This is a genomic window from Sphingobacterium phlebotomi, assembly GCF_008180195.1.
Classification (GTDB): domain Bacteria; phylum Bacteroidota; class Bacteroidia; order Sphingobacteriales; family Sphingobacteriaceae; genus Sphingobacterium; species Sphingobacterium phlebotomi.
This window is the reverse complement of record NZ_VTAV01000020.1, coordinates 1-84,622: the sequence shown is the minus strand read 5'-3', so window position 1 is coordinate 84,622 and position 84,622 is coordinate 1. Positions and strand designations below refer to the sequence as shown.

The following is an 84,622-nucleotide window of genomic DNA, read 5'->3' as shown; positions in this document are numbered from 1 at the left end:
ATTAAAATAACTTAAATTGTATATTTGTATTATAAAAATAATAGATATGCGATGGAATCTAGAATGGCTACGTACTTTTAAAGCCATATACGAAACAGGAACCCTATCGGCAGCGGCGCAGGAATTGTTTATTTCTCAGCCTGGTGTAAGCCTCCATTTAAATTCGTTAGAAGCGTATACGGGTTACAAGCTGTTTGATCGGGCAGCAAGAAGAATGGTTCCGACTGAAAAGGGTAAGATTCTTTACAATTTTATTTTAGAGCCACTAAAAAAGCTGGAAAGAGGAGAAGAAAATTTCCATAGACGTTCCGAAGAGGAAAGGGCTACGATAAGTTTGGGAATGTGTTTTGAAACCTTCCAGTACACCTTGGAAGAGCATATTAAAGAACTCCCATTTAACCTGATCATTAAATTTGGTGAATACCCGCAGATGCAACAGGATTTGGATAATGGATTACTTGATTTAATTGTAACGCCGCAAAAAGGGGTACAACAAAATTTGGAATATAACGCTTTTTCCAAGGAACGGATCGTATTGATCGCCGGAAATAACACAGATACTTCTACATTGGAAAAACTGTTAGCGGAAGGAGAGAATAAACAAGCTGCGGTACTTTTAAAGCAACAGCTTTGGTACAGTACTGCTGCTGATATGGAGCATTTGAAAAAATTTTGGTTACAACATTTTGGTGAACATCCAGATTTTAGTCCAAACTATATCGTACCAAATATCAGTTCCATCATTAGATGTTTAAGGGATAGTACGGGATTTTCTGTTGTGCCGGATTTTCTTTGCCGTGATGAAATAGCATCCGCTAAAATAAAATTGGTTTGGGAAGGGGATGACCCTTTAGAAAACATCTTGTATTTTGGTACCCGTAAGAAAACGATGTATAAAAAAGAGATAGAAAAGCTGCAAGGTTTGTTTAAAGAAAAATGGGAAATGGCAACCGAAGTTGAGTAGTACCCGAATACTTAGTAGCATTATTTTTAACTTAGCGCATTATGACAGGAAAACAAATATTGCTGATCGAAGACGAGAAAAATGTCGCCGATGTCATTATTCAAGGATTGGAAGAAGATGGGGCTTCTGTTTTGCACGCCACTAATTACGAACGTGCACTTCACCTATTGCAAACAAATAAGATAGATCTGGTTATTCTGGATGTTTTGCTCCCGGAAACAAACGGATTGGACATCTGCAAAAATTTCCGTAATCTAGGATACATCAACTTGCCCATTCTGATGGTTACTGCTCTCGGCGGTCCTGAAAATGTTGTATTGGGTTTGGATAGCGGAGCAGACGATTACTTATCTAAGCCGTTTAAGTTAATTGAACTCAAGGCTCGGGTACGGACATTGATACGTCGAAACCTCGAAATAGCGAAACAATCGCAGGTTACAGAGAAACACCGATATATTTACAAACTAATCGAAATCGATGATTATAAAAAGGTAGCGTTTGTCAACGGACAAGAGCTTAACTTAACAGCAACAGAATATCGTTTACTTTTGCTTTTTATCCAATCGCCCCAAAAGGTTTTCCAACGAAGTGAACTCCTAGACAAAATATGGGGGATCAACTTTGATATCGGATCTAATGTCGTCGATGTGTATGTGAACTATCTGCGTAAAAAGATAGAAAAAGCCACTCCCGTAAAAGCTATCCATACGGTCATTGGAATGGGGTATGTATTAAAGATAGAAGATTAGATGAGAAGCTATAACAAAACATTATACGCGCTGATTGCTATTTTAGTGATTTATACTGTTTCCTTCGTGGCGTTTATCATGTATTCCATTACTAATTTCGCCTTTTCTGATTTTTATAAACGCTTGGATCTTCGACGAGATCTTGCCGCTGAGCGAATGCTGAATGGCAACGCAAATCAAAAAGATTGGTCGCTAAGTTACCTTGAAGAGCTAAACAACCAACACGAATTTATCGTTGAATTTGACGAACAAACAGATATTGTAAATAGCAGTGGATTTAATGTGTCCTTATGGGAGAATGTAAATAAACAAGGAGAAGCCAATTTTAAAGAAGGCAATACGTTTTACTCGACGAAATTTTACCAGCAAGAGGGGAAAAATTATATTGTAGGTGTCTCGGCAGAGAACTATTTCTATACCCACCATTTGCGCTATCTACAAAATTTACTCCTTATCGCACTCTTATTAGGTGTGCTGTTTGTCGTCGTGGTTTCTTTATTAGTGAAGAGGTCGTTCATTAAACCTATTCATGGATTGATCGATGAGGTGAAAAAAATCGGTTCTGAAAATTTATATCTTCGACTAAGTGAAGATAAATATAAAGGCGTATTGCACAAGCTGGCGAATACATTTAACGGGATGCTTAACCGTGTGGAAACCTCTTTTGAAACGCAAAAAAATTTTATCAGCAATGCGTCTCATGAGCTGAATACGCCATTAACGTCTATCATTGGTATTGCAGATCTAGCACTTTCTAAAGATCGAACAATCGAACAGTATAAAGATGCCATGCAGAAGATTGTAGATGCTGCGGGCAACCTGGAGAAAAAGACCAGTGCATTATTATTGCTAGCTAGAACAGGCTACGAAAGAAATAATAAGCTCAATTTTAAACCTGTTCGTATTGACCAGATTATTATGGATGCGGAAATGACGGTGAAAGCCATTAATGAACGGTTTCATATAAAAACGGATTTTAGCATGCTTCCCGATGATAGCATGAAGCTCAAAGTGAATGGATTGGCACCACTCCTTCAGTTAGCTATTTCCAATGTTGTTTCCAATGCCTGCAAGTATTCGCCAGACCATACGGCCTACGTTGCGCTTGGAGCGTTTGAAAATGGCGTTCTCATTCTCATTAAGGATGAAGGTATTGGTATTCCCGAAAAAGAAATATCTTATATTTACGACCCCTATTTCAGAGCCTCAAATACACAGCATTTCTCTGGATATGGTATCGGACTGCCTTTAGCACGGAATATCATCAAAATGCATGACGGCGAATTATCTATTACTTCAAGCTTAGGAAAAGGGACAACAGTGCGTATAGAATTACCCACTTTTACCCCAATTTAATGTCTTTTTAATCCTATGTCTTTCTTTTAATCTCATTTTAATTTTCGCATAGAAAGTTTAATGGAATTCTAATTGGGGTTTCATGCCGTTGCTATGTGGCTGACTTACTTTTGTATCAAAACAATAAGAAGTCAATGATACAACGCGTGCTTATTCCTACAGATTTTACTGTTAACTCCCTCCGAATCGTTTTAGAGTATCTGGAAAACAGTGGTAATCAACAAGTGGAGCTGGTACTTACCTGTGGATATAATCTAGGTGAATCCATCAGTTTTCTGTTGGGATTTACATTGGACGATCATCTTGCCGAAATGCAAAATGGAGATTTTCTTAAAGGCTGTGAGATAATCAAATCCCGCTTTAAAGATAAAGTGGTAGAGATGTATGCCGATTTTATGATTTCTAAAAATAGGCGCTATGTACGCAATTATCTAAAAGGATGTCAAATTGCACATATCGTAGTGCCGGATACATTTGAATTTCAGCATACAAAGAACAGTTTTGATGTCGTGGAATTACTGAAGACAACAGTGCTACCTAATATGCCGGCAATCACACCGGTTTGCATGGGAGAAGATGGGTTACAGACGCAGGACACGTTGGACGGTTTTTTCTTTCGAAAAAAATGGAGGTTTACTTATGAATAGAGATGTGTTGGTGAAATTAAACTATCTGTTAGTGGCCATACTGCTTGTAGGCGCATCTTTGGTTATCAGGCATGCCGAGAATCCCGAGCGTCTGATACAAGGAGAGTGGATTGAAAAGGAATGGCGACTCGAAAAGGATAACGCGACCGTGGTTGAGGAATCACAGATGCAATCTGAGTTGAAGAGAGAGATTCTGCGGAACGTGGAAGAATTGCATCTTGGTATCTGGAAGTTTGAGGAGGACGGTAGCTTAACATCTGCGTCATCTACACAAAATGATGCTATAGAATGGTTTATCAAAGGTCGCGGCCACGTATTGGAACTTCGCAGGGAAGGGAAGACGATTGAAAGTTTTCAAATTCAGCAAATCAGTAAAACGAAACTGGTTTTACATTTAAACTTTGACTTGCAGGTCAAAGGTATTATCGAAATCGTTTTGGAAAGAAAGGAGCAATCAGACCAGTATGCTAAGAAAATATAGTAATCACAGAACACAATCCGACAATGTAAAATTAGGTGCGTTGACGGCTTTCTCAGCGGGAATGGTCAATGTTGCATCCGTGACCGTTTTTTTTGCTTTTACATCTAATATAACCGGATACTACGCTGTGCTTGCCCAAGAGATTAGTAAAGGGAATTGGTATCAAGGAGCAGTCGTATTATTGTGGGTAACGTTGTTCTTTCTCGGGAGTTTCCTGTCAAATTTTGTGATTATCCAAGGTAAAGGGCGTTGGAGTCAATATATATCGCACGCTATTCCTGTTATCTTAGAGCTTCTGAGTATTCTGTTTGTTGGGATTTATTTGGAGTTTTTTTATCAAAACTCCTTAAAAGAAACAGAAATTCTCGTTGGCGCTTTGTTGTTTGCGATGGGATTGCAAAACGGTCTGACGGCAAGTATATCCAATTCGGTCGTCAAAACGACCCATCTTACTGGGCTTACGACGGATTTAGCTATTTTGGTCTCTATGTTCAGTAAACGTGAAAACAGACATAATAAAGCTTTAGTTGATAAATTTCATCTGCTTCTTTCCATTATGATGAGCTATGTGGCAGGGGGATTATTTGGCGGTGTCGGTTATTTATATTTACAGAACGGCGTGTTTTATCTGACCTGTGCTATTTTATTGATCATCGCACTATATGATTTTTACAAAATAGGACGAATACGACGTATATTCGAGAGGCGAAAAAAAGAGGTCCTTGTTCAAGTTCACTAAAAATGGAGTATATGCTGTGTTTATGTATTCTTACGATGAAATGAATATAAAAGATAAAATAAGAAAGGGAGAATAAACACAGATCCAAGCAATAATGCCCATGCTAATACTTCTATTGTTTTTTCACTTCCTTGATGGTCAATTAAAGAAAGAGATTCCGCATTGGCGAGGAGGATAAGGTCTGGGAAATGATTGTATGTGGCGGCAACGAGAATCATGAACGTCTGGAACGCTGCACATATGCGCATAATTGTACTTTTTTCTTTTGCGAAAGCCCAAAATAATACAACTATCGATAGGGTTGCTAACGCGACAGCACTTTGACCTATTGGTTGCCCGAATATCCAAATGAATAGAGGAATATCCGACAGATAAGCTGTGATAAAAACAGCTATACCCGATAATAATACAACAAAGAAATAAATTTTGGCTCTACGGATAAGGTAGCGTATAAATTCGCTGTTATCCGCTTCTCCGATAATATAGATAGAGGCCAAGTAAGCACTGATGGCAATGGTAAATATACCGACGCTGATACCAAATGGATTCCACCAGCTATAAACATAGGCGGTCAGGAAATCCGTGCCATGCAAGTTAATGGAGCGGGAGACGGTGCTCGCTGCAATAAGACCTAAAAAGAAGGGGGTGATCAAGCTACTGATTTGGAAAATTCTATTGTAGACGATTTGCCAATCATCATCAATAGCATCATAGTGTCGAAATGTAAAAGCCGTACCTCTGGCAATAACGCCTAATAACATTAGCACTAACGGGATGTGCAAATAGATAGATACCGTGCTGTATATGGTCGGAAATCCAACAAATAAAATTACAATAGCAATAATCAACCACATATGGTTTGCTTCCCAAATCGGCCCTATTGATCTGTAAGTCGTTCTTTTGACCTTCTGGAGATGTTTTTTGCCCGTAAATATTTCCAATATCCCTACACCAAAGTCGGCACCACCAAGAATCAGGTAAAGGTAGAGCGATAGCCATAGAAAAGCAATCACGACATACAACATGGCCTAGTGTTTTAAATTTTGTTTAAAATGAGGATCAGTAGGATCATAGAGCTTACTTACCATTTTCATTTGTCGGTAGAGTAAGAATATCACAATGATGGACAAGGATATAAATACGGCGGTGAAAATATAAAACGAATACACAATTCCGGGCATCGGTGTAACGGCGTCTTTTGTACGCATAATTTCATAGATGATCCACGGTTGTCTACCGACCTCCGTCACAACCCATCCCGCTTCCAAGGCAATGTATCCCAAAGGAATGGCAAAAACAAAAAGTTTTAGAAACCAGGACGAAGAAAGCCAACTCTTTTTCTTCCATATCGCAACGAGATAGATGAGTGAAATCAAACAGAGTAACATACCCAAGCTTATCATAAGCTGGAAAGCGTAATGTGTAATGGCAATAGGAGGGAGATTCTCTTTTGGAAACTCATTTAACCCTTTCACTGGGGTTTCAAAATCACCATGCACTAAAAAACTCAGGACTCCAGGTAGTTTAATCGCATAATCGACTTTTTGATTCTCTTCATCTACGATTCCGCCTAATATAAAGGGCGAGTACGGTTCCGTATGAAAATGTGCCTCCATCGCGGCCAACTTAATAGGTTGACGCTTGGCTACATCTTTTGCTGAAATGTCTCCACTAATGGGTTGTAATAAGGCGGCCGTACATGCACAAGTTGCGGCAATAAAAAAAGCTTTGCGATGGAACTCAGTGTTTTTATTTTTTAAGATCATCAAGGCATGAACGCCTGCTACAGCAAATCCGGTCGCGACAAAAGCCGCCAAAACCATATGTAAAGCCTGCGAAAACCAGGCGTCATTAAGCATGGCTTTGATTGGATCAATATTGGAGTATACGCCATCATGGTAATCGAATCCAGAAGGACTGTTCATCCAAGCATTTGCAGCTACTACCAAGATGCCTGATGCAAGTCCGCTAATACCGACCAATACGCCCGTGGCCCAATGAAACCATTTGTTGAATCTGTTCCAGCCATATAAGAAAAAACCTAAGGCAATAGCTTCTATAAAAAAGGCTGTTCCTTCTAGTGAAAAAGGCATGCCGAAAATCGGACCGGCATGCTTCATAAACCCAGGCCAAAGTAAACCTAGCTCAAAAGAAAGCATCGTACCTGAAACTGCGCCTGTCGCAAATAAAATCGCGACCCCTTTGCTCCATGCTTTTGTTAGGCCCATATATACTTCATCTCCGGTTTTTAAGTACTTGTAATGACTAATAGCCATGAATACCGGCATGACCATACCCACGCAAGCGAAAATGATATGAAAACCCAATGAGAGCGCCATCTGCGATCGAGCCGCAATAAAATCATCCATATGGATCTAATTTAGCTATTTAAACGTTTAATTTCCAAGTAAAATGTCATTGAATAAAGTTAAGGATGAGATAGTAAAAAGTAGAACTCTTAGCGATTAAACCGTAAAGGTTTATTAATTTTAGCATTATAAACGAAGTAGAATGAAAATAGAGCAACAAAATAACGAAACGAAAGGCTTTTTCAAAGCAGTAGAAGAAGAGAAAAGAGCAGGATTAATGACCTATTCATGGGCCGGTGCGGACAAAATGATCATTGATCATACCGTCGTTGATCCCGATTTCAATGGCAGAGGTGTAGGTAAGAAATTGGTTATGGCAGCTGTTGATTATGCCCGAGCTAACAATGTCAAGATTATTCCCCTATGCCCATTTGCAAAAAGTGTGTATGATAAAACTCCGGAAATTCAGGATACCTTAAGTCGGTGATTTAGCTATTTGTTCTCCACGCTGTCTAAAAGTTACTTTCCCGTACTTTTATAACATTGCGCGGGCGTGCTTTAGTTAGTTCAGATTTTCATTTGCGGGCTTTTTGATGCCTCTCATTGTCTTTGAAGCGAATACGAGTGCTTGGATGATCACCGCGATGACAATGAGAATCACTAACTCTAAGTAGGAGAATATGTTTGAGAAATAAGTCATATTTAGCACCTCGTCTAGTTGATTTTTTCCTTCCTCTACTTGTATCGAAGACAGGGTTTGCAATGTGTCTCCGGCGTCACGTGCGGCTGACAGTACCGAGGCATGATCGCCGATTCGATTGTTTAGGGATATGGTCTGACACAGCTGTTTGAAAAGCTCAAAATTCGTTCTTTCTATTTCCGTGAGTGTCGTCTTTTCGTATAGTGCATTTAGTACGGCTACGTCGGCTAGGTAATCGTTTATCTGCGCTGTAATCTCATCATCCTTCTTTTCCAAGACGGAGATGATGCCGTCCATTTGCTTTGACAATTGGAGGATATATTGCGCAACTACCAGTCGATCTTCATAGATGGAAGTGACAGCAACACTTATCCGAGCGGCGGTTCGTTGTTCACGCATATTGGTCAGCATCACCAGACCAATTACGGCGAACAACAGTATCGCCGCTGTCATTTTCTGTTTAATCGCAAATGTCCACATAATCCTCAATTTACTAAGCAACGCAATGCCTAGGTTTATAATGTAGACAATTTAAGGAATTATTTCAATAAAGCACCATTCATTGTGACAATGGGTAAGGTTACTTAAATTTCCTTATCACAAGAACACTGTACAGGGAATTAACCAAGCTCTTTATTAACTAGTGGAATGACCTCCGTACCAATTGTTTCTATAGACCGTAACAGTTGTTCATGACTAAGCCCTGCATTATCCATCTGAAAGGTAAAGCGGTCAACACCACCCAATGCCTCGCTATGCCTTAATAATTTTTCTGCCACCTGTTCGGGACCGCCCACCACCAGCACACCTTTCGGAGCCACCGAGGCATCGAACTGAGCTCTGGTTACTGGAGGCCACCCCCTTTCCTTGCCCGCTTTGGTCCAGAGTTCGGCATAGCCTGGATAATAGTCAGCAATAGCTTCCTCATTGCTCCTGGCTACGTAGCCAGGTGAATGCAAACCCACCGTTAACTGTTCTGTAACAAACCCAGCCCGATGCCCTGCCTCACGATATAGATCAATCAATGGACGAAAGCGCGCTGTTTCTCCGCCAATAATCGCAACCATTAGTGGCAGCCCCAAGGTTCCGGCCTTGACAAATGATTCTGGTGTTCCCCCTACACCAAGCCATATAGGAAGTTTCTCTTGGACTGACCTGGGGTATACAGGTTGATTTTCCAATGCTGGTCTAAACTTTCCAGACCAAGTAATGAATTCCTGTTCACGTATTTTTAACAAGAGCTCCAATTTTTCTTTGAAAAGCGCATCATAATCATTCAAGTCAAATCCAAACAGCGGATAAGCTTCTATTGCAGAACCTCTGCCGACGACAAGTTCTGCTCGTCCTTTGGATATCAGATCCAAGGTGGCAAAGTTCTGGTAAACCCGTACCGGATCGGAGGTGCTCAGTACCGTAACGGCACTGGTCAAACGTATCTTATTAGTCCTTGCTGCGGCGGCAGCAAGGATAACTGCAGGAGCAGAATCCAGAAATTCCTTCTTATGGTGTTCGCCTATCCCATAAACAGCAAGTCCCATTTCATCGGCTTTAACGATCCTTTCGAGTAACTGTTCCATGGCATCTACACTATGGAGAGTATTGCTGCCATACATAGCGGATGCGAAGCTATCAATTCCTATTTCCATTTATTTATTTTTATTCTTCTTTCACATGGATACTTCAGTTGGTCAGGAAAGCGCATTGGGAGGAGGTCCTCCTGCTGGCTTGCCTTTGCTTTCAGGTAAAGGGACATATTCTTCATTGTCCATTGGGGGTAAATCAATACGCCCTTGCCTCCAATCCTCTTTGGCTTGTTCAATCCTCTCTTTTCTACTGGACACAAAGTTCCACCAAATATACCGTTCTCCGAGGTGTTCACCACCTAGCATCATCAATGTGGTATTCTCTTTGGCGATTATCAACGGGTCAACTCCTTTGGTGAAGACCATCAACTGTCCTTCCTTGTAAGTGATGCCACTGACTTCGACGCTACCACTGACAATATATGCACCTCTCTCGCTATGCCCGCTAGGTAAACCAAAACGAGTTCCCTGCTGCAACACAACATGTATATAGAACAAAGGCGAATGTGTTTTGACATTACTTTTTAAACCATAGGCATCTCCTGCAATCAAACGCATCCAAATTCCTGTATCCGTAAATATGGGTAGTTGGTCTGGTTTATAGTTGTCAAAAGACGGATCACTTTCTTCATCCTTTTCTGGAAGTGCAACCCATGTCTGTATTAACTCTAGTTCTCCGCCAGCCAACATTGCGGGATCTTCGAAACGTTCACTATGCGTAATGCCTTTTCCCGCTGTCATCCAGTTGACTTCACCGGGTTTTATTACCTGCTCTACTCCAAGACTATCCCGATGGGTCACATTGCCACTAAACAGATAGCTGACCGTAGATAAACCAATATGTGGATGTGGCAATACATCCAGGTTGTGTGTAGCCGCCGCAGGTATATCCACAGGGCCGCCGTGATCCATGAAAATAAATGGACCAACCATTCTTCGGAGTTGATAGGGCAGGATGCGTTTAACGGCAAAACCTTTGGAAATTTCAGCCCGTCTGGCTTCTATGACGATATCAAGCATAATAAATCTTTAAATAAATGAATCCTCTATATATTTTTTAATTTTATTAATTCTGTTGAAATGTTGATATTTCCTTAGAATTTTCGATATTGGACATTTTTCAGCCACCTTCAATGTGCTTCCATTAGTAGTTCTTTTCTGTAGTAGATTCTTTAGCATGCTAAATATCATGATCTTATCAAATCTATAAATTATAATGCGTATAAACCAAAATTGCGTCAAACGGAAAGAAAAAACGTAGACAAATGACAAAAAAAAACGTAGACAAATGTCTACGAAATATAAAATAAGTTATATATATAACTTATTTTTTAAACGCTTTTCTGCGCACCTGACTTAGCGTGTCTTTTGTAATGCCAAGATAAGAAGCAATGATGTGTTGAGGAAAACGATGGAGAAAATAGGGATGGCAGTCAACGAAGTCTGCGTAGCGTTTTTCCGCAGTAAAGCTGATCGAAGAGGTTATTCTTCTTTGTGTAGCAATATTATTTCTTTCATCAAGTTTCAATAGCAACTCATTAAAAGCAGGAAATTGCTGAGTCAATTCTAATACACTTTCTCTCGTAATGAGAAGTACTTCACAATCTTCCCACGCATCTATATGATATATACTGGGCGTAGACATTACAAAACTCTCACGGTCGCCAGCCCACCAATTTTCAATATATAAATTCACGATGTGCTCAATACCTTTTTCATCTATATAGTATTTACGCATGGCGCCTTTTACAATAAAAGCGAAGTATTTACAAATTTCTCCGTCCTCTAGTAGATATTGCTTTTTTCTTATCTTTTTCTTAATAAAATGGCTTAGGAAAATGTCAAAATCTTCTTCAGAAATCGAAGTTGAAGCATATTCCTTAATATAATTGAATAATGGATGCATGTGAACGAATTAAAATATTCAAAGTTAGTTTTTTTGTTAGATTCTTTTTCCATTCGTTCTCCATAGCTGTTTTGTTTGAAAACCTTAAAGATCGATTCGATCTCCATGCGATCTTGGTTCGGATATGACCATGAATTCCAATGTCTTGCTCGTCTTGTTTAAAATTCGGTGTTTCTTCTTGGGCAGAATATGAAATCCCTGTCCTTCATGAACCTCATACATCTCGTTTTCAACCTCGAAAGTAGCTGTACCCTGCAAAATGAAGAAAAACTGTTGTGATTCATGATGATAATGCAAGTTTTCCGATGTCCCGGATGGCATCTTTTCTTGTATAATGCTAAGCAAGTTGGATTTTACCAAATGCCAGCCATCACATGCATTGCCCCAATTATAATGTTCGCTATTTGTGATGTCTTTGATCATATGTCACCTTTTTGGATGAATTTCATCCTTGAAATAAAACATTTGATTTCCTTATTCAATCTGCCATTGTTTAATATCATCTACGGGGTTTGGTAATCTAGCTTCTAACCATTCTTTCAGGTTGGTGGAAGTAAATTCCTTGTCTGTACCTTCAATAATCCAAGATAAGAATTCTCGTGGTCCACCATTAAGATATGGAGGCGGGGACACCGGATAAAAACGTGTTGGTAGCCTCTCGTTGATAGATAAATAATTTATGATACACGCCAATTCCTGTACTGCATTCCACGCATTAGGGTTTTCAATATCGATCCCAAACTTTACCCACCATAATCCGTTATCATAGAACCCACCTGAAATGTTTTCTTTCAAGCTAGGAATCCTTTGAAGAAATGCTATAAGTTCTGCATTTGATGTATGACTCATAGTCCGTGTTTTTAGATCTTTTTATCAATATTATCTTCTAATATACTTCAAATTTCCTATCGGACAATATGCAACTGCATACCTATTTCTTAAACTGCTTCGTAATAACTTCTCGTAGCTTTTCGTCATTTTGGTCACCCCATTGACCCAAAATCGAAATCACAGGAATTAAAGTTTTACCAAATTCCGTAAGACTATATTCTACTTTCGGAGGAACGACTGCATAAATTTTTCTCGTAACCAAGTCGTGCTCTTCCAATTCTTTCAACTGAATATTAAGTACTCTTCTTGTAGCGTCGGGAATTTTACGTTGTAATTCGCTCGGACGTTTGTATCCTTCATTGATAAACCACAGCAAACGGATTTTCCATTTTCCGTAAAGAACCTCGCCAATCAAATCAAGACCGCAGTTCAGGTTCGGTAAAATCTTTCTCTCATACATAAAACAAAATTAAACCTATGTTCCAAACTGTGCAATAAGGGAATAATTTATCCCTATCCGAATCGTATTTCCGTACTTGTGTAGGCTGAACATAAGACTGAAATTTGTACAAAAAAATAATCAATGGAACAGGAATTTAATTTCAACAACGAATTATCAGGTAAGATCGCTTTGGTAACAGGGGGTACAAAAGGTGCAGGAAAAGCCATTGCAGAAAGACTTTTAAAAGCGGGTGCAACCGTAATCATTACCGCAAGAAACAGGCCTGAAGCAGAAAAAACAAACCGACATTTTATTTCCGCAGATTTGAGTAAATCCGAAGGCACTCAAAAAGTTGCAAAGGAAGTTTTATCAAAATTCGGAACACTTGATATTTTGGTAAACAATCTTGGGGGTTCGGAAACTCAAGGAGGTGGTTTTGCTGTACTGACTGATGAAGATTGGGAACAAACCATTCAGACAAATCTACTCGCACCTGTCCGATTGGACAGAGCGTTTTTACCGCAAATGCTAATACAGAAAAGTGGAGTAATTATCCATATCGCATCTATCCAGGGAAGATTGCCTTTACACGATTCCACGTTGCCCTATGCTTCTGCGAAAGCAGGACTTGTCAATTATAGCAAAGGTTTGTCAAAAGAAGTTTCGCCTAAAGGCGTTCGGGTTTTAACCGTTTCTCCGGGCTGGATAATGACGGAATCGGCAACGAGAATGATGGAACGGATTTCCGAAAGCTCAAACATTTCCAGAGAACAAGCAACGCAAAGTGTAATGGACGCCCTTGGAGGAATACCCATTGGACGCCCTGCATATCCCGAGGAAATTGCCGAATTTGTCGGTTTTTTAGTTTCACCAAGAGCAAACTATCTGACAGGAACTGAATACATTATTGACGGAGGGACAATTCCTACAATTTAATAATTTTTAAAAACAACAAATAGGAAGTTACCAAAAGTAATCGCAGAATTATTCCGAGACCGACAAAATCCTACAAGCTGAAGTTTCGGGGAACTTTGACGGTAGTCCTATCGTACTGGCTTATCATTTTGAACTTAAAGAGGGATTGATACAATCATTAAAAACCACCGATTATTATTTAAACTACTCGATAAAGCCAAGAATACATAATTTGTTGCTAGCCTAGTACGTATTTATATGGTCCAGCAATCACACGCTTTTAGGAAATCTTCGTCTATATCAGCTCCAATACCCGGTAGATCGTCTATATCTAGGAAATAACCATTATACTTTGCTCCATTGATGACTGGATCTTCAAGGTGACCAATTAAACAGGTGTCCATATCGTGGAAGATTACATTGTCTGCCGCATAGGCAAAATGCAGTTTGGCACTCAGAGCCAAGCGGCTTTCCAGCATGCCTCCCAACATACAGGCGACGCCCGCCTGTTTTGCCAGTTCGTGAATCTTCATCGCCTCGCAAATACCTCCCGATTTCACTAATTTAATGTTGATATAATTGCAGGCTCCTGCTCTTATCAACCTTCTCGCGTCATGATGAGTATAACAACTTTCGTCTGCCATGATCTTAACCGGTGATACCGCCATTAGTTCCGGTAAGTAGTCGTCGTTCCAAGCCCGCATAGGTTGTTCACAAAACTGTATTTGTAGATCCTTCATTGCTGTTAGGGCATATTGCGCTTCTTCAAAACTCCATCCTTGATTGGCATCTATCCGAAGCTGTATTGTGTCGCCAACGACCTCTCTTATTTTTTGCATCCTCGCTACATCTTGTTCTGGCTCTTTACCTAACTTGACTTTTATGCAGGTCGCACCACTGTTTTTGAAAGCCAATGCTTTTTCTGCCATGGTTCCTATGTCTCCAATTCCGATGGTGATGTCAGTTTCTATTGTTTTTTTCTTTCCACCAAGATATTCGTACAATGGTTGTCCGTTGGTTTTCGCCGCAATATCGTACAAGGCCATATCGAAAGCACTTTTTATCGTTCTATTGCCTGCAATGAACAAATCCAATTCCGCCAGGCGTCTTTCTATTGCGCTGGGATCTTTGCCTTTCCATCGCTTGGCGAAATCCTTTGCAACTGCTAAACAAGTTTCCTGGGTTTCTCCCGTGATCACCGGAAAGGCAGAACACTCACCTACACCGTATATCCCACTATCCGTATGTATGCGTATGAAAACGTTTTGGGCATATTCCATTGTCCCTGTTGCGATGGTAAAAGGTTGCATTTTTATGCTCAACCTAAAAATATCAGTATGTAATATTTTCATTTTTATTTTGTTGTTTTTAATGAACTGCAGTATTTTCTAGCCAAACTTATCACCTTTTTTGGGGGGAGCATTCGCTAAAATTATTCTATGTTAATCAAAAATTATCTATGTTGATCAGCTTATATGGTGTTTTGTTTTTTTTTGGTGACATTTATTAATGTTATCTATTGCATTTGTAACGTTGCGTTAAATAAAAATAAATAATCATGAAAAATTTTCGCCTAATAACCTTCCTTTTATTATTTGTTGTACCGCGTGTCCATGCACAAGAAAATCTACCTGTAAATATGGCCAAATATGTAGATCAGGTATTGCAAACCTTTCAGGTTCCAGGTCTTAGTCTTGCTGTTGTAAAAGATGGTAAAGTCCTGCTGGCAAAAGGCTATGGTGTTAAGAAGCTTGGAACAGAGGACCGCGTAGATGAACATACGTTATTTCCCATAGCCTCAAATTCGAAGGCATTTACAGCGGCCGCATTGGCCATATTGGTAGAAGAGGGGCAGGTTACTTGGGACACCCCAGTTATCGACTATCTACCTTGGTTCAAAATGTCGGATCCATATGTTACCGCAAATATGACTGTTCGAGATCTATTGGTACATCGCAGTGGTATAGCCCCTTATGCTGGAGACTTGCTACAGTTTCCTCCATCAAATTTCACGAGAGCAGAAATCGTCAAGAAAACACAATTTCTTCCATTGGTAGGTGGTTTCAGAAACGACTATGCATATGATAATATACTTTACCTTGCTGCAGGAGAATTGATACAACATGTGACCGGGCAACTTTGGGAAGATTTTGTGGCAGAAAGGATCATGCAACCTGTAGGGATGCAGCAAAGTATTTCCCGCATTTCTACGTTAGCGAATCAATCCAATTATTCGGCGTCACATGCGCGTTTTGATGACGAAATCCGGGAGGTCTCCAACTTTTTTAAATATGGAGTGGCTGATATTAGCAACCCCGCTGGGGGCATTGCCTCAAATGCAGAGGATATGGCCCAATGGCTGATTACCCAATTGGATTCCGGTCGGACGACAACCGGAAAAGTGCTATATAAACCCGCAACCGCCGCAGAACTTTGGAAGGGTGTTACACCTATGCCCGTATCCAAACTCCCAACCTATTTAAAACCGGCACAAATGGATTATCAGTTGTATGCCTTGGGATTTTATACGTCCAATTACCGTTCAGAGAGAATTTTGATGCATGGTGGCAAATTAGATGGTTTTGTGTCACGGATCTTTATGGTACCATCACAAAATTTAGGTATCGCCGTACTGACCAATCAAGAGTCTGGTTTTGCGTGCATGTCCATTATCAATCATATTGTAGATCGTTTCCTTAAAATATCTGATTATGACTGGATTACATCTTATAAGAAATATGAAGATAGGTATTTTTCGGATATTAAACAAGCAGAAAAGGCATCTTCGGCATCACGAAACAGTTCGTCCGAGCCTTCTTTGGAACTCGTTAAATATGCTGGGGATTATACAGATGCCTGGTATGGAAAAGTATCCATAAAACTCGAAGAGGGGAAGCTAGTGATGGATTTTACCCATAACCCTGGTATGGTAGGTGTAATGGAACACTGGCAATACGATACGTTTATTGTCAGGTGGAACAATAGAGAATTCAAGGCCGATGCTTATGTGAGCTTTGCCTTGAACCCTGATGGGAGTATAGATCGGGTAAAGATGCAGGCAGTTTCTCCGGTGACTGATCCCAGTTACGATTTCCACGACCTCTTGTTGAAACCATCAAAATAAAGGTAGACAACCTAACCAAATCCAACTCACGTATGTGATAACGATAGTGTTTATTGGCTGACCAGTTGCATCAGTATTCCGCAGATATATCCCGCATAATTCCCAATGGAATATCCCAAAACAGAGAGTAAGACCGCGACAGGCACCAAACTAGGGCTAAATGCAGTAGCGACAGCGGACGCCGTAGGAACTCCACCTACATTGGCTTCGCTGGCAACCGAAACGAAGAAAAAATTGACCTTAAAGATACGGGCAGTAACAATGATCACAACAGCCATAAATAACAGCCAGATGACACAGACAAATATCAATCCGGGATTGTCAAAAGCTCTTAAGATATTCATCTGCATTCCAATAGAAGCAATGAGGATATAAAGAAAAGTATTCCCGATGATTGGAGCGCCTTGTTTTTCGTAGTTTCTTGCTTTTGTAAACGAAAGTAGGACGCCGATGCTTGTTGTAATCAAGATAACCCATAAGAATTCAGAGTCAAGATTGAATTGTTTTAACGAGGGGGCATTTGTTTCTATATAGGGTACTATATGCGACGTGATTAGGTGTGCCAACCCGGTACCACCTAAGCCAAGGAAGAGAATTACGAAAAGATCCGGCATAGAAGGCATTTTTCGAGTCATATCTGAATTGCTATTTCCAATATGTTCAAGTGTTCGGTCTAGGTTGTCTTCGGCTTTTAAGAGCTTATTTATTTTTTCTTTTTTGTTTACAAGATACAACATCATACCCAACCATACATTCGCTAACAAAACATCTATTGCGATCATCCCGGAATAAAGATCGGGTGACGGCTTGAATACCTCATACATGGCCGCCATATTTGCGCTTCCGCCTGTCCAACTTGCCGCCAATGTTGCCAGCCCTCGCCAAGAGGCATCCTCTCCCATACCTTTTACGATAACACCGGGTGCAAATGCGTCGGTTATCATAATGGCTAATGGCCCGCCAAGAATGACGCCAATGGCAGTTGCCAAAAACATTAATCCTGCTTTATGCCTCAGTTTCCAAATTTGTTTGAGGTCTACAGACATGATGATTAAGATAAGGCTGGAAGGCAACAGGTATTTTGAAGCAATTGTATAAACACCCGAGTTTTCACCGGAGATTACATTGAGCGTGTTTAGAATACCCGGAATAAAATAGCAAAGCAGTAAGGGAGGAACATACTTGTAAAAATTTCTGAAGAGCGGTCTATTGCTAACCGCTGTTTTGGTGACCAAAGCCAGTATCAATAATAAGATAGCTAGAACTACGGCATCATTTTGTATTAAAGGCATAATTTAATGTGTTTGTAATTTGTGATTCACAATTATACGTGTGTTTATTCGTAAAATTCAAACAAAAATTATCAATATTTAAGCAATTATTGTAGTATTTATTGTTTTTCTTCTGATAAAATGTGGTCTTTTTTTTATTTTCTTTTTTAATCTTGTTTTGTTAATAATTTTTGATGCATATCGGATAATTTTATTCTAATTGTATAGCATGCATATATTGTATTTTTGGTATTATCAATTTAGATAATCAACGAAAATATTTTTCATTGTGAAATTTATTTATGAAACCCTAAATACAGTAATTATTATGTTCAACAATCTGTTTTGTGAAAATGATGGGCCTTTCTACAGGCGATTTATTTTACTTTTAGCGGCCACTTTTTTGTTTTCAATCGCTTACGGACAGCAAGAAACCGTAACGGGTTTAGTGTCTAGCGAAAAAGAAAATTATCCTTTGCCCGGAGTAAACGTAAAGGTGAAAAATTCAGACGCCTCTGCAGTTACAGATGCCAACGGCAAGTTTTCTATACGAGCAAATAACGGTGATGTTCTTGTTTTTTCCCATACGGGCTATATATCAACGGAATATCAAGTTTCGGCAATGCCAGCTCAAATTAAACTTACGGAAGATATCACATCGCTTGCAGAAGTGGTCATTCAGGTACCTTATGGAAGTTCGTTGAAAACCTCTTTTACGGGCTCAGCGACGACAGTTAGATCTACGGAATTGGAAGGTAGGCCGCGGGCATCCTTTCAGGAAAGTTTACAAGGAAATGTCGCCGGATTACAAGGAGTGACCGGTACCGGCCAACCTGGGGCAAGCCCCAACGTACGTATTAGGGGAGTCGGATCTTTTAGCGCAGCAAGCTCTCCTTTATATGTGGTGGATGGAATTCCCATTGTGGATGGAGCGACGACAGTATTGGCATTTTCATCCAATACATTGGCGGGGATCAACTCCAACGATATCGAATCCGTCACCGTATTGAAAGATGCATCCGCAACTTCCATATATGGTTCAAGGGCTGCAAATGGTGTCATATTGATTACGACAAAATCAGGTGCGGCGGGAAGAACGAAAATAACAGCAACAGGACAGCAGGGATATTCTCAAATAGCGCTAACAGACAAAAATAAACCTTTAAGTACAGCAGAGATGTCGGAACTATTGATAGAAGGGGTGATCAACAGTGAAACCGGGGCACTTGCATCCATAAATACAGCCGAAGCAGCCTATGCCTATTTGATCGAACAGGGCCTAAAGCCGGATATAAATACAGATTGGTATGATGTCATCACCCAAAAAGGAAATTTTCAACAGTATGATGTATCGGCCTCCGGAGGAACAGATAAAACGACATTTTATGCAGGAGGCGGATATTATAAACAGGAAGCGGTAACCAAAGGACAGGGTTATGAACGCATGACCGCTCGTATGCGAATGAAAAATACCGCTAGCGAACGTCTATCGTTCAACATCGGTATGGCACCAGCTTATCAGAAACTAAATACAATAGGCAATGCCGGCGCAGGCGCCAATCCTATACGTTCTTTGAACCGTTTGGTGCCCTGGGTAGCACCTTATAATCCAGATGGCTCTTATTCAGGCATTCTTTATAACCCTGAATTGCTGAGAAACGAAAATAAATATGACACCCGATTATATTCCATATTGGGAGATGCGGGGGCAGAACTTAAAATATGGAAAGGAATATCTGCTGAAAGCAAAGTATCTATAGATATGAACTATACAGACGATTATCGATATTGGAGTTCACTTTGGATAGATGGAGCTGGGGCGAACGGAAGGGGAGCAAATTATAATACTACTATTGTGAACTGGAATGTGACCAACTTGCTCAAATATAGGGAGCAATTTAATGATTTCGGTCTAGAGGCCGTACTCGGGCAGGAGGCACAAAAGATAACAACTAAAAGAGTAAGTACCCAAGCCGATAATTATGCGGCGCAAGGTTTGTACAGCTTGTCCAGTGCTTCCACTCCCTTTGTCGCGTGGAGTGATTTCAGTGAATCTTCATTGGCGTCCTACTTCCTGAATACCAGCCTGAACTACAAACAGAAATATTACCTAAATCTTACCGGACGTAGAGACGGTTCTTCGAGGTTTGGAGCAAATGTACGCTATGGTAATTTTGGCTCTGTGGGTATCGCATGGAATATGCATGAAGAGGACTTTATGAAAAACCTTTCCTTTATCAACGAATTGAAACTGCGTTCAAGTTATGGTGTGAACGGGAACCAAGGATTTGAAAACTACGGTGTTTTGGGGGCTTATTCCACAGGAGGCGTCTATGCAGGAAGTCCTGCGTACGTAATCTCCCAAATGCAAAACGATAACCTCACTTGGGAGAAAAACAAACCTTTTGATATTGGTTTTGATGTATCCGTTCTGGATAATAGGCTGTCTGCGACATTTGATTATTATAAACGAACTACAACAGATTTGCTTATGAGTGCTCCGATTTCCTATACAAATGGAGTAGGATCTTTGAATCAAAATATCGGTTCCATTGAAAACTCAGGAATAGAATTAACCATTAATTCGCAGAACATTAAATCTGGTGATTCCAAAGGATTTAACTGGAGTACGAGTTTCAATATATCGACAATGAAAAATGTCATTAAGAAACTGAATGGTGTCGAAAACATGTTAAGCGGGAATTTCAATCGAGAAATAGGAGGAGATTTTTATGAATTCTATTTAGTTGGCTGGGCTGGTGTTGAACCGGAAACTGGACAAGGACTGTGGTATACAGATGAAACAAGGTCAGCGACAACGACTGTATACACAGAGGCTGCCCCTTTTAATCAGGGAAGTGCCTTGCCCGATTTTTTTGGAGGATTGACCAATACCTTTGATTACAAGAATTTCTCTCTTTCGTTTATGTTGTATTTCAATGTGGGTAATAAAGTTTACGATAGTTGGGGAACATATAATTCCAGTGACGGAAGTGGCGGTATTGGCGACTATGCAGCTATAGCGCGGGTAGATTACGAAAATAGATGGAGACAGCCCGGCGATAGAGCTTTATCGCCCAAGATTGTATATGCTGGTACACAAACAGGGCTATCGTCACAATCTTCAACGAGATTTTTGTATGACGGAACATATGTACGTTTACGAGATGTCACATTATCTTATACCATCCCCGATAATAGATTTTTGAGTAAAGCCCAAGTATATTTCAGAGCGAACAATTTGTTTACTTATGTGAAAGACGATCTTTTGCGCAGCGATCCGGAAACGTATGTAGGAGGTGTTTTAAATCAAAATATACCGAATCCAAGACAGTTGCTTTTAGGAGTTAACATCAATTTCTAACCGATTGAAACCTGCATAAATTGCCAGAAACAAAAGGATATGAATAGTTTATGCAAGCTTCATCACCTTTAAAGAACAATTTATTCTGATGAAAATTAAAAAATAGAGTATATGAAAATCTTAAGCACATATTTACGGACATTTCTTTTGGCTATGGTGTTCTTAGGCACTTCCTGTAGCAGTAGTTTTTTGGAACTTAAGAATCCACAGGCTTTACCATTGAGAGGAACCATCAAAGATTTAGCTACGCTGACTACCGCTTCTGAGGGTGTGTATGCACAGTTTAAAGGAACGGATTATTACAACCGTACCTTTATCCTTTTGCCAGATCTTTTGGGGGATAATGTTTTCATCAGCCGATCAAATACGGGCAAATATTTGGACCATGATATCTTTGCCGTGACGAACGATAATGGCTATGTACTTGGAGCCTGGGCAGCTATGTATCGGGTGATCGTCAATGCCAATATGGCTATATCCGAGGGAGAGGCACTTGCTGCGAGTGATAATGCTACCAAACAAATTATCGGTGAGTTGTATGCTGCTAGGGCATTGGCGTATTTCGACTTGGTGCGGATGTTTGCTCAACCCTATAATTTTACTGCAGACGCCTCCCACTTAGGTGTTCCCATCGTAACGGAGCCCAACTTCGAAATTATCAGTCCGCCACGGTCAACTGTTAAGGAAGTGTATGATCAGATAATTAGCGATTTACAACACGCATTATCCTTGTTGAATACCGCTCAGAAGCCAGCTCATTTTACACCTACGGCAGCCAATGCGCTACTAGCAAAAGTATACCTGTATACAGCGGATTGGTCAAATGCTGAAAAGTATGCAACAGATGCTATCTCCGGTCCATACAGTTTATTGACGACAACAAACTACGTTGGTAGCTGGAATGCTAATTTTAGCGTAGAATCTTTACTTGAAATCGCCAATTTGGCAACAGACAATGCAGGAGTCAATTCAATAAGCTACCTGTATGAACAGGCTGGATATGGTGAAGCCTTGGCTACGGCCGATCTATATGAAACGTATACAGCTACAGATATAAGGAGGCAATTGATAAATGTAGGAGTAAGAAACGTTACTTTTGAAAACCCCGCGTATTTCGTTAAAAAATACCCAAAAGGCGGAAGCACAAATGATGACAATATTAAAGTGTTAAGACTTTCTGAAGTTTATCTCATCCGGGCAGAAGCAAGGGCCGAACTGGGAAAAACAGATGCTAGTAAGAACGCATTAGCACAACAAGATCTGAACATGATTGTACAACGGGCGGATACCGAAGCAGAGGAGGTGACATTGACGGGAGATGCCTTGGTAGAACGTATTCTATTGGAGAGAAGAAAAGAACTTGCTTTTGAAGGAAATCGCTTCTTTGATCTGACCAGAAGAAAAAAAGACGTGAACCATATACGTTCTCTAGAAGAGGTTGTTTATACTTATCCAAACGAAAAGTTTGTTATGCCTATACCTATTGCAGAAACTAATGCAAATGATAATATCATCCAGAATCCTGGTTGGACCCAATAGGTTTATTTGTTTGTTGAGATTAGTTAATTTTTGGCCCACAGTTCATGCTGTGGGTTAAAAATTTTATGCGTATCGGTTACCTTGGGTAAGTCCGGCATTTTGTTGAGGGTTATTAAAATTAAAATATTCGATATATTCACTTGGGGTCATGTTCATGATTTTTCGAAAAACCCGATTAAAGGTAATGGTATTCTCAAACCCCGTTTCATAGGCAATGTTGCCTATGTTTCTGCTCTTGCCTTCTACTAGTTTTTTACAGGCCTCTGAAATACGGACTTCATTTAAGAAATTGAAATACGTTTTGCGTGCGTGTTTCTTAAAATACTTGCAAAAAGCATGTGGTGTCATACAAGCAATAGAAGCAATCTCATTAAGCGTTATGTTTTTGTTGTAGTATTGTAATGTGTGCGTATAAATGGCTCCCAAACGTTCGGTCACGTCAAAAGTATAGTTATATGAACCCGAAGCCAACGGTTTCCAGTTCGCTATTTTCGAACAAAAATATAAAAGGTCGATAAACTGTAATAGCCGTTCAATACCATTTGAAGCTTTCAGGTCATCGAGCCTACCAGCGATTTCCTTCGTGTATCGTTGAGGAACTTTCAGCCCGTTGATTGTCAAATTAAGGAAAGGCAAGATAGCTTCCATCTCACCGCAAAAGCCATTCATGTTGATTAATTTTTCAGGGTCGAAGTAAAGGCAAGATATGTAAATACGATCTTGTAAGTCATTGGCGGGTTTGAAAAAATGAGGTTGGTCTGCTCCGATGAAATATATATCCCCAGGCTTAAACTGATTCGGGTGGTCACCAATAATTGCAGTTCCTTCTCCTTCCAGTATGCAAGAAATCTGTAATTCCTTATGGCAATGTAAATAATCGGCTGCAGTTATGTTCCGTATGACGACCGATTGCTCCTGAAGCCCGTTGTTTATAAACTGATTGATTACTTTCATATGATGTTAGTTTAAATAATGGGAAGTATAGTAATACTTTCTGACGTGCTTAGTTTGTCATTTTAGGTAAATATAATAAATTATTGTGCCGCTTGGATGTTTTTTTTGATAAATATTAGCTTTTCTAAGTCATATCGAGTTGTATTTTGTCCGGGAAACAGGGGTTTAATGGATAATATTTGATGCAATAAGAACAATATGACTAATTGTGTAGATTTTTATATGCACTAAATTTGAATATATAAAGAAATTTATGCTATAAAAGGTGAAATACATGAAATATAGAGTTATGATGAAGTTTTTGTTGCGGTACAGTATGGTTATGTCAATAGCTGTATGGAGCGGGGTCTTGTACACCGGGTGTGGAAAAGACAGTCCTGATCCGATATTACCGCCCGTGGTTGTAGATCCTCCTGGCCCTCCGTCTTCCGATGTCAATATACCGGAAGTAGATAACGACATAACGAGCTTCATGGCTAAATATAATGTCCCAGGCATATCCATCGCGATTACGCGGTATGGAAAGCTCGTATACGCAAAAAGGTATGGATTTGCTGATAAGGAAGCCGGAGAGGCGGTGAATACGAACCATCGATTCCGTTTGGCCAGCCTTAGCAAATGGTTTACTTCAGCTGCTATCATGAAGTTGATTGAGCAAGGTAAATTGGGCTTTAATGATAAGGTGTTTGGCGAAGGAGCTATTTTGGAGGAAATGTATGGGTCACAACCTTATGGTGCTTACGTTCGGGATATTACGGTCGAGCAATTATTACATCATACTGCAGGTGGATGGGGGAACTCCAGTGCAGATCCTATGTTTGCTGAACGAACGCTGAATGTTTATGACCTTATTAGTTGGACACTCGATAATCGTCCGCTTTTAAATTCTCCGGGAACTAAGTTTGATTATTCCAACATGGGTTTTTCTATTTTATGTAGAGTGATAGAAAAAGTGAGCGGAGAGACCTACACCGAATTTGTTAAAGAAAATATTCTGGAACCTAGTGGTATAACCAACATGACTATAGGTTCTTCGACACTTTCGGGCAGAAAGACCAACGAAGTGAAATATTACGGACTGGCCAATGCCAACCCTTATGGCTATGGGGACGGCGTGATAGAGCGATTGGATGGGGTTGGAGGATGGATTGCTTCCCCGACGGATCTGATGCGTTTTCTGGTCAGGGTAGATGGTTTTCCTACAGTAGAGGACATATTGAACACAGCAACATTGAACATTATGGCATCACAGACGCCGGCGAGTAACTATGCTTGTGGTTTTATTGTGAGTGGCACGGGCAATTGGTATCACGGAGGAACACTTACCGGAACACGAAATTGGATGGTGCGTACAACAACCGGATTCTGCTGGGTCATATTGATCAATACCAGTGCAACTAACAGCGCGTTTAATACGGATTTGGATAAGCTGATATGGCCCGCGGTTAACAATTCGGCCACTCAGTGGCCAGATCATGACCTGTTTTAACCTATTGCTGTTCATAAATTAATATCAACCTTTATAGGTGTATATATGCTAAACACAGAAAGTACAAATTCTAGTTTGGAGGGAGAATGCTATGACTTGCATTTTAGTTCAATAGTCGCGGACGCGCATAATGATGTGATCGGTTCACATACGATGAAAGGAAGGGATATAGCGCAGTATGTCAAAGAAGCACAGACGGATCTTATCAGATTAAAAGAGGGGGGAGTAAAACTGCAGATATTTTCAATATTCTGCAACCACAAGTATGGAAAAGGCACAGCGTTTAAGTATGCGAACGCCATGATTAATGCGCTGGATGAATTGGTGCAGACAAACTGTAATAAGATTTCTCTTGCCAAGAGTGTAGTAGAAATTCGGCAGATTGTCGGGGAAGGAAAGATTGCCGCTTTGTTTGGGGTGGAAGGCGGTCATATGATAGAGAATAATTTAGACTATTTGTACGCATTAGCCGAGAGAGGTATGAAATATTTAACCATTACCTGGAATAATAGTACGGAATGGGCTACTTCGGCAGCAGATGAAGCAAAATCTACTTTTGATAAAACTCGGAAAGGATTAAGCCTTGAGGGACGTAGATATATCCGCGAGCTCAATAAGTTGGGCGTGATAGCTGATCTTTCGCATGCAGGCGAACAGACTTTTTATGATGTGTTGGAAGAAAGTGCAAAACCAGTACTCGCCTCGCACAGCAATTGTTATACATTGGCACCGCACAACCGTAATCTGAAAGATGATCAGCTAAAGGCCATAGCACAAAATGGCGGCGTCATTGGTATCAATTTTTATTCTGGATTTATAGATTCCGACTATCAATTGCGCTTAGATAACCTGCTAATTAAACACAGCGAGTTGGTAAAAGATATTTCGCCACATCATCAACATGATAAAATATACGTATCACGAGACCTTTTTACACGTATTTCAAAGGAAGAGGTCGATTCGATAAGACCACCGTTGACGAAGCTGATTGATCATCTGGATTATATCGTAAATATGGCGGGGATAGACCATGTTTGTATAGGGAGTGATTTTGATGGTGCAGAATCTTTTTCTAGCGGCATGGATGATGTAAGTTGTTATCCCTTGATTACCAAGGAACTGCTGAGCCGAGGTTACACACACGTCGATATAAAAAAAATATTGGGCGAAAACCTATTGCGGATATTGGCACAAAACGAAGTTTAACATTAAAACATAACGCATATGAATCGTACATTAGTAGGAATGAAACAAATGATTCTGTGGATCATGCTAATCGGATCCGTCACTTATACCGATAAAACGTCTGCGCAAACCGCAAAAAACCTGCAGGTAATAGCGATGTTGGATAGTCTACTGCAGCAATATAACGATAATACACCTGGTTTTGTGATCAATGTCGTAAAAGACGGCCTACAGGTATATAGCAACGCAACAGGCATGGCAGACTTGGAACGAGGGAGTTATCTAGACACGGAGAGTATATTTGAGGTCGCGTCTGTATCCAAGCAGTTTACAGCGACAGCCGTGTTATTACTAGTCGCAGAAGGAAAAATATCACTGGATGACGACGTGCGTAGGTATGTGCCGCGTCTGCCGGACTATGGCAAGAAAATTACCGTTAGTAACCTGCTGACACATACCAGTGGATTACGAGATTGGCGAAACGTGACCTACCTTACAGACTATGTAAACTATACGCGGGTATACAATCAGGAGGATGCCCTCAACATTATATGCAATCAGCAGAAACTCAATTTTGAACCGGGTTATAAATATTCCTATAGTAATTCCAATTATGATCTCCTTGCACTCATCGTAGAACAAGTAAGCGGACAGCCTTTCATAGATTTCGCAACCGAAAGATTGTTGAAGCCGGCAGGTATGACTCATTCTACTTGGAGGAACGACCACAGAACGGTCATTAAAAATAGGGCGTTGAGCTATATAGGTGCAAAAGGAAGTTACAAATTGTTAAGCCCGATGGACAATACGGCGGGAGCTGCGGGTTTACTTTCTACTGCAACAGACCTACAAAAATGGAATATCTTCTGGAAAAATAAGGGCTTCGGCGATGCGGTAGCAGAATTAAGAGTGCAACAGGGAGTACTTAACAACGGGCGGAAGATCAATTATGCGCTGGGAGGTGTTAATGTTTTCGATCGCGATGGGCTGAAGCTGATTACCCATGGAGGTCTTCTCACAGCATATCGTACCCTCGTGTCTTATTATCCAGAACTTGATTTAAGTATTACATATTGTGCGAATACGCGCGAAATCATTGCTCCGGAACTAGTAAATAAAATATTGGAAATCTACCGCCCGACGGCCAAAGAACAGCTAAAATTTACATCGCTTAGCAAGGAAGGTATGCAGAAAAGGACAGGTGTTTACAAAAACCCGGAGGCACAGCAAGTCTTTACGGTCGAATTACGTAATGACACGACACTGGCTTTTAAAGGTGGGAGCATTCTGAGAGCTGTATCGGATACGGAAATGCGAGCTGCTGATGAGATCTACGACTTCCTTGATGACAACAGTGTACGCGTGGCAGATGAGGATGGGCATGTCGTCTACAAAAAAGTGAACGCATATACACCCGCTGAAAAAGAGCTGGCAACATTTGTCGGGAAATATCAAAGCAACGATGCAAATGTTGGAATTTCCATTGAAATAAATGAAGGAAGTTTACGCTATACACGTAACGGATACGAGTGGATGGTGCTCAAGCCATCGTATCAGGATGATCGTATAAAAGCTTTTTCCACGATAGATAACGGACTTTTTACTTTGTTAGAGTTTGATACCAACAACAAAATGGATCTTGTTATAAGTTTACCAAGAGCGCTGGGTATCGCTTTTAGAAAGCAAGAATAGCTTGCCCGATTTGATTGCTGTCTGCAAGACCCATTTATAATACGTGCGCGAGTGGTTTATTTATATAATTAAATTTTATGTATTTTTATCAGTCTTAACGGATCGAAAATCTTAGTAGATGATGTTAAGCTTATGATTGTACGGTTATAAACGAAATAAACCCAATATGAAAAGAAGAACATTTTTACATGCGTTCCATGTCGGTGTTGCCTCCATTGCCCTTTTTAATGGCAAAAGTCATGCGAGGCACTTCACATCACTTTTAGATAGAACCGAAGATGATAAGACGTTGGCTTACCATCGGATACAGGATATCAAATTTTCAACCGTACAGTTGAACTATCCACGTCTGGTCGGAAAAAACGCTCGCCTCGATCTGCATGGTTACGGACCAAACATAGAAATAGTCTGTTTGGTGACTGACAAGGGGGCTATGGGATGGGCTTCTTTACGGGGGGCGAAGCGTGACGCTGAAAAGGTTATGGGTGAACTCGTTGGCAAAAAAATCTCGGAGTTGTTTGCCGTTAAGATGGGCACGTTGCAGGATCGGCATATTCCGTTCGATATGGCGCTTCATGACCTGGCTGGCGTAATTTTACAAAAACCGGTATATGCTTTATTGGGGAAAGATAAACCGTTTATCACAGACTACTATAGTGGTATGATCTATTTCGATGATCTGGAACCAGCCGACAAACCGGCAGGAATCGACCGTATATTGGAAGAGTGCCGTTATGACTATAATGTAGGATATAGGCAGTTCAAGCTGAAAATAGGTCGGGGACATAAATGGATGCCTTATAAGGAGGGGTTACAGCGTGATATTGATGTCACAAAGGCGGTGGCGCAGGCTTTTCCTGATTGTGACATTCTAGTCGACGGCAATAACGGATTTACTTCCGACCAGTTTATTGACTATCTGAAAGGCATTGCCGGTGTTAAACTGTTTTGGATAGAAGAACCTTTTCATGAAACCATTGCAGACTATCAAAAATTGCGCAATTTTATAAAGAGCGAAGACATCAAAACCTTATTGGCGGATGGCGAAGCAGATCCCGATCAGCAATTTTTAAGAGAACTGATTCAGAAGGACCTATTGGATGTGCACCTCACGGATATAGAAGGACTTGGATTTACCAATTGGCGAAGATTGATGCCAGAACTCAAAAAGTTAGGCGCGCAGGCTTCACCACATGCATGGGGTTCACTCCTTAAGACTAATTATACTGCGCATCTGGCTGGAGGGTTAGGTAATACTGTCACGATCGAAGGCGTCACCAGCTCTTCGGATGAAGTAGATCTTTCTGGTTACATTATCAAAGACGGTAAATTAATTCCCCCATCGGCGCCAGGTTTTGGTATGTCGTTGTTGAAGAAAATATAAAAAGTAGTATCACGTAGATACTTTGTATATGATGGTTTTTCTTGTGTCGAACAAATTACTTTATACTTTTGCTGACATATAAAACCGACTTTTTGCAGCGTAAATCTGTCGGTTTATAAAAATGTTAGAAAATGGGCAAGAGATTTATTATTGTAATGTATTGTATACTTGGTATCGCTATTGTTTTTCATTCCTGTAAGAAAGACGATGATGATAAAGACGAAGTGGAAGAGCGTCAGATAGTAGACTGGGGAGATGTCTATTTTATTGGATTTTCCTTGGAAAACAATACAGGAATACCTAGCTACTATAGAAATAATAAAGCTTTTCCTTTGGAACTCGGCACAGGTGTGCAAGTTAACCCTGCGGATATTACAGTAGCATCAGGCAATGTATATGTTATCGGTACCGAAAATAGAGATCAACCCGGTTCTGATCACGTAACAAAAGCGGTATTATGGAAGAACGGTAAACGGTCGGAGCTGCGTACTCCCGAAACAACATACGAAGAGGCAACCGCTGTATTCGTCAGTGGGGAGGATGTTTATGTGACGGGTTCATATTTCCTTGCAGACGGCGAGAAAAGGATAGGTGTTGTTTGGAAAAATGGAGACATATTGATGGCCACCGACGGGAAAGAATCTACTACTTTTGCGGATATTTTTGTGTCCGGCGATGATGTGTATACCGTCGGTCATGAGAATACACAAGGGGGTATCGTATCCAAGTATTGGAAAAACGGAAAAGCGGTTACACTATCCACGGCGGACATTACTACCTACGCCAAGAGTATAGTAGTTGATGGGGCGGATATATACGTATTGGGATATGTAGATAACTTATCGACAGTAGGTAGAAGTCTCACATTATGGAAAAATGGAAAAGCAGATAAGCTGATTAGTGGCCGGTCTGTGATTAGGGGAGGGAAGGTAGTGATTGAAAATGGAGATGTTTATGCCTGTGGTTATGAGCAGGTAGGCAGTAAATACGAGCCGAGGTTTTTTAAAAACGGTGTGAAGCAACCTCTGGATGATTACAATAATGGACATACGTATGCTATCGATCTTCAGATAAGTGAAGGCAATGCGCTTGTACTGGGAAACATGGATTCCGAGCTAAGTCGAAAATCCATATTGTGGGTTAATGGGGGAATAGTTAATCTCCATGGACTGGAAAACGAGGTTGACATGATAGCATTCGATATAGCAACATTTTAGAACTCTTTGTATAAAAAATGCAATATAAGAGTATACGAAGTTCAATAATAAAGCAATGAATTTTCAGAGCATAGTGCCAAAAAAATCCATTTCATTGTTTGTGAAGAACATCTGGGTATTTGAAAGCGAGGACAGAAACTTGAAGACAAGTTTGCCTTTTTTCGCAGATGGCTATCCCGGACTGATGTTCCAACAGACGGACAGCGGGCTAATAGTACGCCCGCACGATAAAACAATGCCCGAAATCTTTCTTTATGGACAAACCATTAAACCTATCGAACTGGAAATTTCTGGAGCATACCTACTTATCATTTTTCAGTTATATCCGTTTGTTTTGAGAACGTTTTTTAATCTCGTTCCACAAAGCATAAACGATAACTGTTACTATTTGGACGACATGATGGCGGACGACGGTATCATGGCGCTTGCGAAGGAATTACAAGCCTCTGATTCCATGGAGAGTAAGATTGAAGTAATCTCCAATTTATTACTGTCATTCTTAGAAAAGAGAAAGCAAGATCTTGATTATAAGATAAGAGAAGCAGTTGTACGTATCATCGATGCAAAGGGACAAGAAAGCATCAGTGCCATTGCCGCAAAATCTAACTTGAACATCCGTACCTTTGAACGCCGGTTCCGTAGTGAAACCGGGCTTTCTCCCAAACAATTCGCCAAAATTATCCAGTTCCAGACATCCATGGAGCAACTCACCGTGAAAGATTATAGCAAGCTAACGGATATTGTTTATCAAAATGGTTTCGCCGACCAGTCTCATTTCATACGTGTTTTCAAAGCGTTCACAGGTAAGACGCCAAAAGCATTTAAAAAATAAACAAGCATTGTCGTTTTTATTCTATTTTGCAGACATTATATGCTGCAATTTTGCCATGTAGACTAAAAGCAAAAAAAATGAAAATAATCGTTTTTGGTGCAACGGGCACCGTAGGTACAGAAATTGTAAAGCAAGCATTGCAAAAAGGATATGACGTTACAGCCTTCGTGCGTGATCCCGAAAAAATGGTATCTCTAAATCATCCCAATCTTTCTGTTTATACTGGGGATGTGTCTAACGTTGAAGAAGTAAAACGTGCAGTGAAAAATCACGACGCGATTTTTTGTGCGTTAGGGGATGGAAGAACTGGTAAAATACGGGCGTTGGGAACATTAAATATCATCCATGCTATGAATAGCGCTGCGGTCAGGAAGTTGATATGTTTATCGACGCTTGGCATAGGCGAAAGCTATGGGAATCTCAATTTTATCTGGAAGCATATCATGTTTGGTATGCTACTCAAACGGGCGTTTAACGACCACAAATTGCAGGAAGAATATATACGCAACAGTAACCTGGATTATACTATCGTAAGGCCAAGCGCATTGACAAGTGGCACAATAACCAACGGATATAAGATAGGTTTTGATGAAAAATATAAAAAACTTACCCTTAAAATATCACGAGCAGATGTCGCAGACTTTATGCTGCGTCAGTTGTATAGTGATCACTATTTAAAGAAACCGGTAAGTATATCCAATTAACTTCCAAATTGCTATTGTGCCAAACAGAAGTTTATCTTTTCTCCTCTGGACCTCGTATATCTTGTTTACGAGGAACGGTCTGGCCAATTATTAGGTAGTTCTCCGCTGAAACCCATTTCCGGGATATCATTAATGGCTTGTATTTCTTCTGCTGTTAGTATAAAATCGAAGATATGTAAATTTTCTTCAATGCGTTCTGGGGTAGTCGATTTCGGAATGCTGATGACCCCATGTTCTAATGCCCATCTTAAGCATAGCTGTGAAACCGATTTCTGATGCCTTTCGGCGATTTGTTTCAAAAGATCATTGCCGAAAACTTTTCCTCTTGCTAACGGAGACCAGCCTTCAATAACGATATCGTGATCTCTGCAAAATTGTGTGAGTTCTGGCTGCCAGTATCCCGGATGAAATTCTATCTGATTAACGGCTGGTTTTACGTTGGCTGTCTCGAAAAGTGCGTCGAGGTGTTCTTCCCAGAAATTACTAACGCCGATGGATTTGATCAACCCTTGATCTTGTAACTCTTCCATTGCGCGCCAGGTCTCGGCGTTTACTTCCTGCCACTTGCTATAATTTTTTGCGTTGGCCGGCCAATGGATCAGATAAAGATCAATATAATCCAAATTTAACTTTTTCAACGATGTTTCGAAAGCTTTCATGGTGTTGTCGTACCCTAAAGTCTCCCGCCAGACTTTTGTAGCGACAATAATTTCGTCACGGGCAACTTTACTTTGCCTGATTCCTTTACCTACAGCTTCTTCGTTATTATATCTTGCTGCGGTGTCTAATAATCTGTATCCCTTTTCCAGAGCCAGTTTTACCGATTCTATTGCTTCTTCTTCACTCGCTTTATAAGTTCCGAATCCTAAAAGTGGCAAAGAATTTCCATCGTTTAACGTAATATACTCCATCGTTATGCAGGCGTCTGCGCTTTTTCGTAAATAAGACCTTCTGATTTCAACTCTTTCCAGAAATCAGTCGATATCTCAGATTTCCAGGATTTCACATTGCTTTTAACCTGATCGGTTGAACTCGCACCGGGAATAATAGCTACAAACTCCTCAGATGCCAACACAAAATGTATTGCTGCGGTAATAATGTCGGTGTTATATTTCTTTGCGATTTCCTCGATCTTATCCCGTTTTTTGGTCATTCCTTTCGGGATTACATCCTTGTAATTGTAGCGGTCTCTCCCGGCAATAAATCCGGAATTATAACCCGCTCCCGAAACCAATTTTACGCCTGCTTTTTTAACGGCAGGAAGCAAGCGGTCCACCGCATCTTCATGTTCTAATATGGAGTATTGTGTGGCCGACAGACAAATGTCAGGGTCCGCAGCTTCTATACAGTCCAGAATCGGTTCAATCTTATTCACACCCATTCCCCAGGCTTTAATCACTCCTTCATCGCGGAGTTTTGATAACACCTTAAAAGCGCCTTCTTTGGCTTGTTTCATGTAATAATCATAGCGATCGCCCACCTGATCTTCAGATAAATCGTGGATGTAAACAATGTCAATATGATCGAGCCCTGTCCGTTCTAAACTGTCTTCAATGGATTTTTTTACTGCATCGGCGGTGTACATATGTTTGAAATCGAAATCCAGCGGATTTTTCCACATCGTTGGCGGCACTTCTTCTTCGGGAACCGGTGTAAATAAGCGACCGACTTTGGTAGAAAAAACAAAATCTTCACGTTTTTTGTCTTTCAGAAATTCGCCAAATCTTCTTTCACCTTTTGTGAGTCCGTACCAAGGCGAAGTATCATAATAGCGGATACCCAGATCCCAAGCTTCCTGTAAAATTTTTTGTGACTGATCGTTGGTAATATTTTCGAATGCTGTGCCGATCGGTACCCCACCAAGACCTAATTCGTGTTCTTTTTTTAAAACTGTATGGCTCATTTTCTATCTTTTAATTTATTGCTGATTTGGACGTGTTTATCAGAATAACAATAAATATGTAGAACTGTTTAAAATTCGGTTATTTCATAGCCACATCACGGTTTCATTTATTTTTGTTTAAGACACATTTCGCGTTAAATATGTGACAGTGCAATAACGTTTTGTTATTTTAAAATACCCCAGCCGTTAAAGTAACGTAGTTAAGAACCCCGCTAATCGCGCTCTTAGTTTTTTAAAAGCTTTTCCTAAATGAGCTTCCACAGTCTTTTCCGAAATACCCAATTCTTTTGCTATCTTTTTTTGAGAATAGCCATCCTGACGACTCAATCGAAATACCAATTGACACTTTTCTGGTAGATTTTGAATATGTTTTTCCAATTCCTCCTGAAGCTCTTCAAAAGCCAATTTCTGCTGTGTAGAATCATCAATCAATCCCGTTCCCAATAAACTATCTACATAACGCTTCTCATTATAACGCCTATCCATTGATTTGATCACGCGATATTTTACTGACACAGCGAGATAGCTGGCTAAATCCGAGCGAAGTACCATATCAAATCGTTTATTCCATAACGATGTAAATAAATCTTGGACAATTTCTTCCGCTTCTTCCAAATTTCCCACGCGGTTGGCGGCGATCGTAAATAGTTTTTTCCAAAAGCGGTTATAAATTTCGGTAAATGCATTTTCATCACCTTCATGAAGATGCAAATACAATTCATTATCCGATAAATCCCTATAAATAACCATAACTAACAATCGATTTATTTTGGTTGAGCGTAACGCAACGGCTCAAAGATAAATATTTTATAGGGCAAGAAAAAAAATAAAAATGATGTAAGGGATTTGTTCTAGTACGAGGACATATAATAAAGCTCCAGTTATGAATGATATAAACAGGTACCGTGAGTTGGCCTCGAAATGGCTAAATGGAAGTATAACCGAAGTAGAAAAAGAAGAGTTTCTTGCTTGGTATAAAGCACATGTAGATGAGCAAATTACGATACCATCTTCTTTTGCAAAAGACGAGACCGAGTTAAAGCAACGGATATTGTCCAACGTGAAAGCATCCATGCAACAATCATATACACCAAAAACTGGAAAGATCCGCTCGTTAACGAGAAAGGTACGTGCCATAGCGGCATCTATAATTACGCTAGCGGTATTGGGTGTGGGATATTATTATCTATCTGAACGGAAGGGAGAGGGCGTGCATATAGCCTTAGAGGATGTGAATCCAGGAAAGAACAAAGCAATCCTATCGTTAGACGATGGTTCAGTGATTGATTTGCAGGAAGGTGGACAGGGGCTAATTGTAGGCAAGGAGCTGTATTATATGGATGGAACGGCACTTGAATCAGTATTATTTACCAATGGAGAGAGCGAAAGCAGTCTAGTAACTTTATCAACGCCAAGAGGAGGAGAATACCAGCTAAAACTTCCAGATGGTACGCGCGTTTGGTTAAACGCAGCATCATCCATCCGCTTCCCCAGAAAATTTAATCAGAATAAGAGAGAGGTAGAGCTATTAGCAGGGGAAGCATTCTTCGATGTCGCAGCAAATTCCGTGGATGGAAAGAAGGTTCCGTTTTTTGTGAAAAATAGGGAGCAATTGGTAGAAGTATTAGGTACGCAATTCAATATTAATACTTATGACAAAAAGCTAGGGGTCGTCACCACCGTTGCGGAAGGATCTGTGGCAGTCGAATCAAATAATGAGTCTTACAGACACGATCGCATGGTGCTTGCTGTTGGCATGCAAACAATTGTTAATGAAAGTGGAATTACAAAATATGAGGTAGATCCAGAACAATTTTTAGCATGGAAAGAAGGCTATTTTTATTTTAATGATGCCAATATATATACTGTTCTGCAGTCGTTCGAGCGATGGTATGATATCGATGTAAATTATGAAGTAGTGCGTTCAGATGACCTGTTTTATGGTAAGCTGCCCAAAAATGTGACATTGGACAAAGCTTTAAATATTCTAAAAACTGCTGGTGTACACTTCGAATTAAAGAATGGACGACAACTAATCATAAAAAATAAATGAGAAATTCCATGATAGGTAGCTTAGCCAGCTCAGGGTTTCCATAACCTCATTAGCAAGTAGACTTCAAATAAAAACCGGAAATGTTGCGATCATTCCCGGCTATTTATTGGGTCAATGAATAACAAGTAATCTGAAATTAACACTGTATTATAAACCCAAATCATACAAAAGTATGCAATTAAAACTATTAATGTATCCTTTACCGGCGTATACAAAAAAAATCATTATGCGTGTGAAGTTAACCATCATTCTATTGACCTTCTTTTGCGTTCAGCTTTCGGCTAATGTATTTGGCCAAAAGATTTCGCTGAATGAACGAGATGCATCGCTATGGGAAATTCTAAAAAAGATAGAGAAACAATCCGGTATCACTTTCTTTTACAATAAGCGAGATATTCAGCAGGAACCCGTTACTATTGTATTACAGGAAGAACCTTTAAATCGCGCCTTAGCAAAACTTTTTAAAAATTTGCCTTATGGTTATGACATACAAGATCAAGTAGTCGTTTTAAACCAGAAGGATAAGTCTGCACGAAAAGAACCCAAAACTTCTGTGGTCGATAAGTTAAGTGAGGTCCTCCCTCCAAAAACGGTACAGCGAGCGATTAGTGGAACCGTTCGGGATTCAATAGGAGCTCCATTGGCGGGCGTAACCGTGTCGATCAAGGGAACATCGCTTGGCACGCATACAGATGCAGAAGGGAAATACCGAATTGCAGTGCCGGACGAGCAATCCGTTATTGTATTTTCGATGGTCGGTTATGCGCCTAAAGAACAGCCTATAGGCAGATTGGCAATAGTGGATGCTGTGTTAACTGCGCACATGGGCGATTTAGATGAAGTTGTCGTGGTAGGATATGGCACACAAAAGAAAAGTGATGTTATCAGCTCCGTTGTATCTGTAAATACAGCCGATGTAAACCGAGTCCCGTCCAATGATCTTGGCGAGATGTTGAGAGGTAAAGCTGCCGGAGTATATGTAACAGTCAGCGACGCTGCACCAGGAAGTTCATCCAATATCCTGATTCGTGGAAGCCGTTCATTGACAGCGGGAAATGCGCCTATTGTCATTGCTGATGGTGTTCCAGTGGGAGGTATCAATGATGTAAACCCGAATGATATAGCGTCCATCGAGATTTTAAAAGATGCAGCTGCACAGGCAATTTACGGTGCTAGGGCGTCAAATGGCGTTATACTCATTACAACAAAACGCGCGAAGGAAGACCGGACGATTGTCGATTTCAACACCTTTTATGGTGGACAAACGGTGAAACGTAATTTTGATGTGTATAGTGCAGAGGAATTTGCACAGTTAAAAAGAGAGGCGTACCGAGCAGACAATAACAACCAGTACCTGTCTGATGAGGCTATTTTTACAGATATAGAGCGCGAAGTATTGGCTACGGGGGAGTTTATCGACTGGGAGAAGGAATTGCTGCGGATAGCAAGCACACAAAACCATAACCTAAGTGTTTCAACTGGAACGGCAAAGACGCGTATATATTCGGGCTTTAACTACTCAAAGAGACAAGGAGTGATACCCGGTACCGATTTCCAACGGGGAACTATCCGTATAAATGTAGACCAAACCATTACGGACTGGTTGAAATTGGGCGCTAATACTTCTTGGCAACTTTCTAAAAATAATAATCCCGGTACGGGCGAAACATTATTACGTACCGTAACCACCTCGCCACTCGGCAAAATTTATAACGAAGATGGAACCTATCGGATTTATCCTTCAGGCGTACAGGAGAGCGTCAATCCATTATTGGATTTGGCGGAAGTTTCAAACACACGAAATGATCGCAATGATATCATGAATATTTTTGCCGATTTTACACCATTCGAAGGTTTCCATTATCGTGCGAATGCCAGCAGGCGGTCTTGGAATCGCAAGACCTCACATTATGCGACCGCCGAATCTTTGCAAGGATTTCGTAGAGGAGGATTAGGTAACGGAGCTATGCAGTTTGAAGACGAAGTAGAGTGGCAATTAGAAAACATCTTGAACTATAACACGAGCTTTGATAAACACAATCTCGCAGGTACATTTGTGCAGAGCATAAGCCAGCGGAGTTATAGTAACTTTCGAAATAATGCCAACAATATTCCAAATGATCTATTGGGAATTTGGGGATTACCCAGTGCCGAAAGCAATATACCCGCAGTTGGTGCCAATAAAAGAGGGTTGGTTTCATTTGTTGGCCGTATTCAGTATGACTATAATGGAAAGTACTATTTAACGGCATCGGCAAGGGCGGATGGTTCCACCGTGTTTGGTGCTAATAATAAATGGGCCTATTTTCCTGCCGTCGCTCTAGGATGGAACATACATCGAGAAGCATTTATGCAGGAGTCTTTTGTAAACAACCTGAAGCTAAGAGCAAGCTACGGTAGTGTAGGAAACGAAGCTATTAATCCATATCGTAGTCTAAGTACAGCCGTGCAGCGGGACTACCTTTTTAACAATGTTAAACGGATCGGTTATGTTCCTGGCGACTTTCTGCCTAATCCAAATTTGAGATGGGAGACTTCCACTACCCTAAATACCGCACTTGATTTCGGTTTCTGGAGCAACCGCTTGACCGGTACATTTGAATTTTATAATACCCGCACGACGGATCTTTTAGCCGAATTATCCCTGCAGGCGGATATCGGATATTCTAGAATGCTTCGAAATATTGGCGAAGTTGAAAATCAAGGGTTTGAATTAAATATGAATGGTTTGGTCGTTGACAAAAACGATTGGCAGGTAAATTTAGGTTTCTCTTTATCTAGAAATAGGAACAAAATTATCAGCTTGTATGGCGATCTAGACGAACATGGAAACGAAGTGGATGATATTGCAAATCAGTGGTTTATAGGTCATTCAAAAGACGTGTATTATCAATATCGTCCGGCAGGCATATGGCAACAAGGAGAGGACATTGTCAATAGCCACATGCCAACGGCGCAGCCAGGCGATATCAAATTGCTGGATTATAACGGTGACGGCAAACTCACAGATGCCGACCGTGTCATTGTACCACGTGATCCAAAATGGTTTGGGTCTTTTAATCTTGCGGTCAATTACAAAGGTGTAGATCTTGCAGCCGATTTCGTGACGGTGCAGGGTGTGGTTCGTAATAATGCCTTCTTATATGATTATGCCTCAGGAGGTTCGTTGCGCGGCGTTTTTAACGGTGTTAAAGTAGATTACTGGACACCTGAGAATCCAGAAGGAAACTGGCCAAGACCATTAGAGTCCAACGACCGCCCTTACATATGGACACTTGGACTACAGGATGCATCTTATGTACGTTTACACACGCTCACGTTAGGATATACATTATCATCTCAGCTTGCTTCTAAGCTGAAAGTTGGTAGTCTAAGGATCTATTCAACTGCACATAACTTGGCTACTTGGACAAAATACAAGTCTTACAGTCCGGAAAAGAATCCTAACGAGTACCCCGAAGCAATTTCGATCGTCGGGGGCATTCAGATAGGTTTCTGAGAAGCCTAGGAATACAATTATAGACAAAAAAAAGATGAATAATTATACACATATGAAAAGGATATTTCTGCAGTTATTGTTCGGTATAGCATTGCTTTCTCTCCTGTCATGCGAAAAGTTTTTGGCAGAGGAGCCTGTTACCGAGGTTTCCATTGATTTTATATACACGACCCCAGAGGGTTTAGAAAGCGGTGTGAACGCATTGTACAACCTCATGCGTAATTATAACATTCCCGAAGGAGAGGGAGACGCTTTGCGCTCGAGTCTCTTTTTTTTGGTAGGAACCGATTTAGGTCTCAATCGCACATGGCATACCCCTTATGGACCCAATCACACACCAGTGGCTTTTCCCGCTCGTAAATGGACAAGAGGATACCAGATCATTGACCGTGCTAACGCTATTATTACCAATGCACCCAAGGTGGATATGCTGGAGACGAGGCGCAATCAGATTATTGCGCAAGCGAGAATGGTTCGTGGTGAACTATATCTTGATCTCATACGTATGTACGACAATATTCTTTTGGACACGATAGCCACAACACCCGAAAATGCTTTTGATCCGAAAGAATATATTCCAGCAGATCCCGTAGAAGTTTTTAAACTCATCGATGCAGATCTCGATTTTGCCGTACAGCATCTAGCTTGGAATGTAGAGTACGGAAGGTACGGCAAAGGCGTAGCGCATCATGTCCGTGGGAAAAGTGCGTTATGGCAGCAAAAATGGGGGGAAGCATCTACACATTTTGACGCGGTAATCCTAGATCCGACCCATGATTTATTACCACGTGAACAACTTACACAAGTATTTGGGCAGAATTTGAACCATAAGGAGGCGTTGTTGGTGTACGTCAGGGATGAGATCACTGGTGGAAACGATAATTTAGCGGGCGGCGGACCAACTTGGATCAGCAGTGTGTTTAATTCGAGAGTATATGAACTGTCGGGAGGAGAAATGATCCGATCGGTGGAATACGGTGGAGAATCGTTAGGGTGGTCTTTTCCAAACGATTATCTCCGGTCACTCTACGATGAAGAAAACGATTTACGTTTTCGTACCTATTATTATCCATTGCAGCTCATTGTAAACAACCCCGAGTCGCCAAACTTCGGACAGCCGTTGGCCCCAGAGCGCTACGATGATGACTATAGAAGATACCACTGGAGTTTAAAAAAGTACCATGATGAAGAGAAGCGCGTAGGTACACTCAATAGCTACAAAGATCATGTCTATTACCGGTATGCAGAGACCTTGCTATTAGGTGCTGAAGCGGCATGGCGGATGGGTAACTCAACGAAAGCGCTGGGGTATATAAATCAGGTAAGGAATCGGGCTGGACTTAACGGATTCGCTGCTTTCGATCTCGAGAGTTATTTGGAAGAATCTGCTCGCGAACTAGCCTTCGAGAACGAAAGGTGGTTTTTGTTAAAGCGGCTCGGAGTTTTAGTAGAACGTGTTAACCGGTACTATGAAATGGGATCGAACGCTGGCAATAAAGCTATCTATCCAATGGCATCGCATATGGTTAGACTTCCTATCCCACAGTCACAAATCGACTTGATGGGCACATTTCCCCAAAATGACGGTTATTAATAATTAACGATAAAAAAGAAATACCATGAGACTAATAATTAAACAATACTTATATTTTACTGTATTATTCCTGATTGGAATGGGGAATATTTCCTGTGGCAGCAAGCAAGATCTGACCCCTGATCGCGAGGAACCTATCGAACAACCTGAACCTGAAACCAACATACTGAAGGAGAAAGCATCTTTTGGCATTGGTGCGGCGATAAAAACTTCATTGATGAATGAAAATGGCTATACGCAGACCTTGCAGAAGCATTTCAGCCAAATTACCGCGGAGTGGGAAATGAAAATGGATGCCATATGGAATTCGTCAACGAATTACCAATGGACAGGGGCGGATAAATTAATCGATTTTGCAATCAATAATGAATTAGATGTACATGGGCATACACTTGTATGGTATAAGTCTTTTCCTAGTTGGTTTAAAAATGCGGGGTATGATTCCATCGCTTTTGAAAACCATGTGAAAACCTATATTAAGACCGTTGTAGAACGATATAAAGGAAGAGTAATCAGCTGGGATGTTGCAAATGAGATCTTCAATGATAATGGTTCGCTGCGGATAACAGATTGCCCCGTATATGCTACATTTAACGACCCAATAGCATTTTATGGCAGATGTTTCCAATACGCACACGAAGCTGACCCAGATGCTAAGTTATTTTATAATGATTACAGTGTCGTAATAGCGCCCGGAAAGCGAAATGCCATTAAAAATATGGTACAACGCTTTAAAGCCGAAGGTATTCCTATCCATGGTATAGGCGATCAGTTTCATTATCGCGTTAATAATGACAAAAGCACATTGCGCAATGGTTTGAACGATATGGCAAGTACCGGGTTATTGATCCATATTTCCGAGCTCGACATCGTGATGAATGTTGATAAATCCGATAGTTATGTGTTCACGGAAGCGGAAGCTAAAAAGCAATCCGAGATGTACAAGCATATTGCGGAGATTTACTCTGCCTTGCCAGCTCAACAAAAATTTGCTATCTCCTTATGGGGTGTAACGGATAAACATACCTGGCTTACAGGTTCATGGCACCCTAAAGAATATCCCCTTCTTTTTGATCAAAGTTACCAACCTAAAGAAGCTTACAAAGGATTTTTATCTGGACTAAACTAGAAATATGAACGATAATGCGTGCGAGCACGCTTACAAAATATAAACATATGCAACTTATTCGATTGAAAATAAGCTATATCATTGGCTGTATGACGATGCTATTTTTGGCAGGATGTGGAGAAGAAGAAACTTTTCCTGTCACATTATACGAACCCGGCAAGGCAGCAGCTGAAGCCAGTAGCGTCGGTATAAAATTTGGCGAGTATATCACGTACACTGATCTATCTAGCAAAGTACAAACCCGCAATTGGGTTTTCCCGGGTGGAACGCCCGGCACATCAACAGATTCCGTTGTCACCGTCCATTATCCCTTGGGCGGCTCTTTTAAAGCTATCCTCAATGTGGTTTTTATCGATAACCAACGCGGGCAGCATGCTTTTGATATTGAAGTTGAACCAGATCCTGATAATCAAATTCCCGATTACGATTATGGTGCGACATACGGTATTTATACAGAACACCCCGATATCAGTTCTCGGTTGGCACTCGTCAGACCAGTAGATATGAACCACTTTCCCGGAACCCGCGTTTCCGACGCGTTTGAGGGTGTCGAAGCATATAAATTTGAAGCAACAGGCGAGTCTGATTGGGCCATGGGTGCCTTAGAGGATGGTCGGGGACAATATATCGATATCTCATCCTTTGAAAACGGGTATTACCATATTGGCCTGAAATCAACATCGTTAGCACCAATACTAATTCGTATCCGCAGTTCTGGAGGAGGAAATGCGGTATTTGAGTTTACGGCTTCGGGCGAAGAATATGGATTTAAGCGGGATGGGAATTGGCACCTTGTGTCTATTCCGGTTGCAGATATTAAACAAAAGGACCACCATATCAATCTTGCTCAAATCACCGAATTTATTTTATTCAGAAGCGGTTCTGGAGACGTACGCACGTTTAATAATTATTCATTTTATGTAGATCATGTGTTCGTTTCCGAAAAAATGGAGGAAAAATAAAATGATACGGACCAATAGTAGCTATAAGTGTATTGTTCTTACGTGCTTAATCTTATTTTGTTTCTCCCTATCTTTTGGGCAGGCTCATAAACAGATTTATCATAAAGGTTGGATAGACTTTAATAAAAATGGACAGAAGGATCCGTATGAAGATCCGAAGGTACCTGTCGCAGAACGTATAGTAAACCTACTCAGTCAGATGACTGTAGAAGAGAAAACCAATCAGTTGGCCACTTTGTATGGATACAAACGCGTCTTACAGGACGAACTGCCCACTGCAGACTGGAGAAATAAGATATGGAAAGATGGAATTGCCAACATCGATGAGCACTTGAATAGTTTGGCATTTCATCCACATGCTAAGTCCGCATACTCATTCCCTTTTTCTAAACATAAGCAAGCAATCGAAGCAGTTCAGCGTTGGTTTGTTGAAGAAACAAGGCTAGGTATACCTGTCGATTTTACAAATGAGGGAATTCACGGACTTAACCACGAAAAGGCGACGCCGTTCCCATCACCTATTAGTATGGGCAGTACATGGAACACAGATTTGATTAATAAAGTAGGACATACCATTGGCAGAGAAGCCCGGTTGTTGGGATATACAAATGTATATGCGCCGATCCTTGATGTCGCGCGGGACCCTCGATGGGGACGTGTAATGGAAACTTATGGGGAAGATCCGTACCTAGTGGCAGAACTCGGAAAAGCACTAACCCTCGGTATCCAGGCGGAAGGTGTAGTATCCACGCTTAAGCATTTTGCAGCATACAGTGTGCCTAAGGGTGGTCGCGACGGGTTTGCCCGTACGGATCCACACATAGCACCCCGCGAATTGCATGAAATCCATCTTTATCCTTTTCGTCGCGTTATTCAAGAGGCCAATCCTTTAGGCGTAATGAGCAGCTATAACGACTGGGATGGTCATGCAGTAACCGGGAGTAGCTATTTCCTGACGGAGCTGTTGCGTAAACAATATGGTTTTAAAGGCTATGTCGTGTCTGATAGCGAGGCGGTCGAGTATTTGCATACTAAACATCAGGTTGCCGCCAGCCCAGAAGATGCGGTGCGTTTGGCCGTGAATGCAGGTCTCAATGTGCGTACAAACTTTACGCCACCCGAAGATTATATACTGCCTTTACGAAATTTGGTAAAGGAGGGCAAAATAGCGGAAGAAACCTTGGATGACCGCGTACACGATGTGTTGTATGTAAAGTTTAAGTTGGGTTTATTCGATGATCCATTTTGGATTTCCGAAAAGGATCCTGATCAGGAGATCCATCGCGCAATAGATGATTCCCTTTCGCTCCAAGTCCATCGGGAGAGTATAATATTACTAAAAAATGATAGTCTAGATGAAGTACGCAGTCCGTTACTACCTTTATCATCAGATTGGAAAAAAATACTTGTAACCGGCCCTATGGCCAGGGAGACTCGTTTTATGGAAAGTCGCTACGGACCTTCGGGAAACGCGATTATTTCCATCTACGAAGGACTTGTAAAGGAAGCTGGGACAAAGATTGATTTCAGTTATGCACGAGGGTGCGATATCGTCGATGAGACATGGCCAGAAAGTGAAATCATTTCGGCCGCGATGTCGGTCGAGGAGGAGGGGTTGATGAACGAAGCTTTGGAAAAAGCAAAAGAAGCAGATGTCATTATAGCCGTTATGGGAGAAGACGAAAAGCGGGTAGGAGAAAGCCTAAGTCGTACTTCGCTCGACTTGCCGGGCCGTCAAAGCATCCTACTACAGCGTCTTCAAAGCCTCGAAAAGCCTATTCTGTTGATTTTAACGACAGGTCAACCTCTTACCATTAACTGGGAAGATAGGTATATACCATCTATTTTGTGTGCTTGGTTTCCCGGTGCTTGGGGGGGTAAAGCGATTGCTGATGTTGTATTTGGTAACTACAACCCCAGTGGCAAATTACCCGTCACATTTCCAAAGTCTACCGGGCAGATTGAGTTAAACTTTCCGTTCAAAAAGGGATCGCACAACGGGCAACCGGGCGATGGCCCGAATGGATATGGAAACACTGCCGTTACCGGTGCCTTATATCCATTTGGCTATGGATTGAGTTATTCATCTTTCGAATATGCCAATCTTACTATAGATCGAGACGTCTTTTCGGTCCATGATACCATGGCTATATCCGTGGATATTACCAATAAGAGCAAAGCCAATGGCGAAGAAGTCGTGCAGCTTTATTTAACGGACGAGTTTAGTAGTTTGACCACATATGCGTCTCTACTGCGAGGATTTCAGAAGATAGCAATAGATGCCGGCGAGACGCAGACCGCACATTTTCGCTTACCGGTGCAGCAATTAACCATGCTTAACAAAGAGATGGAATGGGAGGTTGAACCTGGAAGTTTTGTCGTGAAAGTAGGAAACTCCTCAGAAAACATACTGCTAGAGAAACGTATAATAGTGAATTGAATCCGTTTGCAGCAGGTATAGTAAGCGAGAAGTCGGGGTTTGACTAACTCTCGCTTACATATTTTCACCTCGCGTTCCGCAGTAGATTGAGAGCATTTCTAATACTTTATCTAGTTTCCCGGATTTTTTCACGGTGTTCTTTTCCCCATTCTCCTATTGCGTCTATAAGAGGTTGTAATGATTTACCGTATTCAGTCAACTCATATTCAACTGTTATAGGTTTGGTGTTGAGCTGCGTTCTGCTGATCAAACCATTCAATTCTAACTTGCTCAATTCTTTTGAAAGCATTTTGGGACCGATCCCTTCAATCATGCGCTGCAATTCGAGATAGCGTTTTTTACCGGAGGCAAGGGCTGCTATCAATAGTACGCTCCATTTACCCTCCAAAACATAAAGTGCATCCTTCACAGAATTGAAATGCTGCATACATTCTTGTGGTATTTTTCCGTTGACCAGTTTTTCTCCCATACTCCAAATTTACAAAAACTTTCCTCGAGGGAAGTGCTTCCCCCTATGAAAGTGATAGTGCATATCTGTATGATACGCGGTAATTTTGTATCAGAAATTTATAATACAATATTATGGAACACGATCATAAAACAACAGGTTTTGTACAACTAAAGACAACTGGGACACCGGAAGTATTGGAATACCAACACGGAAACTTACTGCGTCCCAAAACAAATGAAGTACAGATTGCTCAGCAGTCCATTGGCGTAAACTTTTTCGATATTTACTACAGAAACGGTTCTTTTCCCGTAGAAAATTACCCGGTCATCATTGGATTTGAAGCTGCAGGTATAGTAAAAGAGATTGGTCCTGAGGTTGTCGATTATAAAGTAGGCGATCATGTTGCCTATTATAAAACATTTGGTGCTTATACCGAAAGCAGAAATATCGATCAACATGAGATATTCAAGCTTCCTAGTGAAATTCCATTTGACTTAGCGGCTTCGGTCATGATAAAAGGGCTTACGGCTCATATGTTGCTGAAACAAAGTCATGCATTAAAACCTGCTGAAGTGGTTTTGATTCATGGTGTGACCGGAGGTGTGGGCAGTATTTTAAGTCAGTGGGCGAAAGCTCTGGGAGCAAATGTTATCGGAACGGTAGGAAGTGAAGCGAAAAAGAAGATTGCGGTAAAGCGAGGTTTTACACAGGTGATTGATTTAAGTTCGGAAGATTTGGTAACGGCTGTTCATTCTTATACCGGTGGAAAAGGTATCGATGTTTTTTATGATGGTATCGGTAAAGCCACTTTCGAAAAATCCCTGTCTATATTAAAAGATGGTGGCAGCGCCGTTTTGTATGGATGGTCGTCTGGGATGCCTGAGATTGATAAAGAGCTGATGGAAAGCAGAAATATCAAATTTGCGTTTGATGCGCTGAATAACTACCCGTTGTACCAGGACAAAAGCGGTAAAGGATTAACTGAGATATTTGATCTATTGATGAATGGCAAGATTATTTTGGAAGCTTCTCTTGTTTATCCATTATGCCAAGCTGCCCATGCCCATTCTGATATAGAATCCAGAAAAACAACAGGCAGTGTGATATTGAAACCGTAGTTTCGCTGTATAAGCACAAAAATCTAACGAAGAGGCGGGAATGTTACAGATGCCCGCCTCTCTGCTCTCCAGTAGATGGTTTTTCGCATTGAAGCCATCTAGTGAACAGCGATATTTATTTTTTTGCGGTGATATCAAATTCCAAGTCAACCTCTTGTGAAATCATCCAATCTTTAGGATCGCCATCCGTTCCGTAAGTAAGGCCCCAATCCTGTCTATTAATAGTGAATTTCGATTGTACAATTACTTCGTTTTCATTGATGGATACTTTCGCTGGGAAAGATATATTTACCGTTTTTTCCTTTATTGTTAGATTACCACTAATAACGTTTGTTGCATCCGCTAGTACACTTTGATCTTTTGCAGGATCAAAAGATCTTACAGAAGTGATTTCCAATTTCGATGTAGGATATTTTTCAACTTCGAAAAAGTCTTCGTTTTTTAAATGCCCATCTAAATCAGCAGCCGTCTTTCCGCCTGTTTTCGCTACATCTACAGCATCATCATCCGTGCGCAAAGAATTCATGTCGATGGTGAATTTACCACTTGCAATCGCATCATTTTCCAGTGTCAGGGTTCCTTCACTCTCCAGTGTTCCAAACCGAGGATCGAAACCACCTTTATGGTAGGCTTTCCATTTTATAGAGCTGCTCGCACGATCAAGCTGGAATACGGTACCTTTTTCCGTTGCAACCTCTTGCGCTGTTGATGTCTGTACTTTGTCCGCGTTGGAATTACCTCCACAAGCCGCGAATGCTAACGCGGCAACGATTGTTAAAGCTGATAGTTTTCTCATTTTTATTTACTGTTATTGATGTCTAAATAGCGCTGCAAAGGTAATATAAGGTCGGTTTAAAAAATGCATTACTTACCAATTGGAAACTAGTTTCCAATTGGTAAGTAATCTTCGTTTGTTTATTTTTGAAAAAAATCCAGTATGATAAAGAGGAAAACGGTTACGAAGTCCTTAGAATGTAAGGTTAGAATAACGGCAATAACAGACACAATGCAAGTCTTGTCAGGTAAATGGAAAATACATATCCTAGGAACACTTTTGCAAGGTGGGAAAATGCGATTTATGGATCTTTTACGAGAGATTGATGGTATTGCCGCCAAAATGCTTTCCAAAGAATTGCAGGATTTAGAAATGAACCAACTTGTAACGAGGACTGTCGTCGACACAAAACCCATAACAGTTGAATATGAAGTCACGGAATATGGAAAAACGATGGAACCGATTATAGATGAAATCGCAAATTGGGGTGTTTTCTATAGAAATAGATTGCATGGCAAGACTGATTAATACGGCAAGCTGGAACCGGATCGGTTATCACAGATTGTGATAAGCTCATTCCAGTTAGAATTACCAGATTTTAGCTATTGTACTGTTTCTATATTTTTATTTATTTTGAGCGATGAAGAGCTTTCACCTACTATTCTCCATGCTGGTTTCTTTCGCGACGTATGCACAACTGGATACACCAGCCGCTTATCAGGTCTATGAGGGATATAACTTATGGAACAAGCAGAAAGGAGATACAGCCTATGTTTTTGCAGATGTCGCGTATATTCGAGACTATCCCGATACAGATGGCAATCTTTTAGATTCATTAACGCACGGAACCATGCTGCTCATAACGAGTGATGGTTATAACGAACGTACTATTCGTGGGTATGAAGCCCCTTGGCACGAGGTTCAATATGAAAAAAATGGACACATAAAAAAAGGATTTATCTGGCTGGGGTTGCTCGCTTTAGGGCGTCAAGTCGACGATCAAGGTAACCAGTTCATCCACGGGTTATTACGCTACGAGAAGCCTTCGGAATATGGTGGGAACGCGTATATCTGCGAAGTGAAGTATTTGACCCCAGATAACAAGTTAATGGGCAGAAGTCATTACCCTGTCTATAGAAATGGTCAAACCTATACAGAAAGCAAGCTTTTGCCTAATATGGGTTTGGAAGGTCTACAGTATATTCACCGAGTTGGTTTCTATGGTGAGGCATGTGGAATTCCTACCACACACTATTATCTTGGGTGGAACGGTGAAAATTTTGTCGATATGTTTTCTAAAAGTTCAGTGAGTGATGCCGGCGTAAGCTATTATGAAGAGAAGATACTGTTTCCTGTAGAGCATCACTTAGAAGCCGGACTAATCATTAAAGATATTGTGCAGGGAGAGGTCATCGATTATGAAGCGGAGGAGTTGCAATATTCGGAGACTAAACATCGACAGAAGTACTCATGGGATGGTAAGCAGATTAGTCCGAAACAATAAATAATCAATACCTTGTACATAGATCCGTATATTTCTATGATGAATACATGGATCTATATAGCGGTGAAAATGCTGATGCCTAGTCTTGGCGAATAGCATTATTAATTTTCTTCTGTTTCCTAAACTGAAGTACAGAACCTAGTACAAATAGAATAAAAAGGACGAGCAGTGTTTGTGCGATGATCGGATCCGTTGGTCCTGCCGCTAGGGGTTTTGATACCGGTACACGAGTAAATGTTTCGTTTACGGTTGGTATGAGGGATAAGAAAAAGCTTAATGACAACAGGAAATTTTCATAATAGCGATATTTGTTGTTACCTGGTCTTTTAATATGCAACACATAGGCTATAACGATCAAAATAACAATAAGCAGGGAGAATACGTGTCCCACATTAAATCCACCGGCTTTAGACAAGCCCAATGCGGTAAGTGAAGTTATCAGTGTTCCGTAAAAATAAATTTTTCCTGTCAATTGGCTTAAGTCAACTTTGCCAACTTTTGTGAAATCCACTGCAGCGGCGATAATGGCAACAACACCTACTACGGTGTGAAATAATCCTAAATTTGATAGTCCCATAATATTTTAAATTTGAATTTATTGATAGGACAAAGTTGCAATTCGGATAACGATAACACTTTGTGAATCGGCTCATTTACTTGGTAATAAAGACCAGAGTAAAAAGACGATCAAGTAAATTTTGGAAAAATTGATAAGGCAAAGGAATGGGCTGGTTGATTGCCTTATGTCCTTTATCGTAAAATGGTAGTCCGATAATTGCTTGGCGTAGTACCATATTTATCGTGAAAGCTTTTTGTAAAATTAGCCAAGTCGTTGAATCCACAATCGAATGCGATATCAGTGATGCGGTTATCCGAAATTAAAAGGAGTTCCGCTGCCCTTTTCAGTCGTTCTGTTTTGATATAGTTGGCGGGGCTGTCGTTATATAGTTTTTTAAATTCTCTTTTGAAAGAAGAGACGCTCAGATTGGTTTTCTGTGCCAGTTCTCCTACGCTGATCTGCGAAAAAATATTTTCCTCTATAACCTGTCTGAAAGTATAGGTGATCGGTGAAAAAAGCTGTGATAATATAACCTGTACTATATATGCGTCTTGCGTTTGTGAGAGCAAGAGAATAATCTCTTTCAGTTTTAGAATCAAGATTTCTTCATGGACCAAGGATGGGTTTTCAAAATAAAACAACAACCCTTCGACGTATTTCTGAATTAGGAAATCGTTGTTCATTGTTCCGCTCGACTGATTGGAAGCTTTATTGCTTTGCTGCAGTACAAAAGGTAGTTCTTTTTGATAGATTTTCTTTAAGATTTCCCGATGGAAAGTAACGATGACTACTTCGCCATTACCATTACTCTTTGATTCCTGTATTTGTCTCCCCGAATGTACGCAGTTGAGTAACAAGGAGTGGTTGGTCGGTATTTCTACGGAATCTTCGTCAAACTGGTAGTGCATTTCACCTTTGAGCATATACAGAAAACAGGCCTGATCCGCAACAGGGAAAGCGAATTGGAAAGGCGGTTTTAAAACCACTTTTTGGATAAATGATTTTCCAAATAAATCAATCTTTTGGTAATCTACGACCATTCTATTTGATTTTATAATCGAAATTAAACATTTTTTTCAGCGCCAATATCAAATTTCGTCAAATTACTCTTTTATCGAAACCGGTGCTGCCGTTAACAAATGTTAATCATATTCTTTACATCAAATTATTAGGTAAATTTAGAATTATATCTTTTCAATGTTTTTAAAAATTATTATATGTTGGTTGCTAGATTACAGTTTTTACTTGTTTTAACGCTATCATTGACGCTTTCTGGGCTGGCGTATGGGCAAGACCATGTGCACCTTAAGATAAATCTTACTGGTATTGACAAGGAAAAGTTGGTCGTGCATTTCGATGACGGCATTGTTTTAGATATCGTCGACCTGAACCAGGGAGATACTACCATCATCGTTGACAAACCTATTTATACGAGCCGCCCGACAATCTCCGTTGTTTATGATCGCAAAAATTTTGATGAATTCTTTATAGATAGTAATGTCGCTGTTTTAAATCTATTCTATGATGCCAACAGAGGGAATGCCCCATTTTATACAGATAGCAATACCAATCTTACGGCTATTTATGATACCGTATCAAATGATATTTATCGGGAACTGAGACGTGGACAAACGTCAGAGTTGCAAAAAGTAAGCGATATATATATAAAACATGGTCGAGCGGTTCGCACGAATGATTCCTTAAAATATGAACTTGCCAAGTTAGCGAAATCCATAAACGCTAAATCAATGGATTTCCTTGTGCCATACGCGAAAGACTTTTTTTCCTTTTACTATTTTAAAAATCAAGTACTTTCATTTGCAAAATCTGTCGAAAATGATTCTGAATATTATACAACGTTATTAGCCTATTACAACAATACATTCCCAGAAGAATTCAGAAATACCGGTGAAGGAAAAAAGATAGCCGATGAACTGCAGCAAAAAATATCTCCGGTGCTTTTAAAGGAGGGTGAAACGATGCCAGATATTCATTTCAAAGATATCTCTGGAGACACTATTGTTTTTAAGGACCAAAAAGAGAACTTCGTTCTGCTGGATTTCTGGGCGAGCTGGTGCGGCCCCTGCATACGGCAAATTCCGGATATAAAGGCCTTGCGAAAGGAGTTTTCAGCAGATAGCTTGAAGATAGTCGGTATTTCTATTGATCGTGATTCGACCAGTTTTATTAATAGTATAGAGGAGCATAAGATGGATTGGGTGCACAGTTTGGATAGAGGAAGCCTATTGAGTGGTAAACTGGGAATTAGTAGTGTACCCAGCGTTCTGTTGTTAGATCGAAATGGTAAGATCGTTTACTATAAAAAAGGAGGAAGGCTTGATATGGAGAAAATACGTGCTATAATTAGGAAGGACTAAATCCATTTCTTTTTTAGGATGGTGAAGCTCGGCGAAATTGATTAACAGATGACATCTTGCTGCGGTATATTCACTGCTATTGTAGGAATGTTGTTTATTATTTTCCAGTGCTCATTTTCTTGAACGCAGACTATCAAAGAATGAAAGATTAAATATTGACTTTCCAATTTTACCTGTACAGTAGCAATATTGCCGGTTTGTTCGATGGAATTGTAAGCAATACTTCTGGGGCTTCCTCCGAATTTCTTCGTTCTGATTAGTTCGATATAATCTGATTTTGAGAATACAAAAATTCCATTCTCATCAAAAAATCCGTCTTGGATATTCTGAAAACCGGCGTGTAAAATATTCTCTAATACTGCTACATCGCGGTTGTCGCCAGCTTTCACAAATGCCTCAATGGCTGTTTTTACTCTCAATAATGTCTTCATCTATTTTATGCTTTTTATATAAGACACATTTCATGTTAAATATGTGACAGCGTAATAACTTTTTTTATCTATCGAGGCGGACGATACTGTATTCGCTTTTGTGTGAGGGGTGCCTGATGTACTTAATCCTTCGAGACCTTAAAAAGATGGCTCCGTGTCATTGTACCGTTGAAAATTACAGCGTCATACACCTCAGTCCAGTTTTGTGTTTGTTCAAAATAACCATGGGGTCGCATTATTCTTTCTTCTGACAACCATTTTCCATTATTCATGTTCTTTAATTCTCTAAAGTCCAAGAAGAAATCTCTATAACCAGTACGATGAAACAGGTTTTCAAAAGTGTCTTCCTTTGCCTCCGTTATAGGACGGCTATTTTTCATATTGATTGTGCCCCATTCTCCATCGTTTGCTACAAAAGCAACAGAATATAGGTCATGACCATATTTCTTGAAAAGATAGTCGCCCATCGTTTTGTTTATATTTCGTGCGTTATGCGAGTTAGCCGCCCATATGATTATTTTTTCGTTCGGATACCGTTTTTCTTTTAACCAGATTACATTCTCAGCCATTATAGAATCTCTTAGGGTATTCGATGAAAAGTTTTTACCAGTTCTTTTTGCCGTAAAATTTTCGACTAAGCTAGGCGCGGCATCTACTTGATTCCTCAGCGTTTGAGTGATAAGCTTTCCAGCATCACTATCGTCATTTTCTAGGCCCAGCAAGAACTTTTCAGATACGGAGGTAAAAGTATGCAATAAGCTTTGCATAGTTTCCGGAGTAATGTCGTTTGGTACGTTGGTGAAATAATTGGAAAGGTAGGAGTAGAATATAAAATAATCATTTTGTTCGCTTTGATCCGCAAATGGAATATTTTTGGCACGCGATATTTTAAATAGCTCGATTGGAAATCCTTCACGATCTACTTTAGAAATTGCTTGGTAGTCAAATCCAGAAATCTGAAGCGGGTTTTCTGAGGTGGCTTTATCAGTGATATACTGTAATAGTGGCTGCATTTCTACCGTCCAAGACCAATGTGGGTATGTAGAGCCTCTCAACGTGCTCATTCGATCTGCTGAAGATGACATGGATTGATTTGACTTTTCTGCTAAATAGAGGCTGCTTTCAAAAGCAAGTACGCTAAATCCTAATTCCTCGTGTAGAAACTTTATCAAGTTTCCTTTTGTCTCAAACGCCTTTCCGTCTCCATGCGTTTCCTCACCCAACAATATCAATTTTGAATCTCCTATTGCTTTTTTTAATGCATCTTTGTCACGTACGAACTGGTCAGTGCTGTCTTCCAAATGGAGTACAATAGCGTGCTGCTTTAGCCAATCAATTTTCTTGTCCTGTCCAAAGATCTTTACAATGGATAACAGACTACATAAAATATATAGTGTAATTTTCATAACTGTTTATAACTTCAAATACATTCACTCTTTTTACGCTACTCCTTATAAAGATAACAATAAATTTTATGGTAAGGCAACGTAACGATGCAACTCAAGAATTCTGATTGTCCCGTAATTTACCATATGGAAAAAACTTGTAGAATAAGAGTATAGCTACGAGCAGGGGGAGCGCAATCAATACGATCGTTGCTTGGTAAAGGATAAACAAAAGCCCCGTGAAAAAATACAGCGTTAACGCCTTATCGGTTTACCAATGTGATGTTGGCTATTGTTTTTTTGTTGCTGTTATTGAATACACCATTGGTATTTTGTCCTCCAAATGTTCTATTCTGTATTTTTTTGGTTCAAATTCTATTGTCTTGTTAAAGCAATTATAGGGTGAATAATCAAACTCGTCTAACGATTTTATTTCAAGCCCGTTTTTTATCAAACTATTCAGTACTTCGCTTATGCCGTGATTCCACGACACATCAGATAGTGTCAATTCAGCTGTTTTATCGGCATAAGTTCCGCTTTGCGTTTCTTCGATTGCTCCTGAATTAAAATACCTGTAACCTATTTTGTCAAAGTTGTCGTCAAACATCCAAACAACAGGATGAAATTCTACGAATACAAATTGTCCGTTTGGCTTTAAAAACTTGGAAATGATTTTTGCCCACCTGTGTAGGTCAGGCAACCAACCAATTGTTCCGTAACTTGTAAAAACAACATCAAATTTTTCGTCTAAGTGATTTGGTAAGTCATAAATGTCGCAGCAAATGAATTTTGCATTTGAGTTCGTGTCCTTTGCGATTTTTTTTGCACTTTCAATAGCTTTGTCTGATAAATCTATGCCTAGAACGTTCGCGCCAAGTCTGTCCAGCGAAATAGTATCTTGTCCGAAATGACACTGCAAATGCAATATAGATTTCTCTTGAATGTCGCCCAGTAAGTTTAATTCAATATCGTTTAGTGAGCTTTTGCCTTTTAGAAAATTGTCCAGATCGTAAAATTCCGACTTTAAATGTGTTTCAGTTCTATTATTCCAAGATTGCCGGTTTATTTCTATATAATTATTTTCTGTAGCCATTTTTCTGTTTATATGTTGGATAGTTTTGTCAAATATTCATTCCCTAATGGAGATAGTTCATAGCCTACATTATGGCTTATCGTCAAGCCTAAATTTTTTAGTTTTCGGATGTTCAGCTTCAGCCATTCTTTTTCAAATCCTGTCAATTTTGCAATGCCTATGGCGTGCAAATTGGGATTGTCTTTTATGGTCATCAGTATTTTTTCAGTCCAATCCCCTTGTTTACTGTAACGGTCTAAACGTTTTAACTGGCCTTTCAAATCCTTAAATTGCTGTTCTGATAATTCTGTTTGTTCCCTTAATTTAATTCTTGGGTCTGCTGAATGATAACGAACAGCTATTTTAAAAATCGTACCCGTGCTATTGTGGGGAAATGATTTAAGCAATTGCCTTTTATCTGTGAAACCGGCCCGTATTGCATCCTTGTCGGTTATATCATTCTCCTTTATTGCTTCAACCTTGCCGATTTCGAGCAAGCCAACAGAAGTGTGCAAAAGGCTTCCGGTATTAACGGAAACCTTTTGCCACTTACGAAAAGCCATGGTGATCTCTCCCGATCTAATACCTTGCAGGTGTATACCTTTAAACAGCATGATTTTATTTTTTTTGTGATGTAGTAAAAACCATAAATTCGGTCTCTTATCGATTGTACGGATGCTCCTGTATCCAGTTAAACTTCCGTTTTATTAATTCAAATTCCTCTGGGTGCTGTTTGATTAATTTGACTTCCTCCGTGCGGTCGCTGAATGTTTTCGTTAAAAGGATATCCCCATTTTCCAGTACAGAATAATCAAACGTATAATTATTTAACGATATCTTTTTCTCTTTAGGATCTATTACCGGAGATAGTCTCTGCTTTTTGTAATACATATCTCTGATGTTGGCATGCCCTTCGTATTCGAAAACGATAGATGTCCAGTCTTCTGGTATAGTCGTGCGTATCTCATTACTGCTCTCTATCAAATATATCCCATATAAGGGTGACTTTTTGAAGTAATGATCGATGAGTTTCTGTCTATTGAGAAGGCCGGAGATTTGTTGTATCACGAAAATACCTATTACCGTTATTTTGATCACAATAAGTATTTTGTTTTTCCAGGCCTTAGTAAACTTTGGATTCCTGATCGTTTTTATCTGAACAGATTTTCCGAGTATGAGGAAATTGAATAATGGTTTAAGATGTGGTAACAGTAAAAAAATTGATAATATAAGCAACGCAGTAGAAACCATTTTGACGGGCACATCAAAAAAATAATTGGTTGTCATGATATTGATACTGACCGCCATTGTTATCAAAGCACCTAAAACCACTATTTTCCGGAATAAAAGAAGCCCGGCTAGAATTTCGACGATTCCGACAAAAATGTTGTATCCTTTCGAATATCCAAAGTAAGTCCAAGCTAATCCCATGGGAGAAAATTCGCCTAAGGGCTGCATCAATCGGTCTAGTCCGGGAGGAGGCATCTGGGCATGAACCAGCTTAATCATACCGTAATTTATCAACATGAAAGCAATGTAATAACGCATAAAAGTAGTTAGCCAATAATAGCATGCACTATAGTTTTTTCGTTTCCTGTCTGCAATAGACCAAATTATGGCGCCGATGATTGCCCAGAGGAAAAGGATGAGTAACGTTATCCAATCGTAAGAAGTGTCGCCACTACCGTTTGTAAAGATGGAATAGTCATAGCTATAATTTAGCACATTTTTTGCAAACCAAGGTGTAAATTCGTGCATTAATTGCACAATCGGTCTATTTATATAATGAAATAATGGAAAAGCTCCATTATTCATTACAAGAATAAAAGATAAGATAAAGATGAATGAAAAGCGAAAACCTATTTTGGTTTTACTCATAACTTAATCGTATTGTTCATAATTAATTATACCAATAAAGATAGCAATAACCAGTAAATAATCGGTGTATAATTATACCTAAAAACTATAACTTAGATAAGCCTCAGCTATGATTGCAAACATATTTCCGATGGATGACGAAACTGTTCGAAGAAAAACCGAGCAAATTAAAAATCTTATTCAAGAGTGGACAGCGATATGGATCGACAGGAAATACAGGATAAACATCCAAACCTTCATTATATTGCTGTATCTTTGCGACTGTTTTTTAAATAGACACATATCGTGATAGACGTAAATAATATCTCCGTATCCTTTGGCGGAACAACCCTTTTCAGTGATGTATCGTTTTCCATCAATGAAAATGACAAGATCGCCCTAATGGGAAAGAATGGTGCAGGAAAATCCACCTTACTAAAGATCATTGCCGGCGTAGGCAAACCCACTACCGGCCATATCAGCGGACCGAAGGAAGCGGTGATCGCTTACCTTCCTCAACACCTGTTGACGGAGGATAATATGACGGTTTTTGAGGAGACTTCTAAAGCTTTTGATGAAGTCTACCGGATGCGTGACGAACTTGAAGCGCTCAACGAACAGCTGAACATCCGTACCGATTATGATTCGGACGAGTACATGAAGTTAATCGAGCAGGTTTCCGAGCTAAGCGAAAAGTTCTATTCCATCGAAGAGACCAACTACGATGCAGAAGTTGAAAAAGTATTAAAAGGCCTAGGTTTTGAACGGCGAGATTTTAGCCGTCAAACAGCGGAGTTTTCTGGGGGATGGCGTATGCGTATCGAACTCGCCAAAATTCTGTTGAAAAAGCCCGATTTAATACTTCTTGATGAGCCTACCAACCACATGGATATAGAAAGTATTGAGTGGCTAGAGGATTTTCTGGTCAATTCGGCCAAAGCTGTTATCGTTATCTCCCACGACCGCGCCTTTGTTGATAACATCACAAACCGCACGATCGAGGTCACGATGGGCCGTATCTACGACTATAAAGCAAAATACTCACATTATCTGCAGTTACGTCAAGAACGACGCCAACACCAACTGAAGGCTTACGAAGAACAACAACGTTTTATTGCCGATACGCAAGAATTTATAGATCGTTTTAAAGGCACTTATTCCAAAACATTGCAGGTGCAGTCCCGCGTTAAGATGTTGGAAAAACTGGATATCATCAAAGTGGACGAGGTAGATACCTCCGCGCTACGTCTAAAATTCCCGCCATCTCCCCGTTCGGGACAATATCCAGTCATCGTTGAAGAACTTACCAAAACCTACGGAGAGCATGTCGTATTCGAAAAAGCCTCGATGGTTATCGAACGTGGAGAGAAAGTAGCTTTCGTCGGTAGAAATGGAGAGGGTAAATCAACCATGATTAAAGCGATCATGGGGGAGATTGATTACGAAGGCACTCTAAAGGTGGGGCATAATGCCCAAATCGGATATTTTGCCCAGAATCAGGCCTCGTTGCTGGACGAAGAACTTACCGTGTTCGAAACCATTGACCAAATTGCGGTAGGTGACGTGCGTGTCAAAATCAAAGATCTCTTGGGCGCATTCATGTTTAGTGGCGAGGATACGACCAAAAAGGTGAAGGTACTCTCCGGAGGAGAAAAAACACGTCTGGCTATGATCAAGCTATTGTTAGAGCCCGTGAATGTGCTCATCCTCGATGAGCCCACCAACCACTTGGACATGAAGACCAAAGATATCATTAAAGATGCCCTGCAAGAATTTGATGGTACGCTGATTTTGGTATCGCACGATAGAGACTTCCTTGATGGATTGGCAAAGAAAGTTTTTGAGTTTGGCAACAAGCGCGTAAGAGAGCACTTTGAAGATATCAAGGGCTTCTTGGAATATAAGAAAATGGGTAACCTTAATGATATTGAAAGGGTGGGATAGCAAATGATGGTTTCTTTAAAAATAGTTCGCTGGTATATAGCCTGTATTAGTGAAAATGTATAGGCTATTTCGTTGGCAATTTTTCACCGTGCGGAAAACAACGGTACGTTTTGGTTGTTCAAAAGATTACCGCGCTAATGATACACCATAATTGGGCCATTGAATTTTGTTTATTAATTATACCATAGTTATTGAAAATTATAGATCAGAATCTGTAAATAGAACGACTAACGAAACGTCTAAAGAAGAGATCCCGATTGTCGGAATAATGGCGGAGGGAAAATATAACTACCTTAAGCAGAATAAATGGAGGCTTTATAGTGCTGCAATGACGGGCGTGGGAATAGGCACCTCGAGTGAAGGGAATATTGGTTTTGCTTTTCATGTAGATGCTATTGGATTTTCGTATGGCACCAAAATATCTCCCTTCCTGAACTTGGGCCTAGGTTTTAAAGGACTCGTGAACGTCGGTATTCAAATAGGCTTGTAGTTGTTAGAATAGTCTAAAGATATATGATAATTCATAAAGAATAAATAACAAAACCAATACCGCGTGAAACTTTCGGTTACTGGTATACATGGCAACAACACATAAAATAATGTGGGTAATATTCCGCACAGGATATTCCCAATTATAATGGTGGAAAAAATAATCCCGCCCTTTGATGAGTGTGTCAATGAAGTCCAATAGAAAGCAGAAAGCCAAGGTGCCAAAAAACCATTTTTTTCGAGAGAAAAAATACTCGACATAATTTTTATGTTCACCAAGATTGGTTGGCATCAGCAACACACAGAGCACATAAAACGTATTGATATACAAGAAAAGAAAAAGATATTTAGCAAAATCCCAATGTGAGACATTTTTAAGTTCGGCCTCCCACCACCAAAAATGAATAATCAACAATAACATGTACCCGCACCACATGAGATGTATCCAATAAGGTTTGCGAGGCGAGTTAGTAGACTCAACAAAACCTACCATGCCTCTAATTAAGTGGGTTATACTTAAGCTCAGTATAATTGCGATGATTGTTTTCGCGTGATCAAAAGTTACCGTTACTGATAGAAGATGATCCATAAGATGGAATGGGTGCCAATTTTTGTTTATACTCGATTTTGACGTTAAACGTCGATAGTCCAAGGAATTAAGCAAAAAACACGCCAAATATGGTTATGCTATACTTTCAATATTTTTTAACTAGTCGATTTGATAACGGGCTAACGACTCTACCAAGTCGTGGTAAAATAGTATGCCCCAATCTTCTGTTTTAGCCTGTTTTTTCCATATTATTCTTTCCTCCATTGCCCTTTTACCGTCGTAATCCGTTTTGTAGGCAATGTCGTATTTTAGATAGCTACTTGTAGGTAGGTTATCGGCCCCATAAAATACCGTTTCACCCATTTCCTTAATCCAAAACTCCTGGTGGAAAGGCGTATGTCCGCCTGAAACTTTATAAACTATTTCATCCGATATTTTTCCTTTATCATCGTTCAGCATGACAAGATTTGGAAGTGCTGTCAGCTTTTCCACTATTTCAAAGTCGTATGAAAGGCTGTCCTGCTGTGTCAAAGCAAAATTCAATTCCCGTTGTTGGATGTAAATGCTGGCATTCGGGAAATTTCCCTTGAAACTGTTGTTCTCAAAATACCCGATACCACCAATGTGGTCTTTGTGCAAATGAGAAATCAACACCTTGGAAATCTGTTCAGGAAGTATATTTTCTTTTTTTAAACATTGATATATGAGCGGTTCTCCGTGATGTGCAATGGCCAATCCTGTATCCAATAAAATGAAATCATTGGCTGTGATAATCAAAAAAGGCTGAACGGCAATTTTTACGCCCGAAACATTCGTAATGTCCTCCATTAAGGTAAATTCCTTGTTTTTATTCACAGCGTAATCGCCCTCTTTTAATACGATTATTTTCATTGCATGGAAACTAATGTTTTATAAGTGATATTTATGAGCTACAGGACAACATCGAGCAGCCAGCCTGTTGTGTGGCCCAACCCGGGCGTATCGCAAAGAATTCATCGTGGCTTTTGGAATACGGATCCTGAAGAGCCTGCTGTAATTTTAAAAAAAGGTTGTTTTCGCCCCGTTGTAATTCTTCTATGGCCATATGAAGCAGGTAATTCCTTAAAATAAACCTAGGATTGGCTTTTCGCATCCGCCGTAAGCTATCCTCCCTTGTGCAGGTGTTCGCCCTTAAACGCGCTTGGTAGCTCGTGATCAGCGTGTAAAGTTGGTTGACATCCGTTGGTTCAGGATCGCCATAGAGGCTGCTCTTAAAGAAGTTAAGCGTGTCTTGCTCTGTGGCCCGTTCTGTCGGCAGATCAATCAATAGCTGATAAAATATCGTCATATCCGGTTGGATAGTTGCCAGTACTGTCTCGAAGTCGGCCAAGAGCTTTACGTCATCATCGTTGTTTATACCGTCCAAACCCAGCTTGTTTGCCATCATCGCGTAGTACTTGTTCCAATAAAAGTCTTCATATTTTCTCAATTGGCTTTCTAATTGGCTTGTGTCAGAAAACAGCGGTACTAAAGCATTCGCCAGACGGCTTAGATTCCAGTAAGCTATATTCGCTTGCTTACCGAAAGCATATCGTTTGCCCGGCAAGTCGGTGGTATTCGGTGTAAAATCCGGGTCGTAGTTGTCCAGAAAAGAAAAAGGCCCATAATCAATCGTCAGACCAAGCACAGACATATTATCGGTGTTCATCACCCCATGTACAAAACCTACTCGTAGCCACTCAACGATCATGGTTGCTGTACGTTCCACGACTTCTCCAAACCAGTGGAGTATCTTTTCGTCACCTTTAATATGCGGATAGAAGCGTTCGATGGTCCAGTTCACCAGCTGCATGAGGTTATCGATCTCGTTCCTAGCAGCAAGCATTTCAAAGTTACCGAAACGTAAAAAGCTTGGTGCCGTACGCATCACAATGGCGCCAGGCTCATCCGTAGCACGCCCATCGTAAAACATATCGCGTGTTACCATGTCGCCCGTCGTAACAAGCGACAATGCCCGTGTGGTCGGGATTCCCAGATAATGCATCGCTTCGCTCATCAGGTATTCGCGTACCGATGAGCGTAAAACTGCCCTGCCGTCGGCTCTCCGTGAATACGCGGTGGGGCCTGCGCCCTTCAACTGCAGCTCCCAAATATTTCCGTTTGGGTTTTCCCATTCGCCCAGCGTGATTGCTCGACCGTCACCAAGCTGCCCTGCCCAGTTGCCAAATTGATGCCCCGCATAGCAGGCTGCATAGGGATACATCGTCGGTGTGATCAGATTGCCGCCTAGAATTTGTATGTCGTCTGGATTCGGTTTCGCGATGCCCAAGCTATCTGCTAGCTGGGCGGACCACGCCACAAGTTCGGGTTTCCGTACAGCCGTAGGTACAGCCTTGCTATATAAAACTCCTGGCGTTTGGCGGGGGTGCAGATCACCACTATCGTCTCCTGGGAACGTATCCACAAAAGTCCTTTTGAATCGCTTAGAACTTAAATTTTCCATATCGTACTGCGTTAACTAATCCACAGCCAAAGGTACGCCATTTATTGACACTGCGGTATCCGGAATTGCACGAGTAACGTCAAGAAATAACAACATACGGAAAAGCATATCAAAGAGAAATCAGGTTTGTTTTATCCGCGTTTTTGTCCGAGGTATTTGATTTTTTGCAGCCATTTATCCCGCTTTGTTCTATCCGAAGTCCTTATAATTCCAAGACATGTCACTTTTACAGGGGATATTCCACAAAATTTCAAGGTTGATCTTTTGAGTTGATTTACACTCGGCTTGCCAAATATAAGGGCATAATACCAAGAGGGTTGATCCAGGGTTGTTATAATGCGGGCAGATTTTCCTTTGAGTAGTTTGTCCCAAAGGAGAGAGTTTTCCCGGTATCTGAAAGCGAAGCCAGGCAAAAAGAGTCTATCGATGAAACCTTTCATAATAGCCGGAAGGCCGCCCCACCAAACAGGATGTACCCAAACTAAATGATCTGCCCACAGGATATCTTCCCAAGCCTGCAGGAGGTCTGGTTCAAGTTCCGTTCGCTTCTGGTAACCAAACCGAAGATTGGGATTAAAATTCAGATCAGCGATGTTAATCGAACGAACTTCCGCCCCAGATTCTTCGGCACCTTCTCTGTAAACTGCCGCAATTCCAAAACTAAAGGATGAGCTATTGGGGTGACCGTTGATGATGAGTATTTTTTGCTTCATGTTATTCTTCTGATAACACAAAGTTAGCGTCACTCATTTTTGCTTTATAGGACAAATGTCTAAAAAGTAACTTCACTGCGAATCCGGCTTAAATGCCGTTGTGTGATGCCTAGGTAAGAAGCTAAATATTGTAGCGGTATTTGTTGGATAAATTCGGGCTGATCTCGAAGTAAGACCGTATAACGTTGCAAAGCTGTCTCTTTCTGCAGTTGGAAGATGCGTTTTTCCAGTTCTAGATATTGCTGTTCAGCAATCATCTTGAGGTATTTTGTCCAGACTAGACTTTCAGCGGCGAGCTTGTCAATAGCACTTTTTTTGATGATCCATAGTTCTGCGGGGGAGAGAGCCTGCATCGTCTCCACACTTGGTCCCCCGGTGATAAAAGAGGAGTAGGCCGCCATTAGGCTATTAGGAAATCGGAAACAATACGTAACATCTTCTGCACTTGAGGTGCTGTAATATGAACGGAAGATCCCGGATGCAATGAAAGCAACCTCCTTACAGGGCTGATTTTCTTTGACAAAAAAATCATTCTTGTTTAAGCTTCTATATTCAAAAAGTTGAACAATCTGAGTGATTTCTTCCCGATCGAAGAGACCCAAAGACTGAAAGTAAGTAGCTATCATAGAAATCCTTTGTTTTGTTTAGTGATATCACATATCTGTGTCAAATGCCCCGCTCTTAACCAAATCGGTATAGATTGATTTTAAGTACTCCAATCGAACAAATGATATTTCTTTTATACTATAATTCGTTTCTATCCATTGATAACAGTCGTGGAGCTCTCCGATAAAAAACGGATTGGTAACTTCGTCATAGTCGGTTTCATATTGGTTTAATGTGTTGAATGACAAAACATCATTAAATATTTCGTCGCCCTCGTTAATAGATCTTATCAACGTTATTTTAAAAACGGAGCCATGTTTTTCGAGTGCGATCCAGTCGAATGTTAATGATTCGAAAAAGCGATCTACTTTTACAAAAATGGCGAGTGTTCTTCCGAGTTTCAAATGAAGTTCTGCTTTTTCCTTCGAGATGTAATCCATCTTTAAATGTAGTGATTTTCTTAATATGTCTACCTCGTCACAATAGTTATGATTTGTTTGTTATTTCATTCAAAATTATTTTTTTTGTATGAAATAACAATCGTTATAATGAAAAAACAACTTGTGTTACCAAAGTTTCAAATTATATTGGAACAGATGGGAGAAAATATCAAACTTGCCCGTAAGCGCCGTAAGTTGACTGCTGTACAAGTTGCGGAGCGAGCTGGTATTGCACGTTCTACTTTATACCTTGCCGAAAAAGGAGATCCCGGTGTGGCAATTGGGGCATATTTCAATGTATTACGTGTTTTAGGGCTGCAAGATGATTTTTTGAAATTGACAGCAGACGATGTTTTTGGGCGTAAACTTCAAGATTTAGATTTGTTGTAAGATGGCAGTTAATAAAACAGATGACCATCTACGTAATCACGGATTCATACTGCATACTGAAGGGTGGGAGCTCTCTCCAGCTTATGATCTCAATCCACTCTATTGATAAAGATGGGTTAGCGTTGAACATCGATATGCATAATAGTGATTTAAATTTTGAACTGGCTAAAAGTGTCGGTGAATACTTTAGATTGGATGATTCTCAAGCACTGTCGATGAGGTGGCCAAAGATTTCCTTTTTACTCCACTTCTCTGCACTTGGTTTAAATTCCGATTCGACTTCATCCAAAAGCCGAAAGTGAGATGGTTTTTCAGCTATATATTGTTCCAATCTTTGAATCGCGGAAGTTATCATACTGTCTTTCTTTTTTATTATTGCCTTATAAATCAATCCTATCTCCGTGCGATTTCGGCTCCGAGATAACCAAAAATTCCAACGTATTATTTGTTTTGTTTAAAATGCGGTGTTTCTTCTTGGTGAGAATATGAAAACCTTGTCCTGCGTGTACCTCATAAATCTCATTGTCAATCTCGAACGTGGCGATACCCTGCAAAATGAAGAAAAACTGTTGTGCGTTATGATGATAGTGTCGATTCTCTGAAGTGCCAGAGGGCATTTTTTCTTGGATAATGCTAAGCGTGCCAGAATTCACCAAATGCCATCCGTGGCTGGCATTGCCCCAATTATAATGCTCGCTGTTCGACGCGTCTTTGGATGTGAATTTGGAAAAAGCCAAAAGCTTAAGGTACTTATTTCGAGAAATAACTACTTTTGCTGGTTTCCCGCAATAGCGGTAATTTGAATAGGAAGTTTGTAATATGAAATATTTTGATCAGCAAATCACGCTTTTAAAAGAAGAAAAAGACTACGATTTTGCTCAACATGAGAAATTACTACTACATAGCTCATTACAAGAACGTCGATTGCAGGGGGTGAGCTGGTTCCCGGTGTTTATTTCAAATACCGAATTAGGAAGAGGTGATTATTTAAACCTTACTATTCAAAAAACTAATTTTTTAGAAGAGGGACACAGGTTCCGGTTTGGAATGCCCGTAGCATTATTCTCTAATTACGATCCACTAACAGATAGAATAGAAGGTGTTATAAGCTATGTAGGACGTGATACCATGCGTGTTTCTATTCGGGAAGACGAGTTGCCCGATTGGGCTCGACGAGGAAAGCTAGGGGTAGATCTGTTGTTTGATGAGTATTCCTACCGAGAGATGTTTGCGGGTTTAGAAGAGGCAAAAACACGATTAGCCAATGCTAAACAAGGAAATATTGTAGCGCAGTTATTGGGTAAAGAATCATGGACATTATTGCAAGAAAAAGAAATTCATTATCAAAACCCCAAATTGAATGCTAGTCAAAATTTGGCTATTTCGGCCATGTTACTTGATAATCCATTAACTATCTTACATGGTCCTCCAGGAACAGGAAAAACAACAACGTTAATCGAAGGAATTAGCGCGTTGTTAAAAAACAACAAAAAGCAAATATTAGTCGTTGCTCCCAGTAATACGGCTGTAGATTTGTTGTCAGAGCGTTTGGCAGCAGCTGGCGTAGACGTCGTACGTATAGGAAACCCAATACGTGTATCTGAACATTTACAGCAACTCACTTTAGATGCACGTATCGATGCGCATCATGCGAATAAAGAACGTAAGACACTCGAAAAACAAGCGAGCACCTATTTGGATTTAGCACACAAATATAAACGCAATTTTGGAAGGTCCGAGCGTGAACAACGAAAGGCACTATTTGCGGAAGCAAAGAAAATAAGAAAAGAAATAGATGCTGTTCAAGATTATATTTCTACTACTATATTGGATAATGCGGAGGTTATAACGACAACGTTGATTGGTGCTAATCATCCTAGTATTCGCGATCGAAACTTTCATACCGTAGTGATTGATGAGGCTGGACAGGCCCTAGAACCTGCATGTTGGGTTCCGATTTTAAAAGCGAATCGCTTGATTATGGCTGGTGACCATCGCCAATTGCCGCCTACAGTTAAGTCTTCGCTTCAGTCGGATCAAGGGCTATATATAACATTGTTTGAGAAATTGTGTAATCGATTTCCGGAGATTGTATTTTTATTGGATGTACAATATCGAATGCATCAACAGATCATGTTTTACCCCTCTAAGATGCTTTATGCTGGCAAATTGACCGCTTCAGAAGCAGTTGCAGATTGGCATTTGATCGAGGATAGTAAGCCCGTAGTTTTTATTGACACGGCTGGTGCCGGATACGAAGAAACGATGGAGGACAATGCGATTTCAAATAGAGAAGAAGCGCTGTTTGTCTACAGGCATCTAATGGATACCGTTATAAGCTTGTCTAAAAAATATACCGCACTTGATTTTCCGAGTATTGGTGTTATCGCACCTTACCGTCAGCAGTCTATCTTATTGAAAGAAATTATCCTGACGGACGAGTTATTAGCTTCTATTCGGCCATCTATACAAGTTCATACAATTGATAGCTTTCAAGGTCAGGAGAAAGATATTATATATATATCTTTAACGCGGAGTAATACGAATCAGCAGATTGGGTTTCTAGCAGACATTCGACGTATGAATGTAGCTATGACCAGAGCCAAGAAAAAACTTATCGTTGTTGGTGATAGCGCTACAATAGCGGAGCATGATTTTTACAGCGGTTTTTTGGATTATGCGAACAGCTTAAATCAATATCATAGTATATGGGAATGGATGGAATGAACTGAAAAGAAAGCTAGAAATACTAAATCCTCCGACACTTTTTCTTACCTTGTCGTTAATGATGAACAAATCGGAAAGTGTATCTTATTACCCTTTAGGGGATGCGGCAGTCGTTGCCGTATTTAGCGAAGCTATTTCGGAACAAGTCAATCATCGTATCCGACTAGTCGGCGCAGGGTTGGACAAACTGGAAAATCCCGCTATTTTGGAGTACGTGCCTGCCTTTACAACCATTACCGTGTATTATAATCCGTTATCCATAAATTTTGCTGAAGTTGTCGAACATATTCAGCACATTGTAGCCGCCTTACCTGAAGAAATACATCTCAGCTCAGCCAACAAAATCATCCCCGTCTGGTACGACGGTCCAGATCTCGACGAAGTCGCGGACTATACAGGACTGCGTAAGCAGGAAGTCATCCGGCTCCATAGTGAAAATGAATATATCGTCTATATGATTGGGTTTGCGCCGGGTTTCCCATACCTTGGTGGTATGGACAGTCGCCTATCCACCCCGCGCAAACCAACGCCACGCCTTAAAATCGAACCGGGATCTGTCGGGATTGCCGGTGCGCAGACCGGAATCTATCCGATCGAGACCCCTGGCGGCTGGCAAATTATCGGGAAGACACCCGTACGTTTATTTGACAGTACCAAAGAGATTCCGTCCTTTCTAGCCGCGGGAGATCGCCTGCGATTTGATCCGATTAGCGAAGCAGAATACCTGCGTATGAAAGGAGCTGATTATGGGGATTAGTGTCATCAAGCCCGGGATGTTGACGACCGTACAAGATCTTGGGCGCTTTGGCTTCCAGAAATACGGTATGATAACGAGCGGTGCGATGGATAAGCTGGCATTTCGACTGGGTAATCTCCTTTTGGGCAATGAAGAGAACACACCTGCATTAGAATGCACATCAATTGGACCTCGCTTGCTTTTTCAGGAGCAGCAGCTTATCTGTGTCACCGGGGCAGATCTCTCCCCAGCAATCGATCAGCGACCTATTCCTATCTGGAAGCCTGTGGTCGTGCCAGCAGGTGCACAGCTCACCTTTGGTAGGCCCAAAAAAGGTTGGCGATCATATCTGTGTTTTTACGGTGGACTCGACGTGCCAAAAGTACTTGGCAGCGCTTCTACCTATCTTCGTGGCGCTATAGGCGGGTGGGAAGGGCGTGCTTTGCAAAAAGGCGACCAACTATCCTTTTGTGCAGCTTGGCCGCAGGAAAACTCATCACTCACGTGGCGTATGGCATCTTCATGTTATCCAGATCTTGACAACAACGTGATTCGTGTTATAACCGGGCCGCACCACCCGCTATTCGATAGCGATAGCCAGCAACGATTCACTGCCGATGTGTTTACGATCAGCAGCAATTCCGATCGAATGGGCTACCGCCTAGAATCAGCAAACTTGTACCTGCGGGAAAAAAAAGAACTTCTTTCTTCGGCCACCACCTTTGGGACGATACAGGTGCCACCTGACGGGCAACCCATTGTCTTGATGGCTGATCATCCCACAACAGGCGGTTATCCCATTATAGCGCAGGTAGCGACTGTCGATCTACCGCTGATGGCACAGTTACCACCTGGTGCAAAAATTCAGTTTGCATGGATCACGGTCAAGGAGGCACAATCCCTATGGAGAGACCAGGAAGATGAACTCCATAAATTGAAATTATCTTTAGCATTAAAATATGGCGAGTAGTAAAATGATTGATCTCAATTGTGACCTTGGCGAGGGCTTTGGGCCATGGAGGATGGGCAATGATGAAGCGATATTACCTTTTGTAACTTCGGCAAATATAGCGTGCGGTTTTCATGCGGGTGATCCATCTACCATGATGAAAACCGTTGCACTTGCCGCCAGCCACGATGTGCATATTGGTGCACATCCCGGATTTAAGGATAGGGAAGGTTTCGGTCGTCGTCAAATGGCCCTGACGCCCGTGGAAGTATACGACCTAATGCTCTACCAGATCGGTGCGCTTTATGCCTGTACCAAAGCGCAGGGCGTATCGTTACACCATGTCAAGCCACATGGCGCACTGTACAATATGGCGGCACAAGATAGCCTCCTTGCCAAGGCGATTGCCGATGCGGTCTATGCATTTGATCCGAATTTGGTCCTGTACGGCCTATCGGGAAGTGCACTTATTACGGAAGGTGAACAGCGTGGGCTAACCGTTTATAGCGAGACCTTTGCGGATCGTACCTATCAAGCCGATGGCACGCTGACACCCCGGACTATGGTGAATGCCGTCATAACGGATCACGACCAAGCCCTTGCACAGGTCTTATTAATGGCAACAGAAGGAAAAGTGATCACTGCGGACGGTATTGACATACCGATTAAAGCAGATACGATTTGTATGCATGGTGACAACGAGTCCGCTATTGCGATAGCCCGGAAAGTGCATCACGCCTTAAAATTATCGAGTACACCGTAGCATGAATACAAAGAGAAATACGACCTCTGCATTGATCGCGGCAGCGATGCTGATGGCGATATCAGCCGTCGGTCCAGGTTTTTTGACGCAGACTACCGTCTTTACCAAATCATTGGGAGCCAGTTTTGGATTTGTTATCCTACTATCTATCTTTATTGATATCGGCGTTCAGCTCAATATCTGGCGAGTGCTTACATTATCCGGTAAGCGTGCCCAAGATGTGGCCAATCGTGTTCTTCCCGGCTTGGGTGCGGTCTTGTCATGTCTCATTGTTATTGGAGGTTTAGCATTTAACATCGGCAATGTCGCTGGAGCGGGGCTTGGTTTAGAGGCATTGGTTGGTCTTGATGTTACTACAGGTTCAGTTATTGCAGCCTGTATTGCTATTGCCGTTTTTGCTAATCGTCAAGCAGGGCAAGTCATGGATCGTTTCACACAATTGATGGGGATTATCATGATCCTCGCCATTATCTACATTGCCTTTGTCGCTAAGCCACCAGTTGCAGAAGCTGCTCTACGAACGATAGCACCATCTACTATTGATTTTATGGCGATTGTAACCTTAGTAGGTGGTACTGTTGGAGGATACATCACCTTTGCAGGTGGTCACCGGCTTATTGATGCGGGCGTAGTAGGCAAGGAATCCTTACCTGAGGTGAATAGAAGTGCCGTGATGGGCATATCGGTCGCATCGACGATACGTATATTTCTTTTCTTGGCGTCACTGGGCATTATCAGTCAGGGTATGGCTATTGACGATACTAATCCCACGGGATCCGTATTTCAATTAGCGGCCGGCGAGTTTGGTTACCGTTTATTTGGTTTGGTCATGTTTGCGGCAGCAGTTACCTCGGTGATCGGTTCTGCCTATACATCTGTTTCGTTTGTCAAATCGTTCAGCCCATTCATTCAACGGAACGAGAATTGGATCATTATCGCTTTTATTGTTATCTCCACCTGTATCTTCGTCGCGGTCGGCAGACCAGTTAAGCTACTAATCTTGGCAGGTGCGGTCAATGGCATCATTTTGCCGCTATCACTGATTGTAATGTTGATCGCTGCGTATAAGAAAGATATTGTCGGATCCTACAAGCAGCCCCTCTTACTAACATGCATTGGTGTTGTTATCGTTGTTGCCATGACGTGGATGAGCTTGCGAATCCTATTGGGGTAGTGACGCGGATCAAGTCATATTTTTGTTCGTTATTTCATATGTTGCAGTCATAGACTTCATAAAAACATAATATCTTGTTAACCTTTGTCTCCAGAATAAGCCCTTAAATTTGCCTTCTCTTATGGAAGATATCAGAGCAATAAAGGAAGATGACCAGCGTGCTTTTCACCAAGTCTATGACCGGTATCACCAGCAGATCCATGGCTTTATACTGCAACGGACCAAGTCGGAATATGTGGCCGAAGAGGTAACCCAGCTGACTTTTATTAAGTTATGGAAACAACGGGAGATACTCAATGAGCGGCTCGGTATCGATATTCAGTTGTATGGCATGGCCCGACAGGTGATGATTGATGTGCTCCGTAAAGAAGCAACCCGTTTCAAATACGAAGGCGAATACGCCGAGACCCCTTTTACTGACAGTTTGGTCGATGCCATTGAGAGTAAAGACCTTTTGCAGATTATGGAGCAGGACATCCAGAACATGCCCAAGATGCGGCGCTTGGTGTTCGAACTGAGCCGTAAACAAGGTCTGTCCCATAAAGAAATCGCCACGATGTTCTCCATCACACCCAAAGCAGTGGAATACCATATCGGCAAAGCACTCCTCCAGCTAAAACAACACCTCTATTCCGTGATGCTGTAAAGCAAACTTCACGGTTGATACCGTCTCCATATTAAATAATTGTAAAGTCGTTAGGGGTAGTTCGATGAGCCACGTAATATCTATATATGAGGTTCAGAAGAAGACATCGGTGCAACGTGGCGCATCGATCCGAAGCAAGGCGGAACGCGCGCAAAAAGATCTGGGAAGACCCGACGATCATCGAAGAAATGTTTAACGATTCCGAATGGCAGCGCTATCAGGAGGCAGCAGACGACGCTGTGCCTTCGCAGAAAATGGCCCGGCATATCGAAAGCGAGATCGATCGCGACGAACAGCAGGCCCTGCGGCGTGAAGTACGCCTACGGCGTGCTAACCGCGTGATGCAGGTGGGGATTGCTGCGGCGCTGCTCTTCTTTATTTCCTTCCAGCTGTGGCAACCATCGCAGCGGGTAGCGCAGCCGGACGCGCTGCACTATGCACAACAAGACAGCGGGAGGGTAGCCGTACCGCGCTGGGTGTCTATATTCAATGATAGCGATCAAATCGACACGGTGCATCTGCCCGATCGATCTACCGTACATCTATTTGCACAAAGCAGCCTGCGTTACCGCGACGATTTTGCTGTAGCCGCGCGGGATATATACCTCGAAGGGAAAGGGTTTTTTGACGTAGCGAAAGATACGAAAAGACCTTTTAGTGTGTACGCCGGTGCAACGAAAACGACGGCACTCGGGACTTCTTTTACAATCGATACCCACCGCGAGAAACAACATGCGGCGGTAGAGCTGCACACAGGTAAAATTGTGGTGGCATCGACAGCCGATATCCCTGCCTTCGAAAATGTATTCCTTGATCGGAAGGGGGCAAGCTTGTTGTTAGACGCGAATATGCAGATCGTCCGGCCGGAGCGGAAAGAGAAACCAGCCCGTCTTGCGGAGACGGCTGCTCCAGCCACGACCGGAAGCCAATTGTACATGGAAAATATACCCTTGCCCGATGTTTTTGCAACGTTGGAGCAAGCCTACCAAACCAATATTCATATCCAAGATGAGCATATCCGGACCATTCAATATACCGGCATAATCGACCCGGAAAAGGAAACCCTTGTCGACGTTCTGACGGTGATCTGTCTCATCAATGATCTACATTACGACACGCACGAAGATGGATCGTTCCATATCTATTTTAGAAAAAGATAAATGAAAACCTATAAGTCAAACCAACATGTTTAGCACGTATCAAATGAAAAAAAAGAGCCTATTGTGCTTTGCACTTCTTGTAGCTGGAGCAATCCAGGTACAAGCCCAGCAAGAGCAGGTAAAAGGCGCGACTCAGAACGAGTCTGGCAAGTTCCTTTCCGGCGTGAGCATCAAAGCTGTACACGGCGAATCGGGCAGAAGCTTCCATACGAGTTCTTCCGATCAGGGGCTGTTTAGTTTTAGTAACCTGCCCGAGGGCGGCCCCTATCAGTTTATTTTTAGCTACGTCGGTTTCCAGCCGGATACGCTATCGGGATACCGCATTCAGACCGGCCGCCCCCTTGCACTCAGTGTGAAGCTGCAACCAACTACCACCGAGCTGGAAGAAGTCGTGATCGGTTATGGAACGATCTCCCGTAAGGACGTAACCAGTTCGATTACCACCATCAAGGCCGAAGACATGAATGTGGGGGTGTTCGCTTCGCCTGCACAGATGTTGCAAGGAAAAGTTCCGGGCTTAACCATCTCGACAAACAACAGTAACCCGAATGCTACCCCGTCCATCAGCTTGCGTGGAGCTTCCACCCTCCGTAGCGGAGAAGCGATGGAGCCTTATTACGTGATCGACGGTGTGCCGGGAGCATCCCTGAGTTTGGTGGCGCCCGATGACATCGAAAGTATCGATGTGCTTCGAGATGCCTCGGCGACGGCGATCTACGGGTCGAAAGCCGCGAATGGTGTCATCATCGTGACGACCAAACGAGGCAAAGCTGGCCAGACCGATATTACGTACAATGGTTATGTTGCGATAGACGAGGTTGCCAATCGCTATGCTATGATGAACGGTGATCAGTACCGCGCTTTTGTGAACGACAATGGTTTCTCTATGGAGCCGACGGACGATCTCGGAGCGAATACCGACTGGCAGCGTGAAGTGGAACGCACCGGTGTATCGAATAACCATAATATCTCCCTATTAGGTGGTACGGATAAAACACAATATAGTGCAAGTTTAAATACACTGCAAAACAACGGCGTAATTAAAGGAACGGACATGGGCCGCCAGATCGGCCGTGGTTTTGTCCGTACAAAGGCTATAGACGACCGCCTGACAGCGTCCTTCAACGTCAATACGAGTATCACTAAACAAAATGATGTTTTGGCGTTGGGTGACGGTGTGAGTGTATACGACGCCATGTATTACTATCTGCCCGTATCGCCTGTACGGACCGAGACGGGTGCTTGGTATGAAAAGCCCGATCGCTCACAATACGTCAATCCGGTTTCGCTGATTGAAGAAAACACCAATTTCTCCAAAACCAAAGTGATTCAGGCGCATGCCAAAGTAGGTTATGAGATTTTACCAAGTCTTACTTATAATATTGATCTGTCTTTGCAGAACAGACAGTTCAATAATGCACAGTATTACACGGCAAACTCCATGGCAGCACGGAACCAGAACGGTAAAGCCATCCGCGCAGCTGTGGAAGACGAGCGTAGAATTATGGAGATGAACCTGGCCTACGACAAAACATTTGATGGGCTCCATCGGGTTTCTGCCTTGGCCGGTTACTCTTGGGAAGAGAATAATAACAACGACGGATTCCAATTGACTACCTCGGATTACTATGATGATGGATTGGGCTATTACAACCCCGGCATGGCCAATGTGGTCGATTTGCTGGGTTTCGGTAACTACTATCTTTCTACCTTACGGATGATATCTGTCTATGGCCGGGTGAACTATGCCTATAATAGTAAGTATCTTTTTCAGGCCACCGTTAGAAGGGATGGCTCGTCTGCTTTCGGGGCGAACAACCGTTGGGCGACTTTCCCTTCGATTTCTGCTGCTTGGCGTTTATCAGAAGAACCCTTTATACAACAAGTCGGTATTTTTGATGACCTGAAACTCCGTGCTGGTTATGGTGTGAGTGGTAACTCGATGGGTTTTGACGTATTTAGCGCACGACAGGTATACGGTGCAACCTCCAGTTTTTATACCGATGCTTTCGGGAACGATCTTCGTACGCTGGCTGCCCTGCGCAATGCTAATCCCGATCTGCGTTGGGAACGTACGGGCATGTTGAACCTAGGTGTAGACTTCGCTTTCCTAGGGAATCGCTTGAGCGGTAGTATAGAGTACTATGATAAAAACACAACGGATCTGATCTATGATTATGCGGTTTCCACAACAAAATACCTTTATGGCTCCTTAACGGCCAATGTGGGTGAAATCAATAATAAAGGGGTAGAGCTGAGCTTACAGGCTATCCCTGTGCGCTCCGGGAGCTTTAGCTGGAGTACAGGTGTCGTTGCCTCGCATAATAAGAATGTGGTGACCCGTATCTCCAACCAGGAGTTCTCTACCGATTATATCGATCTGGCAGAACTTGGTGGAGCCGGACAAAGTAACGCTTTTCAACAACGCTTGATGGAAGGGGCGCCGATCGGCCAGTTTTATACTTGGGAATGGGCCGGTTACAATGAGGACGGTGTATCGACTTTCTATGTGCGTGATCTAGGAACCGGCGAAAGAACCGGCGAGACGACCATTACACCGGCAAACAAGGATCGGGCTATTACCGGCAGTGCACAGCCGAAGGCTACCTTGGGCTGGAACAACAACTTTACCTATCAAAATTTTGCTTTGACGGCGATGTTCCAAGGCGTGTTCGGGCATCAGATCATGAATGGGACCAGGGCAAGGCACACCAATATTGTCGGTAATGCCGGGCAGAAGAACATTTTAGCCAGCGCGCTAGAGACAGACAAGGTGAGTGACATCAATGCGCATTACCTGTCTGATCGTTATTTGGAGAAAGGGGACTACCTGCGTTTGGCAAACTTGACGCTGTCTTATAACCTGCCGCAGTTCAGTAGTCAGTTTAAGAACATCCGGGTGTATGCTACGGTAAACAACGCTTTCGTTTTGACCAGCTACAAAGGGATAGATCCAGAGGTAGATCTTGGCGGCTTAACCCCAGGGATCGACAACCGACAAACCTATCCGCGTACACGTACTTTTATGTTTGGCCTTAATTTTAATTTATAACCGGAAAAATCATGAAAATGAAACTACATATTTTGGTGTCCGCAGCCGCATTGGCTACGACAATAGCCTCTTGCACGGACCTCGACGTTGATATCAAATCGCAATACACAGAGTTCCCCAGTACCGAAAGAGCAGCGGAAGCGATCTCCGCGGATGTGTATGCCGCGTATCGCGGAGCATTGGGATACAATCACTGGATGGTGCAAACATTATCCTCTGACGAAGCGGTGAGTCTTGCTTTGGGTACCGACTACTACGATGGTGGACGTTTTCGGGAGCTCCATGTCCACAACTGGACGCCGGATAATGCCATCCTCCCGGGGATGTGGGATTCGGCAATGACCGGGATTAACTTAGCAAATAATGTCTTAGCTATTTTTGGAGATGACGAAAGCGAGAAAGCGGCTCCTATGCGTGCCATGCGTGCTTACTTCTATTTCCTATTGATGGATAATTTTGGTGATGTTCCACTGATTAAGGAAAAGATGGAGACGGTACCTGATCGATCGCCGCGAGCCGAGATCTGCCGATTTATCGAATCGGAACTTTTGGCTGTACGGGATCGTCTGTCTGCAGAAGCTTCTGTTGCTAACTACGGGAAGGCCACCAAGTTTATGGCGGAAGCTTTATTGGCAAAGCTTTATTTAAACTGGGCGGTCTATACGAGCCCCGACGTGGCACAATATGCACCGACTATGACCAATGAAAAGTTGAACGAGGTGGTGGCGATGTGTGATGCGATCATAGCATCTGGTCAATTTAATTTGATGAGCCATAAGTTTTTAGAGAAGTTCCGCCCAAATAATGGGCCGCAGATTAAGGATTTCATCTTTGCCATGCCCTATCATCGGGAGAAACAGCAGGGGATGACCTATGCGCGCTTCTGGATACACCGGAGTGGGCAGAGCCAGTTTGCACCCCTACCGCAGAGTGTAGGCGGTACCTTCCGTGTGTTGCCGGCGTTTTTGGATAAATTCCATTTAGAGGGTGATGAACGGAACAATGCTTATATAGGCGGTAAGCAGTACTACTGGTCGGATTATGCGCCGGATTTGTCGCGCCCGTTCTTGATCAAGACTTCGAAAAAAGGCGTTGATCAGGATTATACCGGAGCAGATGCCGATGATATTTTTGATTGGCACATGGAAACCTCACGGGAGATTGTCTTACGTCCGGACGGTGGACCTACGCTAAATGCGGGTAATGACCAGAAAGGACGCTCCATGGGCTATCGCTCCATCAAGTTTTACATGGATGTGGAAGTGACGGCGGCAAATGCACGGAACCAGAGCAATGATGTGCCGATCTTCCGCTATGCGGATGTGTTGTTGATGAAAGCGGAAGCTATCCTTCGGGGAGCGACGCCGACCAACGGTGATTCTCCACAATCGCTTATCAACCAAATCCGGGCATACGTGAATGCACCGGCCTTGTCGACTGCACCTACCTTAGAAGATCTGCTGGATGAGCGTGCCCGGGAATTTACAGATGAATCTTGGCGCCGCAATGACCTGATCCGCTTTGGTAAATTCGAAGACGACTGGGGTTTCCGTTCGTTATATCCAGCCGGAAGGACGGAGAAATATCGCCGTATCTTCCCGATCCCGACATTGGTTATGAACGTGAATACCAAATGGAACCAAAACGACGGCTATAATTAGCGAGGATGAAAAGAAGAGAATTTATGAAAAGCACCTTGGGCGGAGCCCTGGGTGCTACTTTTACCGCGGTGCCTTTTGCTAACTTAGCTGCGGCCCTACCGACGCGGATTGAAAGTGAAGATATCAATGCGCGTGCAGCGCTAACCGACGCCTATGACCTGCATTTTATCGCCGTGGGTGATTGGGGGCGAAATGGGGCAGATCACCAGCTCCAAGTGGCGGCCCAGATGGGCAAATGGGCTACTGAAAACCCAAACGATTTTATCATTTCCACGGGAGATAACTTCTACCCTTCAGGGGTGGTTAGTGAACATGATCCGCTATGGCACTATTCTTACGAAAATATCTATACGGACTTTGCTTTACAATGGGATTGGTATCCCATTTTAGGTAATCACGATTATAAGTCGGATCCGGATGCACAGGTACGTTATTCGGCGATCAGCCGCCGCTGGAAAATGCCCGCCCGTTACTACAGCAAAACTTTTCGTTTGAAGGGAGCGGCTGAGGTTTTGATCGCTTTTATCGATACCAATCCTTTAATCCCGGAATTTTACAAAAACAGCGAATATGGACCCCACGTGGCGAACCAGCAGCCGGAAAAGCAATTGGCTTGGCTAGATGAATTGCTGGGGGCGTCTACAGCGCGGTGGAAAATTGTTGTCGGCCATCACCCGATTTATAGTGCCGGGCCACGTACGGAGAATTACGATACCTTGGCAGTGCGGCAGGTGCTGGAACCGATTTTGGATCGCCACGCGGTTCCGGTATACCTTTCTGGCCATGAGCATTCGCTGCAGCACCTGAAGCTGGACAATAAAAGTACGCATCAGCTTATCTCGGGTGCCGGTTCGGAAATTACACCCGTGAAGGAAGATATCGCTTACAGCCAGTATCAAGCCAGTACCTACGGGTTTATGTATGTTGCGCTTAATCAGGATGAGTTACGCGTGCAATGTATTGATCACGAGGGAAAAGTGACGTATCAAACGGTTGTTTATTAAAAAAATCTTTTTGTTTGCCGTATTTCTGCTTAATGGCTAAAGCGAAATCAACCTATTTCTGTCAGCAGTGCAGATCATTAGCGGAAGTTACGGACGAGAATGCTTCGTGTTTTTGAACAATTTTACGAGGAGGGTATTTCCGAAATCTGTAATCGATAGCGGGTTGGTAGATGGGTTGGTATTGGCGTAAGTACGACCACTATAGACAAGCATATACAGATATTGCGCAATCGTGGTATTTTGGAAAGAGTTGGCAGTGACCGGACAAAGTGATTGATTAAAAAAAGAGTGTTTTATTTTAGTATCAAATTACTTATTTAAAAATATGTAATTATTTTTAAATAAGAATGTTTTTTGTTTAATTTAGCTTATTAAATTTTAAATAAGCATGTGTCGTATTTAAAATACTATCATAAATTCTATTCTAATGAAAGATTTCAAAGCAGGAACCTATATTAATCAAGGATATTACAGAAGCTTTCAGCCCACCGAACTGAACAAGCAATGGCTATTGGACGATATGGAGATACAACAATTGCTGTCCCAAGCTGACCGACAGATGGGGCGTTTGGATATGTATTCCGAATATATCCCCAATATCGATTTGTTCATTAGTATGCACGTCGCCAAGGAAGCAACAAAGAGTAGTAAGATTGAAGGTACACAAACCAATATAGAAGATGCTTTTTTGGATAAAGAAGATTTGGGAGTTGAGCGAAGAGACGATTGGGTAGAAGTTCATAATTATATAGAGGCTATGAACAAAGCTATTCAGAAACTCCACGATTTACCTTTTTCATCTCGGTTGATCCGTGATACACATCGTATATTATTGCAGAGTGTCCGTGGAGAACATAAATTGCCTGGCGCATTCCGTACCAGTCAAAATTGGATAGGTGGTGCCAGTATAAATGATGCTACTTTTATACCACCTGTACATACTTCTGTGCCGGAATTGATGAATGATTTGGAGAAATTTGCTCATAACGATGAATACTTTTTTCCTGATTTGTTAAAGATTGCATTGATACATTACCAGTTTGAGACCATTCACCCTTTTTTGGATGGAAATGGTCGCGTAGGGCGTTTATTGATTACGCTTTACTTGGTAGATAAAGGAATTCTTAAAAAACCTATTTTATATTTATCGGATTTTTTTGAACGCAATCGAGGACTATATTACGATAATTTAATGCGTGTTCGTACGCATAGTGATATGAAACAGTGGCTGAAGTTTTTTTTAGTAGGCATCATAGAAACAGCGAAAAGTGGGGTTGCTACATTCGATGCCATATTAAAATTGAAAAAGGAAAAAGAAGAATTAATACAAAGGACAAGCATACGAAGCCACCATTTACTCAATATATTAGACCATTTATATCAACGCCCCATCATCAACGCCCAACAGGTAGTAGAATTTACAGGCGTATCAATGCCAACGGCCTACAAAATTATTGATGAAATGGAGCAGTATGATATATTAAAAGAAATGACTGGAGGTAAAAGAGGACAAATATTTATGTTCGAACCTTATATAAAATTATTTTAATGGTAATTATGAGATACTGAGGTCATAAAGTCCCTCATTTTTAAACAATATAATACCAATCTGGATACTGGGCCAACCCTCTTTGATGAGTTAGAGGCGAGGCAGTCTGATATCCGTAACAAGATGATTGCACTACTATTTAAGCGAGTTGGGTTAATTGACCAATGGGTCAACTTTTTCAACCGGATTTCACGTAATGGAGCGCTATAGGCCCAGATTTAAATTTGATGGTATCGACCAGTTTGAGATTAAGTTTCTCATGCAGGCTTCCAGTATCTAGCAAATGTCTGCCATTACCTACAATAACAGGATGGATAACAAGAAAAAAATCATCGATAAGACCGACGGCAATCATTTCGGGAAGCAGACTGACACTGTCCATCAGAATGGTTTTTCCGACTTGCTGCTTCAATTTCAGAAGTTCTTCCACAGGATCGCGACGGACGATACAAACGTTTTCGTCGACAACGTCCAACGATCGGGAAATGACAACGCTATCCATAGCGCTAAGCTTTTCAGCAAATCGATTTTCTGCGGGGCTGCCAGACTGATCCCTGGCAACTTCGCGCCAATACGGAAACATAAGCTGGTACATGATGCGACCAAAGAAAAGCAGGTCAACATCGTCCATCATGGCAGTAAAGTAATCTAAAACCGCTTCATCAGGACTGAAAGCGGTGTGGTCACAGTAACCGTCAAGGCTCATGTTGATACAAAATCTTACTGTTCTCATCGTATACGCATAACTGTTATCAGTGCAATAGTACGAGAATCGCTTTTAATTGCGCTTCGCCTAAGACAAGAAAAGTAGGCATTCTTTCAGTTATTGTTGCGGTGTCAAAAATAACTTTTCTAGTTCCTTATCTAAAAACTCTCCTTTTAGATCTTTTGCGATGACTATTCGGATAGAAATACCTAAGTGAATTTCAATCTCAGCCGCCAGACGATTGGAAGAGGTCATAAAGTCCCTCATTTTTAAACAATATCTTACCAATCTGGACACTGGACCAGCCCTCTTTCAATTGGTAACTAAATCTCGGAATCCCACCTTCCACTTTGCAGTCTAAGAAATAAGAATTAACGGCTGTTGATGCCATATCTTTTAATTCATCGATATGTGTCGATATAAAGAACACCGATTGATGGAATTGCGCAAGACCCTGTGTGGTGGCCCGAGTAATCTGCAATGCATCGTTCATATTGGTGCCTTTAAATATTTCGTCAAAAATGGCGAAGATAGGTGTGCCTTCCGACGCTTTAAGCGCAACCTCTTTGAGGTTTTTAACCTCACGCAAAAAATGGCTGTAACCCTGTCGCAAGTTGTCCGTATGATTAATATATATGCAGATGTTCTGGAAAAATGGAAATTTAGCTTCTTCCGCAGGAATAGCAATGCCTAGATGGCCTAAATAAACGGATATAGCGATCGCTTTTAAGAAAGTAGATTTGCTGCCGGCCATGTTTGGCCCCGTGATCAACACGACTTGCTTGTCTAGCGATACGCCGTTACGTATGGGCTTAGGTAATAGCGGATGGTAAACGCCCGTGATTGTAAATGCCGGATCTCCAATGCTAGGGAATCGGTGTCAATAAAATTGGAGATGAGCGTGTATTGCTGTTGTAAGAATATAATAAGTTGGATATATATACCCATAGCCGCATTACGCTTTGCTTTGTTCAACAATAGCAGTAATTTGAATCGCAAGAAATCCTTTAAGTATTTGTTGTCGATTATTTATCGTCTCGATATTTTGAAGCGGGGTCAGGAGAATATCGAGTAATCTATCCCTAGAATAGCTATGGAGGGTATTATCAAATACTTCCAGAATATCCGTACTTAATGGTATCGTTCATAATTCATTCCAATAAAGGTAACATAAGGCACATTCAACATCATTCAGCTCAGTTAAACTTGTTGTTAAGGCAAACAATTAATAATGCACCAACTTGGGTAAGTCAAAGTACATAGCGTATATTTATATTTTAAGAAGTCTAATAAATTAAGTGATTTAGTAATTTATTAGGGTTCGTGTCTGTGATCTTTAGTAAAAACAATATGCTAAGTACCGTTACACCGATTCCGAAAATTATTCGACCGTGTTTCCGATCTTGAACCGTATATGACCAGACTTTCTCGCCGTTTGGCAAAGTTTTTTTTGCATTCGATAGTGCATATCCGATCGCTATTCCGAGTGCGCCCCCGAGAATAGAGAATATGTATCCCATCACAATCATGTAGCGCTTGCTTTTTTCTGGTTTAGCCAAATCTAAAAGCCTTTCATTCTTCATCGCAGTCAACATATCTGAATCTACCTCTTCGCCGCGCTCTAGTAAGATTTCGTTTGCAAGGCGATAATCAAATTTACTCCATTCATCAGGCTTTTGTAGTATTTCAATAAGCTCCTTGTTCGTGAATTGGTAGAGGTAGTGATCACCTTCGCTAGCAATGAGTTCTGCTTCCTCGTACTTCGCTATGAGGGTATTTGCACGGTCTTCATCTGCTCTGTGTATTTGGAGTTCGTATTCATGTCCTGCGGTACTACCTAGAAATGACATATCAACACCGGGTGGGATGTCCTTAATATTCGACTGGATATCACTTTCAGCTAGTATATTCTGATAGTTTTTAGCATCCTCTATACTGGAGAAGGTTCTAAAGACAAAAGGATCATTATCGCTACTGCTTTTCATTCTGTTTTGGTTGTACGCATAACTTAAAGGTATTGTTCATAATTAATTATACCAATAAAGATAACAATAAACTGTTATTACAGAGTAATGAATTGCTCATTTTGCGCAACACCCATCGTTACGTTGCCGGCAAGCAGAATAGCTTCGACGTACAGGGAAATCAATGTCAAGGTACATAGCAGGTAAAATGGAAGACAATAGGGTGAATCGTATCGAGATTACCTCTTATGGCTCGTTGATCGATGGTCTAGACAAGAAAGATTTCTTTGCTGGGGTTTCTATACCACGAAATAGGGAATTGATGCGGGTGTATCGGGATCTGGAATTGGTGGAGCAGTTGGGGTCGGGCATTCCACGTATTTTGCAGAGTTACGGACGAGAATGCTTCGTGTTTTTGAACAATTTTACGAGGATGGTATTTCCGAAATATGTAATCGATAGCTGGTTGGTAGATGGGTTGGTAGATACACAGCAGAAGATATTAGGTCTGGTCCATGCTAATTCGAAAATATCAAAACGTGTTATGGCAGATCATATTGGCGTAAGTACGACCAATATAGACAAGCATATACAGATATTGCGCAATCGTAGTATTTTGGAAAGAGTTGGCAGTGACCGGACAGGGCATTGGAAGATCAATGTTGTACCCGAGCAATAGTGGAATACATACGCTTTAGACAAAATGATGTTGATTTGATTTTCCAAGATGAAATTCACGGGAATTTGTTTGAACAGAATGAAAAAACGAATAAATCCGCCATCGTGGAAGGTGTGTATACTAATACGCGTTGGCAATATCCTGTGGTCGCATTTTGCGACCTCAATTCAATTCTCATATATTATAATTATAAAATTTAAATGAACTTTCTTTGAACCCCATTTTTTCATAGAGGGTTTGAGCGGGATTATCTTTTGCGGTACTTAAAGAAATTCTAACACACTCGTCTCTTTGTGCAATTTCTATACTCTCGTTTATTAATAATTTGGCTATCCCTTGTTTCCTTTCAGTTTCTATAACATAAAGATCATTTAATACATATGCTTTTCTTAACGAAGCCGAAGAAAAAGTAGGGTAGAGCTGGGCAAATCCGATAATACTTCCATTTCTTTCTGCATAGAGTAGGATTGACTCATTGTTTCCCAGTCTTTTTCGTAGAAAATCTATTGTTCCCGGACTATCTTTTTCCATTCCGTAGAATTCCCGATACAGCGAAAAAATCGGTTCTATTTTGATCGCGTCATTTGCGGACGCAAGTTTTATTTCGATATTTTTCATAATTATATTTTTTAAGAACATGTCTCATCATGAAAAAACTTTATAGATTTTAATCATTGTAAATCGTCAGCAAAAAGTGGACACGATATTTTAAAAACTTAAGGAGTGTTTTCATCAAAAACGTTAGATTTAA

82 protein-coding genes are annotated in these 84,622 nt (G+C 41.3%); 45 read left to right on the top strand and 37 right to left on the bottom strand.

Annotated elements, in window-relative coordinates:
* The first annotated feature begins 46 nt into the window (after positions 1-46).
* The 6 genes from FXV77_RS19875 to FXV77_RS19850 all read left to right on the top strand — a co-directional run bounded on the left by FXV77_RS19875 (position 47) and on the right by FXV77_RS19850 (position 4,936).
* On the top strand, positions 47-964 hold the full coding sequence (locus tag FXV77_RS19875) for a LysR family transcriptional regulator (protein ID WP_148920990.1): 918 nt from the start codon (positions 47-49) through the stop codon (positions 962-964).
* A 41-nt stretch (positions 965-1,005) separates the two neighbouring features.
* Positions 1,006-1,713 (top strand): response regulator transcription factor, encoded by a 708-nt coding sequence (locus tag FXV77_RS19870; RefSeq protein ID WP_148920989.1) that lies wholly within the window; start codon positions 1,006-1,008, stop codon positions 1,711-1,713.
* Complete coding sequence (locus tag FXV77_RS19865; RefSeq protein WP_148920988.1) at positions 1,714-3,069, top strand: HAMP domain-containing sensor histidine kinase; 1,356 nt, start codon at positions 1,714-1,716, stop codon at positions 3,067-3,069. It begins immediately after the preceding gene.
* A gap of 134 nt (positions 3,070-3,203) precedes the next feature.
* Positions 3,204-3,716, top strand: coding sequence for a hypothetical protein (locus FXV77_RS19860; RefSeq protein ID WP_148920987.1), 513 nt, complete (start codon positions 3,204-3,206; stop codon positions 3,714-3,716).
* The gene (locus FXV77_RS19855; RefSeq protein ID WP_148920986.1) at positions 3,709-4,197 is read left to right on the top strand and encodes a hypothetical protein; all 489 of its coding nucleotides are present in this window, start codon (positions 3,709-3,711) and stop codon (positions 4,195-4,197) included. The genes FXV77_RS19860 and FXV77_RS19855 overlap by 8 nt, the downstream gene beginning before the upstream one ends.
* Positions 4,181-4,936: a YoaK family protein gene (locus FXV77_RS19850; RefSeq protein ID WP_148920985.1), complete on the top strand. Its 756-nt coding sequence runs from the start codon at positions 4,181-4,183 to the stop codon at positions 4,934-4,936. Before FXV77_RS19855 ends, FXV77_RS19850 begins: the two co-directional genes overlap by 17 nt.
* Before the next feature lie 20 nt (positions 4,937-4,956).
* Here FXV77_RS19850 and FXV77_RS19845 read toward each other — a convergent pair whose 3' ends face one another.
* Together FXV77_RS19845 and FXV77_RS19840 are read right to left on the bottom strand one after the other, a co-directional pair.
* Positions 4,957-5,961, bottom strand: a complete 1,005-nt coding sequence (locus FXV77_RS19845) for a cytochrome d ubiquinol oxidase subunit II (RefSeq protein ID WP_148920984.1) — start codon at positions 5,959-5,961, stop codon at positions 4,957-4,959.
* 3 nt (positions 5,962-5,964) lie between these two features.
* Positions 5,965-7,305 (bottom strand): cytochrome ubiquinol oxidase subunit I, encoded by a 1,341-nt coding sequence (locus FXV77_RS19840; protein WP_148920983.1) that lies wholly within the window; start codon positions 7,303-7,305, stop codon positions 5,965-5,967.
* 142 nt (positions 7,306-7,447) lie between these two features.
* Here FXV77_RS19840 and FXV77_RS19835 point away from each other — a divergent pair, with 142 nt between their 5' ends.
* Entirely contained in the window at positions 7,448-7,732 is a 285-nt protein-coding gene (locus tag FXV77_RS19835; RefSeq protein WP_148920982.1) for a GNAT family N-acetyltransferase, read from the top strand.
* Between the two features lie 75 nt (positions 7,733-7,807).
* Here FXV77_RS19835 and FXV77_RS19830 read toward each other — a convergent pair whose 3' ends face one another.
* The 7 genes from FXV77_RS19830 to FXV77_RS19800 all read right to left on the bottom strand — a co-directional run bounded on the left by FXV77_RS19830 (position 7,808) and on the right by FXV77_RS19800 (position 12,725).
* A complete protein-coding gene (locus tag FXV77_RS19830; RefSeq protein ID WP_148920981.1) occupies positions 7,808-8,425 on the bottom strand; it encodes an MCP four helix bundle domain-containing protein in 618 nt (205 codons plus the stop codon).
* Between the two features lie 140 nt (positions 8,426-8,565).
* Positions 8,566-9,591, bottom strand: coding sequence for an Atu2307/SP_0267 family LLM class monooxygenase (locus FXV77_RS19825; RefSeq protein WP_148920980.1), 1,026 nt, complete (start codon positions 9,589-9,591; stop codon positions 8,566-8,568).
* Positions 9,592-9,633: 42 nt separating this feature from the next.
* Positions 9,634-10,548 carry a pirin family protein gene (locus FXV77_RS19820; protein ID WP_148920979.1) on the bottom strand — a complete coding sequence of 305 codons (915 nt, stop codon included), beginning with the start codon at positions 10,546-10,548 and terminating at the stop codon, positions 9,634-9,636.
* A gap of 304 nt (positions 10,549-10,852) precedes the next feature.
* A complete protein-coding gene (locus tag FXV77_RS19815) occupies positions 10,853-11,434 on the bottom strand; it encodes a Crp/Fnr family transcriptional regulator (RefSeq protein WP_148920978.1) in 582 nt (193 codons plus the stop codon).
* A gap of 84 nt (positions 11,435-11,518) precedes the next feature.
* Positions 11,519-11,857, bottom strand: a complete 339-nt coding sequence (locus FXV77_RS19810; RefSeq protein WP_148920977.1) for a cupin domain-containing protein — start codon at positions 11,855-11,857, stop codon at positions 11,519-11,521.
* Positions 11,858-11,908: 51 nt separating this feature from the next.
* The gene (locus FXV77_RS19805) at positions 11,909-12,283 is read right to left on the bottom strand and encodes a hypothetical protein (protein ID WP_148920976.1); all 375 of its coding nucleotides are present in this window, start codon (positions 12,281-12,283) and stop codon (positions 11,909-11,911) included.
* Between the two features lie 82 nt (positions 12,284-12,365).
* Positions 12,366-12,725 carry a winged helix-turn-helix transcriptional regulator gene (locus FXV77_RS19800; protein ID WP_148920975.1) on the bottom strand — a complete coding sequence of 120 codons (360 nt, stop codon included), beginning with the start codon at positions 12,723-12,725 and terminating at the stop codon, positions 12,366-12,368.
* A gap of 123 nt (positions 12,726-12,848) precedes the next feature.
* Here FXV77_RS19800 and FXV77_RS19795 point away from each other — a divergent pair, with 123 nt between their 5' ends.
* Entirely contained in the window at positions 12,849-13,643 is a 795-nt protein-coding gene (locus tag FXV77_RS19795; RefSeq protein ID WP_148920974.1) for an SDR family oxidoreductase, read from the top strand.
* A gap of 233 nt (positions 13,644-13,876) precedes the next feature.
* On the opposite strand, the gene FXV77_RS19790 is transcribed toward FXV77_RS19795, so the two are convergent.
* Complete coding sequence (locus FXV77_RS19790; RefSeq protein WP_148920973.1) at positions 13,877-14,974, bottom strand: mandelate racemase/muconate lactonizing enzyme family protein; 1,098 nt, start codon at positions 14,972-14,974, stop codon at positions 13,877-13,879.
* A gap of 206 nt (positions 14,975-15,180) precedes the next feature.
* Between FXV77_RS19790 and FXV77_RS19785 the strand changes: the two genes are divergently transcribed.
* Entirely contained in the window at positions 15,181-16,746 is a 1,566-nt protein-coding gene (locus FXV77_RS19785) for a serine hydrolase (RefSeq protein WP_148920972.1), read from the top strand.
* A 50-nt stretch (positions 16,747-16,796) separates the two neighbouring features.
* On the opposite strand, the gene FXV77_RS19780 is transcribed toward FXV77_RS19785, so the two are convergent.
* The gene (locus FXV77_RS19780; protein ID WP_148920971.1) at positions 16,797-18,038 is read right to left on the bottom strand and encodes a DUF819 family protein; all 1,242 of its coding nucleotides are present in this window, start codon (positions 18,036-18,038) and stop codon (positions 16,797-16,799) included.
* Positions 18,039-18,345: 307 nt separating this feature from the next.
* On the opposite strand from FXV77_RS19780, the gene FXV77_RS19775 reads away from it, so the two are divergent.
* Both FXV77_RS19775 and FXV77_RS19770 read left to right on the top strand, forming a co-directional pair.
* On the top strand, positions 18,346-21,381 hold the full coding sequence (locus FXV77_RS19775) for a SusC/RagA family TonB-linked outer membrane protein (RefSeq protein WP_148920970.1): 3,036 nt from the start codon (positions 18,346-18,348) through the stop codon (positions 21,379-21,381).
* A 111-nt stretch (positions 21,382-21,492) separates the two neighbouring features.
* Positions 21,493-22,920 (top strand): RagB/SusD family nutrient uptake outer membrane protein, encoded by a 1,428-nt coding sequence (locus FXV77_RS19770; protein WP_148920969.1) that lies wholly within the window; start codon positions 21,493-21,495, stop codon positions 22,918-22,920.
* Between the two features lie 63 nt (positions 22,921-22,983).
* On the opposite strand, the gene FXV77_RS19765 is transcribed toward FXV77_RS19770, so the two are convergent.
* Entirely contained in the window at positions 22,984-23,874 is an 891-nt protein-coding gene (locus FXV77_RS19765; RefSeq protein ID WP_148920968.1) for an AraC family transcriptional regulator, read from the bottom strand.
* 274 nt (positions 23,875-24,148) lie between these two features.
* On the opposite strand from FXV77_RS19765, the gene FXV77_RS19760 reads away from it, so the two are divergent.
* The 7 genes from FXV77_RS19760 to FXV77_RS19730 all read left to right on the top strand — a co-directional run bounded on the left by FXV77_RS19760 (position 24,149) and on the right by FXV77_RS19730 (position 32,377).
* Entirely contained in the window at positions 24,149-25,363 is a 1,215-nt protein-coding gene (locus FXV77_RS19760; RefSeq protein ID WP_148920967.1) for a serine hydrolase domain-containing protein, read from the top strand.
* A gap of 45 nt (positions 25,364-25,408) precedes the next feature.
* Positions 25,409-26,569, top strand: a complete 1,161-nt coding sequence (locus tag FXV77_RS19755) for a dipeptidase (protein ID WP_148920966.1) — start codon at positions 25,409-25,411, stop codon at positions 26,567-26,569.
* 18 nt (positions 26,570-26,587) lie between these two features.
* Complete coding sequence (locus FXV77_RS19750; protein ID WP_148920965.1) at positions 26,588-28,240, top strand: serine hydrolase domain-containing protein; 1,653 nt, start codon at positions 26,588-26,590, stop codon at positions 28,238-28,240.
* 166 nt (positions 28,241-28,406) lie between these two features.
* Positions 28,407-29,624, top strand: coding sequence for an enolase C-terminal domain-like protein (locus FXV77_RS19745; protein ID WP_148920964.1), 1,218 nt, complete (start codon positions 28,407-28,409; stop codon positions 29,622-29,624).
* 131 nt (positions 29,625-29,755) lie between these two features.
* The gene (locus FXV77_RS19740; RefSeq protein WP_148920963.1) at positions 29,756-30,841 is read left to right on the top strand and encodes a hypothetical protein; all 1,086 of its coding nucleotides are present in this window, start codon (positions 29,756-29,758) and stop codon (positions 30,839-30,841) included.
* Positions 30,842-30,896: 55 nt separating this feature from the next.
* Positions 30,897-31,673 carry a helix-turn-helix domain-containing protein gene (locus FXV77_RS19735; protein ID WP_148920962.1) on the top strand — a complete coding sequence of 259 codons (777 nt, stop codon included), beginning with the start codon at positions 30,897-30,899 and terminating at the stop codon, positions 31,671-31,673.
* A gap of 77 nt (positions 31,674-31,750) precedes the next feature.
* Positions 31,751-32,377 (top strand): NAD(P)-dependent oxidoreductase, encoded by a 627-nt coding sequence (locus tag FXV77_RS19730; protein WP_148920961.1) that lies wholly within the window; start codon positions 31,751-31,753, stop codon positions 32,375-32,377.
* Positions 32,378-32,442: 65 nt separating this feature from the next.
* Here the strand turns inward: FXV77_RS19730 and FXV77_RS19725 are convergent, their stop codons facing one another.
* From FXV77_RS19725 to FXV77_RS19715, 3 genes are all read right to left on the bottom strand, one after another.
* The gene (locus tag FXV77_RS19725) at positions 32,443-33,288 is read right to left on the bottom strand and encodes an aldo/keto reductase (RefSeq protein ID WP_148920960.1); all 846 of its coding nucleotides are present in this window, start codon (positions 33,286-33,288) and stop codon (positions 32,443-32,445) included.
* A 2-nt stretch (positions 33,289-33,290) separates the two neighbouring features.
* A complete protein-coding gene (locus FXV77_RS19720; protein ID WP_148920959.1) occupies positions 33,291-34,280 on the bottom strand; it encodes an aldo/keto reductase in 990 nt (329 codons plus the stop codon).
* Positions 34,281-34,466: 186 nt separating this feature from the next.
* Positions 34,467-35,030: an RNA polymerase sigma-70 factor gene (locus FXV77_RS19715; protein WP_148920958.1), complete on the bottom strand. Its 564-nt coding sequence runs from the start codon at positions 35,028-35,030 to the stop codon at positions 34,467-34,469.
* Between the two features lie 133 nt (positions 35,031-35,163).
* Here FXV77_RS19715 and FXV77_RS19710 point away from each other — a divergent pair, with 133 nt between their 5' ends.
* The 6 genes from FXV77_RS19710 (at position 35,164) to FXV77_RS19685 (ending at position 45,957) form a co-directional block, all read left to right on the top strand.
* Positions 35,164-36,333 (top strand): FecR family protein, encoded by a 1,170-nt coding sequence (locus FXV77_RS19710; RefSeq protein WP_148920957.1) that lies wholly within the window; start codon positions 35,164-35,166, stop codon positions 36,331-36,333.
* A 172-nt stretch (positions 36,334-36,505) separates the two neighbouring features.
* The gene (locus FXV77_RS19705) at positions 36,506-39,832 is read left to right on the top strand and encodes a SusC/RagA family TonB-linked outer membrane protein (RefSeq protein ID WP_222867838.1); all 3,327 of its coding nucleotides are present in this window, start codon (positions 36,506-36,508) and stop codon (positions 39,830-39,832) included.
* Between the two features lie 52 nt (positions 39,833-39,884).
* On the top strand, positions 39,885-41,426 hold the full coding sequence (locus FXV77_RS19700; protein ID WP_148920956.1) for a RagB/SusD family nutrient uptake outer membrane protein: 1,542 nt from the start codon (positions 39,885-39,887) through the stop codon (positions 41,424-41,426).
* Between the two features lie 25 nt (positions 41,427-41,451).
* Complete coding sequence (locus FXV77_RS19695; RefSeq protein ID WP_222867837.1) at positions 41,452-42,555, top strand: endo-1,4-beta-xylanase; 1,104 nt, start codon at positions 41,452-41,454, stop codon at positions 42,553-42,555.
* A 47-nt stretch (positions 42,556-42,602) separates the two neighbouring features.
* Positions 42,603-43,517: a hypothetical protein gene (locus FXV77_RS19690; protein ID WP_148920955.1), complete on the top strand. Its 915-nt coding sequence runs from the start codon at positions 42,603-42,605 to the stop codon at positions 43,515-43,517.
* Position 43,518: 1 nt separating this feature from the next.
* Entirely contained in the window at positions 43,519-45,957 is a 2,439-nt protein-coding gene (locus FXV77_RS19685) for a glycoside hydrolase family 3 N-terminal domain-containing protein (RefSeq protein ID WP_148920954.1), read from the top strand.
* Positions 45,958-46,063: 106 nt separating this feature from the next.
* Here the strand turns inward: FXV77_RS19685 and FXV77_RS19680 are convergent, their stop codons facing one another.
* On the bottom strand, positions 46,064-46,426 hold the full coding sequence (locus FXV77_RS19680) for a winged helix-turn-helix transcriptional regulator (RefSeq protein WP_148920953.1): 363 nt from the start codon (positions 46,424-46,426) through the stop codon (positions 46,064-46,066).
* A 113-nt stretch (positions 46,427-46,539) separates the two neighbouring features.
* Here FXV77_RS19680 and FXV77_RS19675 point away from each other — a divergent pair, with 113 nt between their 5' ends.
* Complete coding sequence (locus tag FXV77_RS19675; RefSeq protein WP_148920952.1) at positions 46,540-47,526, top strand: quinone oxidoreductase family protein; 987 nt, start codon at positions 46,540-46,542, stop codon at positions 47,524-47,526.
* A gap of 115 nt (positions 47,527-47,641) precedes the next feature.
* Here the strand turns inward: FXV77_RS19675 and FXV77_RS19670 are convergent, their stop codons facing one another.
* Positions 47,642-48,322, bottom strand: a complete 681-nt coding sequence (locus FXV77_RS19670) for a YceI family protein (protein ID WP_148920951.1) — start codon at positions 48,320-48,322, stop codon at positions 47,642-47,644.
* Positions 48,323-48,463: 141 nt separating this feature from the next.
* Between FXV77_RS19670 and FXV77_RS19665 the strand changes: the two genes are divergently transcribed.
* Both FXV77_RS19665 and FXV77_RS19660 read left to right on the top strand, forming a co-directional pair.
* Complete coding sequence (locus tag FXV77_RS19665) at positions 48,464-48,829, top strand: winged helix-turn-helix transcriptional regulator (protein WP_148920950.1); 366 nt, start codon at positions 48,464-48,466, stop codon at positions 48,827-48,829.
* Positions 48,830-48,941: 112 nt separating this feature from the next.
* Complete coding sequence (locus FXV77_RS19660) at positions 48,942-49,805, top strand: hypothetical protein (protein WP_148920949.1); 864 nt, start codon at positions 48,942-48,944, stop codon at positions 49,803-49,805.
* Between the two features lie 79 nt (positions 49,806-49,884).
* Here the strand turns inward: FXV77_RS19660 and FXV77_RS19655 are convergent, their stop codons facing one another.
* Positions 49,885-50,382, bottom strand: a complete 498-nt coding sequence (locus FXV77_RS19655; RefSeq protein WP_148920948.1) for a hypothetical protein — start codon at positions 50,380-50,382, stop codon at positions 49,885-49,887.
* A 173-nt stretch (positions 50,383-50,555) separates the two neighbouring features.
* On the bottom strand, positions 50,556-51,404 hold the full coding sequence (locus FXV77_RS19650; RefSeq protein ID WP_148920947.1) for a helix-turn-helix domain-containing protein: 849 nt from the start codon (positions 51,402-51,404) through the stop codon (positions 50,556-50,558).
* 177 nt (positions 51,405-51,581) lie between these two features.
* On the opposite strand from FXV77_RS19650, the gene FXV77_RS19645 reads away from it, so the two are divergent.
* On the top strand, positions 51,582-52,742 hold the full coding sequence (locus FXV77_RS19645; RefSeq protein WP_148920946.1) for a TlpA family protein disulfide reductase: 1,161 nt from the start codon (positions 51,582-51,584) through the stop codon (positions 52,740-52,742).
* 41 nt (positions 52,743-52,783) lie between these two features.
* On the opposite strand, the gene FXV77_RS19640 is transcribed toward FXV77_RS19645, so the two are convergent.
* The 5 genes from FXV77_RS19640 to FXV77_RS19620 all read right to left on the bottom strand — a co-directional run bounded on the left by FXV77_RS19640 (position 52,784) and on the right by FXV77_RS19620 (position 57,508).
* Positions 52,784-53,173, bottom strand: coding sequence for a nuclear transport factor 2 family protein (locus tag FXV77_RS19640; RefSeq protein WP_148920945.1), 390 nt, complete (start codon positions 53,171-53,173; stop codon positions 52,784-52,786).
* A gap of 122 nt (positions 53,174-53,295) precedes the next feature.
* On the bottom strand, positions 53,296-54,579 hold the full coding sequence (locus tag FXV77_RS19635) for an erythromycin esterase family protein (RefSeq protein ID WP_148920944.1): 1,284 nt from the start codon (positions 54,577-54,579) through the stop codon (positions 53,296-53,298).
* 268 nt (positions 54,580-54,847) lie between these two features.
* Positions 54,848-55,651: a class I SAM-dependent methyltransferase gene (locus FXV77_RS19630; RefSeq protein ID WP_148920943.1), complete on the bottom strand. Its 804-nt coding sequence runs from the start codon at positions 55,649-55,651 to the stop codon at positions 54,848-54,850.
* A gap of 8 nt (positions 55,652-55,659) precedes the next feature.
* Positions 55,660-56,244 (bottom strand): ASCH domain-containing protein, encoded by a 585-nt coding sequence (locus FXV77_RS19625; RefSeq protein WP_148920942.1) that lies wholly within the window; start codon positions 56,242-56,244, stop codon positions 55,660-55,662.
* Between the two features lie 46 nt (positions 56,245-56,290).
* Positions 56,291-57,508 (bottom strand): DoxX family protein, encoded by a 1,218-nt coding sequence (locus tag FXV77_RS19620; protein ID WP_148920941.1) that lies wholly within the window; start codon positions 57,506-57,508, stop codon positions 56,291-56,293.
* Positions 57,509-57,793: 285 nt separating this feature from the next.
* On the opposite strand from FXV77_RS19620, the gene FXV77_RS19615 reads away from it, so the two are divergent.
* Together FXV77_RS19615 and FXV77_RS19610 are read left to right on the top strand one after the other, a co-directional pair.
* Entirely contained in the window at positions 57,794-59,431 is a 1,638-nt protein-coding gene (locus FXV77_RS19615) for an ABC-F family ATP-binding cassette domain-containing protein (protein WP_148920940.1), read from the top strand.
* Positions 59,432-59,597: 166 nt separating this feature from the next.
* A complete protein-coding gene (locus FXV77_RS19610; protein WP_148920939.1) occupies positions 59,598-59,921 on the top strand; it encodes a hypothetical protein in 324 nt (107 codons plus the stop codon).
* A gap of 3 nt (positions 59,922-59,924) precedes the next feature.
* Here the strand turns inward: FXV77_RS19610 and FXV77_RS19605 are convergent, their stop codons facing one another.
* The 6 genes from FXV77_RS19605 to FXV77_RS19580 form a co-directional block, all read right to left on the bottom strand.
* The gene (locus tag FXV77_RS19605) at positions 59,925-60,413 is read right to left on the bottom strand and encodes a hypothetical protein (protein WP_222867836.1); all 489 of its coding nucleotides are present in this window, start codon (positions 60,411-60,413) and stop codon (positions 59,925-59,927) included.
* Positions 60,414-60,629: 216 nt separating this feature from the next.
* Complete coding sequence (locus FXV77_RS19600) at positions 60,630-61,361, bottom strand: MBL fold metallo-hydrolase (protein ID WP_148920938.1); 732 nt, start codon at positions 61,359-61,361, stop codon at positions 60,630-60,632.
* Positions 61,362-61,392: 31 nt separating this feature from the next.
* On the bottom strand, positions 61,393-62,952 hold the full coding sequence (locus tag FXV77_RS19595; protein ID WP_148920937.1) for a protein adenylyltransferase SelO: 1,560 nt from the start codon (positions 62,950-62,952) through the stop codon (positions 61,393-61,395).
* A 131-nt stretch (positions 62,953-63,083) separates the two neighbouring features.
* The gene (locus FXV77_RS19590; RefSeq protein ID WP_148920936.1) at positions 63,084-63,665 is read right to left on the bottom strand and encodes an NAD(P)H-dependent oxidoreductase; all 582 of its coding nucleotides are present in this window, start codon (positions 63,663-63,665) and stop codon (positions 63,084-63,086) included.
* Between the two features lie 59 nt (positions 63,666-63,724).
* Positions 63,725-64,291, bottom strand: a complete 567-nt coding sequence (locus FXV77_RS19585; protein WP_148920935.1) for a Crp/Fnr family transcriptional regulator — start codon at positions 64,289-64,291, stop codon at positions 63,725-63,727.
* A gap of 27 nt (positions 64,292-64,318) precedes the next feature.
* Positions 64,319-64,711, bottom strand: coding sequence for a hypothetical protein (locus FXV77_RS19580; RefSeq protein WP_148920934.1), 393 nt, complete (start codon positions 64,709-64,711; stop codon positions 64,319-64,321).
* A gap of 108 nt (positions 64,712-64,819) precedes the next feature.
* On the opposite strand from FXV77_RS19580, the gene FXV77_RS19575 reads away from it, so the two are divergent.
* Both FXV77_RS19575 and FXV77_RS22495 read left to right on the top strand, forming a co-directional pair.
* Positions 64,820-65,101 carry a helix-turn-helix domain-containing protein gene (locus tag FXV77_RS19575; RefSeq protein ID WP_148920933.1) on the top strand — a complete coding sequence of 94 codons (282 nt, stop codon included), beginning with the start codon at positions 64,820-64,822 and terminating at the stop codon, positions 65,099-65,101.
* Position 65,102: 1 nt separating this feature from the next.
* The gene (locus tag FXV77_RS22495; protein ID WP_246162532.1) at positions 65,103-65,207 is read left to right on the top strand and encodes a HipA domain-containing protein; all 105 of its coding nucleotides are present in this window, start codon (positions 65,103-65,105) and stop codon (positions 65,205-65,207) included.
* A 96-nt stretch (positions 65,208-65,303) separates the two neighbouring features.
* Here FXV77_RS22495 and FXV77_RS22490 read toward each other — a convergent pair whose 3' ends face one another.
* Positions 65,304-65,456 (bottom strand): hypothetical protein, encoded by a 153-nt coding sequence (locus FXV77_RS22490; protein WP_246162531.1) that lies wholly within the window; start codon positions 65,454-65,456, stop codon positions 65,304-65,306.
* A gap of 25 nt (positions 65,457-65,481) precedes the next feature.
* Entirely contained in the window at positions 65,482-65,838 is a 357-nt protein-coding gene (locus tag FXV77_RS19565) for a cupin domain-containing protein (protein WP_222867835.1), read from the bottom strand.
* 82 nt (positions 65,839-65,920) lie between these two features.
* Here FXV77_RS19565 and FXV77_RS19560 point away from each other — a divergent pair, with 82 nt between their 5' ends.
* The 12 genes from FXV77_RS19560 to FXV77_RS19510 all read left to right on the top strand — a co-directional run bounded on the left by FXV77_RS19560 (position 65,921) and on the right by FXV77_RS19510 (position 80,522).
* Positions 65,921-67,828, top strand: coding sequence for an AAA domain-containing protein (locus FXV77_RS19560; protein WP_148920932.1), 1,908 nt, complete (start codon positions 65,921-65,923; stop codon positions 67,826-67,828).
* Between the two features lie 58 nt (positions 67,829-67,886).
* A complete protein-coding gene (gene pxpB, locus FXV77_RS19555; protein WP_222867834.1) occupies positions 67,887-68,585 on the top strand; it encodes a 5-oxoprolinase subunit PxpB in 699 nt (232 codons plus the stop codon).
* Entirely contained in the window at positions 68,575-69,534 is a 960-nt protein-coding gene (locus FXV77_RS19550) for a 5-oxoprolinase subunit C family protein (protein WP_148920931.1), read from the top strand. Before pxpB ends, FXV77_RS19550 begins: the two co-directional genes overlap by 11 nt.
* Complete coding sequence (locus FXV77_RS19545; RefSeq protein ID WP_148920930.1) at positions 69,524-70,276, top strand: LamB/YcsF family protein; 753 nt, start codon at positions 69,524-69,526, stop codon at positions 70,274-70,276. The genes FXV77_RS19550 and FXV77_RS19545 overlap by 11 nt, the downstream gene beginning before the upstream one ends.
* A 1-nt stretch (position 70,277) precedes the next feature.
* Complete coding sequence (locus FXV77_RS19540; protein WP_148920929.1) at positions 70,278-71,450, top strand: NRAMP family divalent metal transporter; 1,173 nt, start codon at positions 70,278-70,280, stop codon at positions 71,448-71,450.
* A gap of 109 nt (positions 71,451-71,559) precedes the next feature.
* On the top strand, positions 71,560-72,096 hold the full coding sequence (locus FXV77_RS19535; protein WP_246162530.1) for a sigma-70 family RNA polymerase sigma factor: 537 nt from the start codon (positions 71,560-71,562) through the stop codon (positions 72,094-72,096).
* 64 nt (positions 72,097-72,160) lie between these two features.
* Positions 72,161-72,292, top strand: coding sequence for a hypothetical protein (locus FXV77_RS22575; RefSeq protein ID WP_262713632.1), 132 nt, complete (start codon positions 72,161-72,163; stop codon positions 72,290-72,292).
* A 43-nt stretch (positions 72,293-72,335) separates the two neighbouring features.
* Positions 72,336-73,256, top strand: a complete 921-nt coding sequence (locus FXV77_RS19530; RefSeq protein WP_187444189.1) for a FecR family protein — start codon at positions 72,336-72,338, stop codon at positions 73,254-73,256.
* Positions 73,257-73,299: 43 nt separating this feature from the next.
* Positions 73,300-76,308, top strand: a complete 3,009-nt coding sequence (locus tag FXV77_RS19525; protein WP_148920927.1) for a SusC/RagA family TonB-linked outer membrane protein — start codon at positions 73,300-73,302, stop codon at positions 76,306-76,308.
* 11 nt (positions 76,309-76,319) lie between these two features.
* Entirely contained in the window at positions 76,320-77,969 is a 1,650-nt protein-coding gene (locus tag FXV77_RS19520) for a RagB/SusD family nutrient uptake outer membrane protein (RefSeq protein WP_148920926.1), read from the top strand.
* Between the two features lie 5 nt (positions 77,970-77,974).
* The gene (locus tag FXV77_RS19515) at positions 77,975-78,973 is read left to right on the top strand and encodes a purple acid phosphatase family protein (RefSeq protein ID WP_148920925.1); all 999 of its coding nucleotides are present in this window, start codon (positions 77,975-77,977) and stop codon (positions 78,971-78,973) included.
* A 427-nt stretch (positions 78,974-79,400) separates the two neighbouring features.
* A complete protein-coding gene (locus FXV77_RS19510; RefSeq protein WP_148920924.1) occupies positions 79,401-80,522 on the top strand; it encodes a Fic family protein in 1,122 nt (373 codons plus the stop codon).
* Positions 80,523-80,700: 178 nt separating this feature from the next.
* On the opposite strand, the gene FXV77_RS19505 is transcribed toward FXV77_RS19510, so the two are convergent.
* From FXV77_RS19505 to FXV77_RS19485, 4 genes are all read right to left on the bottom strand, one after another.
* Positions 80,701-81,255: a dihydrofolate reductase family protein gene (locus tag FXV77_RS19505; RefSeq protein WP_148920923.1), complete on the bottom strand. Its 555-nt coding sequence runs from the start codon at positions 81,253-81,255 to the stop codon at positions 80,701-80,703.
* Positions 81,256-81,454: 199 nt separating this feature from the next.
* Complete coding sequence (locus tag FXV77_RS19500) at positions 81,455-82,003, bottom strand: MutS-related protein (RefSeq protein ID WP_262713631.1); 549 nt, start codon at positions 82,001-82,003, stop codon at positions 81,455-81,457.
* Between the two features lie 11 nt (positions 82,004-82,014).
* Positions 82,015-82,227, bottom strand: coding sequence for a hypothetical protein (locus FXV77_RS19495; protein WP_148920921.1), 213 nt, complete (start codon positions 82,225-82,227; stop codon positions 82,015-82,017).
* A 287-nt stretch (positions 82,228-82,514) separates the two neighbouring features.
* Positions 82,515-83,213, bottom strand: coding sequence for a putative signal transducing protein (locus FXV77_RS19485; protein ID WP_148920920.1), 699 nt, complete (start codon positions 83,211-83,213; stop codon positions 82,515-82,517).
* Positions 83,214-83,376: 163 nt separating this feature from the next.
* Between FXV77_RS19485 and FXV77_RS19480 the strand changes: the two genes are divergently transcribed.
* Entirely contained in the window at positions 83,377-83,871 is a 495-nt protein-coding gene (locus tag FXV77_RS19480; protein WP_148920919.1) for an ATP-binding protein, read from the top strand.
* Positions 83,872-84,045: 174 nt separating this feature from the next.
* Here the strand turns inward: FXV77_RS19480 and FXV77_RS19475 are convergent, their stop codons facing one another.
* Positions 84,046-84,489, bottom strand: a complete 444-nt coding sequence (locus FXV77_RS19475) for a GNAT family N-acetyltransferase (protein ID WP_187444188.1) — start codon at positions 84,487-84,489, stop codon at positions 84,046-84,048.
* Positions 84,490-84,622: the final 133 nt, after the last annotated feature.

Coding starts and splice junctions, on each gene's coding strand:
- FXV77_RS19875 (WP_148920990.1), top strand. CDS start 47: ATGCGATGGAATCTAGAATGGCTACGTACTTTTAAAGCCATATACGAA.
- FXV77_RS19870 (WP_148920989.1), top strand. CDS start 1,006: ATGACAGGAAAACAAATATTGCTGATCGAAGACGAGAAAAATGTCGCC.
- FXV77_RS19865 (WP_148920988.1), top strand. CDS start 1,714: ATGAGAAGCTATAACAAAACATTATACGCGCTGATTGCTATTTTAGTG.
- FXV77_RS19860 (WP_148920987.1), top strand. CDS start 3,204: ATGATACAACGCGTGCTTATTCCTACAGATTTTACTGTTAACTCCCTC.
- FXV77_RS19855 (WP_148920986.1), top strand. CDS start 3,709: ATGAATAGAGATGTGTTGGTGAAATTAAACTATCTGTTAGTGGCCATA.
- FXV77_RS19850 (WP_148920985.1), top strand. CDS start 4,181: ATGCTAAGAAAATATAGTAATCACAGAACACAATCCGACAATGTAAAA.
- FXV77_RS19845 (WP_148920984.1), bottom strand. CDS start 5,961: ATGTTGTATGTCGTGATTGCTTTTCTATGGCTATCGCTCTACCTTTAC.
- FXV77_RS19840 (WP_148920983.1), bottom strand. CDS start 7,305: ATGGATGATTTTATTGCGGCTCGATCGCAGATGGCGCTCTCATTGGGT.
- FXV77_RS19835 (WP_148920982.1), top strand. CDS start 7,448: ATGAAAATAGAGCAACAAAATAACGAAACGAAAGGCTTTTTCAAAGCA.
- FXV77_RS19830 (WP_148920981.1), bottom strand. CDS start 8,425: ATGTGGACATTTGCGATTAAACAGAAAATGACAGCGGCGATACTGTTG.
- FXV77_RS19825 (WP_148920980.1), bottom strand. CDS start 9,591: ATGGAAATAGGAATTGATAGCTTCGCATCCGCTATGTATGGCAGCAAT.
- FXV77_RS19820 (WP_148920979.1), bottom strand. CDS start 10,548: ATGCTTGATATCGTCATAGAAGCCAGACGGGCTGAAATTTCCAAAGGT.
- FXV77_RS19815 (WP_148920978.1), bottom strand. CDS start 11,434: ATGCATCCATTATTCAATTATATTAAGGAATATGCTTCAACTTCGATT.
- FXV77_RS19810 (WP_148920977.1), bottom strand. CDS start 11,857: ATGATCAAAGACATCACAAATAGCGAACATTATAATTGGGGCAATGCA.
- FXV77_RS19805 (WP_148920976.1), bottom strand. CDS start 12,283: ATGAGTCATACATCAAATGCAGAACTTATAGCATTTCTTCAAAGGATT.
- FXV77_RS19800 (WP_148920975.1), bottom strand. CDS start 12,725: ATGTATGAGAGAAAGATTTTACCGAACCTGAACTGCGGTCTTGATTTG.
- FXV77_RS19795 (WP_148920974.1), top strand. CDS start 12,849: ATGGAACAGGAATTTAATTTCAACAACGAATTATCAGGTAAGATCGCT.
- FXV77_RS19790 (WP_148920973.1), bottom strand. CDS start 14,974: ATGAAAATATTACATACTGATATTTTTAGGTTGAGCATAAAAATGCAA.
- FXV77_RS19785 (WP_148920972.1), top strand. CDS start 15,181: ATGAAAAATTTTCGCCTAATAACCTTCCTTTTATTATTTGTTGTACCG.
- FXV77_RS19780 (WP_148920971.1), bottom strand. CDS start 18,038: ATGCCTTTAATACAAAATGATGCCGTAGTTCTAGCTATCTTATTATTG.
- FXV77_RS19775 (WP_148920970.1), top strand. CDS start 18,346: ATGTTCAACAATCTGTTTTGTGAAAATGATGGGCCTTTCTACAGGCGA.
- FXV77_RS19770 (WP_148920969.1), top strand. CDS start 21,493: ATGAAAATCTTAAGCACATATTTACGGACATTTCTTTTGGCTATGGTG.
- FXV77_RS19765 (WP_148920968.1), bottom strand. CDS start 23,874: ATGAAAGTAATCAATCAGTTTATAAACAACGGGCTTCAGGAGCAATCG.
- FXV77_RS19760 (WP_148920967.1), top strand. CDS start 24,149: ATGAAATATAGAGTTATGATGAAGTTTTTGTTGCGGTACAGTATGGTT.
- FXV77_RS19755 (WP_148920966.1), top strand. CDS start 25,409: ATGCTAAACACAGAAAGTACAAATTCTAGTTTGGAGGGAGAATGCTAT.
- FXV77_RS19750 (WP_148920965.1), top strand. CDS start 26,588: ATGAATCGTACATTAGTAGGAATGAAACAAATGATTCTGTGGATCATG.
- FXV77_RS19745 (WP_148920964.1), top strand. CDS start 28,407: ATGAAAAGAAGAACATTTTTACATGCGTTCCATGTCGGTGTTGCCTCC.
- FXV77_RS19740 (WP_148920963.1), top strand. CDS start 29,756: ATGGGCAAGAGATTTATTATTGTAATGTATTGTATACTTGGTATCGCT.
- FXV77_RS19735 (WP_148920962.1), top strand. CDS start 30,897: ATGAATTTTCAGAGCATAGTGCCAAAAAAATCCATTTCATTGTTTGTG.
- FXV77_RS19730 (WP_148920961.1), top strand. CDS start 31,751: ATGAAAATAATCGTTTTTGGTGCAACGGGCACCGTAGGTACAGAAATT.
- FXV77_RS19725 (WP_148920960.1), bottom strand. CDS start 33,288: ATGGAGTATATTACGTTAAACGATGGAAATTCTTTGCCACTTTTAGGA.
- FXV77_RS19720 (WP_148920959.1), bottom strand. CDS start 34,280: ATGAGCCATACAGTTTTAAAAAAAGAACACGAATTAGGTCTTGGTGGG.
- FXV77_RS19715 (WP_148920958.1), bottom strand. CDS start 35,030: ATGGTTATTTATAGGGATTTATCGGATAATGAATTGTATTTGCATCTT.
- FXV77_RS19710 (WP_148920957.1), top strand. CDS start 35,164: ATGAATGATATAAACAGGTACCGTGAGTTGGCCTCGAAATGGCTAAAT.
- FXV77_RS19705 (WP_222867838.1), top strand. CDS start 36,506: ATGCAATTAAAACTATTAATGTATCCTTTACCGGCGTATACAAAAAAA.
- FXV77_RS19700 (WP_148920956.1), top strand. CDS start 39,885: ATGAAAAGGATATTTCTGCAGTTATTGTTCGGTATAGCATTGCTTTCT.
- FXV77_RS19695 (WP_222867837.1), top strand. CDS start 41,452: ATGAGACTAATAATTAAACAATACTTATATTTTACTGTATTATTCCTG.
- FXV77_RS19690 (WP_148920955.1), top strand. CDS start 42,603: ATGCAACTTATTCGATTGAAAATAAGCTATATCATTGGCTGTATGACG.
- FXV77_RS19685 (WP_148920954.1), top strand. CDS start 43,519: ATGATACGGACCAATAGTAGCTATAAGTGTATTGTTCTTACGTGCTTA.
- FXV77_RS19680 (WP_148920953.1), bottom strand. CDS start 46,426: ATGGGAGAAAAACTGGTCAACGGAAAAATACCACAAGAATGTATGCAG.
- FXV77_RS19675 (WP_148920952.1), top strand. CDS start 46,540: ATGGAACACGATCATAAAACAACAGGTTTTGTACAACTAAAGACAACT.
- FXV77_RS19670 (WP_148920951.1), bottom strand. CDS start 48,322: ATGAGAAAACTATCAGCTTTAACAATCGTTGCCGCGTTAGCATTCGCG.
- FXV77_RS19665 (WP_148920950.1), top strand. CDS start 48,464: ATGATAAAGAGGAAAACGGTTACGAAGTCCTTAGAATGTAAGGTTAGA.
- FXV77_RS19660 (WP_148920949.1), top strand. CDS start 48,942: ATGAAGAGCTTTCACCTACTATTCTCCATGCTGGTTTCTTTCGCGACG.
- FXV77_RS19655 (WP_148920948.1), bottom strand. CDS start 50,382: ATGGGACTATCAAATTTAGGATTATTTCACACCGTAGTAGGTGTTGTT.
- FXV77_RS19650 (WP_148920947.1), bottom strand. CDS start 51,404: ATGGTCGTAGATTACCAAAAGATTGATTTATTTGGAAAATCATTTATC.
- FXV77_RS19645 (WP_148920946.1), top strand. CDS start 51,582: ATGTTGGTTGCTAGATTACAGTTTTTACTTGTTTTAACGCTATCATTG.
- FXV77_RS19640 (WP_148920945.1), bottom strand. CDS start 53,173: ATGAAGACATTATTGAGAGTAAAAACAGCCATTGAGGCATTTGTGAAA.
- FXV77_RS19635 (WP_148920944.1), bottom strand. CDS start 54,579: ATGAAAATTACACTATATATTTTATGTAGTCTGTTATCCATTGTAAAG.
- FXV77_RS19630 (WP_148920943.1), bottom strand. CDS start 55,651: ATGGCTACAGAAAATAATTATATAGAAATAAACCGGCAATCTTGGAAT.
- FXV77_RS19625 (WP_148920942.1), bottom strand. CDS start 56,244: ATGCTGTTTAAAGGTATACACCTGCAAGGTATTAGATCGGGAGAGATC.
- FXV77_RS19620 (WP_148920941.1), bottom strand. CDS start 57,508: ATGAGTAAAACCAAAATAGGTTTTCGCTTTTCATTCATCTTTATCTTA.
- FXV77_RS19605 (WP_222867836.1), bottom strand. CDS start 60,413: ATGGTAGGTTTTGTTGAGTCTACTAACTCGCCTCGCAAACCTTATTGG.
- FXV77_RS19600 (WP_148920938.1), bottom strand. CDS start 61,361: ATGAAAATAATCGTATTAAAAGAGGGCGATTACGCTGTGAATAAAAAC.
- FXV77_RS19595 (WP_148920937.1), bottom strand. CDS start 62,952: ATGGAAAATTTAAGTTCTAAGCGATTCAAAAGGACTTTTGTGGATACG.
- FXV77_RS19590 (WP_148920936.1), bottom strand. CDS start 63,665: ATGAAGCAAAAAATACTCATCATCAACGGTCACCCCAATAGCTCATCC.
- FXV77_RS19585 (WP_148920935.1), bottom strand. CDS start 64,291: ATGATAGCTACTTACTTTCAGTCTTTGGGTCTCTTCGATCGGGAAGAA.
- FXV77_RS19580 (WP_148920934.1), bottom strand. CDS start 64,711: ATGGATTACATCTCGAAGGAAAAAGCAGAACTTCATTTGAAACTCGGA.
- FXV77_RS19575 (WP_148920933.1), top strand. CDS start 64,820: ATGAAAAAACAACTTGTGTTACCAAAGTTTCAAATTATATTGGAACAG.
- FXV77_RS22495 (WP_246162532.1), top strand. CDS start 65,103: ATGGCAGTTAATAAAACAGATGACCATCTACGTAATCACGGATTCATA.
- FXV77_RS22490 (WP_246162531.1), bottom strand. CDS start 65,456: ATGATAACTTCCGCGATTCAAAGATTGGAACAATATATAGCTGAAAAA.
- FXV77_RS19560 (WP_148920932.1), top strand. CDS start 65,921: ATGAAATATTTTGATCAGCAAATCACGCTTTTAAAAGAAGAAAAAGAC.
- pxpB (WP_222867834.1), top strand. CDS start 67,887: ATGATGAACAAATCGGAAAGTGTATCTTATTACCCTTTAGGGGATGCG.
- FXV77_RS19550 (WP_148920931.1), top strand. CDS start 68,575: ATGGGGATTAGTGTCATCAAGCCCGGGATGTTGACGACCGTACAAGAT.
- FXV77_RS19545 (WP_148920930.1), top strand. CDS start 69,524: ATGGCGAGTAGTAAAATGATTGATCTCAATTGTGACCTTGGCGAGGGC.
- FXV77_RS19540 (WP_148920929.1), top strand. CDS start 70,278: ATGAATACAAAGAGAAATACGACCTCTGCATTGATCGCGGCAGCGATG.
- FXV77_RS22575 (WP_262713632.1), top strand. CDS start 72,161: ATGAGCCACGTAATATCTATATATGAGGTTCAGAAGAAGACATCGGTG.
- FXV77_RS19525 (WP_148920927.1), top strand. CDS start 73,300: ATGAAAAAAAAGAGCCTATTGTGCTTTGCACTTCTTGTAGCTGGAGCA.
- FXV77_RS19520 (WP_148920926.1), top strand. CDS start 76,320: ATGAAAATGAAACTACATATTTTGGTGTCCGCAGCCGCATTGGCTACG.
- FXV77_RS19515 (WP_148920925.1), top strand. CDS start 77,975: ATGAAAAGAAGAGAATTTATGAAAAGCACCTTGGGCGGAGCCCTGGGT.
- FXV77_RS19510 (WP_148920924.1), top strand. CDS start 79,401: ATGAAAGATTTCAAAGCAGGAACCTATATTAATCAAGGATATTACAGA.
- FXV77_RS19505 (WP_148920923.1), bottom strand. CDS start 81,255: ATGAGAACAGTAAGATTTTGTATCAACATGAGCCTTGACGGTTACTGT.
- FXV77_RS19485 (WP_148920920.1), bottom strand. CDS start 83,213: ATGAAAAGCAGTAGCGATAATGATCCTTTTGTCTTTAGAACCTTCTCC.
- FXV77_RS19480 (WP_148920919.1), top strand. CDS start 83,377: ATGTCAAGGTACATAGCAGGTAAAATGGAAGACAATAGGGTGAATCGT.
- FXV77_RS19475 (WP_187444188.1), bottom strand. CDS start 84,489: ATGAAAAATATCGAAATAAAACTTGCGTCCGCAAATGACGCGATCAAA.